Genomic DNA, 110003 nt, shown 5'->3' with positions numbered 1-110003 from the left:
GCCGGCGTAATCAGCCACATCCTCGAACGGCGCGTGCATCCGCAGCATGGCTACCGCGCTTGCCTGGGCATCCTGCGCCTGGGCAAGCACCACGGCGAAGAACGGCTGGAAGCCGCCTGCCAGCGCGCCCTAAGCCTCGGTGCCTGTAGCTACAAAAGCCTCGAATCGATTCTGCGCCAAGGCCTGGAAAACCTGCCGCTGGCTCAACAGAACCTACCCCTACTACCGGACGACCACGCCAACCTGCGCGGCCCCGGCTACTACCACTGAACAAAGGAATCCCACCATGCTGCCTCACCCGACCCTAGACAAGCTGCAAACCCTGCGCCTGCACGGCATGCTCAAAGCCCTCGCCGAGCAACTGAAAACACCCGACATCGACAGCCTGAGCTTCGAAGAACGCCTCGGCCTGTTGGTCGATCGCGAGCTGACCGAGCGCGACGACAAGCGCCTGAGCAACCGCCTACGCCAGGCCCGGCTCAAGCACAACGCCTGCCTCGAAGACATCGACTACCGCGCCCCGCGCGGGCTGGACAAGGCGCTGATCCTGCAACTGCGCAGCGGCCAGTGGCTGCGCGACGGCCTCAACCTGATCATCGGCGGCCCCACCGGCGTCGGCAAAACCTGGCTGGCCTGCGCCCTGGCCCACCAGGCCTGCCGGGACGGCTGCAGCGTGCGCTATCTGCGCCTGCCACGGCTGCTGGAAGAACTGGGCCTGGCACATGGCGACGGCCGCTTCGTCAAGCTGATGAGCAGCTACGCCAAGACCGACCTGCTGATCCTCGATGACTGGGGCCTGGCACCGTTCACCAACGAACAGCGCCGCGACATGCTGGAGCTGCTGGACGACCGCTACGGCCAACGCTCAACCATCGTGACCAGTCAGATGCCGGTGGACAACTGGCACGAACTGATCGGCGATCCGACCCTGGCCGACGCCATCCTCGACCGCCTGGTGCACAACGCCTACCGGATCAACCTGAAGGGAGAGTCGATGCGCAGGCGGGCGAAGAAATTGACGACGCCGGGCACCTCAGACTAACAATGCATATCCTGCGTCGCTGCGCTCCGACTGCCTGTCCGGATGACCGTGGAACAGGTGTCCGGATCAGCGTGGGCTGAGTGTCCGAATGGCGTGGAATCCGCAGCCTGCAGCACATAAACTTTTTCTGAGCTGCCTATTCGGCAGTGAACATCACGTTGCCTTCTGCATCGCAGAGCAGGCTTTTCTGAGCTGCCTATTAAGCAGTGAACCTTGTGGGGGGCGATGACATCAGCGCCCAGCTTTTCTGAGCTGCCTATTCGGCAGTGAACGAACTCGGCCCAGAATTACAGCGCTGCCATCGTTTCTGAGCTGCCTATTCGGCAGTGAACCTACGAAGGTGGTGAGAGGGGTGCGTTTCATTTTTCTGAGCTGCCTATTCGGCAGTGAACGGTGTGGCCGAGATTATCGAACTGCTGGAGCATTTCTGAGCTGCCTATTCGGCAGTGAACCCCGGCATCGAGGGTGCAGTTGTTTTCGCTAATTTCTGAGCTGCCTATTCGGCAGTGAACTGTATGAAGCTTCGCGACGACTCATGCACAAATTTCTGAGCTGCCTATTCGGCAGTGAACGCCGCAACGCTTGGCAGCGGACATCATCGATTTTTCTGAGCTGCCTATTCGGCAGTGAACGGACCAGCAGGCGTTGCTTGCTCGGTCGCGCATTTCTGAGCTGCCTATTCGGCAGTGAACAGTAGCAAGCGTGCTGGATTAGCCCAACCACTTTTCTGAGCTGCCTATTCGGCAGTGAACATGGGGAGCGCATGCGCTGTTCATATCTATGCTTTCTGAGCTGCCTATTCGGCAGTGAACAATCTTGATCTTGTTGCCCTTGATGCTTGCCTTTTCTGAGCTGCCTATTCGGCAGTGAACTGCAGCATAGCGTCCAGCTGCCTCGCCAAGCCTTTCTGAGCTGCCTATTCGGCAGTGAACATAGTGTGCTGCTGGCCGAAGTCGGCAGGCATTTTCTGAGCTGCCTATTCGGCAGTGAACGCGCTCAGACAGCAGATCCCATACATCGCCTTTTTCTGAGCTGCCTATTCGGCAGTGAACCAAGCGCAGCGGAACCATCAGCGCAGCGGGCTTTTCTGAGCTGCCTATTCGGCAGTGAACTGCAGATGTTCATGGACGCCGTGACGTGGATGTTTCTGAGCTGCCTATTCGGCAGTGAACGCTGTCCCGTTGATCCAGTACAACTCGACGATTTTCTGAGCTGCCTATTCGGCAGTGAACGGCCTGTAAACAATCGCGGCACTCTTACTTTTTTTCTGAGCTGCCTATTCGGCAGTGAACGGCCCGCTACGAAGCCGAAGCCGAAGCCGAGCTTTCTGAGCTGCCTATTCGGCAGTGAACATACAAGTCTGGGAGCGGGCAAGACGCGATATTTTCTGAGCTGCCTATTCGGCAGTGAACGCCAAGCGTCAGGCCACCAAGGAGCAGCGGCATTTCTGAGCTGCCTATTCGGCAGTGAACGTGATCAGTGGCGGCGAATGCTGGGTCGACAATTTCTGAGCTGCCTATTCGGCAGTGAACCCCGTACATCGTATTACCTGGATTCAGTAAATTTTCTGAGCTGCCTATTCGGCAGTGAACCATTGGCTGAGCAACGCCGCGCCATTCGTGATTTTCTGAGCTGCCTATTCGGCAGTGAACCTACTCCTAAATGTAGGCGACTTTGTCGAGCTTTTCTGAGCTGCCTATTCGGCAGTGAACGGCCCGGTGAGGCGGAATCTCTGCATGGGATTTTTCTGAGCTGCCTATTCGGCAGTGAACTAGAAGCCGCTTCTTAGCGGTCTCGCCGTTGTTTTCTGAGCTGCCTATTCGGCAGTGAACTACGCCGCCGGGGTGTGCCGTGGGGCCGTAGTTTTCTGAGCTGCCTATTCGGCAGTGAACACTCAGTGTTATCTGATAGCTGCCGTCGGCCATTTCTGAGCTGCCTATTCGGCAGTGAACTATGCAGGACGGTACGCCCCTTGTGCGCAAGGTTTCTGAGCTGCCTATTCGGCAGTGAACCGTTTACCAGCGGCCTTAGCGTGCCAGTCATTTTTCTGAGCTGCCTATTCGGCAGTGAACGTGGCGTCCGGGGCGGGCGTTCGCTGCGGCGCTTTCTGAGCTGCCTATTCGGCAGTGAACCGCGTGCCCATCTACCGTGAAGGTGATGTGCTTTTCTGAGCTGCCTATTCGGCAGTGAACGTTATTGTGACACCGTGTTACCACTAAACAGATTTCTGAGCTGCCTATTCGGCAGTGAACAAACTTGCCGGTGAGCACATCCATTTTTACCGTTTCTGAGCTGCCTATTCGGCAGTGAACAAGCCGTACCGCGTCAGAGACGAGTTTGTTGATTTCTGAGCTGCCTATTCGGCAGTGAACTTGACGCCCTGGCTAAGCCGTGGCCGCTACATTTTCTGAGCTGCCTATTCGGCAGTGAACATAGGAACGCCAGCGAACACGTACATAGGATGTTTCTGAGCTGCCTATTCGGCAGTGAACTGACAGATGGCGTCGAGCATGTCGCCGGGGCGTTTCTGAGCTGCCTATTCGGCAGTGAACAAAACCTGTACGCGCGGCGGGGTCATCTGCACTTTCTGAGCTGCCTATTCGGCAGTGAACCCAACGTAGGAGGTGTCGAATGTCCCCTTTGATTTCTGAGCTGCCTATTCGGCAGTGAACAACGAATGCCAGCGCCATGCGTATGTTGTTCTTTTCTGAGCTGCCTATTCGGCAGTGAACGGTCTCGCAGCACTAGCGGCAATACCATCGTTTTTCTGAGCTGCCTATTCGGCAGTGAACCCAGGCGCCGAAGCCTTTGGCGCTTTTGTGCTTTTCTGAGCTGCCTATTCGGCAGTGAACGGATTCAAGGACTCTGCCGTCAAGCTCCGGATTTTCTGAGCTGCCTATTCGGCAGTGAACCTTGTAGGGCGGGCCTTTACAAGGCGCGGCGCTTTCTGAGCTGCCTATTCGGCAGTGAACTAGACCCAAAAAGCCGTAACGCTCTGCTGTGCAAAGCGTTTCCGGCCTTTTCTAGCGTTTAACCCTCTTTTTTACCTCGTTGCTAAGTCCTTGTTTTTAAAGAGCCATAGTTTGCCTGCTGAAAAAGGGTCAAAACCAAGGCACGGTGGCCTCGTGGCTTAGGCCGTAGGCGTTGAAGGGGCCGGGTTGGGCGGTGGCCTGGATCGGGCCTTGGGCGATAAACAGGCGGAAGCGTTGGCCGCTGCTTTGGCTGCGCAGGTCGATAAAGGGCAGGTCCGTGGTTTTGCCGGCGTGGTCGGGGATGCGCTGGCGGGCTTGTTCCTCGGTCAGGCCGTGGCGTTTGATGGCGCGGCGGCGCAGGCGTTCGGGGCTGCTGTCGACTTGCACGCGGCGCAGGCTGCGGTGCTGGGCGTTGGCGGGTACGGCGGCCAGTTCGCTGAGTTGCACATGGTCGCGCATGCCGCTTAGCCAGTTGCGCGCCAGCAGCCGGTCTAGCGCTGCTGCGCTGCCATGCAAACGCAAGCGCTGGCCAAAGCCGTGGCCGGTGCGCGGGCTATCGGGAAAGCTGATGCCGATATCCGCGCTGCCCAGTTCGACCAGGCCGCGGTGCAGTTTGGCGAACAGCGCGTTCATCAACTGCGTGGCCGCAAACTCGGGGTCGGGCAGCAGTTTCAGGTCGAGGTAATGGTCCATGGCTAGCCCGCCTCACCAAACACGCCGCCGCGAATCAGGGTGGCCATGACGAAGTGCTGGTCACCTTCGCTCGGCACTTTGTCCTTGAGCAGCCAGTTGTCCAGCAGGTTGTAGAAGTCCGCCTTGGCTTTGGGCTGGCGGTAGGCGCGGCCTTCGGTGGTCACCGAGCCGTAGGGTTCCACGGCGATGGGGCCGAGGTCGCCGGCTTCGGGGTACCAGGTGTCGACGGTGCGCAGGGCGTTGCCGAGTTTTTGCGAGTGGATGCCGGCGACCTCGTTGACCTTGTAGAGGGTCTTGCTCTTGTCGCCCCGCTCGCGGCCGAGGATCAGCTCCTGGGACGGGAACACTTCCTGGCCGGCACCGATGCGCACGTAAGCGGTGACGCCAAGCAGCACATGGCGCTCGCCGCCCAGGCCGTCGGCAATCAAGGCGGCCAGCTCGCCCAGCGCCGTGGTGGCTGCGCCGCTGGCGTCGAAGTTACGCAGGGACAGGCTCAGGGCATCGAAGGTCCAGTGCTTGGCGGGCTTGCCGTCGACCAGGTGAGCGACCTGCACCTCAACCTGTTCGGCACCGATACGGTTGCGCCAGAGGAAGCGGCCATTGGCCAGGTTATGGGCATAGCGCCGTGCCAGTTCGCCGAAGCCGTGGGTGCCTACATAGCCTTGCACGGTGTCCAGCAGCTTTTGCCGGTAGTCCGCGTCGTTGCAGGCCGAGGGTGTGCCGGCACCGCCGAGTACGCGCAGGGTAAAGCTGACGCGCAGGGTGTCGGCGTCGTGCGGCAGGGCCGCGACGTCGACGGTTTGCAGGTTGGGGTTTTCGATGGCGGCGTCGAGCTTGGCGGGGTCTTGATCCTTGGTTTTAAGGCGGTTGGAGATGGTCCCGCGCACGGATTTGGTGCCCACGGCCAGCGGCTGCCAGGTGTCCCGCGTGTGCCAGTCACCGGCGTGAAACAGCGCGTCGGAGGGGTCGAGCTTGCGCTCGAAGGCCAACACGGAGGCGGTTTTCAGAGGTGTGGTGGTCATGATGGTCACTCCTTGTCATCAACAGAAAGGTTGCGGGCGTAGTGGTTGTGGCAGCGGTACAGGCCGGCTTCTGGCTCGGCGCTGGCGCACCAGAGCAGGTCGTCGACATCGCGCAGGCGATGCGGGCTGAGCCATTGGCCGATGGAATACAGGCTTTCAACAAAGCGCAGCGGGCTGTGTTCGTCCCGCGCATTGGCGACGGTGCCGGCCTCTTGCAGCGGGCTTAGCGCGCCGTAACCCACGGGGATCGGCACCAGCCAGCCGTTGGGCAGCACCCGCTGGGCGCGCCACTGGATTTTCGCCGGCTGGGTGTCGCTGGCCGCGCGGGTTTCTATGGCACGGATATTCAGGCGCGACAGGTCGAGCCAGGCGTCGAGCAAGTCTGCCTCGTCGTTTTCGGTGCGCAGGGTTTGCAGGTGCGCGGCGAGCAGGTCGTCGCGACTGACCAGGGCGAAACCCGGCAGCCAGCGGCGGCGCAGTTGGCGGAACTGCGTGCTGCGCTTTTCGCCATTTTGTGACAGGGCCACCAGCGACGGTTTGCGCTGCGGGTCGAGAAACACGCTGCCGCCGGCGATGCGCATGCCGCCGAGCAGGTCGGCAATATCGCGGGCGATATGCTGACGCTGTTGCCAGTCACCCTGCTCATGTAGCGGATTAAGCTGTTCGCCTTCGGCGTAACCGCTGACGGCGAAGACCAGGGTGATATCCAGATGGATGCGCCCTTCTTCGACAATGCCGGCTGTTTCACCGCGCTCGTTGACCGGGTTGCGGGTCAGGTGGAAGGCGCGCTGGTAGCCCTCGGTCACCTGGGCTTCATGGCTGTGGCAGATCACCCCGACGCTGTCGAACAGCAGCGGGTAGCGCCCCGCCAGCTTGCGCTCGACGGCGTGCATCAAACCGATAAAGGCGCTGATGGCGGGGAAGCCCCAGGTCAGCGGGCTGGAGATAGCGTTGGCGTTCTGCACGCGCAGATGGGGAACGATCAGCAGGCCGTTGGAGGCTGGGAGTTCACTCATGTTCGTCTCCCAGGTCGCGTTGTTCGCGCTCGAATTGTTTAAGCCAGGCCTCGTTTAGCCAGTGCAGGTCGAGCCACAGGGCGTTGCTGCCCGCGTGCTTGGCCCAGTAGCTGTTCTCCACGTCGCCGACCGAGAGCTTGTCCACCAGGCGGGCATTGAGCCAGTTGGCGAAGCGCTCGCGGATCTCATCGATCCAGGCCATGCGCCGCCACTCGCTGGCGAACACTTCGTCCTGGCCGGCGCGACGGAAATCCAGCCACAGTTGCTCGGCACGGTTGAGGTTGCACTCGGGCTTGGCCGACCAGCCGGGCTCGAAGGCCCAGAGCTCGGCGGCGTACAGCAGCAACTCGTCGATCAGCTCGGTGAGCAATTCGTCACGGCTATTGCGGGTGTACACGTTCGGCGGTGGGCCGCTGAGGAGGAAATCGCGCAGCGTGCGCACCAACTCAGCCACCGCCGGGCGCTGGCCAAAGGCGGGGAAGATCGAGCCCGCCTGGGTACGGATCGGCAAGCGCACATCGCGTTGCTGCCAGCTCGGCGGCAGGGAGGCGAGCAGGTAGTTGTCGCCGCGCCGCTCGCTGTTGAGCTGGGAGATATTCTGCGGCTTGGTGCCACCGAGCTTCTGCACCGCCAGCTGCGGGTATTCGTGAATGGTGCCAGGGTGCAACTGTTTGTCGCGGCGTGCCTGGCGCGCCTCTTTGGCCGGCTCGCCGAAGCGGTCCGCCTGGATGCCCAGGTAAACCCGATGCGCCAGGGAGCTGGCATACAACGGTGCGAGAAGGTGGTAGTGGGCGTCGTTGCGCGGCTCATCGCCGACCAGCCAGTAAAGCTGCTTGCCATGGGTGTGGGAGGCTAAGCCGTCCCGCGCGCGGGTGATGCTGGTAAAGGCTGCGGCCAGGCGCTGGGCCTGCTCGGCATCCTTATGCAACGCGGCCAGGGCGTCGGCATCGTTTGCCAGCAGCAAGCTGAGCAGCGGTTGACCGTCGTGCTCCAGTTTGAGCAACTTGTACACATCCAGCGCGGCGGCGTTACCCACCACATCGCCGGCAAAGTCCTCGCCCAGGCAGTGGCTGCCCACCAATTGGTGTTGGGGTAAAGCGCTCGGCAAGCAATAGAGATTGCTGCCCTTGGCATCCGGGTGGATGGCCTTGAGCGTATGGGTCACCGCCTGAATCTGCCCGGCACGGCGGGCGGCGTCTTCCAGCCAAGTGGCCGGCGCGTATTGGGCCAGCAGGCTGACGCGCTTGGGGTCATCGTCGGCCAGGCCTTCAAGCTTGCTGGCCAGGCGCTCGGCAATAAAGTGTTCGATCAGGCTGCGGATTTCGCGTTGTCGCTGGGGTGATGGGTCGTGCATAGCAACAAATCCTTGTGCTGGGAGAAACAGCTAGAGGTAAGATGCACCCCGAAGCATCGCTATCTCGGGGTGTAAATGGGCATCCGTGCCCTGGTTATCCTATTATCGCGAAGCGATAGCCAATCACTTTCGTACCCTCCTTTCTGCGGCATTCCTGCAGATGGATGCTCGGCTCACAACCAAGCGTTGTTTCATCAGTAACCAGGGTCAGATCTGGTTACTGATAATGAATTTTTAACCTATGATCTATTAGCCCTTGCCTTCGATCATGAGGTGCGACTTCAGAGTAGCCAGCCAAACGAGTTCGTGCAACTGGTAAAACTCCCCGAGCATCATTTACCCCTCTACAGCGTTTGCTGGAGAGGGGTGGGTGCAACCTTCTGCCGCAAAGGCAGCTTAGAAATATGAGCTATTGGCTCTGGCCTAGAAACTCCACTGCCGAATAGGCAGAACAGCTATTTACCGGCCTTCGGGCCGGTTTTCCTCCTTCAATGTTGTAGCTGACCAGTGCAGCTTTTAAGGCTCTTTTTATCCAATAGAGCCTTGTATGCTGCACTCTGGTTGGAGTGAGTGAGGTAGCCCATGCGCAGCACAGTGCTGACCCAGATCAAACACCGACGCCTGCAGCTTGGCCTCAAGGGCACGGATATGCCGCTGCGGGTGGGGTTGAATCGCCAGCAGTACGGCAAGATCGAAAAAGACGGCAACCCCAGCCTGGCCACCCTGGATAAGATCGCCGAGGGCCTGGATGCAACCCTGATGCTGATCCCCAAGGAGCTGGCGCGCCAGGTCGAGCAACTGCTGGCGGCCGGCCCCGCTAAGGCAGCGCTGAGCTACGCCACGGACCGCTCGCCGCCTGGCAGTGAAATCAAGGAAACCATCGAAGCCCCCTGGCAGAACCTGGGTGACGACTGATGGCCGGCCAACAGGTTTCGGCGCTCCGGCTGACGCTGCACGGAAATTTGCGGGCTGTACGTTATGAGTCCGGGAGTTTCCTGACACCGCGTGTTCCTACCCAACTGGTTCGCGGCTAAAGCCCTGTAGGGTGGAAAACCGCGAAGCGTTTTCCACCAATATCCATTCAAGGCCTTTCGCCGAAATCCGTATCGGACGCCAACGCTGAATCACCGCCCCAAGTCGGCGAATAGATGCCATCCCGTACCGCCCGATGGAAACTCGAATGCGGCCAATCGCCTACCCGCTGCACATGGCCGTGCTTCAGCGGGTTGATGTGGATGTAATCGAAGTGCCTTTGGTAGTCGAGATCGTCGCGTATCAGGTGTTCCCAATAGCGTCGCTGCCAGATGCCTCGTTCTGCGCGGGCAATCTGGCTGCGATTGCGCGGTTCGGTCAGGGGCAGGCGCTTGGCAAAAGAGAACTTGATGACCTTCCAGCGCAGGGCGAAATCCTTGTCGGCCTCCGGCAACGTCCACATGCAATGCATATGCTCGGGTAGCACTACCCAGGCATCGATATGAAAGGGATGCCGCAACTTGCAGGCCCGAACACAACCACGGAGCAGATCGACTTCGCGCAGTAACAGATCGCTGTCACGATCATGCAGGTTGACCGTGAAGAAGTAGGTAGCGCCTGGTATGCGGGCGCGACGGTAGTTGGACCTTGCTCCTCCTTGAGCGCTGAGTTGCGATGGTGGATGAAAAAAGCGTCATCCCCCCTACAGGCTATTAACGGTTCAGCCAGTAATCAGGCTGCCGATGGTGGTGAGAAACGGTGAGTATCAGGATTGACTCTGCAAGCACCGCATAGCGAAGGCTGTAGGGAAAGCGAGGCAATGTCGCCTTGCGGATGTCGCCGTGGTCGATGGGGTACATCAGGGGCATGCGCTGTATGCGTTCGCTGGTCTGGCGCATTTCAGCGATAAGCCGATTACCCAGGCCGGGCTGTTGCTCGTCCAGCCAGGCGCACGCGGCCATCAGTTCGTCGCGGGCAATGCGGGCGAAGCGAACCTGCATCAAGAACGGTCCAGTGCCTCGTCGAGGGACAGCGTTTCTAACTCGCCAAGCTGGTAGGCCTGCAGGCGGCGGGCGGCCTCCTCACCCCAGATACGCTCAATTTCAGGGTCGGGTTTGTCCAGGCTGTGCAGCAACTGCTGGGCGATTTCGAAGCGCTGCGTGGCCGGCAATTTGAGGGCTTGCTCGACGATTTTCTCGGTGCTCATGGGTATCTCCCGACAGGGCGCGATAAGCGGTTAGCTTGAGCCTGCAATAGCCGAAAGGCAACCAACCCGCAGGCAGGCGCTGCATGGGATTTTCGCATCGACAATTAGGCTTGCGGCCAAAGCCCCACGGAAGGCGATGCAGGCCGTAGGGTGGACAACGCGCAGCTTATCCACCATGGCTCTGCGGCTAGCCGGACAGCCCGCAATGGTGGATGAAAAAAGCGTCATCCACCCTACGCCGGGTGTAGGGGCGAATTTATTCGTGATCCGGTCGCGCCCACAGCAGTTCACCTACGTTTGGCAAACCCCAGCGCGGGGTGGAAGCGCCAGCCGTTGTCGTTGTCTGGCAGGCTGACGGTGCCGAAGCGTTTGGCGCAGGCCTCCAGGGGCATGTCCAGTTCCTCGGCCAGGTCATTCAGTGCGCTGAGGTAGTCGGTGGCGCCCCAGGGCGTGATGCGCGGGCCGGCCAGTTCGCTGTCGGCGATGCGTTGATATTTGCTTTTATGTATCACCACATACACCACCTCGTAGCGGCGTTTGCCGGGGTCGATGCGGGTCAGTTGGTAGGCTTCGCCGTCTTCGTCGGGTAGCAGCACCAGGTCGACACGCGGCAGGGTGTCCAGGCGGAACGGCTGCTGTTGCTGGGCGACGGCGGTAAGGTGCAGCAGCGGTTGGCTCCAGCCGTCATGGGCGTTGAGTTCGCGGTTCTGGCTGGTTTGGCGCAGGCGTTCGCGGGGGGACAGCGTGGCCGGGTCGGGCGCGGCTTGGTGCAGCATCCAGTCCTGCAGGCGCGCGTGTTCCAGGTCGACCAAATTATCCTTGGCTTGCAACGGTGCGGGCCGTTCGAGGATGCGTGGGCGGGCGTCGATGCGCTGGTATTGCTCGGTCTCCAGCAGCTTATCCAAACGATGCGCGTTCAACCGCCAGGGGCGTTCATCCTCGAAGCCTGGTTTGCAGAATGCCGGCTGGTCGCGGTGTTCGGCGTGGCGCAGGTTGCTGTCGAATACCTGCACATTGACCTGGGCACAGGGCTCGGGGCGATGACGGCGTACCCGCCCGGCGAGCTGGATCAGCGAGCGCATGGACGACGGCTCGACCAGCGCCCAGTCGTAATCATGGTCGCGGCCCACTTCGGTGACCGGCGAGCCGAGCACGATAAACAGCTGCTCCGGCTCGTCGCTATGCATCAGGCGTTGGCGAATGTCGGGCAGGGCAAACACCGCGTCCGGCTGCTCGCGGTTGAGGGTGGCGTCCAGCCGGCTTTCGATGGCCGAGCGCAGCAGCAGGGGAAATTGCGAGTGGTACACGCACAGGTGAATCCGCGTGCCCTCGGCAGCACCTAAATGAAACAGCGCCAGGGCGACATCGAACAGCGGCTCGATATTGGCCATGCGCACCAGGCCGAAGCTGACCCGCTTGCCGCTGTGCGGGTCCAGGGTGGCGTGAATGCTATGCAGGTGCTGGGCGGCGGCGAGCACCTGTTCGGCGAAGGCCTGGCGAATCTCCTCCGGGCGTTGGCTGGCGAAGCGTAGCGGCAGCAGTTGGCCGTGGCGGCGCACCGCCTGCTCGCCGAGCCAGGTGTGGCGACGTTGGGCGAAGTCGTGGTGGGCCGTGCTGAAGGCGGCGCTGTCGCTGCAGTCCAACCGGGTTTGGTGTTGTTCGTCGACCCAGGCGCAGGCGATGGCGGGCAGCTCACCGGGGCGCTCGCCGCGATGTCGTTGGTACTCGATGCGCCCGGCGCGGTAGGCCTCGAACAGGCCCTGGATCAGCGCTGGCGGCAAGGTGGCCGAGGACAGCAACACGCGGCTGCCGAGCAGCCCGGCCCAATTCACCAGGCGCGCCAGGGCGGGCAGATCGGCGATGTCGAAGTCGTCCGGTTCGTCGAGCACCAGGTCGCTGCTCATCAGGCGCAGCATGGGCGCGATCTGCCGGCCGCCACGCTGGCTTTCGGTGGCCGGCGTGAGGTGGTCGATGGTGCAGACCAGCAGCGGCGCGACCAGCAGGGCACGCACTTGGGGTTCATGGATGACTTTGTTGAGCAGTGGGTGGGCGTCCTCGTTGCCGTCGTAACGCACATGGCCGTCGTCATCAAACAGCGCCTGGCTGGAGGCCGAACCGCTGCGCTCGGCTTCCTGTTGATAGTGCTGGAACAGTTCGCGGCTGGCCGCGCCGCCAACGCGGATGGCCAGGTCATCCTCGCCCAGGCGCAGGCGATCACGGAACGCCCGCCCGGTTTGCAGGGTGAGGCTGCGCAGGCCCAGGGCAAAGGCGCAGCGCATGCCGCGCTCGGGATCGCTCAAGGCATACATGATGCGCGCATTGCCCAGGGTTTTGCCGCAGCCAGTGGAGGCCATATTGACGATAAAGGCGCCGTGCCGGGCGGCCTGCTCGCGCATGCCGGTGGCCAGGTCGAAGGCTTTGTCCTGCCAGCGAAAGCGCTCATCGCGGCTGCGCTTCTTCAGACCTTTGTGCCGTGCCAGGCGCGGCAGGCTGCGCTCGAAATCCGCCAGGCGATGGCAGATCAGCGCGGCGTTAGCCTCAACGCCGAGCAGGTGTTCATCCAGTCCCTGGTTGGGCTTGCCGCTTTTGCGCTCGGTGTTGGCCCACAGCGGGTAGTTAGCCTCGCCCTGCAGCCGGCCGGCACCGGTGAGGCTGGAGTAATAGTGGTCGGCAAGCATCAGGCTCAGGCGCGCCAGGTGCATCAGGTAAGGGCTGCCGAGCCAGTCGGCCTGGGCGCGGCGCGGCAGCAGGGCCAGCAGGCGTTCGGCCTGTTTGCTGGCGCGTTTGCGCCAACGTTCGGTGGTCACCGGCAGGCCGTGGGGGAACTGCCAGTAAGGCTCGATCAGCGCTTTGTCTTGAGTGCTGCACTGCTCATTCCAGGCGGCATCGATATCGCCGGGTACGTTCTTGAGCATGCCGAGCTGGAAGTTGCCGATTTTGCCGCCCAGGCGAACATCTTCGCCGGGCATCACGGGCAGTCGGTGATGGGTGAGCACCAGCCAGGCCAGGGCGGCGGCCAATGGCGGTAGGCGCTGGAAGGGTTTGTCGCAGCCGGGGTCGAGGCCGTCGCGTTGCAGGCGGCTGAGCCAGCTGGCGTGATCGGCCTCGCTGGGGTTGGCCAGGCGCGCCAGCCAGGTGGGGTCGTCGTCCGTGCCGACAAAGGCCTGGAACAAACGCAGCGAGGTCCATTCGTGGCGGTACAGGTTGCGTTCCATCGGCGCGCCGGGCTTGAGGCGGTTCTGGAACGCCAGGCTGGCCTTGCCCAGGTCGTGCAGCAGCGCCGCCAGGGTGCTGAGCAGGCGGATATCCTCGGCGCTGTGCCAGTCGTTTTCATCGCTCTTGCGCAGCACGTCGCGCTGGGTGCTGTTGGTCGGCACCGCGCCCTGCACATTGAAGCGGCTGGCATCGCCGACTATCCACAGCAGCTCGCTGTGGTCCTTACCGCGAATCCAGTGGCAGGCCACCGCAGTGTTGCGCCGGGCGGTTTTCTTCAGCAGTTTGCGCAAGGTGTCGAGGCCGGCCTGGGTGATCGGCGTTTGCCAGGTGCGCTCGCCACGGCGCTCGGCGAACTGGTCGAGGATGCGCCGGCTTTCCACGAGGGCGCGTTTGTCGCACTGGGCGATCAGCAGGATGTTCATTGGCCGGTCTGCTCGGCCACGGCCTTGAGCGTGTCGATCATAAAATCCAGGGACTCGCTGCGGGTCAGGTTCTCGATGCAGGCCTGGCGAAACTCCTGCTCCTCATCGCCGCGCACGGCACTGATAAAGGCTTGCGGCAGGATGGTCGCGTCCTTGATCAGGTCGGCCACGTCGAAGACCAAACCGCCGCGCCGGGTCTTGCCGTGCAGCACCGCCAGGCCGTGGGGAATACCCAGCACCCAGGTGGCGGTAGCACCCAGGCCATAAGCCAGGTAGTTGCCGTGATCGAGAAAGCGGTTGGCCGGGTCACTGCCACTGCCGCCCTTGGCGCGGATGAAGTCACCATAGCCCGAGGCCCGCGCGGCAAGGGCGAACAGGCGCTTGCTCAGGCGGGCTTCTTCGGTCAGCAGAAAGGTGTTGTCCTGCGCGGCCTTGATGGCGATCAGTGAGGCATCCAGGGCGCGCTCCAGCTCGGCGGCGTCGATAGTAAAGCCGGCATCGCGCAGCACCCGGCTCTGCCAGCCCTGGCGGATGCGCTGCAAACGCGCGCACTGGAAGGCCTTGGCCGCCGCCAGGCGCAGGCTGTCGTCGAACCAGAAACGCACCCAGTGCTGCAGGTACTCGGTGGGCCGATACTCGCTTTGCGGCGAGAACCAGGCGACCTCGATATCCACCTCATTGGCCGAGAACAATGGCGTACCCCCGCCGCCGCAAAAGCCGACGAGCACGCCGGCCTTGGCCAACTCACGCATCGCCGCCTGGGTTACCGAGGTGCCGGTGCCGAGCAGGATGGTGGTGGTGTTGGCGATGGGGATATTCCAGTACAGCGACTGCTTGCCGGCATCGGTCACATACTCGACCCGCCCGCCATTGACCAGCACGCGGCAGTGCTGCAGGTAATAGATATTGGCGCGCTTGGAATGCAGGATGGTCTTGAGGTCGCCGGCGCTGATGTCGTCCATGAGTAGGCTCTGGGTAAGGGTCCAGCTCTTATTCTGGTCGCCCTACCAAGAAAATGAAACGCGCCCGCGCCAGACCCTTTTTTACAGCCGCTAAGCGAACCCTTGTAAATCAATAACTTGGCTTGGCCTGCAAAAAGAGGGTTTTCCAGCCAAAAACTGACGAACCCTAGCGGGCGCGGGGGATTGCGGGATAAGCTCTGTACTTCACTGCCGAATAGGCAGCTCAGAAATCGGCCTGCTCGCCTGGGGCCAGTACCAGCAGCTTCACTGCCGAATAGGCAGCTCAGAAAAGCAGGTGGGCGCGCAGGCTGTCGGGTTTGTTCTTCACTGCCGAATAGGCAGCTCAGAAAACACGCACGGGCAGCACAATCTCTTTCTGCCCCTTCACTGCCGAATAGGCAGCTCAGAAAGATGGGTGAGCGTTGCGGCATGCTTCCTGGTACTTCACTGCCGAATAGGCAGCTCAGAAAATACGCGATCCCTTCTAGTTCCACGTCCAGCGCTTCACTGCCGAATAGGCAGCTCAGAAATTGATTCGGGCCTGCGCTTCAAGCGCAACCAGCTTCACTGCCGAATAGGCAGCTCAGAAAAGAACGTCACGACCATCGTGAATCAGCAAGGCCTTCACTGCCGAATAGGCAGCTCAGAAATATATCGCCGCCGCCCTGCGTTTGGTGTGCTTCTTCACTGCCGAATAGGCAGCTCAGAAAAGCAGGTGGGCGCGCAGGCTGTCGGGTTTGTTCCTTCACTGCCGAATAGGCAGCTCAGAAACTACAACGTCGGCGAGTTCGGCCTCATCAGCAACTTCACTGCCGAATAGGCAGCTCAGAAAAGCCCAGCCGAAGCCGATACGCTGGCCGTTGACTTCACTGCCGAATAGGCAGCTCAGAAAACGTACCAGACGCCACCGAATACGCGCTAGTGCTTCACTGCCGAATAGGCAGCTCAGAAAATGCTCACGGACCTCAACGGCGAGTGGACACCCTTCACTGCCGAATAGGCAGCTCAGAAAATGTGCTCAACGCGATCACGAATGATCAGCGGCTTCACTGCCGAATAGGCAGCTCAGAAAAATAGATGTGGGGTCGCCGCGCGTGGACCTAGCTTCACTGCCGAATAGGCAGCTCAGAAATGTTCCAAAGCCATGACGCGGAACAGCATGTCCTTCACTGCCGAATAGGCAGCTCAGAAATTCAAGAGGCCCCAAATCGCGAGCAATGCCAGCTTCACTGCCGAATAGGCAGCTCAGAAATCGATGCGCATGATGTTCGGCGCTGGGCCGGTCTTCACTGCCGAATAGGCAGCTCAGAAAGGAGATCGGCCTGGCGTACCAGTTCAAGGAGGCTTCACTGCCGAATAGGCAGCTCAGAAATCCAACGATGCCTGTGTAACTGGCATGCAGATCTTCACTGCCGAATAGGCAGCTCAGAAAAGTAAAAAAGATCAGTGCCAAAATGATGCGGCCTTCACTGCCGAATAGGCAGCTCAGAAAAAGCTGATGGACACAGGCGAAACCACCTTCAACTTCACTGCCGAATAGGCAGCTCAGAAAAATTGCATCGGTTGCGTCAAGGGCGGCGAAGGCTTCACTGCCGAATAGGCAGCTCAGAAAATGCCCTGGGTGAACTGGTTATGTCACTGGCGCTTCACTGCCGAATAGGCAGCTCAGAAAAAGAAGGCGTTGATTATCTGGACATCATGGGTCTTCACTGCCGAATAGGCAGCTCAGAAATCGATCACCACGCGATTGGTCTGACGCACGTCCTTCACTGCCGAATAGGCAGCTCAGAAAGTTGGCGCCCACTACTGGCTGGGCACTGCTGGCTTCACTGCCGAATAGGCAGCTCAGAAAAGGATCATTCGATCCTTGGGCGCGGTTTCGGGCTTCACTGCCGAATAGGCAGCTCAGAAATTGGGAAGGTTGTACAGGGCGTAGAAGTCCTCCTTCACTGCCGAATAGGCAGCTCAGAAATATCACGCCCGCGGGCGCATTATCCGCGTGCCCTTCACTGCCGAATAGGCAGCTCAGAAATGGGTGCCGTTGCGCGTTTCCAGCGTCACGCCCTTCACTGCCGAATAGGCAGCTCAGAAAACGTTGCCGTCGAGCGGCGCTGCTTTTCGTAGGAGCCGGCTTGCCGGCGATCATTCCCCGCGACAAAGAACATGGCCCGCAAGCGAGCTCCTACGGGTTGGGCGTTGTTGCTGGGGGTTGTTAAGGCCAGTGGAGAAGGCATCACGGCATGCTCGGCGGCCCACAAGAGCCAGGCCAGGTATTATCCTTGCGTCTTTCGTTGCGAGCTTGGACCTGCCCCATGCATTACACCCATCTGCTGTTTGACCTCGATGGCACCCTGACCGACCCGCGTGAGGGGATCACCCGTTCGGTGCAGTATGCGCTGGCCAAGCTGGGCATCGATGAGTCTGATCTGCAGGCGCTGGAGCATTTTATCGGCCCGCCGCTGTTGCAGTGCTTTATGCGGACGTATCAGTTCGACGAGGCCACGGCCTGGCAGGCGGTGAACCACTACCGTGAGCGTTTTCGCGAGGTGGGGTTGTATGAGAACCAGCTGTTTGCCGGCGTGAACGAACTGCTGCAGCTGCTGCAGAACCAGCAGCGCACGCTGTATATCGCCACCAGCAAGCCTACGGTGTTTGCCGAGCAGATTGCCCGGCACTTTGGCTTTGCCCGGCATTTCAAGGTGATTTACGGCAGCGAGCTGGACGGCACGCGCACCGACAAGGTCGAGCTGATCGCCCATCTGCTGGAACAGGAGAAACTACCGCTGGAGAACACGTTGATGATCGGTGATCGCAAGCACGACCTGATCGGCGCCAGGCGCAATGGCCTGGATGCAGCAGCGGTGGGTTATGGCTTTGGCAGTTTTGCCGAATTGCAGGCCGAGGCGCCGACCTATCACTTCCATAGCCTGGCCGAGTTGCACCAGGCGTTTGTAGGCTAAATCGTCGATGGGTGTTAACCGTCAACCCGCTAATGAGTTGACACCCGCCGCTTCAAAACCCCTGTCGCCCGCTCTATAGATGTTTCAGTCTTCGCTGCTCTTATGCGCCTTTGGCGACAGGCGCAGGCTGCGCAGACTGCGCTTGACGCTTTTGAGGTGGTTTACCAGGCCAGGGCCACGGGCCATGGCCACACCCATGGCGAGCACGTCGATGACCACCAGGTGGGCGATGCGCGAGGTCAGCGGAGTGTAGATTTCGGTGTCTTCCTGCACGTCGATGGCCAGGTTGACGGTGGCCAGATCAGCCAGCGGCGTCTGGCTTGGGCACAGGGTGATCAGTGTCGCGCCGGTTTCCCGCACCAGGTTGGCGGTGATCAATAAATCCTTGGAGCGCCCGGACTGGGAGATGCAGATCGCCACGTCGGTGGGCTTCAACGTCACCGCACTCATCGCCTGCATATGCGGGTCGGAATAGGCCGCCGCAGTCAGCAGCAAGCGGAAGAACTTGTGCTGGGCATCCGCCGCCACCGCGCCGGACGCACCAAAGCCGTAGAACTCTACGCGCTGGGCATTGGCGATGGCGGCGATGGCCTGCTGCAGCGCCTGGGTGTCGAGCTTTTCACGCACCTCGATCAGGGTGTGCAGGGTGGTGTCGAAAATCTTCAGGCTGAAGTCCGCCACCGAATCGTCTTCATGAATCGCGAACTGGCCGAAGCTGGCGCCAGCGGCCAGACTCTGCGCCAGTTTGAGCTTGAGGTCCTGAAAGCCGGTGCAACCAATCGCCCGACAGAAACGCACGATGGTCGGCTCACTGATGCCGACGCTGTGCGCCAGTTCTGCCATGGAGCTGTGCATGACGGAAGCAGGATCGAGCAGAACATGGTCGGCGACCTTGAGTTCCGATTTGCGGAGTAGATGACGCGACTGGGCAATGTGCTGCAACAGGTTCACAGGTTTAGACTCGGCATGTGGCTAACGATTTCATCAAGCAGCCCATCAAGCACGCCGCATCTGAGTCATGACTCGGTTATGATCGGCGCACGATGGGTTGTAGTGGTCTTGTAGTTATACTACATGGTCGCCGCCCCCGCACTGCTAAACCGAGTCGGAGTTCCCACCTTGAGCATTCCCTGCGACATGCTGGTGTTTGGCGGCACCGGCGACCTGGCCCTGCATAAACTGCTGCCAGCGCTCTATCATCTGCACCGTGCCGGTCGCCTGCATCGCGACACGCACATTCTCGCCCTGGCGCGCAGCGCCCATAGCCGCAGCGCCTTTCAGGCCCTGGCCGAACGCCATTGCCGTGCACAGGTGGCGCGTAACGACTTTGATAATGACAACTGGGCCAGCTTTGCCGCGCGCCTCGATTACTTCGCCATGGACGCCAGCCAAAGCGCCGACTTCGGCCGCCTAGGCAAGCGCCTGGGGCAAGACCCTGAGCGGGTGCGCATCTACTACCTGGCCACCGCACCGGATCTGTTTGAAGACATCGCCTCGCACCTGAAGGTTGCCAGCCTGGCAGGCCCCAAGGCGCGCATCGTGCTGGAAAAGCCGATTGGCCATTCGCTGCAATCGGCGCAGGCGATCAACGCCGCAATCGGCGCGGTGTTCGATGAGTCACGGGTGTTCCGCATCGACCATTACCTCGGCAAGGAGACGGTGCAGAACCTGATGGCGCTGCGTTTTGCCAACGCGCTGTTCGAGCCGATCTGGCGCGCCGGGCATATCGACCACGTGCAGATCAGCGTGTGCGAAACCCTCGGCGTGGAAAACCGTGGTGCCTACTACGAAAAAGCCGGCGCCATGCGCGACATGATCCAGAACCACCTACTGCAGCTGCTCTGTCTGGTGGCCATGGAGGCGCCGGTGCGTTTCGACGCCGAGGCGGTGCGCAACGAGAAGGTGAAAATCCTTGAGGCATTGAAGCCCATCACCGGCCTTGATGTGCAGGACAAGACCGTGCGCGGCCAGTACACCGCCGGCAAGATCGGCGGCCAGGAAGTGCCCGCCTACTACTTCGAGAAGAACGTCGACAACGACAGCGATACCGAAACCTTTGTCGCCGTGCAGGCCGAGATCGACAACTGGCGCTGGGCCGGCGTGCCGTTCTACCTGCGCACCGGCAAACGCCTGGGGCACAAGACGTCGGAAATCCTCATTCAGTTCAAGCCCGTGCCGCACCAGCTGTTTGGCGGCGGCGAGGCCAATCGCCTGCTGATCCGCCTACAGCCGGAGGAACGCATCAGCCTGCAACTGATGAGCAAGAGCCCAGGCAAGGGCATGCACCTGCAACCGGTGGAACTCGACCTCAACCTGGCCGACGCCTTCCACAAACAGCGCCGCTGGGATGCCTACGAACGCCTGCTGCTCGACGTGATCGAAGGCGACTCGACGCTCTTTATGCGTCGCGACGAAGTGGAGGCGGCGTGGAACTGGGTCGACCCGATCATCAAGGGCTGGCATCAGCACTACCAGAGCCCGCGCCCCTACCCCGCCGGCAGCGACGGCCCGGAGCAGGCCAGCAACCTGCTGGAGCGCCACGAACGGCGGTGGATGGAATAGCTAGGCCAATTGCTGCTCAAACACCTGCAGCACGGCCTCCGGTAGCTGCTTGCGCAAGCGCTCACCGCTGATCAGCAATAGCAGCGGCAACAGCTTGCGCAGCGTCACCGGTTGCAGTCCGGCACATACATCCGCCTGCCGCGCCAGTGACAAGCCGCCCAGAACCTGAGCGGCCACCGGCAGATTGCGATCCACCACCGCCGCTTCAGTGAGTTTGCACAAGTAGCCCGTGGAGAAGCTGCGCAAGCTCTCGCTGATCAGCGGCATATCGACGATATGCCTGGCTATCTGCAGCACATGGTCGACATCGTTGATGCCGTAGATCAGCACCTTGATCTGCTTGGCCGACAGGCACTCGGCATACAGCGCCGCCGTGGCAAAGGCGCCATCGGCGCAGAGCTGGCGCGCCACTTCCAGGTGCAGGCTGTCCGGCAGGCTCAGGTAAGTATCGAGGATCAGCTGCGGGTCGAGGTGGGTGGTCACCGCCGCAGCAAATTCAATCGGCATGACCATAATCAGCTCACGCAATTGCCCAGGCGGCATATGCGGCGCCAGCAGCGCGGCTTTCTCGGCCCCCAGTTGCTGCACTAGGAGCCTGTCGGACTTTCTGACTCTTCCTTGCGCTGAAAGTATTCGCGACAATCAAGGCCCTGCAATCGAGAGCCCCGCTGATGAGCCGTTTTGTCCTTGCTGACCGAGACACTGCGTATTTACTACCGCCTTCGGTGAACGAGTGGTTGCCGGCGGATCACTTGGCGCGGTTCGTGGTCGAGGTCATCGAGCAACTCGATTTGAGCGAGCTGACTGGGCAGTATGCGGGGCGGGGTTCAGCTGCCCACCATCCGGCCGTACTCCTGGGGCTGCTGATATACGGCTACGCCAATGGCGTGCACTCCAGCCGCAAGATCGAACGCGCGACCTATGACTCGGTAGCGTTCCGTTATCTGGCGGCCAACACCCACCCCGATCACGACACCTTGGCCACGTTCCGTCGACGTTTCCGGCAGCAGGTTGAATCGCTGTTCGTCCAGGTGCTGATGCTGGCGCGCGAGATGAAGCTGCTCAAGCTCGGTCATATCGCTCTCGACGGCACCAAGATCGAGGCCAACGCCAGTAAGCACAAGGCCTTGTCCTGGGCGCACGCCAACAAGATCGAGGCGCAGTTACGCCAGGAGGTCCAGCAGTTGCTGGCGCTGGCCGAGAACAGCGACTGCGCCGCCGTACCCGATGGCATGGATGTGCCGGCGGAGATTGCCCGGCGCGAAGATCGGCTCAGCGCGATAGCCCAGGCCAAAGCGAAGATCGAGCAACGTGCAGCTGAGCGACACGCCATTGAGCAACAGCAATTCGAGACCAAGACGGCCAAGCGTGAGGCCCAGCGCAAGGCTGGAAAGAAACCACGCGGCAAGGATCCAGAACCGCCCGCAGCGGGCCCCAAAGACAGCGATCAAGTCAATCTGACCGATGAAGAGTCACGCATCATGCCCGTCTCCGGTGGCGGCTTCGAGCAGAGCTATAACGCTCAAGCCGGGGTCGACACCGAGACGATGCTGGTGGTCACACAGCATGTAACCCAGGCCTGCAACGACAAGCGCGAAGTGGTTCCCACGCTACAGCGCATAGCCACCTTGCCCGCCGAATTAGGCGAGGTGAAAAGCCTGATTGCGGACAGCGGCTTCTTCAGCCAGGCCAACGTGAGCGCCTGCCACGAAGCCAAGGTCGAACCGCTTCTGGCGCTCAAACGCGAGTCGCACCACACCCCGGTACTGGAGCGCTTTGCCACCGACTCGCCGCTACCACAGACGAGTAACCCAGTCGAACAGATGGCTCACCGACTGAGCACGCAAGAAGGTCGAGCGCTGTACAGGCTACGCAAACAGACGGTCGAACCGGTGTTTGGCATCATCAAGCGAGTGATGGGCTGGCGGCAGATGAGCATGCGCGGCCTGGCCAACGCCCAGGGCGAATGGAGCCTGGTGACCATGGCCTGGAACATCAAGCGTTTGCATGTGCTACGCGCGATGTAACGCGGCCGAAAAGTACGCCCACCCGCGTCCAGGCAGCTGCTCAGGTGCACGAACGGACCGCCTGGGTTCGCGATAGTCAACTCGGATGCTTAGAAAGAACGACCCCGAGCAATCAAAGACCTAAACCCGCGCTGTCATTCCTTTTCGGGTTAAGTCCGACAGGCTCCTAGCCCCAGCTTGACGCTTAACGGGGCCATGGCCTGGGACGCCAACAGCAGGCGCAGGCCGACACTCAGGCTCGCAGGTTTGCGCATACGCACCTCTATTCAATCCGGACAGGCCCGCAGGATTGCCCGCGCGCAGCACAAAGGCAGCCATCTTTGATCCGGTTGCGCGCATGCCGGGCAGGCAGCGCCCGGCGCATATGGGAATAGAGGAAACACCACGGCTTTACTGCGTGGCGACTAAAGCCGGCGATTTATCCCGCGCTGGATACCGGCCGGGCGCCGCGCCAGAAGTACAGCAGCACGATGGGCAGCGCCAACAGCCCCAACACACCGGCGCTGATAAACAGAGTGGCAAAGCCCAACTGCTCGGCCAGCCAGCCACTGGTGGCGCCGACCAGCCCGGCCAGTAGCAGTTGCACACTGGCCTGCAGGGTGAAGTCCGCGCCCTCGTGCTCGGGCCGGCACTGGCGCATCATCACCGCGAACAGCGCCACCGTGGACATGCCATCAGCGGTCTGCTCAAACAACGCCACCCCATAAACCAGGCCGGTGCTGCCGCTGGCATTTACCAACAGCGCCATGGCGGCAATCCCGCAAGCCTGCAACAGACCGAACAGCAACAGCGCGCGCAACGCGCCGATACGCGCATACAGCAGGCCGCCGAGAACAGCTCCGGCGATCCCGGCTAGGCTGCTGATCAGGGTCAACTGGCCCAGCTCGGCATTGCTCCAGCCCTGGTCCACCAGCATCGGTTTGATCATCGGCGAACCCAGGGCATCGCCCAGCTTGAAGCTCAGCAACACCGCCAACCAGAACAGCATGCCGGGCTGCAGCAGCAGGCCACGGTAATGCCGCAGCAGCAGCCCAGGCCCGGCCGGCTCCACCTGCGCCGGCTGAAACGGTAGCTCGCGGCGCTCGTTAAAGCGCCAGATCGGCACGGTCATCAGCACCAGCAGCACCGCCACCAGCGCCAGACTCAGGTGCCAGCCCAACGCATCCATGGCCAGCAGCAAACCACTACCGCTGACCAGCATGCCGACCTTGTAACCGCCCACCTGCAGGCTGTTGCCTAGCCCACGCCAGCGCTCTGGTAACAGGCGCACAGCCAGGCCGTCAGTGGCAATGTCCTGAGTCGAGGCTGCCAGATTGACCAGCAGTAACAGGCCGATTAGCAGCAGAAAGTGACTGTCAAACAGCCGCTCAGGGCTCATCAGCGCCAGGCTCGCAATCACCGCGATAACACCCAACTGCAACGGCAGAATCCAGCCACGATGATGGCCCAGGCGCGGCGATGCCAACCGATCCACCCACGGCGCCCAGAGCACCTTGAGCAGCCAGGGCAAGGCCAACAACTTGAGCAGGCCGATCAACGCCAGATCAACGCCGTGCTGACGCAGCAACACCGGCAACGAATGCGCCAGCAAGCCAGACGGCAAGCCCTGGGCGCAATACAGCGAGGCCAGCAGGATCAACGTGGTATTGGCCGGGCGAGCAGCAGGGGCGGAAGAAGTGGGCTGCATAGAGCATCCTGCAAATCAGCGAAAGCGCGACAGTAGCGGCCAGGCTGGCGGCAGACAAGCCGCCAGCCCGGCAATTAGAACTTGCTGGCCTGCTCGCGCAGCAGCTGGGCGAACTGTTCGGCTGGCACCGGCTTGCTGATCAGGTAACCCTGAAGCTCGTCGCAGCGCTGGCTCTTGAGAAAGTCCATCTGCGCCTGGGTTTCCACACCCTCGGCGACCACCTTGAGTTCCAGACTGTGGGCCATGGCGATGATCGCGCGGGTGATCGCGGCGTCTTCGCTGCCGGGGGTGAGATCGCGGATAAAGGTCTGGTCGATCTTTACGTAATCCACCGGGAAACGCTTGAGGTAGCTGAGTGAGGAATAACCGGTGCCGAAGTCGTCGATGGCCAGTTTGACCCCCAGCTCACGCAGTTGCCGGAAGGTGCTGATCACGCTCTCGACATTATCCAGCAGCTGGCTTTCGGTCAGCTCCAGCTCAAGGTATTGCGCCTCTAGGCCGGTTTCATCCAGCACCTGGCGCACCAGGCTGAGCAGGTTGCCCTGGCGCAGCTGATGCACCGAGAGGTTCACCGACACGCGGATCTGCGCCAGCCCTTGAGCCTGCCACGCCCGCGCCTGCAGGCAGGCCTGGCGCAAGACGAACTCGCCAATGGCGCCGATCAGCCCGGTTTCTTCGGCCAGGCCGATAAAGTCGCTCGGCGGCACCAGGCCCAGTTCCGGGTGCTGCCAGCGCACCAGCGCCTCGGCGGCGTTGAGACTGTCGGAGGCAAGGCACAGCTTGGGCTGATAGAACACTTCCAACTGGCCTTCGTTGATGCCCTTGCGCAGCTGGTTTTCCAGCTGCAGGCGCTCCAGGGTGCAGGCCTGCAGGTTATCGGTGAAGAACTGGAAGGTGTTGCCGCCCAGGTGCTTAGCATGCTGCATGGCCATATTGGCCTGGCTGACCAGGGCGGAAATCTCCCTGGCGTTGTCCGGCAACAGACTGATGCCCAGAGAGGCGCTGACCACCAGCTCGTGGCCGCCCACGGTCATTGGCACGCGCAGCTTGCTGAGTAAGCGGCTGGACAAACGCGCCAGGCTGGAGAGGCTACCGTAAGAGTCGAGCAGGATGGCGAACTCGTCGCCGGACACGCGCGCCAGGGTGTCCGCTTCCGGCACGGCCTGGGTCAGGCGGCGGCTGACCTGACGCAGCAATTGATCGGCCACTTCATGGCCGAGGCTGTCATTGAGTAACTTGAAGCGGTCCAGGTCGACATGCAGCAGGGCAATGCTGCGCCCGCCCTGCCGCGCGCGCTGGCTGGCCTCATGCAGACGCGCCTTGAACAGGCTGCGGTTAGCCAGGCCAGTCAGCTCGTCATAGTGCGACAGGTAGCGCAGGCGCTCTTCGGCCTCGCGCCGCGACGACAGGTCGGCGAAGAAGCCAACAATATGGCTGACACTGCCCCGCGCATCACGCACCACATTGAGTTGCAGCCACTGCGGATACAGCTCGCCGTTCTTGCGTGTTTCGATCAGCTCGCCACGCCAGGTGCCGCTGTTTTCCAGCTCCAGGCGGATCATCTGATACTGTCGGCGGCTGTCGCCACTGCTGATCAGGCTGATCACGCTTTTACCGACCACTTCATCCTGGCGATAACCGGTGACATCGCTGAAGGCCTGGTTGACCGACAGCAAGCGGTAGTCCGGGTCGAGAATCACGATGCCTTCACTGGCGGCCTCGAACACCGTGGCAGCCAGCTGTTGCTGTTGTTCCTGCACCTTGCGCGCGCTGATATCGCGGCGCGTACCGAGCATGCGCAACACGCGGCCATCGGCATCACGCTCAACCGCGCGACCACGGTCTTCGATCCACACCCAGTGCCCCTGGGCATGCTTGATGCGGTACTCGACCTGATAGTCGTCGCTGCGCCCTTTCATATGCTCGACCAGCGCGCGGCGCAGCACCGGCAGATCATCCGGGTGCAGGCGCGGCTTGAGGTCGCGCAGCATCACCTGCACTTCATGGGGTTCCAGGCCGAAGATTTCCTTGAGCCGCAAGTGGTGCACTTCATCGCTCTGCAGGTCCCAATCCCACAGGCCAAGCTCACTGGCCTCGATGGCCAGGGTCAGGCGTGCGCGGCTCTTGCTCAGGGCGCAGGTGGTTTCATCCAGCGCCAGGGTGCGCTCGACCACGCGCATTTCCAGCTCACCATGGGCCACGCGCAGCTCGCGCTCGGCACGGCGACGCTGTTCCACTTCATGGGCCAGCTCACCGTTGAGCCCTTCGGCCTGCAGCTTGGCGTGCTCCAGATTGCTGATCAGCGCCTGGTTGTGAAAACGCTGCAGTAGGCTGCGCTGCACCAACCGATTGACCTGCCAGGCCACCACCAGCAGGGCCAGCAGCAGAATGCTGCCGAGCAGGCCCCAGCCGCGCTGCAGCGGGTTATCGCTGAGCAGCAGGTAGGCCACTGCAGGCAACAGGCAGGGCAAGGCAAAACTGAGGAAGGCGGTAAAACTGATGGCATAGGCCACGCTGGCGGAGAGGATCGCCGCAGCAATCAAGCCGTAGACCAGGGCTTGCAGGTAGAACACATCGGCCGGCACCAGGGCGATGGCGGCAAACGCCAGGGTCAGCCCGCAAGCGCCCGCGCCGAATAGAAACAGGCGACGCCAATGGCGTTCGGCCTGACGACTGGGTAAGGCATTGTTGAAGGCGCGCACCTGCACCAGGCGCAGCACGGCAAGAATTACCAGCCAGACCGACCAGCTGACCAGCAGCATCGGAGGCAGCGCGCCCCATAACAGGAAGGCACACACCACGCCGCTCAGCAGCATAAACAGGGTTGGCACCTGCGAGCCCTGATAAAGCATGCGGGTGCGTTCGGCGGCAATATCGGTAGCAAACAACTGAGCCACTTCCCGCCCGGAAGTCGGCTTGAAGCCATTGGTGCCAGCATATGGAGTCGATGCGGTCATAGGCGATTTTCTTATAGTGGTTGCCTAAACGTCGGCGCAGCATACCCGAGCTAGACGCTTCGCCCAAGCCAGATGTGCGCTAATTCACAGTACAAATACCTAACTTTCAGTGAGTGCGGGCACGGCCCATCTGCGCCCGCCGAGCTGACTCGCCGGTCGTCCAATACAACCCGCACGACGGCCTGGTTTGCCCTGCCTGGCGCAGCCCCCTAGAATGCCGCGATGCAAAATGACCCCGAACTCCTGATTGCTTCTCTTAATGATGCCCAACGCCAGGCCGTCGCCGCGCGCGTGGGCCGCCAACTGGTGCTGGCCGGTGCTGGCTCCGGTAAAACCCGCGTGCTGGTGCACCGTATCGCCTGGTTGATCCAGATCGAGAATGCCTCGCCGCACAGCATTCTGTCGGTAACCTTCACCAACAAGGCTGCCGCCGAGATGCGCCACCGCATCGAGCAGATGCTTGGGCAAAGCCCGGCCGGCATGTGGGTGGGCACCTTTCACGGACTGGCCCATCGCCTGCTGCGTGCGCACTGGCAGGAAGCCGGCCTGGCCGAGAACTTCCAGATTCTCGATTCCGACGACCAGCAGCGCATCGTCAAACGGGTGATCCGCGACCTCGGCCTGGATGAACAGCGCTGGCCGCCGAAGCAGGCGCAGTGGTTTATCAACGGGCAGAAAGACGAAGGCCTGCGGCCGAAGAATATCCAGCCCGGCGGCGACCTGTTTCTCGCCACCATGCTAAAGATCTACGAAGGCTATGAAGCGGCCTGCGCCCGTGCCGGGGTCATCGACTTCTCCGAGCTGCTGCTGCGCGCCCTCGACTTGTGGCGTGACAAACCGGGGTTGCTGGAGCATTACCAGCGGCGCTTCCGGCATATTCTGGTGGACGAGTTTCAGGACACTAACGCCGTGCAGTACGCCTGGCTGCGCCTGCTCGCCAAGGGCGGCGACAGCATGATGGTGGTGGGCGACGACGACCAGTCGATCTACGGCTGGCGCGGGGCGAAGATCGAGAATATCCAGCAGTTCTCCGACGACTTTAGCGACGCTGAAGTAATCCGCCTGGAGCAGAATTACCGCTCCACCGCCGGCATCCTCAAGGCCGCCAACGCGCTGATCGCCAATAACCAGGGCCGCCTGGGCAAGGAGCTTTGGACCGAAGACGGCGACGGCGAGCCGATCAATCTGTACGCCGCGTTCAACGAACACGACGAAGCACGCTATGTGGTTGAAACTATCGAGGACGCCCTGCGCAAGGACGGCCTCAAGCGCAGCGAAATCGCCATCCTCTACCGCTCCAATGCCCAGTCGCGGGTACTGGAAGAAGCCCTGCTACGCGAGAAGATTCCCTACCGCATCTACGGCGGCCAGCGCTTCTTCGAACGCGCGGAAATCAAGAACGCCATGGCCTATTTGCGCCTGCTCGATGGCCGTGGCAACGATGCCGCGCTGGAGCGGGTAATCAACGTGCCGGCGCGCGGCATCGGCGAGAAGAGCATTGAGGCGATCCGCGAGTACGCCCGTGCCCACGAGGTATCAATGTGGGGCGCGATCCACCTGATGGTCACCGCCAAAACCCTGCCAGCCCGTGCCTCGGGGGCACTGGCCGGCTTTATCGAGCTGATCAACAACCTCGCCGCCAAAGTGCTGAGCATGCCGCTGCACCTGATGACCCAGACGGTGATTGAGCAGAGCGGCCTGATCGCCTACCACAAAGCCGAGAAAGGCGAAAAAGCCCAGGCGCGCATCGAAAACCTTGAGGAACTGGTCAGCGCTGCGCGCTCCTTCGAGAACAACGAAGACGATGAGCTGAGCCCGCTGCAAGCCTTCCTCAGCCACGCCTCGCTGGAGGCCGGCGACACCCAGGCAGCGGAAAACGAAGACAGCGTGCAGCTGATGACCCTGCACAGTGCCAAGGGCCTGGAGTTCCCCCAGGTGTTTCTGGTGGGCATGGAAGAAGGCCTGTTCCCGCACAAAATGAGCCTGGAAGAGCCCGGTCGCCTGGAAGAAGAACGCCGCCTGGCCTATGTCGGCATCACCCGCGCCATGCGCAAGCTGGTGATCACCTACGCCGAGACCCGTCGCCTATACGGCACAGAGACCTACAACAAGGTGTCGCGCTTCGTCCGCGAGATTCCGCCGCAGCTGATCCAGGAAGTGCGCCTGAGCAACAGCGTCAGCCGGCCGTTCGGCGCGGTCAGCCGCAATATGGGCAGCAATAGCATGAGCGGCGACAGCATGTTCGCCGGCAGCGCCGTGCCGGACACCGGCTTCAACCTCGGTCAGCGCGTGCAGCATTCGCTGTTTGGCGAAGGTACCATCCTCAACTTCGAGGGCAGCGGCGCACAGGCGCGAGTGCAGGTGAATTTCGAGAGCGAAGGCAGCAAGTGGCTGATGTTGAGCTATGCCAAGCTAGAAGCGCTTTAACAACAAACCGTAGCTCGGATAAACGCAGCGCAATCCGGGGACCCGTTCAAGGATTGCCCCGGATTGCATCCGGGCTACGGGACGGGACCGTTGTACACCGCACGTAGGAGCGGGCCATGCCCGCGATGCTTTTCCGGATGCCTGCTGTCGCGGCCATGGGCCGCTCCTACAAGGTGCCCACCGTGACTGATCGTCTATTCAAATAACAAGGAGCCTCAATGATCCGCCGCCCTCTGTTGCTTGCCAGCGCCCTGGTCGCCGCCCTCGGCCTGGCCGGGTGCAAGGAAGAACCTGCCGCGCCGCAGGCAGCTGCTACGCCTTCCGTAGAAAGCTTTCACTGGAAGATGGTCACCGCCTGGCCAAAGAACTACCCCGGTTTGGGCACCGCCGCCGAACGTCTGGCCGAACGCGTCGCCACCATGAGCAACGGCCGCCTGACCATCAAGGTGTATGCCGGCGGCGAGCTGGTGCCGCCACTGGAGGTGTTCGACGCAGTGTCGCGCGGCACCGCCGAGCTGGGTCATGGCGCGGCCTATTACTGGAAGGGCAAGGTGCCGGCGGCGCAGTTCTTCACCGCCGTGCCGTTCGGTCTGTCCACCAGCGAAATGAATGCCTGGCTAAGCAAGGGCGGCGGCCAGGCCTTGTGGGACGAGGCCTATACCCCCTACGGCGTAAAACCCATGGTAGTGGGCAATACCGGCATGCAGATGGGCGGCTGGTACAACAAGGAAATCAACTCGCTGGATGACCTCAAGGGCCTGAAGATCCGCATGCCGGGCCTGGGTGGTGAAGTGCTGAGCAAGCTCGGCGCGACCACCGTCAACCTGCCCGGCGGCGAAGTGTTTACCGCCCTGCAGACCAACGCCATCGACGCCACCGACTGGGTCAGCCCCTACAACGACCTGGCCTTCGGCCTGCACAAGGCGGCCAAGTTCTACTACTACCCAGGCTGGCAGGAACCACAGGCGGTGCTGGAGCTGCTGGTCAACCAGAAAGCCCTCGACAGCCTGCCGGCCGATCTGCAGGCGATCCTTAGCGAAGCCGCCCGCGCCGCCAGCCAGGACATGCTCGATGACTACGTCTACCACAACGCCATGGCTCTGGATGAACTCAAGCAACAAGGCACCCTGCTCAAGCGCTTCCCCGACGAAGTGCTGGCCGCCATGCAGCGCGAATCCGAAGTGGTCCTCGGCGAGCTGGCCGCCCAGAGCGAGCTGAACGGCCGCATCTGGGCCTCGATGCAGGCCTTCCAGGCTCAGGTCAGCCAGATGCACCAGCTGTCGGAGAAAGAGCTGTACAACTGGCGCTAAGCACCCGCCAAACGCACAGGCAAACGGAACCTTCGGGTTCCGTTTGTCGTTTCAGGCAGGCCCACCTGCACTCGCCGCCCATACTGCTTGGCGAGGTGAGCCGATGAAGCGCGCAACTGTCTCCGCAGCACAAATACTCGATAGCGCCCTGCAACTGGCCGATGCCTGCGGCTGGGAGCGTCTGCATCTGTTCGATGTAGCCACCGACCTCGGCGTGGGCCTGGACGCCATTGCCGTGCATTACCGCGAGAAGGATCAACTGGTCGAGGCCTGGTTCGACCGTGCCGACCAGGCACTGCTGGTGCGCGGCTCTGGCGCCGACCTGCTGACGCTGGAGCCGGCCAAACGTCTGGAAGAGCTGCTGATCGCCTGGCTCGACAGCCTGGCAGCACACCGCGCAGTCAGCGGGCAGATGCTGCTGTACAAGCTGGAACCTGGGCATATCCACCTGCAGCTTGGCGGCCTGCTGCGCATCAGCCGCACCGTGCAGTGGTGGCGCGAGGCGGCGCAGCGGCAAACCCTGCACCTGCGGCGTATCGTAGAGGAAAGCCTGCTGACCGGCGTCTACCTACGCTGCTTTGTCCACTGGCTGCGCCACCCCGAACAAGACCCCGCCGACTTCCGCGCCCTGCTGCGCCGGCAATTACGCTGCGGGCCCTTGCTGGTACTGCTGCGCCGCTAGCCCATCTCCGGGCAGGCAGGTTGGCGTTGAGCGCAGCGAAGCTGTCCGATCTGACTTCGACGGTGCGTATGCCATCGCCCCGTTGGGCTTCGTCGCTTCGCTCCTCAACCCAACCTACACGCTGAGCCAATGCAGATACGGCCAAAAGCAAAAGCCGGAAACATTCTATGGCTAGCCAGCGGCGATCATGGCGGGCAAGATGCCGCGCGTAGATCCAATAACCAAGAGACAGCCAAACATGCAGCGTTTCCTTAGCATTGCCCTGGCCATGTTCCTCAGCCTGGGACTGACCACCATGAGTTTCGACGCCGAAGCCAAGCGACTGGGCGGCGGCAAATCCTTCGGTTCCGCGCCAAGCCACCAGGCTCGCCAGGCACCGGCCCAGCAGTCCGCTGCCCCGGCTGCCGCCGGTCGTCAACCCGCTGCTGCCAGCGGTGCCTCGCGCTGGCTGGGCCCATTGGCCGGCCTGGCCGCAGGTGGTCTGCTGGCCTCGATGTTTATGGGTGACGGCTTCGAAGGCCTGCAAATCATGGACATGCTGATCTTCGGCCTGATCGCCTTCCTGCTGTTCCGTTTCCTCGCCGCCCGTCGTCAGCAAGCCAACCCGGCCACTGCCAACGGCGCGCCGATGCAGCGTGAAATGCCAGCGGCTCCAGCCTCGATCTTCGGTGGCAGCAGCGCCGCAGCCGTGATCAAGCCGGTGATAAACGCCCCGGCCTGGTTCAACGAGCAGAGCTTTATCAACGCCGGTCGTGAGCACTTCCTCAGTCTGCAACAGCACTGGGATGCCAACGAGATGGACAAGATTGCCGAGTTCGTTACCCCGCAGTTGCTGGAGTTCCTCAGCCGCGAGCGTGCCGACCTGGGTGATGGCTTCCAGTCCACCTACGTCGACAACCTCGATGTAGCGCTGGATGGCGTCGATGACCTCAGCGACAAGACCGTCGCCACCCTGACCTTCACCGGCGTGGCCAAGACTTCGCGCTTCGACCAGGGCGAAGTGTTCAGCGAAAGCTGGCGCCTGGAGCGTGCTGCTGGTGACAACCAGCCATGGCTGGTTGCCGGTATCCGCCAGAACGGCTAACACCTGCTGCGACAAAGAGAACCCGGGGCTTGCCCCGGGTTTTCTTTGTCTATCATCCAGCAAACGTATGCGCCAGCACCCGATACACTCTTGGTGCAAGCTGAAAACTGCCTAAAAATCCCCCACGAGGACTGAACAATGATCGGATACACCACGGTTGGCACCACTGATATGGAAAAAGCCAAGGCCTTCTACACCCCTTTGCTGGCTGAAATGGGCGCCCAGGTCGTCATGGATATGGGCCGCATCGCCTTCTATGGCATCGCCAATGGACAGCCGATGTTTGCCATCTGTATTCCCCATGACAAACAAGCACCAACGCCAGGTAACGGTCAGATGATCGCGCTGCTCGGCGGATCACGCGAGGGTGTGGACAAGCTCTACGCCAAAGCCATCGCGTTGGGAGCAAGCGACGAAGGCGCGCCGGGAGAACGCATACCGGGCTTCTATGGCGGCTATTTCCGTGACCTGGACGGCAATAAACTGGCTTTCTTCCACATGGGCTAACCGCTAGCCCGGATCGACGCTCGTACCCGGCGGCTTGGCCGCCGGGGTAGGCTGCTGGGCCTTGTCGCCCCAGGCCTGAATATCCTCACTGCGCTGACGACTGTTGAGCTGGGCCCGATCAATCGCCTCCTCGTAATGCGCCAGCCAGCTGCGCGAACCCGGCAGCATATTGGCCAGGTCGCGCATGCCGGCCTTCAGGCCCTGCATTACCTGTTGATAATCGCGCTCCTGGGCCTGCAACACCTTGCTCACTTCGGCGATGCTGTCGGGATTCTCCGCACGCTCGAACAGGCCGGTCAGCTTCGACGCCTGTTGGCTGGCCAGTAGCTCCTCCTGATTGCTCAACGCGGTCTGCTGCACCGCCAGTTGCTGCTCAAGCCGCAGGATCTGCTTTTCCAGGGCCTGAATACGCGAGTCATCACCAGCACTGAACGCGCTGTACATATTCATCCCAACCGAGGCCAGCATCAGGCAACCCAGCACCCCGGCCAGCGCCAGGATAAACAGGCGGTTACGCTTACCGGCAGTGGTCAGCAACTGCAGCCGCTCTTCCTCGCTGAGTGCAACGCCTTCGGACTCTTGCGTTTGACTTTTCATGACTCAACCAGTTTATGGCGATCAAAAATTGACGCACTGTTCAGCTGCACAATAGCACTGTGCCAGCTTTTTGCTTAGACCCGTCTAAGGTATAAGACGCTCCCGTATACCCCGTAATAAATGAGGCAGACACCGTGGAAGAAGTCATCGAACAGTTGCGCGAACTCAACGAGCCGGTGCCCGTCCCGCTGGAGTTGCCGGAAGAAGAGACCCTGGTAGAGATTCAGGAGCAGATTCTGATCCACCTGCCCTTCGCCCTGCGTGAATACCTGCTGCAGGCCAGCGATGTGGTTTACGGCCGCCTGGAGCCGGTTACCGCCAGCGATCCGCAATCGCACACCTACCTGCCGGAAGTCGCCGCCACCGCCTGGTCCCTGGGCGTGCCGCGCGAGTTCGTGCCGCTGTGCGAAGACCACGGCAACTACTACGTGGTGGAAGAGGACGGCACCGTGCTGCTGTGGGAAGCGGAAACCGGCGAAGTCAACGAAGACGAAACCTGGGAATCAGTCTGGCATTGGGTGCGCGACGTCTGGCTGGAAAGCTAACACCTGCCCGGCGCAGCAACCTTCGCCAGCCGCGAGCGTGAACGTTTTATCGCGCGCAACCCCAAGCCGGTTGCCTTGGCCGAGCGCGTGCGTAACTTGCTGTACGGCGGCGTGCCGATGCACTGGATGGCTGACTGGTCGACCCCGGCACAATGTTCGGCCACTCACCGGACCCGATCGCCAAAGCCATTGCCGAGCAGGGCAATAACGGCCTGACCACCATGCTGCCGGGTGAAGACGCGGTGGTCTGCGGCGAGCTGCTGGCCATCCCTGGTGCACGCGAGTAAAAGCACAGCGAACCGTAGGATGGGTTGAGCCCGCGATACCCATCAGCCTTCACCGCATGGGTATCGCTACGCTCAACCCATCCTACCCAGGCATCCGACCATGCAATTTGCCAACCCCCAGGAAGCCCGCGACTTTCTAGACGCTCACCCGCAGGTGCGCAGCATTGAGCTGATGCTGATCGACGCCAACGGCTACGCGCCCTGGAAAACTCGGCCTGGGCCAAACAGGCGCTGGGCGAGGACTTCCTCAAGGTGTTCCTGGCAATCAAGTGTGCCGAGATCCGCCAGTTTATGGGCGAGGTCGGCGAGCAGGATTGGCGCTGGTACCTGACTCACGCCTGACGGCGCGGTATGTAGCGGCTAAGCTGTAGACAATCTGCACACCCTGGAGTGGCCCATGCGCTTCTGCATTATCCTGGCCTGCTGGCTGTACAGCGCACTCGCAACGGCCGAGCCGCTGCGCGTGGGCCTGGAAAGTCACGACTACTACCCGTACTACAGCGCAGTAGAAGGCCAAGGCTTCGATGGCTACTGCATCGCCCTGCTGCAAGCCTTTGCCAAGCGCGAAGGCCTTCAGCTGGAACTGCGCCCGCAACCGGTCAACCGCCTGTACCGCAATTTGCTCGGTGAGCAAAACCTCGACCTGTTATTCCCCGACAATCCGGCCTGGGCACGTAAAGCCCGCGACGGCCAGGCGCTGTATTACAGCCAACCGGTGGTGCAAATTGTCGACGCCACCCTGGTCCACCCTGCGCGGCGCGGCCAAGGCCTAACTGCGGTCAAACGCCTGGGCATCGTCCGCGGCTTTACCGCCGAAGCCTGGCAACCCGTCCTGGCCAAAAACGGTGTCGAGCTGGTGGAAGTTCAGGATATTCAGAGCCTGATCCGCATGCTCGAACGCAACCGTCTGGATGCCATCTACGCCAACCCGCAGGTGGTGCAGCACCACCTGCGCCAACTGGGCCTCGACGCCGCGCAGGTGCAGCTCGACCCGCAGCTGCCGCAGGTCAATACCAGCTTCCACTTGAGCAGCTACAAACACCCCGAACTGATCAAGCGCTTTGACCGCTTTCTGCTTGAGGACGCTGCACAGCTAAACCAGCTGCGCCAGCAGTTCAACCTGCCTTAAACGCAGCCAACAGCCAGCGCCAGCTGTTAAGGTTGGGCAAATCCCTGCACAGAGCCTGTTATGGAACCCGGAAACGCCCAGCTGTCGATGACCGTACTGATGACCCCGGATATGGCCAACTTCTCCGGCAATGTACATGGCGGTACCCTGCTCAAATACCTCGACGAAGTCGCCTACGCCTGCGCCAGCCGCTATGCCGGCAGTTATGTAGTAACCCTGTCGGTGGACCAAGTGGTATTTCTCAAGCCCGTCCATGTCGGCGAACTGGTGACCTTCCTCGCCTCGATCAATTACTGTGGGCGCACCTCGATGGAAGTGGGCATCAAAGTGATCACCGAAAACATCCGTGAGCGCTCCGTGCGGCACACCAATAGCTGCTTCTTCACCATGGTTGCGGTGGATGAACAGGGCAAACCAGTGCCGGTCCCAACTCTTGAGCCGATCACCGCCGATGCCGAGCGCCGCCAACGTCAGGCCCTGCAGCGCCGGCAGATTCGTCACGAACTGCAACAACGCTACCAGGCCCTGAACTCAGTCGTTGAATAAGCCCACCGTCACTAAGCGGCGACACTGTCTCAAAATGCCTGACTGGTCGGTAAGCAACGAATCGCCTTGGCGTCCGGCAGAGGGCCGTTAAAGCACATCAGCTGGCGCTCAGCATCCCAGACGGGTTGCTCGTTCGGCTGGTAGGGATTGGCCAGCGCCTGCTCAGGCCTGCCCAGGCGGTTAAACAGTACAACCTTGGCATCCAGATCATGCAAGCGGGCCTGATAGCGCCGAAAATCCGGGATAGCCACTGCACGCAAAATACTCCCCACTGGGTTGCGCCAGCGGCGCCAGGTCGAAGCAACAGGCGGCGCTTCACTCCGGGCCCCACCGAACGCCTGTGCCGACAACAGCGACTGGCTGGCCACATGTGCATAAGCAGGCCAGCTGTCATTGATACTCATCTGCGGCTTGTACATCCAACGCAGGCGCCAGCCACTGACACCGAACTCCTCCTTGAGGTGCGCTTGCTGGATAAGCGCCGTAAAGCCTGTGGCGACCATCGCGAACTCACGTTGCATGGCACGCAGCAAGGAGCGTTCCTCACTATTGAGGGGCTGTTGGATAGCCGGCAGGGGAATCAAGCCGGCCTGATACAACACAGCTAGCGCATCCAGGTTCTGCGCGATGAGCGTCAAGCTGACCATTTTCATGATCAAGTTATCGGCATTTGCTAACCACGCCCGCAGTTGCCGAACATCCCCCTGAAGCAACGCCAAGGCACCGTCACCCTGGCCCTCTTCAGCCAGTTGCAACGCCTGTAAAGCACGCAATCGATTACCCCACAGCACCGCAGCATAGTTGGCGATGGGCTCATCCAGACCAAGCCGTGCCAAGGTCTGCGGCGCATCAAGCACCAACAGCTGCTGATAGCGCTGCAGCAGTTCGCGGTGCTGGCTGAGCAGCGCTTGCCGTTGTGTAGGCTCCTGCCTCAACCCTTGCAAACAGCCCTGCGCACCAAGCACGCACAACGCATCTCCCGGCATCGCCAGTGGCGATATATCTGCCTGGGCTTGCGGCTCTCGACTAAGCAAGCGCTGGTGATAGAGCGCCACACGCTCGCGACCCTCAACCTGCGGGTCACGACCAGCCGGCGCATCCATCCCCATAAGCTGGTAGTAGCCAGGGCTGTCGCCCGCATCGCCAGCAGCCTGTTCAAGCCAAGCCTTGGCCTCTGGGCTCAACGCCTCATCGCGCGACCACAACCAGCCTGCGGTAGCCAACAACGTCAGGCCCGCCAGCGCCGAAACAGCCCACTTATTCATATGCAGCGTCCTGGTCCACGAACAGCCTCAGGGTCACTCGTGACCGATATAGAACAACAGCTCACGGCGCTGCGGGTGATCCTTCAGCCAGCCGCGAATCTCGTCCGCGCGGGCAATGGCTTCATCCCCAGCCAGGCGAGTGAAGCGTTGCCGGCGGGCCTCTTCGGAAGCTTGCTGGCGGACCTTGCGCTGCCAGGCTTCGGTGAAGATGCTCGGCATTCTGTGACTGAGCTCCAGCGCCTTGAGCAGCTGCCACTCGCCGTTATCCAGCCAGGCTTCATCACAGCTGCCGCACAGATCCAGACGGTTACCATGGGTGCCGCTGATCTGAAATTTGCTCATCAATTTGGCGCATTTTGGGCAACTCAGGGCTTGCTGGCTTTCATTGACCACCTCAGCTGCAACCTGCGTCTGCGGCTCATCATTCTGCGGCTGACGCTCGGCCCAGTCGCGGTAATACAGCAAGGCCACCAGGGCGCCAGAACACTGCGGGCAGCCGTGGGCCAGCAGGCCATCATCAAGCTTGGTGGGTTGCAAGGTGGTGATACGGCAGGCAGGACACTGCATGGGAACTCCTTTTCGGATTGGCGTGCGCGGACGCTAAAGCAACTGCGTAACAACGACAAGCCCAGCACCAAGAACTGTGCGGCAATCGGTTAAGCTCTGCACTCTGCTGCCGGAGCCGCCATGATCGACCTCTTCGATGTTTTTCTGCTGATGCTGTTCGCCACCGCCTGCGCATGGCTGTGGCATGCCCACGGTCTGCGTGAACACGCTCTGGGTTTGGTGAAGCAACATTGCGCCAAGGTCGATGTGGAGTTGCTTGATGGCAATGTCGCCCTGCGTCGGCTCGCCCTGTTGCCCGATGCGCGCGGACGCAAGCGGTTGGCGCGGGTGTATGGCTTCGAGTTCACGGTCACCGGCGAGCAGCGGCATATCGGCAGCATCACCCTGTTTGGCAAACAGCTGGGGCACATCGAGTTGGCCCCGCATCCCTTCCGTGAACCGCCGGCGCCCAGCGCTCAGGTGATTGAAATGCAGCAGTGGCGCAGCCAGCGTCAGGACTCGGATAGCAGCACGCGCCACTAGCAGGTCATCAGGCTTAATCGCGCTTTAACAGAAAGTGCGCCACCCGCGCGGCGCTGTCGGCCGGTTGCTCCTGCATAAAGCAGTGCCCACCCGGCACCACATGGGCGCTGACCTGGGCATTGCTGGCGCACCAGCGCGCCACCGACTTGGCGACAAAGGGATAACTGCCCTGCCCGTAAAGCACCTGAGTCGGCGTAGTCACTTTGGCCAGCGACGGCCATAGGCGCTTGGGAAAGGAGCTGAAGATGTCGGCTTCACGACTCGGTCGGCACTTGAGTTCGACGCCCTTGTCGCTGTCCTTCAGCGCATGCTGGATATAGGCGACAAAGGCCTCTTCGGTCCAGCCGCGAAACATCCCACGGCCATACAGTGCCGCATGGGCAGAGGCGCGATCCGGCCAGCTGCTGCGCCGCTTGAGTGCCTTGCTCGCCAGGGTGGTACGCCGGCTCAAGCCGACCACATCGGACAACGCCATCACCCCGATCATCGCCGGGCTGAACAGCACTGGGTCGAGCAGCACCGCACGCTGGAACAGCTGCGGCTGCTGGGCCAGCATCAAGCTGGTCAACACCCCGCCAAAGCTGTGGCCCAGGGCAAATACCGGGGCATCAGCAAAACGCTCACGGCCAGCGGCAAACGCCTCCAGCGCCAGCTCGGCACTGCGGTTCCAACCGTGGAAACGTCCGCCATGGTCACTCTCACCATGGCCCTGCACATCGCACAGCCACAGATCGAAATCCTCGGCCAGGCATTGCAGCATGGGGGTATAGACCCGCCCGCAATAGCCATTGCCATGCAGAAAATGCAGCACGGGTTTACCCGAAGGCGGCGTATGCCAGCCACGCAGGGTAAAGCCGGCGCTGCTGTCGTGGGACCAGGGTTGAAGATTCATAACCGGCTCGCTGTCGTCTGGCCCGTCAGTTTACTGCGCGCGCACCACAAAAAATTACCGGTAGTAATTTTTGGCGGCGCGCAGGAGCCGCCAAGAATGGCAGGGCGCAAAAATGTCGGGAGCGTTTTTGCGCGTAAGCCCCGAAGGGGTGAAGCATATGGATGTGCTGAACACAAAAAAATGGGCACCTGTAGGTGCCCGAATGTCCACACTCACCTCTTGCCCAACTACTGGCCGCGAATAAAGCGCTCTAGCAGGGCGTTCAATTGCTCGGGTTGATCCAGCGGTGTGGCGTGCCCTGAATCTGCCACCACCTGCAATTCGGCATTGCGCAGCGCCGCCACATAGTCCTGTTTGTAGGCCAAGGGCGTGTAATCGCGGTCGCCGGCAACGATCAGCATCGGCGTATCGACGCCATTGACGGCTGGCAACGCCGACCAACCGAGAATCGCGCGGATCGCATGCAGGTAGGACACCGGATCATTCGCACCGATACGCATGGCGGTGCGGCGGCGCAACTCGCTCTGCTCGGCATAAGGGAACAGCTTGCGCGCCAGCAGGTGGCCCATGGCCTTCAGACCGAGCAAGCGAATCAGCGCCAGACGCAACAGCACCTTGCCGCGTAAAACCCAGGAATCCAACGGGAAACTCGGCGCACTGTTGATCGCCACCAGACGCCCGACCAGTTCTGGCTGCTGTGCCAGCAACTGGAAGCCGACCATGCCGCCCATAGAGATGCCCACCAGCACACAGCCTTGAATAGCCTGGACGCGAATAAACTCGCCGACATCCTCCGCCAGTTCGGCCACGCTGACCGGCTCGCGTAGCGGTTCGCTGGCGCCATGACCGCGCAAATCGAGGGCAAATACTTCGGCAAAACGCGACAGCGCCTCGATTTGCGGCTGCCAGTCCTGCCAGGATGAGCCCAGGCCATGCAGCAACAGCACCGGCACTCCCTGGCCTTTTCGAATATAGGCACAACGGCCAGTTTTCAATTGAATATAGTGCACGAGCAAACTCCTTTTAATAATAATCAGGGCACTAATTAACCTGTCCTCCTGAACCGCGACGATTATCAGGAAACAACTAATAAATACATTAAGATTGCCAACTTAGTTATTACGCTAGCGTTTGCCTTATTGCGCCGAAAAACCTAGAATCGGCCTGCTTCGTATAGAGAGCTCCTAATGAACAGCATTTCCAGCCCGACTCAGGCTCGCAGTAAAAAAGCCTTGGAACGCTTCCTCAACGTGGCTGCTGAATTGCTTGCGGACAATCGCTTCGAAGACACCGGCATTTCCCAGATTGCGCAACTGGCCGAATCCTCAGTAGGCACCTTCTATCGCCTCCTCGGTGACAAGGACGTGTTGCTCTACGCCGTGCATGAGCGCTTTGTCGAACAGGGCCGCAGCGCTATCGATGCACTGGTGGCCGACCTCAGCCACAGCGATCTGCCTGTGGCCGAGCAGATCGAGGGGTTTATCCAAGGCATGATCGATCTGTTCGCCGGCCGCGAAGGTCTGCTGCGTGCCCTGGTTCGACGCAGCTCGGCCGACCTGCAATTTCGCCAGCGCTTCCACCAGCTCAATGCCTATATCGGCCAGACCTTCTGTCGCATCGTCCTGGCCCGCCAGAGCGAATTCGGCCACCCACACCCACAACAGGCCGCCGATCTTTCCGCGCATATGCTGCTGGCCAGCATGAATTACCTGACCATGGTCGGGACACTCGGTGAAACGCCCCGAGAAGTTATTCCCGGAGAACTTTCCACGCTCATCTGTAATTACCTGCAAGTTGCCAAACATTAACGTCGACTGTCCCGGCGTAGTTGTGCAGGAGTAAAGTCCGAGGGTTTCAGGGCAATATCAAACTGATTGGCCGGCTCTTCATTGGACAGTATGCCAATGACATAACGACCGCCGATCAGGTCATATACCGCATCGCCCCTGGTCCAGATCAGCGGCTGGTCATACAGATTGATGGTGTAAGACTCGCCGACCCGCCACAGGGTGTCGCGGTTGTCGTAGTGATCGACCACCAGAATCTGGTAGCTGTCCTCATCGAAATACATATCGCGCTGCTTGTACTGGTGGCGCATCCCCGCCTTTAACGTAGCCCGCACATGCCACACGCGGTGCAGCTCATAACGCAGCAGGCCCGGGTTGATATGCCCGCGTTTGACGATGTCGCTGTACGTGTTGCTCTTGGCCGCCAGGCGGTAGCTGTTGTACGGCACGAAGAGTTCTTTCTTGCCCACCAGTTGCCAGTCGTACTTGTCCGGTGCGCCGGAGAACATGTCGAAGTTATCCGTGGTGCGCATGCCGTCCGATGAGGTGCCGGGGGAGTCATAGGCCACATTCGGCGCGCGCCGTACTCGACGTTGGCCCGAGGCGTAGAGCCAGGCCAGGCGCGGCTCCTTGACCTGGTTGACGGTCTCGTGAATCAGCAGTTCGGTACCAGCCAGACGCGCCGGAGCGAGTACCGACTGGCGGAAGTAAAACAGCACGTTGCCATTGCTCTGGCTGTGATCACCAGCAGCTTCGTTGAACAGGAACAGGTCCTCGATCTTGGTCATAAAGTAATCGCCTCCCGCCTGCGGCACCGCCTGGGCGTAGTAGCGCTTGACGCTGTCCCCACGGTAACGCACCAAATGGTTCCACAGCACTTCCAGGCCCGATTGCGGCAGTGGGAACGGCGTGGCCAGCTTGAAGTCAGCGATGCCGTTGCCGTTCTCGATCAGCTTGGCCGAGGTCGCATTGTGCTTGGCTGCGGCGTACACCTTGTCCGGGTAGGAAGCCGAGCGCCTGGTCGGGTAGACATTGAGTTTCCAGCTGTCGCTAAAGCGCGTGAGCATCGCCATTTGCCCAGGGCTGAGCTGCTCACGGTACTGCTCGGCATTCGCTGCGGTGATGCTGAACAGCGGTTGGTCAGCGGCGTAAGGGTCGCGATAGCCCAGGGCCGGATCGAAGGCGTTGGCATCACGGGGCAGGCCACCGCTCCAGGTGGGGATAGTGCCGGCGGCATTGCCGGCTTTCTCGGCGCCGATGGGGGTCAGATCCTGGCCGAGACGCGCCGCCTTGGCAGCATCGACCTGGGCATTGGCCAGCGCGCTGGTTAGCAGCAAAGTGCCGAGCAGGCTGGCGCGCAACAATCCTGAAGTCTTCATGATGATCTCGTCCTAGAAACTGTATTTGATGTTGAAGCCGAGGTAGTCGCGGTCGCTGAGCTTGTTGGCCAGACCGGCGCCGCTGTAGCCGACGTATTTGACGCCAACCGTTAGGGACTCCTGATAGATCGCGTCGACTCCTAGCGAGTAGCTTTTACGCTCTTCCAACAGGCCGTTGGTCAGCTGCGGCGCGACGCCATTGATGCCGTACTGATAGCTGACGCTGGGCACCAGATTGACCACGTTGAACACGTTGCTATAGGTCAGCGACAGGCTGCTTTGCGCGCCCCAGGCACTGGACGTAGCGCCGTAGTAGTCGATATCCGACTCCAGGCCCTGCACCCGGCTACCCACCACCTCGGTGAGCAGGGTCGCGGTATCGGCCCTGAGCAGGTTGTTGAAGCTGTAGATGCCCACCAGGGAGGCTTGCCACATGGCTTTTTCGGCATAGCCATCAAGGCGCGTGCCCACTGGCATGCCGGCCAGATTGCCCTGCAGCGCACTCGGCAGGTACTCGCCCAGGCCCAGGGCTATCGGCGCATTGGGCCGGTAGCTGATTTCACCGGCCAGGGACAGGCCATTGAGGAAGCTGTCGCCGCCGATGCTGGTGTTGAAGCTGAGGCCGTAGAGGTGACGCTTTTCCAGGTATTCGGCGTAGTAGTTGGAGCTGGTGCCGACCGGCAACGCCCCCACCACTGGGAACACCATGGGCTGGCCCACGGTCAGGCCGAGCATCGGCAGGCTCATGTTGTAGCGCAGGTAGTAGAAGCCCAGCTCGCTGTCATTCAGCTCGGGCACCAGCCAACGCAGAGCCATGCCGTACTGGGCGGCGTCGTCGGCTTTGACGTCCTTGCCACGGGGAATATAGGTGGTGGGCAGGTAACCCTTGAGCAACGTATTGATAAAGCCCGGCCCCAGGCTATCGGCAAAGGCCTGGGCTTGCTCCGGGCTGTCGAAGGCCAGACCACCTGCCAGCGGTTCCTGCAGGGGCGGCAGCATCAGGTAATCGCAACCGCCGCCGAGCACATCGAGGGTGGAGAAATAGGTGCCGCAGGGATCGATCTTGGTTTCTTCCCAAGCGCTGCCGGGCTGCCAATAGCCTTCGACGGACAACCCCTCGCTCAGCTCGAACGAGGCATAGCCCATCAGGGTCGGCATATAGGCTTCCTTCAGCTCGGAGCCCGGCGCGCGCAGGGCGTTGAGGTCCACCGGGTTGGTCGCGCCGATGCCGTTTTGATAGAACAGCCCTTCGCCCCAGTTGATCACCTGCCGGCCCAGGCGGACATTGAGAGCTCGGTCGGCCACCGTCCAGCTGCCGTAGACGAAGGCATCCAGCAGATCGATGCTGGAACCGGCATCGTCCAGGCCCTTGTTGGGAATTTCGCGATGGCGGCGGTTATCGTCCTTCAGCTCGAAATCGTAGAAGCCACGGGCGCGCAGGAAGATGCCGTAGTCGTCCTGAAAATTCAGGTCCATCTCGGTCACCACCTTGGTCACTTCCGAGAACAACTCACCTTTCTTGAAGTTGAGGTTGCCGTCATCGGCGTTGATCAGGCCGCTGTTATCACCCTTGCCGCCATTGGCGCGGGCGATCAGACGACGGTCCTGACTCTCCATGCGGTAGTTCACCCCATAGGACAGGGTGGTATCCAACGATAGCGCCCAGTCTCCCGAGCGCGCTTGAAAAGCATCTGCCTGGCTCGCCGCCAGCAATGCCAAGCAACCTGCCGTCCATGCTGATCTCTGTGTCGCCACGACGATCTCCTGCTGTATTGTTTTTATCGGAACCGGAACATCGGTTCCGATAAAGTAGTAACCCATTGGCCTTTTGGCAAGCCCGGCAAAGATTTTTTCGTCTGCCCGCGACCGGTGCTAGAGAGCCCGCAGCGCTGCAGCACCCGGATTACGAGGGCTGGCTTACTTGACGGAATCGGAATTCAGGTTTCTATTTAAAAGGCAACAGCAGGGAAGCACAGTGTTTGATCAGGAGCACATTCCCTTAAAAACCAATAAGAAAGTGGAGAACCGCCATGCCTATCACTGCCAAACCGTCTGTCCGCTGGCTGGGCCTGATCGCCCTGTTGACGTGTCTGTTTACAAGCTCAAGCTGGGCCGACTCGCCCTGCAGCGAGCGCAAGAAGACCCTGCTGCTACCCGGCAAGATCAACTGCAGCCATCAATCGACCTGGATCAATTCCGGCGCTTTGGCCACCCGTAAAGTGATCTACCAACGCCCTGCGGGCACCCCGCCGCCAGGAGGTTGGCCGGTGGTGGTGTTCTATCAAGGCTCGTTCTTTGCGTTGGATAATTTCGTCTATTACAGCAACGCCTGGCTAGGCAAGCTGTACAACGAAGGCAAGACCATCAAGACCCTGCTCGACAACGGCTACGCGGTGATTGCTCCCAGCGCGCCGGCCGATCTGTTCTGGCACACCAATATCCCCGGCCTGTCCGGGGCGTTGTATGAAACCAGCAGCGATTTCACCTTCCTGACCAATCTGTTTCAGGCTATCGACAACGGCCACTTCGGCCCCTTGAACAGCCAGCGCAAGTACGCCACCGGCATCTCCAGCGGCGGCTATAACACCAGCCGCATGGCCGTAAGCTTTCCCGGCCAGTTCAAAGCGCTGGTGGTGCACTCAGGCTCCTACGCGACCTGTAGCGGGCCTATCTGCTCGGTGCCAAACAGCTTGCCGAGCGATCATCCACCCACCTACTTTATCCACGGCTTCGCCGACGCCGTGGTGCCCTGGTGGAGCATGGACCTGTACTACGACCGTTTGCTGCAACAGGGCATCGCCACCAGCCGCCACAACGAGTTGCTGGGCGGCCATGAGTGGTTCGACAGCTCGCCGGGCAAGGTGCTGGCCTGGTTTAACGCTCACCCCTAACAGGCTGCTGATGGCCTGGGCAGCACCCGCTGGTGCAGCGTTATGGCGTGAGCATGCTGACGTAACTTGGCCAACCCGAGGAAAACGCGCCCCATTAAAGGGGCGCCGGTTGCACCAGTCGGCAGCTCGCCATTCCCGCCTGCAACAGCACTTGACTCTGCGCTTCGCTAAAGATCAGCTCCAGCCGCGAGTCCTTGCGCCACTCGCTGTTCTGCCAGTGCAAGGGCTGGCCGTCGAGAGCATTGGCCGAGAGCCAGCCGGCGTTGGTCTGCAGCACCAGCTTGGCCCGTCGCCAGCCCAGCCCATGCAGCCACTGCTGCACCTGCATCAGCTCGAACTGTTGGCTGGGATGCCAGCGCCAGCCGATGCTCCAGCCTTCGGCCTGCTGCTGAACCTGGCAGATCGGCTCACTCGGGCTGCGCCACAGTTGCGGCAATGTCGCGGTGCCGGTGGGAAGGTTATCCAGCGTGCCGCCGCTAGCGGCCTGGGCGCTAAAACCGGGCAGTTCCGCCAATGGCAAGGCGCCCTGACGGGTCCAGTAAATCGGTCGCGCTGGCAGCTGCGCTTGGATGCGGGCCTTGGTCACAGCATCCAGCCCTTCGGCCTTGTTTAGCAGCAACAAGCCGGCGCGGCCAAGCGTCGCCTGCTGACTCTCCGGCAGCGCATCACCCGCAGCCAGGGCCTGAGCGTCCAGCACCAGCAGCGGCTCCTGCACCGCTAACACACCGGCCCAGGGCATTTCGCGCAGTTGTTCGAGCAGTACCAGAGGATGGCCAAGGCCCGATGGCTCGATCAGCAGGCGATCCGGTTTGGCCTTGCGCAACAAGCGGCTGAGGCCAACCTGGAACGGCACGCCGTTAACGCAGCACAGGCAGCCGCCCGCCACTTCGCCCATGGCAACACCGTCGTCATCGGTGGTCAGCAGCGCGGCATCCAGACCCACCAGACCAAACTCATTGATCAGCACCGCCCAGCGCTCATGCGCCGGGCGCTGCGCCAGCAGATGACGGATCAAGCTGGTTTTCCCGGCACCGAGCGGCCCGGCAATAACATGGGTGGGGATATTTTTCAGCATGATCGGCGTTTGCCATTGTCTATCGGGAGAAAGAGTTCTGCTGCGGCCATTCTAACGGCGTACAGCACCTTAGGAGCGGCACAACGCAGACCGAATGAAAGCAGCATGCTAGAGTCGCCGGCATATTTTCAGAGGGTCAATTGATGCGCGCTTTTTTGCTGCTGAGCCTGTTCACAGTATCCGGCCTAGCCTGGGGTGAAGCCTGTGTGGTGCATAGCCAGGCCGAGCGTCTGGATGTGAAGGTCTGCCAGCAGAACCGCAGCATCCCGCCCAATCTGTTTCGCACCGGGTTCTGTCAGCCACAGCTAAAAGGGCAGAAGGTCGAAGTGGAGTTTGTCGAGCAGTGCCCCATGGGCGCTTTCGGCATATGCCGCAACTCAACGGTCGGCGGCACACCCTATAAACAGGATGTGCATTATTACGGCGTTGCCAGCGACGCCACCTACCTCAAGCCCTTCTGCGAACAGCAGAGCAAGGGCGTATGGATGGCGCGCTAAACCGCCCGCCGCAATCACTTACCCCAACCAATCCAGCGTCAGCAGCAAGCGCCGCTCACCCGCCGGCGGTTGCGGCGAGCGGTGAATCAAGCCGCCGCCCTCATTGCCGATCCACTTCTCGCCCTTGGCCAGCAGCACATGGCCGGTCTCTGCGCGCTTGATCAACGCAGCATCGCTGGGCTCGGCAGCCGGATCACCGAGCCGACGGTGCGCCATCACGCCCTCCTCCAGCCACTCACTGCCAACCCCGGCGTAGCTGGTGATCAGCCGCACCGGCACATGGTCGACGTGAAAACGCGGGCACATGGCCTTGTCGAGAATGCGTAGGCGCAGACCGATGCGTTTGGCGTCGAACAGGCAGGCAAAGGCACCGACCAGCCAGCTCAGGTCCTGCAGAAACGCCGCCTGGCCCGGCAGATCGCTGTAACCATCGACCAGGCCACTGAGGTTCGGCGTGCTTTCCGGGCTGGCCAGCTCGAGCACGATGGATTGCCCCAGCGCCTCGCCTTGAACCAGCAAGGCTGTGGCGAAATCACTGATCTGCGCCGGCAACTGACGCTGCCATACGGCCAGATTGACCTCATCACGCAGCACCTCGCCGAGCACCTCGATCTGCTCGCTGCTGACCTGCTGCAGCTGCTGCCTGGCGGGCACGCCCGCTCCCTGCGGATTCCGCGCTGACTCGGACACCCATTCCACGCACATCCGGACAGTGATTCCACGCTGATCCGGACACCCATTCCACGAGCATCCGGACACTGATTCCACAGCCATCCGGACACTTTCTGGCAGGCAGCTACGCAGGATTTATTCACTACCATTGGCCTCTTTTTCGAAGCAGAGAGGTCGTCGTGGAGCGTTTATCCATGCGTAAAATCCGTGAAGTGTTGCGCCTCAAGTTCGATTGCGGGCTGTCTGTCCGTAAGATCTCCCGCAGTCTGGGCATAGGTCACAGCAGTGCCGGTGATTACCTTTGCCGATTCACGGCCTGCGGCCTCTCCTGGCCGCTCCCTGCTGAGTTGTCCGACGCAGAGCTGGAGCGGCGCCTGTTCCCGCCACCGCCGGAGATCCCCTCTGAGCAACGACCAACTCCCGACTGGGCCTGGGTGCATGCCGAGCTGCGCCGACCAGGCGTGACCCTGGCGCTGCTCTGGCAGGAGTATCGGCTGGGCCAGCCACAGGGCTTCCAGTACAGCTGGTTCTGCGAGCACTACCGGGCCTGGGCCGGCAAGGTCGATGTGGTGATGCGCCAGGAGCACCGCGTCGGCGAAAAGCTGTTCGTCGACTACGCAGGTCAGACGATGCCGGTGATCGACCGTCACAGCGGCGAGATCCGCCAGGCGCAGGTATTCGTCGCGGTACTCGGTGCCTCCAGCTACACCTTCGCCGAGGCCACCTGGTCGCAGCAGTTGCCGGACTGGCTGGGCTCCCATGCCCGTTGCTTCGCCTTCCTCGGCGGGGTGCCGGAGATCGTGGTGCCGGACAACCTGCGCAGTGCGGTGAGCAAGGCCCATCGCTACGAACCGGACATCAACCCCAGCTACCGCGACTTGGCCGAGCACTATGGCGTGGCGGTGGTGCCGGCGCGGGCGCGTAAGCCCCGCGACAAGGCCAAGGCCGAGGTCGGCGTGCAGGTGGTCGAGCGCTGGATCCTCGCCGCCTTGCGCCATCGCCAGTTCTTCTCCCTGGACGAACTCAACCGGGCCATCGCCGTGCTGCTGGAGCGACTCAACCAACGGCCGTTCAAGAAGCTACCGGGCTCCCGCCAGGCGGCTTTCGACAGCCTGGATCGCCCGGCCCTGCGGCCTTTACCGGAGCAGCCCTACGTCTATGCCGAGTGGAAGAAGGCGCGGGTGCACATCGACTACCACGTCGAGGTTGACGGGCATTACTACTCGGTGCCCTACCAGCTGGTGAAGAAGCAGCTGGAGGTGCGTCTGACGGCGCGCACCGTGGAGTGCTTCCACGCCAACCAGCGGGTGGCCAGCCACGTACGCTCCCTGCACAAAGGCCGGCACAGCACGCAGACCGAGCACATGCCCAAGAGCCATCGCGAGCATGCCGAGTGGACGCCGCAACGGCTGATCCGCTGGGCCGAGCAGACCGGCCCGAACACCGCCGGGGTGATCGGCCACATCCTCGAACGGCGCGTGCATCCGCAGCATGGCTACCGCGCTTGCCTGGGCATCCTGCGCCTGGGCAAGCACCACGGCGAAGAACGGCTGGAAGCCGCCTGCCAGCGCGCCCTAAGCCTCGGTGCCTGTAGCTACAAAAGCCTCGAATCGATTCTGCGCCAAGGCCTGGAAAACCTGCCGCTGGCTCAACAGAACCTACCCCTACTACCGGACGACCACGCCAACCTGCGCGGCCCCGGCTACTACCACTGAACAAAGGAATCCCACCATGCTGCCTCACCCGACCCTGGACAAGCTGCAAACCCTGCGCCTGCACGGCATGCTCAAAGCCCTCGCCGAGCAACTGAAAACACCCGACATCGACAGCCTGAGCTTCGAAGAACGCCTCGGCCTGTTGGTCGATCGCGAGCTGACCGAGCGCGACGACAAGCGCCTGAGCAACCGCCTACGCCAGGCCCGGCTCAAGCACAACGCCTGCCTCGAAGACATCGACTACCGCGCCCCGCGCGGGCTGGACAAGGCGCTGATCCTGCAACTGCGCAGCGGCCAGTGGCTGCGCGACGGCCTCAACCTGATCATCGGCGGCCCCACCGGCGTCGGCAAAACCTGGCTGGCCTGCGCCCTGGCCCACCAGGCCTGCCGGGACGGCTGCAGCGTGCGCTATCTGCGCCTGCCGCGGCTGCTGGAAGAACTGGGCCTGGCACATGGCGACGGCCGCTTCGTCAAGCTGATGAGCAGCTACGCCAAGACCGACCTGCTGATCCTCGATGACTGGGGCCTGGCACCGTTCACCAACGAACAGCGCCGCGACATGCTGGAGCTGCTGGACGACCGCTACGGCCAACGCTCAACCATCGTGACCAGTCAGATGCCGGTGGACAACTGGCACGAACTGATCGGCGATCCGACCCTGGCCGACGCCATCCTCGACCGCCTGGTGCACAACGCCTACCGGATCAACCTGAAGGGAGAGTCGATGCGCAGGCGGGCGAAGAAATTGACGACGCCGGGCACCTCAGACTAACAATGCATATCCTGCGTCGCTGCGCTCCGACTGCCTGTCCGGATGACCGTGGAACAGGTGTCCGGATCAGCGTGGGCTGAGTGTCCGAATGGCGTGGAATCCGCAACTTACGCATTGATGGGCGCAAGCATCAGGCCGCCTCCTCGTGCCAGGGGCCGAACGGGTCGGGTAGCGCGCGCCAGGCATCCACACCGAGGGCCATTTCCGCCTCGGTCAGCAGGCAGGCATCCAGCTCTGCGGTCAGCTGAGCGAAGTCGATGTTCTGGCCGATAAACACCAGCTCCTGGCGACAGTCGCCGGTCTGCGCTTGCCAGTTTTTCATAATCGCCTGCAGGCCTTCTTCGTCGGTTGGCCATTGCGCCTTGGGCACAAAGCGCCACCAGCGCCCGGCAAAACCGTGACGCATCAAACCGCCCGCCTGGGACCAGCTGCCGGCCTCCTGGTACTTGCTGGCCAGCCAGAAGAACCCCTTGCTGCGCAGCAGGCGGCCATTGGTCCATTCGCGGTTGATGAAATTGAAGAAGCGCTCGGGATGCAGCGGCTTGCGTGCCCGGTAAGCAGTGGAAGCGATGCCGTATTCCTCGGTTTCCGGCACATGCTCACCACGCAGTTCCTTGAGCCAGCCAGGCGCTTCGGCTGCACGCGCGAAGTCGAAACGGCCGGTGTTGAGGATCTTGTCCAGCGGCACCGCGCCCATGGACATGGGGATGATTTCGGCGTGGGTATTCAGGCCCTTGAGGATGGCCATCAGCTCTTCGCGCTCGTGGCTGCTGATCAGGTCGATCTTGCTCACCAGCAGCACATCGGCGAATTCCACCTGCTCGATCAGCAGGTCGGTGATCGAGCGCTCATCTTCTTCGCCCAGGGTTTCACCCCGGCTGGCCAGGCTCTCGGCTTCATGGAAATCACGGAGGAAGTTCACCCCGTCGACCACCGTCACCATGCAATCCAGGCGCGCCACATCGGCCAGGCTCTGGCCGTCTTCACCACGGAAAGTGAAGGTCTCGGCCACCGGCAGCGGCTCGGAAATGCCGGTGGATTCGATCAGCAGGTAATCGAAGCGGCCATCGCGGGCCAGGCGGCCGACTTCTTCCAGCAAGTCTTCGCGCAGGGTGCAGCAGATGCAGCCGTTGCTCATTTCCACGAGTTTTTCTTCGGCGCGGTTCAGGCTGACATCACGCTGAACTTCGCTGCCATCGATATTGATCTCGCTCATATCGTTGACGATAACCGCCACTTTCAGGCCTTGGCGGTTTTTCAGAATGGCGTTGAGCAGGGTGCTTTTGCCAGCACCGAGAAAGCCGGACAACACGGTTACGGGAAGGCGGTTGGTCATGGTTTCAGTCTCCATCAACGTGGCGCAGGTGTTTTTCGCGTTGTTCCTGACGTTCTTTGGCTTCGATGCACAGGCTCGCGGTGGGCCGTAGCAACAGGCGCTTGAGGCCGATTGGCTCGCCGGTCTCAACGCACCAGCCGTACTCGCCACGGGCCAGGCGGTCGAGGGCTTCGTCGATCTTGTCGAGCAGCTTCTTCTCCCGCTCCAGCAGGCGCAGTTGCCATTGGCGCTGCTCTTCGGCGCTACCAATGTCGGCGGGGTCGCTGCTGGTTTCGCGCTCGCGCAGGCCTTCAAATTCTGCGGCAATGCGTGCTTGCAGTTCGCCGCGCTGGTTCAGCAGCAGCGTGCGGAAGAACTGCTGCTGCGCGGCTTTCATATAGTCATCCGCAGGCTGAGCGAGCAGTTCGGCGTGAGTAAGCGGGGTTGCGGTCATCGTCAGGATTCACTGGCTTTGTAATTTACTTGTTATAACATAACATTTAAACCCACAACCGAGCGGCAGATTTCTGATGAACGCACTGACCTTGCCGGACATAGCCGCGCAAATACCTGCCCACGCACAGGCCCTGGACTGGGTCGGCATGCAGGGCATCGCGCTGCCGGTCAACCTGGCCGGGCAACGCATCAATGCCCGCGCCGATGCCGGGGTCAGCCTGGATGATGGCAATGCCCGTGGCATTCATATGTCGCGCCTGTACCTGGCCCTGCATGCCCTCGAACAGCGCGAACTGAGCCCGGCGACGCTGCAGCAGCTGCTGGGCGAGTTTCTCGACAGCCACCAGGGCCTGTCGCAGCAAGCCTCCATCACCTTACGCGGCGAAGCCTTGCTCAGTCGTCCGGCGCTGGTCAGCCCCCTCGCCGGCTGGAAGTCATATCCCTTCGAAGTGCATGCACGCCAGGACTCACGCCAGGATTCATTGGGCTTTCAGGTGGAACTGCAGGTAGAAGTGGCCTATTCCTCGACCTGCCCCTGCTCTGCTGCATTGGCGCGCCAGCTGATTCAGCAGCGCTTTATCGAGGACTTCGCCGACCAGCCGCTGGACCACGCACAACTGCTGGCCTGGCTCGGCTCGCCCCAGGGCATCATCGCCACGCCGCATAGCCAACGCAGCAACGCCACCGTGCAAGTCCGCTTGCAGGCGCAGGCCGCCGAACTGCCACTGGTTGAGCTGATCGACGCCGCCGAACAGGCCCTCGGCACCGCCGTGCAAACCGCCGTAAAGCGTGCCGACGAACAGGCCTTTGCCCTGGCCAACGGGCAAAACCTGATGTTCTGCGAAGACGCCGCCCGCCGCCTGCACAGCGCTCTGTTGCTACAGCCAGGACTCAGCGCCTTCCAGCTGCGCGTGGTGCATGCGGAAAGCCTGCACGCCCACGATGCGGTGGCAGCCAGCCGCTGGAACTGGAGCCCAGCATGATCCACTGCCACAACCTGCAATGGGGCCCTGCCGGCCACCCGCTAACCCCACCCCTGAATCTGCACCTGCCCCGCGCCAGCCTAACTGGCGTGATCGGTGCGAATGGCTGCGGCAAAAGCAGCCTGCTTAAGACAATTGCCGGCATCACCCAGCCCTTGCGCGGCCAGGTCGAGTTGGCTGCACCGCGCCTGGGTGGCGTGGCCTACCTGGTGCAACAGCAGGCGCTGGATCGGCAATTCCCGATCAAATTGCAAGATCTGGTCAGCGCCGGCTTATGGCGCAGCCCGCTCAATCGCCAGCAGCGTCAGGCACGCCTGCAGCACGCGTTAGCAGACTGGGGCCTGCTGGATTTACAACAGCACAGCCTGCAAGCACTGTCCGGCGGCGAACTGCAGCGCGCCTTGCTGGCCCGCCTAAGCCTGACCGACGCGCAGGTGCTGCTGCTCGACGAGCCCGAGGCCGCCCTGGATGAGCAGGGCCTGGCACTGCTTTGGCAGCACATCCAGCGCTGGCAGGCACAAGGCCGCACGCAGATCGTGGTCAGCCACGCCTTTAACAGCATGAGCCAACACCTGGATAACGCCCTGCTGGTGTCACGCAGCGGCTGCATTTATGCGCCGATCCGCGAGCTGATGGGCCAGCGCTCACCTCTGGAGCAAGTGGCGTGAACCTGGAGCTGCTCTGGAGCCCCTTTGTCGAGTTCGCCTTTATGCGCCGCGCGCTACTGGGTGGCGTGGCCCTGGCGATCAGTGCTGCACCGCTGGGAGTGTTTCTGGTGTTGCGCCGTTTAAGCCTGATGGGTGATGCCATCGCCCACGGCATTTTGCCCGGTGCTGCCGTTGGCTTCTGGCTGTTCGGCTTGAGCCTGCCGGCGCTAACCCTCGGCGGCCTGGTCGCGGGGCTTGGTATGGCGGGCCTAGCCGCCTGGGTAACCCGGCGCACCGGCCTGGGTGAAGACGCCAGCCTGGCCGCCATCTACCCGATTTCCCTGGCCAGCGGCGTATTACTGCTGGGCCTGGCGGGCAACAAGCTCGACCTGCTACATCTGCTGTTCGGCTCGGTGCTGGCCGTGGACCCGCCAACCCTGAACGGTATGCGGCTGGTATCCATCGGCAGCCTGCTGGTGTTGGCGCTGATCTACCGCTGGTTGCTGATGGACAGCCTCGACCCACTGTTTCTCGCCGGTGTCAGCCGCTTCGGGCCGCTGGCCTACGGGCTATTTCTCGGCCTGGTGGTGCTCAATCTGGTAGTCGGCTTTCAAGCCATCGGCGCGCTGATGGTGGTGGGTTTGATGATGCTGCCGGCCGCCGCCGCACGCTTCTGGAGCCGCCATCTACCGCGCATGTTGCTGCTGGCCGCACTCACCGGCGCGGTCTGCGTCTGGCTCGGCCTGCTGCTCTCCTACTACGCCAACCTGCCCAGCGGCCCGTGCATCGTGCTGCTCGCCGGCCTGGCCTACATCTGCTCCGTACTGCTCGGGCCGCTGAATGGCCTGCTGCGCCGGCAACCCTGTTTATCTCCCGCCCATTGAGGAACCACCATGCGCATCCTGATTGCCCTGCTGACCCTAAGCCTTAGCCTGTGCGCCAACGCCGAGGACAAACTCAAGGTTGTTACCAGCTTTAGTATTTTGGCCGACATTACCCAGCAAATAGCCGGAGATAAGCTTGAACTTCGCAATCTGGTCGACGCCGATGCCGACGCTCACGTCTACCAGCCCAGCGCGGAAGACGCCAAGGCAGTGTTCGCCGCCGACCTGATTATCGCCAACGGCCTGGGCTTCGAGCCGTGGCTGGCGCGCTTGATCGACAGCAGCGAAGCACCCGGCACGCGCATCGATGCCAGCGCCGGTGTACTGCCACTGATGCTTGATGAAGATGGCGAAAAGGTCCCCGACCCGCACGCCTGGCAAAACCTGGCCAATGCCGAAATCTATGTGCAGAACATCGCCAAGGCTCTGGGCCAGGCTGACCCAACCAATGCAGCGCTTTACGCCTACCGCAGCGAGGCCTACATCAGCCAGATCCGCGCCCTGCTGAGTGAAGCCCGCGCCGGCCTGGGCCAACTGCCGCCGGCCCAACGCACCATCATCACCAGCCATGACGCCTTCGCCTACCTGGGCCAGGCCTACGGCCTGAAATTTGTCGCGCCGCAAGGCTTGAGCACGGCAGACGAACCCTCGGCAGCGGAAGTGGCCGCATTGATCCGGCAGATCCGCGCCGACGGGGTAAAAGCCGTGTTTGTGGAAAACATCCGCGACCCACGCCTGATCCAGCAGATCGCGGCAGAAGGCGGCGCCCAGGTCGGCGGCACCCTCTACTCCGACGCCCTGGCCAGCGAAGGCCCGGCCAGCACCTACCTGGGCATGTTCAAGCACAACCTCGACACCCTGCTGGCCGCGCTCAAGCCATGAGCCTGTGGCTGCAATTGGAGCAGGCCGGGCTGGGCGACAGTCGCCCCTTGGCCGAGGTGCTGGACGCCATCCCCTGGAATGCCGACGGCCTGATCGCCGCCATCGCCTGGTGGAGGCGCGCCTGGATTGTGATGGCGACTCCCTGTTGTTGCTCGTCGAGCAACAAGGCCCGGCCTGTCATGATGGTGGGTTACGCGGCGCACGAATGGCGCAGGGCCTTCCTAAGCACGGTTCTGCGCCGCTAACCCACCCTTGGGTCATCCATTCTTGTTGGCGTCAACGCAACAGATGCACCACCAGTCCGGCCAGCGCCGAGACCAGCAGCACCTCCATCACCCCACGCTTAAAGCGCAACAACGCCAGCGCCGCCGCCACGGCCAGCACGGCCGATGGCCAGTCGAAGCTGCAGGCAAAGCCCTGCGGCCAGAGCACGTGGTAGGCAAAAAACAGCGCCAGATTAAGGATCACCCCCACCACCGCCGCAGTAATCGCGGTCAGTGGTGCAGTGAATTTCAACTCACCATGGGTCGACTCCACCAGCGGCCCGCCGGCGAGGATGAACAAAAAGGACGGCAGAAAGGTAAACCAGGTGACCAACGCCGCCGCCAGCGCACCGCTGACAAAGCCCGAGTCGCCGCCGAACACCGGCTGCAGATAAGCGCCAACAAAGGCCACAAACGCTACCACCATGATCAGCGGCCCCGGCGTGGTTTCGCCCAGGGCCAGGCCGTCGATCATCTGCGTTGGCGTCAGCCAGCCGTAATGACCAATGGCGCCCTGATAGACATACGGCAGCACCGCATAGGCGCCGCCAAAGGTCAGCAGCGCCGCCTTGGTAAAGAACCAGGCCATCTGTGTCAGCGTGCCGTCCCAGCCATACAGCCCGGTCAGCAGGCCCATCGGCAGCAGCCAGAGCAACGCGCCAACCGCCAGCAACAACGCCAGACGCGAGGCGCGAAAACGCGTGTGCGCCAGCGGCGGGCTGTCATCATCGATCAACGCAGGGCCATAGCTCGTACGTTGCGCCGCATGTCCACCGCCCAGGCTGAACTGCTGTGGCAGCAGGCGGCCTCCGAAGTAGCCGAGCAGCGCGGCGCCAATCACGATCAACGGAAACGGCACATTGAAGGCAAAAATCGCCACAAAAGACGCGCCGGCAATGCCCCATAACCAGTTGTTCTGCAGCGCCCGCGAGCCGATGCGCCAGGCCGCTTGCATGACGATGGCAGTCACCGCCGGCTTGATGCCGTAGAAAATCCCCGCCACCAGCGGCACATCGCCATAGGCGATATACAGCCAGGACAGGCCGATCAGGATAAACAGCGACGGCAGCACGAACAGCGCCCCAGCGATCACCCCGCCCCAGGTGCGGTGCAGCAGCCAGCCGATATAGGTGGCCAGCTGCTGCGCCTCCGGCCCCGGCAGCAACATGCAGTAGTTCAGCGCATGCAGAAAACGCCGCTCGGACAGCCAGCGGCGCTTCTCCACCAGCTCCTGATGCATGATCGCGATCTGCCCGGCCGGCCCGCCGAAACTGATCAGGCCGAGCTTGAGCCAGAACCAGAAGGCTTCGCGCAGGCTCACCGCTGGCGGTGCTATGGATGCAGATAACTCGGACATGGGGCAACTCACGGCGATACAAACGGTCGCACTATAGCGCGCCACAATGACGATTTAAGCCTGCAACACCAAGCCCAGGCGTGGATTTCCGTATACTTGGCAGCGCTGCGCCCTCCTTCAACCTGCCCGTGAAGCCCTCTGTGAAAATCCGCCATTCGTTAGTAAGCCTGCTGTTGATCTGCAGCTGCGCTGTCGTTGCATCGAACATCCAGGCCGCCCCCGCCAAACAACAGGACCTGGCCGCCGGCAGCGCCCTGCTGGTCGACCTGCAGACCAATAAAGTGCTCTACGAGCGCAACGCCGACAGCGTGGTGCCGATTGCCTCGGTAACCAAGCTGATGACCGCCATGGTCACCCTCGACGCCAAGCTACCGCTGGATCAGCAGTTGCCGATCATGATTCGCGACACCCATGAGATGCGCGGCGTGTTCTCCCGCGTGCGCGTGGGCAGCGAACTGAGCCGCCGCGACATGCTACTGCTGGCCCTGATGGCCTCGGAAAACCGCGCGGCCGCCAGCCTGGCTCACCACTATCCGGGCGGCCACAGCGCCTTTGTCGCGGCGATGAATGCCAAGGCCCGCGCCCTGGGCATGAAGCACTCGCGCTTTGTCGAACCCACCGGCCTGTCGGAACACAACGTGTCGAGCGCCCGCGACCTGGTGCTGATGCTCAAGGCCGCGCGCCAGTACCCGCTGATCAACCAGTTCAGCACCACCTCGGAAAAGACCCAGGCATTTCGCAAACCCAACTACACCCTGGGCTTTCGCAACACCAACAACTTGGTGCGCAAGCCCGGTTGGAGCGTGCAGCTGAGCAAAACCGGCTACACCGGCGAAGCAGGACGCTGCCTGGTGATGAATACCGTGATGAATAACCGCCCGGTGGCCTTCGTGGTGCTGGATGCCTTCGGCAAATACACCCACATGGCCGACGCCAATCGCATCAAGCGCTGGCTGGAAACCGGCAAGGTCACCGCCGTGCCGCCCGCCGCCATCAGCTACCGCCAGCAGAAACTGGCGCAACGTAAGGCCCAAGCTCAGGCGACACAGTAACCCCTTCAAGCAAAAGGCCCGCAACAAGTGCGGGCCTTTCTTCAATCAGTAAGCAGCTCAGCTGTTATTCAGCCCGAGCAACGGCTGGCGCATGCCAAACACCAGAAAACGCGCCAGCTCGGGGAGCGGCAAGGCCTTGCTGATCAGGAAGCCCTGCACCTGATCGCAGCCGTACTGGCGCAGCAACGCCAGCTGTTCGGCATTCTCCACGCCCTCGCCCACCACCTGCAGGTTGAGGTTGTGCGCCAGGTTGATCATCGCCCGCACCAACTGGCGATTTTCCGCGCGCTCGCCCATGCCGCCGACAAAGCTCTTGTCGATTTTCAGCAGGGTGATCGGCAGGTTGTTCAAGTGCACAAAGGAGGAAAAGCCGGTGCCGAAGTCGTCCAGCGAGAAACGCACACCAAGGCGACCGAGAGCCAGCATGGTCTGCTGCACCTGATCGCTGCGGCGCATCACGGCGGTTTCGGTTAGCTCGAACTCCAGCCACTGCGCATCCACGCCGCGCTCTTCGATCAGGCGGCTGAGGGTCGGCAGCAGTTGGCTATCTTGAAACTGACGGAACGACAGATTGACCGCCATATGCAACGCCGGCAGGCCGCGCCCGCGCAGCCACTGCATATCGCGCAGCGCGCGGCTGATCACCCAATAACCCAGCGGTACGATCAGCCCGCTTTCCTCGGCCAGCGGCACAAACTCATTCGGCGCCAGCAGGCCATGTACGCTGTGCCGCCAGCGCACCAGGGCTTCTAGGCCAACGATACGCCCGGTTTGCAAACACAAGCGCGGCTGGTAATGCAGCTCCAGCTCGTCGCGGCGTAGGGCGCGGCGCAGTTCGCTTTCCAGGTCAACCCGGTTGCGCGCGCTACGGTTGATCCGCTCGTCATAGAGATGAAAGGTACAGCCCTGCTGGCTCTTGGCCTGTTGCATGGCGATATGCGCGTGCCACATCAGCGGGTCGGCGCTACTGTCCGCACGGGAGTGGGCCAGCCCCAGGCTGCAGCCGATCAGTAGGCTTTCACCGTCGATCCAGTAAGGCTCGCCGAGGGCTTCGGTAATCTGCGCGGCCAGGCGCTCGGCGCGCTCCGGATCGCGGCGGCTGTCGAGTAGCAGGGCAAACTCATCGCTGCCCAGGCGCGCCACCTGATCGCCGGCCTGCAAATGCGCCTTGATCCGCGCCACCACCTGCAGAATCAAACTGTCGCCGCCCTGATAACCAAGGGCATCGTTGGCATGACGGAAGTTGTCCAGATCGAGATGGCCGAGGGTCAGGCCGCATCCTTCGTACTCGGCCAACCGCGCCGCAAGTAAGGTTTGAAAGCCCTGGCGGTTGGCAATTCCGGTCAGCGCGTCCTGCTCGGCCAAACGGTGCAGGGTGTCGTAGAGCTTGCCGCGCTCGCGCGCATAACGCAGGCAACGGCGCAGCATCTCGGTGCTGAGCTGGTCACGCACCAGCCAGTCGCACACACCCTCGGGCTCGGCTTCAGGCTCGGCATCCAGCAGCAAAACCATTGGCAGAGAACAGTGCGCGGAGGCGGGCAGGTATTTCGCGGTGGTCAGCAGCAGGGCGTTGCTGGGTTTATCGAACAGCGCGCTGGCCGCCTCCCAGGACGGTGCGGTAATCAGCGCATAACCACTGCCAAGCGCATTCAGACGCTCGCGCAGCAACTGCGCCCAGCCGGGCGTTTCCGCCAGCAGGAGCAAGCGTAATGGTTCGACGAACGCGGACAAGCAACTTCCCCCACAGCACAAATAAAGAGCATTAAACCGCTCGGATGCGTCGTAATCGACGTCTAATCACGCACATCCTTGTGTCAGTGGCGCGTATCCTGCGGCCAAGCAGGTACCCAAAAGTGGCACCAGAGTACTGGATTAGGAAAATTAACCAAGCCTGGCGACTTGCCATTATGTGCGCTGCCACACACTTCCAGATGGTCACGGCAGAAAGCGTCAGGCCTGTTAAAATGCGCGCCCATTCCGCCTGACGATTGACTTCATGTCCCGACTGAACCCCCGGCAGCAGGAAGCCGTGAACTATGTCGGCGGCCCACTTTTGGTGCTCGCCGGCGCAGGCTCCGGCAAGACCAGCGTGATCACCCGCAAGATCGCCCACCTGGTGCAGAACTGCGGTATCCAGGCCCGCCATATCGTCGCCATGACCTTTACCAACAAGGCCGCGCGGGAGATGAAGGAACGCGTCGGCACCCTGCTCAAGGGCCCGGAGGCTCGCGGCCTGACTGTCTCGACCTTTCACAATCTGGGCATGAACATCATCCGCAAGGAATACGCGGCGCTGGGCTACAAGCCGGGGTTCTCGATCTTCGACGAGGGCGATATCAAGGCGCTGCTCAGCGACATCATGCAGAAGGAATACTCCGGCGATGACGGCGCGGATGAGATCAAGAACTACATCGGCAGCTGGAAGAACGACCTGATCTTGCCCGAACAGGCCCTGGCCGAATCCCGCAACCCCAAGGAGCAGACCGCCGCTATCGTCTACCTGCACTACCAGCGCACGCTCAAAGCCTATAACGCGGTGGACTTCGACGACCTGATCCTGATGCCGGTGAAGCTGTTCCAGGACAACCCGGCCATTCTGGAAAAGTGGCAGAACCGCATCCGCTACCTGCTGGTCGACGAATACCAGGACACCAACGCCAGCCAGTACCTGCTGGTGAAACTGCTGGTGGGCATGCGCAACCAGTTCACCGTGGTTGGCGACGATGACCAGTCGATCTACGCCTGGCGCGGCGCGCGCCCGGAAAACCTGATGCTGCTCAAGGACGACTATCCATCGCTCAAAGTGGTGATGCTGGAGCAGAACTACCGCTCCACCAGCCGCATCCTCAAGTGCGCCAACATCCTTATCGCCAACAACCCGCATGCGTTCGAGAAACAGCTGTGGAGCGAGATGGGCATGGGCGACGAGATCCGTGTGATCCGCTGCAAAAACGAAGACGCCGAATGCGAGCGGGTGGCCCTGGAAATCCTCACCGAGCACCTGCGCACCCAGCGCCCCTACAGCGATTACGCCATTCTCTATCGCGGCAACTACCAGGCCAAGCTGATGGAGCTGAAACTGCAGCACCACCAGATTCCCTATCGCCTGAGTGGCGGCACCAGCTTCTTCGCCCGCCAGGAGGTGAAGGACCTGATGAGCTACTTCCGCCTGCTGGTCAACCCGGATGACGACAACGCCTTTCTGCGCGTGATCAACGTGCCGCGCCGGGAGATAGGCTCGACCACATTGGAAAAGCTCGGCAACTACGCCACCAACCGCAAGATCAGCATGTACGCCGCCGCCGGTGAAATCGGCCTGGGCGAGCAGCTGGATGCGCGCTACACCGAACGCCTGGCGCGCTTTACCAAGTGGATGGACCGAGTGCGCCAGGAATGCGCGCAGAACGATCCGATTGCGGCGATTCGCAGCATGGTCATGGATATCGATTACGAGAACTGGCTGCGGCAGAACGCCTCCAACGACAAGGTCGCCGACGCGCGCATGGGTAACGTCTGGTTCCTCGTCGAGGCGCTGAAAAACACCCTGGAGCGAGACGAAGACGGCGACATGACCATCGAGGACGCCATCGGCAAGCTGGTGCTGCGCGACATGCTCGAACGCCAGCAGGAGGAAGAGGAAGGTGCCGAAGGCGTGCAGATGATGACCCTGCACGCCTCCAAGGGCCTGGAATATCCGTCGGTGTATATCCTCGGCGTGGAGGAGGAAATCCTCCCGCACCGCTCCAGCATCGAGGCCGATACCGTTGAAGAAGAACGGCGCCTGGCCTACGTCGGCATCACCCGCGCCAAGCGCAACCTGACCATGACCTTCGCTGCTAAGCGCAAGCAATACGGCGAAATCATCGACTGCTCGCCGAGCCGCTTCCTCGATGAGCTGCCGCCCGAGGACCTGGTTTGGGAAGGCCTGGACGACGCCCCACCCGAGGTCAAGGCCGCCACCGGCAACTCGGCCCTGGCCAATATGCGCGCCATGCTAAAAAAATAGCCGGGAGCTATTTTTAACGTCGCTTGCGACGGCCCACAGGGTAGCCGCCAGGGATGGCAGGCCATAAAAAAATAGCCGGGAGCGGCGCGCCCGTAATGTGGCCGCCAGGGATAATAGATCAATCACGATGTAGGTTGGGTTGAGGAACGAAGCCCAACAAGGCGAGTGACATGCTATGCGGCCCCCAATGTTGGGCTTCGCCGCTGCGCGCCTCAACCCAACCTACATCGCAAACCACTGAACAACGAGGGTAACCGCGTGGAAGCGCTAAAACAGAAGATTCGCGATGAAGGCACCGTGCTCTCGGAGCAGGTGCTTAAGGTCGATGCTTTTCTCAATCACCAGATCGACCCCAAGCTGATGCAGCAGATTGGCCATGAGTTTGCCCAGCGCTTTGCCGGCCAGGGCATCACCAAGATTGTCACCATCGAAGCCTCGGGTATTGCTCCGGCAGTGATGGCCGGGCTGGAGCTGGGCGTGCCGGTGATTTTTGCGCGCAAGTACCAGTCGCTGACGCTCACGGACAACTTATATATCTCCAAGGTGTTTTCCTTCACCAAGCAGACCGAAAGCACCCTGGCGATTGCCGCCAAGCACCTGAGCGCCAAGGATCACGTGCTGCTGATCGACGACTTTCTGGCCAACGGCCATGCCGCCAAAGCCTTGATCGACCTGATCGGTCAGGCCGGCGCGAGCATTGCCGGCATCGGTGTGGTAATCGAAAAATCCTTCCAGCGCGGTCGTGCCGAACTGGACGCCCAGGGCTATCGGGTCGAGTCGTTGGCACGTATCGACTCACTCAAGGGTGGCCAGGTCAGCTTTCTCGAATAACAGGCCGTTGAAAAACTACCTGCGTTGGCAATACTGCGTTAACAGTCATGGCAGCCCCGCCACCCCTGATGATGAAAGAGAGCTATAGATAGGGAAGGTGGCGGTGAGAGGTCGCTAGTTTTTTTGGCGGAGACACCCCGTCGTTAACATGATCCAGCGAACTGACTCGTACCCCGGATTGCCTCTTTCGAGAGCGAACGCTAACAGTCATGGCAGCCCCGCCACCCCTGATGATGAAAGAGAGCTATAGATAGGGAAGGTGGCGGTGAGAGGTCGCTAGTTTTTTTGGCGGAGACACCCCGTCGTTAACATGATCCAGCGAACTGACTCGTACCCCGGATTGCCTCTTTCGAGAGCGAACGCTAAATAGGCCGTTGGGGACTTGTTCCCTTCAGGCTCATTCAGTTCGATCACCGCCACCTTCCCGATCTTGAGTGTAGACAGCAGAGGGGTGGGGTATGGAATTGATTGCCCTTTATAAACGTGTGGTTGGACTGGATGTGCATCAGGCCCAGATCACTGCCTGCGCGGTGATTGAAGAGACGGATGGTCGCATCACAGTCGAGCACCGTCAGTTTGGCGCGTTCAAGCGTGATCGTCGGGCGCTGGCCGAGTGGGTAGCGGCTCTGCAGCCGGACGATGTGGTGATGGAGAGCACCGGCGTTTACTGGAAGAGCCCCTATGCGGCCCTGGAAGCGGTGGGTATCAGGGCCAAGGTGGTCAATGCTCGGCATGTCAAAAATGTACCTGGGCGCAAAACGGACATAGCCGATGCTCACTGGCTGGCGATCCTGGCGCGCGCTGGGCTCTTGCGTGGCTCGTTTGTGCCGCCGGCCAAGCTGCGCGAGTTGCGCCTGATTGCCAGGCAGCGGCAGAAGCTGGTCAGCCAGTTGGCCTCGGAGAAGAACCGCTTGCACAAGGTGTTGAGCGACAGCGGGGTGCGTCTCGGCGTCGTGGTGAGCGACCTGCATGGGCGTTCTGCGCGGGCCATGGTCAAGGCGATCATTGCGGGTCAGCCCGTACACGAAGTGCTCAAGTTCGCCACGCGCCGCCTGAAGGCCAGCCGTGAAGAGCTGTTCGAGGCGCTGCAAGGAGAACCGACGGCCAGCCACTGTTTTGTGCTCGACGAGTTGATGCAGCACATTGAAGAGCTTGAAGCGCGGATTTCCCGTTTCGAAGCCCGCCTGCTCAGCGAACTCGATAGCGAGCGCAATGCCCTGTCTCTTTTGCAGACCCTGCCCGGCGTTGACTTGATCGGCGCGGCGCTACTCATCGTTGAGATCGGCAGTGACATGGACGCCTTTGGTAGCGCTGATCGATTAGCCTCCTGGGTGGGCATCTGTCCAGGCAACAACGAGTCTGCAGGTAAACACAAACCTGGAAAGATACGTAAGGGCAATGCTCATGTGCGGCGGTTGTTATGCGAATTCTCGCACTCGGCCAGCCGCACTGCATCGGTATTCAAAACCAAGTTCCAGGCACTGGTGATTCGACGTGGCTACAAGCGCGCGATCATCGCCTTGGCTCACAAACTGCTACGTACCGTCTACTACATGCTCAAGCGGCGCGAACACTACCGGGACAGCGCCCTGGACTATGAAGCCTTGTCGGTCAAACGCAATTCAGCTCGCTGGCTCAGGGCACTGGAGAAGTTCGGCTACCTGCCGAGCTAAACCACCCCCGAGTGTTTTTTTGCTGGTGTCCGGCAGGTTCGCGCTCGTCTGTCAGATGGATTCTTTCACGCTAAATAGGCCGTTGGGGACTTGTTCCCTTCAGGCTCATTCAGTTCGATCACCGCCACCTTCCCGATCTTGAGTGTAGACAGCAGAGGGGTGGGGTATGGAATTGATTGCCCTTTATAAACGTGTGGTTGGACTGGATGTGCATCAGGCCCAGATCACTGCCTGCGCGGTGATTGAAGAGACGGATGGTCGCATCACAGTCGAGCACCGTCAGTTTGGCGCGTTCAAGCGTGATCGTCGGGCGCTGGCCGAGTGGGTAGCGGCTCTGCAGCCGGACGATGTGGTGATGGAGAGCACCGGCGTTTACTGGAAGAGCCCCTATGCGGCCCTGGAAGCGGTGGGTATCAGGGCCAAGGTGGTCAATGCTCGGCATGTCAAAAATGTACCTGGGCGCAAAACGGACATAGCCGATGCTCACTGGCTGGCGATCCTGGCGCGCGCTGGGCTCTTGCGTGGCTCGTTTGTGCCGCCGGCCAAGCTGCGCGAGTTGCGCCTGATTGCCAGGCAGCGGCAGAAGCTGGTCAGCCAGTTGGCCTCGGAGAAGAACCGCTTGCACAAGGTGTTGAGCGACAGCGGGGTGCGTCTCGGCGTCGTGGTGAGCGACCTGCATGGGCGTTCTGCGCGGGCCATGGTCAAGGCGATCATTGCGGGTCAGCCCGTACACGAAGTGCTCAAGTTCGCCACGCGCCGCCTGAAGGCCAGCCGTGAAGAGCTGTTCGAGGCGCTGCAAGGAGAACCGACGGCCAGCCACTGTTTTGTGCTCGACGAGTTGATGCAGCACATTGAAGAGCTTGAAGCGCGGATTTCCCGTTTCGAAGCCCGCCTGCTCAGCGAACTCGATAGCGAGCGCAATGCCCTGTCTCTTTTGCAGACCCTGCCCGGCGTTGACTTGATCGGCGCGGCGCTACTCATCGTTGAGATCGGCAGTGACATGGACGCCTTTGGTAGCGCTGATCGATTAGCCTCCTGGGTGGGCATCTGTCCAGGCAACAACGAGTCTGCAGGTAAACACAAACCTGGAAAGATACGTAAGGGCAATGCTCATGTGCGGCGGTTGTTATGCGAATTCTCGCACTCGGCCAGCCGCACTGCATCGGTATTCAAAACCAAGTTCCAGGCACTGGTGATTCGACGTGGCTACAAGCGCGCGATCATCGCCTTGGCTCACAAACTGCTACGTACCGTCTACTACATGCTCAAGCGGCGCGAACACTACCGGGACAGCGCCCTGGACTATGAAGCCTTGTCGGTCAAACGCAATTCAGCTCGCTGGCTCAGGGCACTGGAGAAGTTCGGCTACCTGCCGAGCTAAACCACCCCCGAGTGTTTTTTTGCTGGTGTCCGGCAGGTTCGCGCTCGTCTGTCAGATGGATTCTTTCACGCTAAAAACAGGCTCGGAATGCTCATTTACAGCACGTAAACTCCGCTTCCTCGCCTGTTTTTGCCTTGTCTTGCCTGCCTCGCCTACATTTTTCAACGGCCTGCTAAGCCTGCTGCTGTAAGCGCGCGCCGTTTTTGGCACTGCTTAGCGCGGGGTTTGGCATAGAGAAAGCCGAGCCGCGCGCATGATTTTAGCTCGATGTTTGGCATAGCCGCAGATTAACCCGCCCCCCGCCTACAAACTGCGGCACGACTTCCAAGTAGCGCCCCCCAGGCCCCGCAATAGCATGAACCCGCAACCCCATAATCTGGGCCATCGGTATATGCAGCTCATTACCCACAGCAGTAGCGCCGATGTTCTGCCCCATAGCGCCCACTCCATCAAATCCAGCAGAGCATTTCAAAACCAGCTGGCTCGCTGCGGCTGTTGGCCATGCGACGACTGTAAACTCCAGTACGTGCCTTGAAGGTACATTCGGCAACATCAGAACAAACTGGCCTCCCGGCCCTTCACCAACCTCGAATACCTCAACCCGGCCAGCGGTCATCGGCACATCAAGCTGGCCGGCCTCGGTCAACTCATGAAAGGTGTGCACGCCAATCGGGTGGCCCCAGTCTGCTGCCGTTGAAGTACCGTTCGATATGTAGTGAAAGCCTGAAACCAGATCGACGTAGTGGGCCGCTATTGAAGGCGGTGCCCCTGTTGGCGCGCCATTGCCACTCGCCACGTGTTGTACTTCAGCCATCATGTATCTCCTTGTGTAGCAGGGCTAGACCCAGTTGATAACGGAACTCGTAGGAACCTGCGTCAGAGCCGCGCCGGTGCGTGAGTTGTAAGAGCCGCGTAGGCTGGACGTCGGGAAGCCCACAAACTGCTGAGCCGTGCCGGACTTAAACCCCGTAGGGCTGTAAGCGTTTTGCACACTGCATATCGATGCCGGGCCGGACATCGTCCAGAGCGCAAGTAGCTTGTTTGAGTAGAGGTGCAGCCCTGCATATGCTCGGGCAAAACGCGGCCCGCCTAGCTCAAGGTAAGCCGACGGAGGCGATTGAGATTCAAGCAAAGTCCCAACAACAAGCGGCGCGAAGCCATCGTTCCGAATGGCTCTGTCTAACGGCTGTAGGCCGGTACTGGGTAGGTTGCTGCCTATGCCCTGCGCGCCATCCTGATCAACCTGTTCGCTGTCCACTTCCAGCACAACGTCAACCGTGGTGCGGAACTGCGCCACCCCAACCTGGTTAAGTGTGTCGCCGCGCAGCTCAAACGACACATCTGGGTTTGTGCTGCTAAACAGCTCCGGTCCGGCTCTGTAGTTCAGCTCTCTGCGCAACTCTGCCTCAGCGATAACAGCGCCGTTGAGGCTCAGGGTTTGCTTGATAACCTCGGTGGTAGTGCGGTTGATGTTGAACGAAACACTCCCCGCAAAGTACTCCGTGTCAAGCAGGGGCGAGCCCAGATTGGGGATCGGCGAGCCGTCGTCTGCAAAATAGGAGTTCACATTTGATTTTTCAGTGATGCCGGATGCGCTAATGCTAAAAACCGTATTGGCGGTCACCTCATTACTGCCGCCGCGTTCAAGCAATTGCACCTCGCCATCATCGTCAAACCAGGCGGCGATCACTGTGCTGCCATAATCCCAACGCACCACCCCATCGCGGGCGCGCCAGTTAATTGGCCATATCACAATATCCGGCGCATCTTCAGGAGTCACCACGGCTGCGGCGTACGTCACGCGCGGCGTCGTTATTGCACGCCCCTGATACTCGGCAAAAAACTCGGGGCCGTTATCGGTCTCAACCCACACGCCATCCAATAGCCCAACCGATTGCGCGTTCTGGCCCACTCTTGCCCGGTATTCATTCCACTGCACATCGTACTGCGTGCGGCTCGGAGCTATGGGCGCGCTGAGATACTCAAGTTCAGCAGTAAACACCTCATCCACTCGCGCTATGCGCACTAAAAAAAAGTCGGGTCCATAGCCAGTGGCGCGGAATATCGCCGCATCGCCACGGCGGGAGACGTCCGCCAGCTGCATTTGATCGGGCAACATAGCGCCAGTGACACCACCAGGAACCTCCGGATATAGGGTGACCGGGACTGCATCGTCGGGTGCCTGTAGCGACACAATAGACACCTCCACCCGGCGGCCCGTCGGGCCACCCGATACCCCCCTGATGCCCACAAAACAGCACTTTCCAGGTGCCTCGGCATAGATGAAACGAGCAGCCGCCTGCAGCTGATCAGCCACCTTTGACACCTTGCGCCATTCAACGCCATGGACGTAACCGGCACTCCAGCAAAGAATGTCCACCGGCCAGCTCCAACCGCGAGCCTCATCTGCCAGCGCTTCCTCGGGGGAACGAACAGCGCCAGGCGCATCAGGCACCGTTAGCAGCCAGTTGTCCCCGTTCTGCGGTGAGTTAATTTCGACCGTGGCACCGTTCGGCAGGGTCAGCTCTCGCCCACGTACAAGACCATGACAGGGGAAGCCAAAGGCTCGATAGTCAGGGAGGGTCAGCTCGATATCGATCATGGTTCGCCTTTCCCTCCGCCCGGAGTGGCCTTGACTGGGCGTTTAGCAAAGCGAATCTCGCCAACCTCGCCGTTTGCGTCGTGCATCGTGATGGCGTCGACCTGCGGCAGCTCCAGCGCGACCAGCCCGTCCGTTGTAATCAGCACGGTTGAGCTGTCGTGATACGTCCGGGCGTACTCGGCGGTGTCACCCACGCTACCCTCAATAAGCGGCCAGGAAATTCCGCCGGCACCTGTCGGTGGGGCAACATAGGGCACGCTGACTCGCTTACCAGCACGCGCGCCGCGACGGGCAGCGACGGGCAGCCCCTCGCGGCGCTCCGGCTGCAACAGGCCCTGCAGGTCACTGATTAGCCGCTGATAATTCATGCAACCTCCATTAAAAGTTGGTCGCTCGGTAGCACAACGGGGTATGTATGCTCGCGCGTTGCCTCGGTCGGGTCACGATGCTCGGCCGCGATATCCGGCGTTGTGATCTGCAAACGGCGGGGGTGGCTTTCCGAACTGGGTGTTTCCCAGCCGTAGTTGCCGGCGAATCCGTCGATATCTTCGCTGTACGGGGGCGACGCGGGCCGGCCGCCCAACTGGGTCGCCAGTTGGGCAATGGACTCGGGCGGCTCGCCAAAATCGAATACAGCTCGGGCCGGCAAGGTGAAGCCAGCACCGGTCGCAACTTGGCCAACGCGGGTCAGCGCCAGCTCTAGTTCGGCCACGGCCTCGCCGCTGTCGTGATCCCAGCGCACGGCCCCGCGCCGCAGCTTGCCTTTTGCGCGCATGCCGAGCGCCTCGACCTGGACGGTATGCACCAGGTCGAACACGTCATCGGTGACCGGCACTTGGAATGCCAGGCGGCTCTGGCGGTGGCTGGCATGCATGCGCGTTTTCTCAAGGGCGAATGCGGTACGTAGGAGGTTCTCGCGGCGGGCCGGCTCGTCCTCATCAAGAATCCAGTCGCCCAGTTCGTCCTGCACCGCCGTATCGGGACGCGGGCCTTCCTCGTCTTCCCAGGCACCGCCGTCAAACTCGACCTCGTCGGAGTGACGGGCCGACCCACCGCGCATGCCGTAAGCCGCTACGGAGCCGGGAACCTCCAGCGCCAGCTTGTAGACTTCGGTCAGCGTCTGTGCCACGCGGGCACCCACACGCGCATTGAAGGCCAGCATATGCGGGTCGGCAGTAAAGCGGTTGCCCCAGGAACCGCCATTGCCGCATGGGTTGGGCATCGAGTGCGGCAGCGCCTCGTAGGTAAGCCCAAGCGTCGTCCAGTTTGCTTGATCGAGCGCCCCGGTCAGCATGCTCACGGTCGGTAACTCGGTGTCGTCGCCCAGCCAAACGCAGAACGACCCGGCCGGGTGCTCCCAGGCGAAGGTGTACTCGCGGTGGCGCAGGCGCTGGTAACGGTACTCGACTGTTAGCTCCACCCGGTTGATCAACTGATCGGCAGTTGCCAGATTGAGCTGCAGCGAGCCGTCAATGATTTCGTCGGCGGTGAAGCGGTAGTGTGCTGCCGGTGCAGCCTCCCACTCCGTCAGACGGAACTGGCCTTCAGCGCTGCAATCGAGCGACAGTGCGCGAGTGCTGAGCAAGTTAGCGGCGTAGCGTTCGGGGTCGTCGATCTGGCCGAACACGCCCTCGGCATAGTCGCCCGGCACCAGGGCGGCGATCTGCTCAGCAGTCATAGCAGCCAGACGCCGCTGGCGCTGACAGGTGGCTGTCATGGTGAGCACCTGGCTGGAAATATCGACGCTCGGCTGCATGGCCTCGCCGGTAAACCACAGCGCCTGCGCGGCGACCAGGTCACCCTCCAGACGTTGGTGATAAAAGGTCACTGGCTGCCCGGTGAAGGCGTCCGGCTCAAATACGCCCGGCTCGGGCAACAGTCGCAGCGTGCAAAGTCGGCTGCCCGACTCTTCGAACTCGATACTCGCCACGCCTGTCAGCCTGGCGGACACGTCTTCGCTACCGATCTGCACGCGCAAGCGCCAGACCTGATTGTCTGGCACGGTCACCACCTGGCTGACCGATGGCGGCCAGGTATTGAGCGAGGCGGTGTTAAGGGCGCTGAGACCGAGCATGCTTAGCCCCCCACCAACACATTGCTGGCCTGATCGACAAGGAGATTGCCGGCCGCGTCCGTCAATGCGCCATCCGGCCCCGGCTCGGGATCGGTGCCACCGTCTTGCTCCAAGGCTTCGACTCTGGCCGTCAGCGCCGCAAGCTGGCTGACCAGGTCGTGCAAGGCACCTGCGGTCAGTTCGATGAATACCGCACTACCGGCCGGCCACTCAGCGGCGGCCGTCCCCTCCTGGGCGCGGTCGATTGTCAGCACGCCTCCCGCCTGGGCCGTCACCGTGACGATTTCCCAGGCGCTACGTGCCGCATTGGTCAGCGTCACCTTGTACCAGGTGCCATTACCGAAGCTCAGTAGACCGGCCGCTGAGACAGGTACTGTCATCTGCTCGGCACCGGCCGGGAGCGTTGCGCTCAGCCCTGTTTGCCAATGGTTGATAAATCGCTGCATCACGCCTCCCGCGCGTCAAAAGACCAATCGACCAGCTCGCGACTGTCGTCTGTTTCGGTAACCGGCCCATCGGTGAGCACCATCAGTCGAGGCAGCCAGCCAACCCGGTACGCGCGGGCACCGGGGATCGGCGCTACGTTGGCCAGGTTGCCGTCCAGCACCAGGCTGGTATCGACCCAGCCGCTGCCCACGGCGGCGATTGCCCAGGGCTGTTCGTCCGGGCGGCGGTGCTGCGCAGACGGCAATTCGTAAACCAGTCCCGTCCCCCCACCCACTTGGGGGCAACGCACAGCAGCTCCAGTGGGCGGCTGTAGTCGAGCGACTCAAGGGCTGGGTCGAGATGGCCGGTGGCGCTGATCGAAGTAGCCGTCTTGCGCCAGTGGGTTTGTTTGACGCCTCGGCCGCTGGCCATACGCAGCTCGCGGCTGCCGCCAAAGGATTCGTAGCGCTGCCGGATCGGTCCGGAGTGCGGCAGTATCTCGATGCCACCGAGGACGAGCGGGACAATGTGCTCAGTCATTTCCGACGCATTCCTACCGTGCCGTGCATCAGGCGTGCGCGTTCCAGATCGTCTTGGAAGCGCTGCACTTCGTTCGGTGTACCTTCCAGGGCATAGGAACCGCCCCATGGCATGGCCAAATTGAGCGGCTGGCGTTCGCCCATGCGCTCCAGACCCTGCGGCAATGCGGGGAAGTCGGGCACGAATGGCTCGCGGCCCGGCAGCTCGCCTGTGCGGTTCATGTAGTCGAGGTTTGCCGCGCCCAGGCGCTGGGCCGAGCGGGCGTTGAGCATGAATTCTTTACGCGATGCGGCGACCAGGACGCTGTCACTCACCGTGCTACCGGGGCCGTCGATCCAGCCACCCGTGGCGCGTTTGATCGGTTTGCCGGTGATGATTTCTGCAGCCTGGTCATTAGCTGCGCCGGATGCTTTCGCGGCATCTGCTCCCGCGCCGATGTAGTTGACCGGGATCACCATGTACTTTTTCAGGCGCTCGGCCAGCTCTTTGGCCTGTTGTTCCAGGTACTCGGCGGACTGCTCGAAACCCGTAAACTCGATATTGATTCGCTTGAATGCCTCGGCCTGGGCCAGCAGCTCATCCATGCCTGCCTTGATTTCGTCCACCCTCGCCTGAGCATCGATGCGCTCGACGTCGGCTTGCATGCCCTCCAGGGCCTTGGCCTCGTCACCGATCTTGGCCAACTCGGCGGCAATGCCTGCAAAGCCATAGCTATTGGCCCCTGCTTCTTTCAGCTCGCGCAGGATCTCGCCTGCCTCGCGAGCCTGGCGAATAGCCTCCTCAGTGTCGCCCGCCACCAGCGACTGGCGCGCGCCTGCCTTCAGTGCTGTTACGTCGCCGAACTCGGCCGGACCGTCATCAGCAGCCGGGGCGCGCATATCCTTGACGAGCTGCTCGAACTCTTTTGCCAAGTCCGCGCGAGACTTCATCGCGGCCTGGGTTTTCTGGTTGGCCGCTTCTAACTGTTTGTTGGCCGCTTCGTAAGCCAGGATTTCTTTGCCCAGCGCGTCCTGGATGTTTTTGAGGTTGTCGGCCTTGATCTTGGCTACAGCTGCCGAATGGCGACCCTCGGCGGCCTCGCGCTCGGCGTGCTCATCTTTGATTGCGCCCAACGCCTTGCGGTAATCACTGGCCCTGCGCTGTGACGCCAGCGCGTCCTGGTTGATTTCGTCGGAGGTGTCCTGCCGGCTGATCAACTCGCCCTGGGCGCGGTAGTGTTCCTCGGCCAGGCGCAGGCGCTCGGCATACGCTTTGCGCTCGGCATCGGTCATGCGGGCCAGCGACTCGGCCGGCAGAATCACCGCATCGGCATACTCGGTGGTTTTCGTCACTGTGGCCTGCAAGCTAGCCTGGTAATCGGCCTGGCTTTTTTGCAGCTCGCGGATGCCATCAATGGTGTCGTACAGCTCGACCAGCTTGCCGCCCGTCCAGGCGACCACGCCCAGGGCCAGTGCGCCCTTGGCCAGCTTGGCCACGTCCGCCAGGTTCTTTAGTTTGGGGATCAGGCCAGTTGCCTCAATGCCCATCGCCCCCAGCGCGGCACGGCCTGCGCCGCTCACGGCGGGCAGCTTGCCCAAGTGCCCGCCTAGCAGCAGCAACGGGTTTATCAACCCGCGTACCGCTAACCCGAGCGGCACTACTACGGTGGCCATAGCACCCACTGCCAGCGTGGTATTCCGGACGGCGGGATCTAGCTGGGCGAAAAATGCGGCAACTTCTACCGCACTTTGTCCCAGGCGTAACAACTGCTGCGCAAGGTCAACCAGCCCTTGGGAGACTTGCGGATCGCTGATAGTGGCAGCCAGATCATTGATCGCCTGAATCAACCCACTGGTATCAGCACCGGAAAGCGCCTTGCTTACTGCATCGCGCAGCCGGGTCATGGCTGCGCCCACGGTGTCTGGCAGCCCCTGAGACTCGGCGCGAATCACATCGAACTGGCTAACCAGCGCGTCGGTTACCATTGCTGCAGTTAGCTCGCCCTCGGCTGCCATCTTGCGAAGCGCACCGATAGGCACGCCCAAGCCCGCAGCCAGCGCTTGCATAAGGCGTGGTGCCTGCTCGGCCACACTGTTGAATTCGTCACCGCGCAACGCCCCGGCTCCCAGTGCCTGGGCAAACTGAATTACGCCATTTTGTGCCTCGGCGGCCGTCGCACCGGACACGCGAAACGACAGCGCCACGGTTTCCGTCAGCTTGAGAATGTCGTCCTGACTACGCCCCGCCTCTTTCAGTGGCCGGCTGATACGGCCGTAAAGGGTCACCAGAGAGTCAACCGGCGCAGCACTGCGCTGTGCGATGCCCTCCAGGTTGGCCAAGGTGCTGTTGAACTCTTCTTGTGAGCTGGTGGCCAGGCGCAAGCGTCCAAGCATGGACTGGTACGCATCCACGGTAGTGGTCAGCCCCTCGATACCCCGCAGCGCCGCCGCCATGCCGGCATAGACCCCGACAAAGGCCACAGCCCCCGCCATGCGGGCTTGCCCTAGGGCAGCTGTCCAACCATTGGTTTGAAATACCAGTTCGGCGGTACGCTGGCGTAGCCGCACCTTGGCCTGCGCCAATTCGGCCAGGCTCAGCCCGCCTTGGGTGGCTAACACGCGGTACTGCTGTTGTAGCGCCACGACCTCGTTGCGGATCTCGCGGTGTGGTCGCACGTTCAGCGCCTGGCGCGCACCGGCAATGCGCGCTTGCTGGTCAGCGGCCTGGCTCGCTTGTGCCAAATCAGCCGCTAAACGCTTCTGCTCACTACTCAGGCGGCTGGTATCCACCCCCGCGCTTTTCAGCGCGCCGGACAACTGGGCGAGCTGGCCTTTTTGCCCGGCAATGGCCTGCTCCATTGCCCGCGCTTCGCCCGTCATTGCGCGGTAGGCTTGCTGCTGCGCCCTGGTGGGCTTCTCGGCGCGGACCAGTTCATCGGCAAGCTCGCGGATGCGTGCGCGGGTTGCGTTGAGTTGGGCCTGGTTCTCAGCTAGGCTGGATTGCATATCCCGAAAGGCATTGATCTGCCCTAGCGGCTGCTTGAGGCGTTCCACCAACTCTTGATAGCCGGCACGAAAGTCCTGCAACTGACGGCGACCATCGCGGGCATCGACTGAAATGGAGAGGCGTACATCACTCATGGAAACAACCCTGATTATGCTGGTGTTGGCACTGCTGCTGTTTTACTGGCCGGCTGCATTCATCGGCGCGGCGCTGCTGATCGCTGCTATCGGCCTGTTGGTTGCGCTGGTCGGGTTTTCTCTGCCCAAACTTCATTAACGTCCTTTTTGCGCCGCCTCGGCCGCGCTAGTCGCTTCATCCAACGCCGCTAGCCAGGTGCCCCAGGGGTAACTCCATAACTGGGTGTGGCCGTGCCGGATCAGGGCGCTGGCGTTTCGTTCAAGTCGTTTGAGAGCCGTTCCAGGAGCCGTTTTCCGGTCTCTGTGATTCGCTCCCTTAGGCCGAAAAAATCCTTGTTTACCTCCCGGCAAGCATCAAACAGCTCGCGCACCTGGTTGGGTGTCAGGCTGTCCAGGTCGTTTTGCTTCACATCCGTCATGGCCATCAGGTCGGCCAGGCTGATTTCGGCAATCAGGGTGTCGCCCACCAGGTCGTCACCCGCGCCATCGGCGGTGCGCTTCAACCAGGCGCGAATCTCACCCACGGTCAGCTCGCGCACGGTCACGCTCAACGCGCCGAGGGCAAGGGTCTTTGTCAGGGTCATGCTCATAACCAAAGGCTCCAATGCCGGGCCTGTGCGGCCCGGCGTTGCGGGTGGGTTTAAAGGAAGGTGGCGCGCCAGAAAGGCGACTCACCAGCCGGGCGCGTCGGGTCGGCCAGCACCTCACCCTTGCTCAGCAACTTGCCGGGGTTCTCGCCATCGATCAGCGCCAGTTCCTCGGCGGGCGGTGCCTTCCAGCGGTGAATCTCGACAACTACCGGGCGGCCGCTTTCGGCTTCGTTAAGGCCGTCGAATACCAGACGGTACTCGGCACCGGCTTCTACCAGCGGTTCAATGCGCGTGGCCTGGGTGCTGGTGTAGGCGATGGTGGCCGGGGTCGGCGCGGTGATGACCGCGCTGTCCTTCGGTACGCTCAGGCCGGCCGCCGAAACATTCACCGCCGACAGTGCAATCGGGGTGCTGTCGCTGGTTTTGGTCAGGGTGATCGACTTAGGGCCTGGAAACTCGGTCATGCTCAGACCACCCGGCTGCAGCACGATGGGTTCGGCGGTCACCGTTTCGGGCGGCAGGTCAATAATCTTGCCCTGCAGCACCATGGCGAGGTTTTCCTCGGGCCATTCCTGCATCTGCACGTCGAGCGTGATGCCATCCAGGGTGTCCAGGGTGGCGAGGTTGCCGCCACCCGGTTTGCGGTGTTGCTTCCAGGCCATCTGGTTGGAACGGTTGGCGAACTTGAGCGTTTCAACGTCGCCCAGGTCGCGCAGCGGTGCGTCCACAACGCCCAGGCGCTGGGCGTGAACAACGCCAACGCCCTTAAATACTCGTGGCTGTGCCATGGTCACTTACCCTCTACGTGTTCGCCGACCTTGAAGGTTTCGACGATAAGTTTTGCGTCCGCCTCGGACACGGGAATAACCGCGCCCTTGGGGTGTTTCTCGCCGGCATGGCGGTGGCCGTTATCGCTGGTGATCTTGACCTTCACCTTGGCTGGCTCGGCTGGTTTCGCCTTGTCTGCGGCTTTTGCTTCAGTTGCCATGTGCCCCTCCTAGCGGGTGCGTGGGTGTTCAAATTTCACCGGCCAGGTCAGCACCCAGGCGGCGGTGCCGGCTTTATCCAGCCCGGCGTGGTAAAGGTTGGCGGCGCGCACATCCTTGGCGTTGATGCTGTCCTCAAGCGCCAGGCCGCATCGGCTGCCCGGCAACGCTGCCTGTAGGGTGCTGGCCACCTGCAGCACATTCAGGGCACGGGGTAGGCCCTTGGCATCACCGGCCAGCACCACCGCAACGGCGTGCCCGTAGGCGATCAACTGACCACGGCCATTCAGTTCAAACTTGAGCCCTTCCAGGGCAATGCGGCAGGCGCGGGCTTTGGTTGCGTAGCGCTCCAGGTCGGCCGGGCTGAACCGCCCGCCATGCAGCGCGACCTCAACCTTGGGCGTAACGCCCTGGTACAACTCAGCGGTCCAGGCTTCGATGCCTTGCAGCACCTGGTCAGCGGTTAACTCAGTCATTGGCCAGGCTCTCTAGGTAGTCATCAATCAAACCCACAACGTCATCGCGATCCTGGCCTTCCAGGCCCAGGAACTCGCGCTGCTCGATCCCTCGGTCTGGGTCGCCGTACTGGTGTGTGGCCGCATAAATCAGCGGGCTACCCACCAACACGCTGTCGCCCTGCACCTCGTACGTGATGCTGTCCAGCAGGTGGCCATTGCCTTGCAACAGGCTCTGGCCGCTGTGCCGGGTTTCGGCGTACTCGGGCGACCAGTCCGGCCATCCCTGGCCGCCTGGGCTGGCTTTATCAACCGCAATGCGCCGCCGCGTCTGGCTCTCGACCTCTGCGCCGATCCCTTCCAGGAGCGGCGCGGTGTCCAGTTGTGCCAAGCGCTCCAGCCGGCCAGCCAGGCGTGGTTCAAACGCTAGGTTGGTGCTGATGGCGGCCCCAGTCACAGCAGGTCACCAAAGCGCTTGGGCTGGCTTTCAAACCAGGCCTCGCCGCTGCTTGCCTGCTCGGGCGGGGTTGGCAGGCCAAGGCCTGCGTCACCCGATGCCACCCGACGCAGGTAGCTGATGGCGTCCTCATAGCGCTTGCGCTTGTCCTCGGTCAGCGCACCGCCCTCGCTCGAAAGCAGGTACAGGGCGATATCGCCGACCAGGCCGGGGAAGCGCTCAGGCACCACCGGCAACGGCAAGCGATGCTTGGCGCTGACGTAGCTGTCGATTTCGGCACTGGCGCGGGCCAGTGCGTCCTCAACCACCAGAGCATCAATCACCCCGTCATCATCACGGTCGGCCACCAGCAGCACGGCGTTTTCGCCGTACTGCTTGATAAAGCCCGCCAGGGTTGCGTAGGCCATGGGTTAAGCCTCGCCGCCCTGAGGGTCAGCTGGCGGCGTGTCGTCTTTCTGCTCGCCGTCCTTGGAGGCAGGTGGAGGCTCAGTAGCGGGGGCCGCTGCGGGTTTAGCCGCTGCCTTGGCGGCCGGCTTTTTCGCGGCTGCTTTGGCACTGCCTCCAGCCTTGGCCGCTTTCGCGGCTGGGGCCTTCGCGGGCTTGGCCGCTGCCGCTGGTTTGGCATCCTTGCCAGGGTCAGCCGAGGTAGAGCCACCAACAGCGTCCGGCTCGGCCAGCTCACCATCGAGCAGCTCAACGGTAAGCACCGGGTCGGCCTGCAAACGCTCCAGCTCGGCCTCGGTAAAGCGGTCGGCCGGGTGATCGGTGGCGACTTTGCTGTGGGCGATGCCACAGCGGCGGAAGCCGTCCAGTTTCGAGGTGATACGAATGATCATGGCGGCGACCCCTTATGCGAGCCACGGGCAAACGAGCACCTTGGCGGTGTGATACCACTCGTTGCCGTCGTCGGTATCCTTCTCCAGGAGCTTGCGCGCGGCACCTTCCAGGCGCGGCGGAACCACCAGCAGGTTTGGCGTAATGCCTAGCGGGCGGCCACCGTCTGCCTTGAACTCACCCATAGCGGCGCGGGCGCTGCCATAAAACTCACCGGTAAGAGGCTGACGCGAGGCGTAGGCCATCTGCCAGAAACCAAAGCCGCCGTTGTTACGGGCACGCACGCCATGCACGTATTCGTCATGGTCAAAGACGTGATCGCTCTTGGTCGGGTCGGTTTTGCTCTCAAGCTCAGGCTTGATGCGCTCCTGGTAGATCAGCGGCTTGATGGCGCGGGTGGTATCCAGCAGGAACCACGCAGGGCCAGGGCTAGCGCCGGGAATATCGACGTTGCTGACCGACTCGGCCGAGCCTGTGCCGTCAACTTCCGGGAATACCGGGTGGTCGGTGTCGAAGAAATTCTGGCCGTCAAAGCACAGCGTGCTAAAGCCCGCGGCCAACAGGGCAAACATCAGTTCGTCCGGGTGGCTAGCAGCAGCGCGGCCCATTTCCTCGAACATCGGGCGGTAAATGCCTGCGGCGTCGTCTTCAATGGCGGTGCGTGGAACGGCCACGGTGCCTTCAAATTTCTTGTTGGTGATGGAGTAGCCGTGGGCGGCCATGTCCTTGAGAACACGCGCGCCAATCCATTCACGCAGTTTCGGGAACTGGCCTAGCCAGCCGTAAGTGTTGCTCGCAGTGGTACTGGGCACCACCGTGGCAATTTCTTTGAACAGACCTGGCGCAGACGCCAAGCCGCGTTGGTAGTCAGCGCGGTAGCCGACAAACAATGCTTGCAGCAGTGCGGGGGTTACAACGGCCATTATTTAGCCTCCGGGTTGATCAAGCTGAGGTATTCCGCCTCGGACATACCGAGCAGGCGCGCGGCATCCTTTTGCTCGGAGTTGAGAGCAGTGGTGGTTTTTGGCAGCTCATCACTGAGCACCTGCTCGGTGACGGATGGCGCGGCTTTTACGAACTCGCGGAAGCGCTCCAGACCGCCTTCTTGGTTACACGCTTTGACGTGGTAATCCTTGGTGGCAGGGGTGATCTTGCCGGCCTTGAGCGCGGCGGTGATCTCGCTATTGATGGCGGTTTCCAGCTCTTTTTCGTCGCGCTGGGTCAGGGCCTGCTCGGCGTTTTTGGCGCGTTGCTCCAGGGCGTTGTAATCGCCACGCGGCACAAACAGTTGCAGGGACGGGGATTTCTCGCTGTTCAACGCCGTTTCTTTGGCATCTTTAAGCGCTTGAATTGCCGCCACGGCTTGTTCCTCCGTGGCGTTTTCAGGCAAGCCGAGGGCTGCCCGGATGGCTTCTGTGAGCATCGGGGGTTTCTCCATTGATGGGACTTGTTCGGCGTTAAGCGCCTTGATCAACAGATTCGGCTTGTTGGTTAGGCCGAAACTGGAGAAGCGGTGAATGCGCCCGGTGTCGTCATAGGTGAAGACGGGCGACAGGTAGCGGTATTCGCGTTCGCTGATGGCGTTGCGGGCTTTGGCCGTCCAGTCCACGCGGGCTTCAAGCGCGCCGCGCTCATTTACCCGGTACTCCCGCGCCCAGCCGGATGCCGGGGCATCATCGCCCTGGGGGGCTTTCAGCTCGGTGGCGTGCAGGTAGTCAAACGGCAGGTCAGCTCCCTTGCTATGCGCCAGGGTGTTGGCCATTACTTCGGCCGGGTCATACGTCCAGGTGCGGCTGTCGCGGCCAACTACGGACGGGCCAGGCGGCAGCACCTCGACCCATTCAGGCACATCAGCGCTCAGCTCAAAACAGAGGGCTGTGGAGGTGGCGCGATTGTGGGGGGCGTTTTGTGTGTTCATGCCGCTAGTTTCGGCGGCATGACGGGGGCGGGATTAGAGGAAGGGGTTCAGTAACTGGCTAGGGCTGGTAAGCGGGGCGTTACGCCGTCTGCGATCCGGCAAGGGCTGCCCAGGCTTCGGGTATGGCAGCGGGGTTTTCTTGAACCTGGCTCGCCAGCCTGGCTTGATCAGATAGATATAACGGAACTGCAACAAGTTCCGGCGCACAGCACGGTGCAAATTGCCCCGCAAGTACTCCCCACGCTGGCCAGCCTTCTTGTGCGCAGTGAGCAGCATTGGGTGATAGGCCTCACCGTCCAGCTCATAGAAGCTGGTGCGGTGGTGGCCCAGGTACAGGAAATTGGCCGCCTGGTACACCACGCCCCAGCCACCACAGCGCTCATCAGCAAACGATTGCACCCAGGCCACCTTTGGGCAGGCCCGCTTGATGAACTTGAACGCATAGCTCAGGGCGCGGCTTTCGCTGTTGCGCGGTGCTATGTCATCCAGCCACATACGGTTTAGCTCCAGGTACTGATCAACCTGGGTGCCTGCCACGATCTTCTGCGCACCGGCCACCGGGTTTAGCGCATAGCCAAACTGCAACACGCCGCGCATCACGCCCTCGACCCATACCCCTAAGTGGATATAGGAGTTCATAACGATGCGGCCTGAATAGTGATTGGCAATGATGATGCGGTTTGCCTCGGCGCGCGGGATCAACGCGATATAGAAGGCGCTGCATCCAAAGCCTGCAAGCGCCAACTGGCCATTGAAATAGCCGACCTGGTCAGTGGTCGGCGGTGTGTACTCACCCGGCTGGGCTGGGTGATGGTCTTTCTTTGTCGCCATGAGCTACCTCGGATCGAGGCGCTCTAAGGCGCTCTGGATTCGGGCAGCTCACGGCTGTCTGACTATTGATGACCCGGCAACGCGGGCACTTGATTTGCAACAAAGTGAAGCCAGCGGCTTTGGCCAGTAAACGGCCACAGCCACCGCAGCGAATATCAATCACGGCAAGCCTTTAACTGTATGTCTAAACAGTGTTAATTTGCCCGCGCTTCGTCGACGAGGCGGGGGCCTTAGCTGGGCTTGCAGGCTGGTTCTGCGGTTCGGCGGCCGGCCAAGGTGGTGGAACACCTCGGCCGGTCGGCCCTTTCTTATGGCCGCTAAGGGCGGCCAGCCTTTCTAGTTGTTCTTCACGCCACTCAAGGCGTCCCCCGATACTGCGTTCTCCTTTAGTTCGCCCAGCAAGTGCGAGGCGTGTTCCTTCGATATTGCATACCAGCGTCTCTCGCCTGAACGATCACAAGGGGCGTTAGACCCCCGTTAGAAACGCAAAACGCCACCAACCCCACACCTTGGTGGCTCCCTCGCCGCCAAACAGCGCTTAGACGGCGTTTTAGGCGGTGTTAGTTTCCGGCTGTTTTTCTTCCAGGAGCTGCTGTGCTCTGGCCTTCCTGGACACGGCTCCGGGGTTGTAGTCCCAGCCTGGCTCGATGCCTTTGGGCACGCTGACTACCTGGCCGGTGCGTTGGTTTATGTACTCCTGCATGCCCAGGTCGGGCGCTTCGGTCATGTACTTGCCAGTGCCAATAAGGCGCTCGGCCTCGCGCTTGCTGATCTGGCGCACCCAGCACTTGCAGCCCCAGCCGTTGGGTGGAAAGTGCGACTGCCACCACGGGTGGTCAGCTGGCAGGATGATCCCGGCCCAGCCCACATGCTCTGGCCGGTGCTCGCGGCTTGGCCCCAACTGGTACAGCAAATAAGGCTGCGTTGCCGTGGTGCGCTCGATGCGCTGCCACTGGCCGGCCGCATGAGCCTGGCGCAGGTTTACGTCATAGATGGTGCGCAGGCGGCGCGGGCTGCCCAGTTGCACCTCGCGGGTTTCGCCACTCAGCGGATCGAGAAGCTCACCACGGCCCCACCAACCCAGCTTCTCCAGCAGCGGCTGCAACTCACGCTTGAACTGGGCAAAGGCCTGACCTGACTCGATCATTTCATCGACGTGCGAGCGGATCGCTTCCAGGATGTCCAGGCGCATGGCCTTGGCCACCGTCCAGGACGTGGCGTGTTCCTCGGCCCATACGTCGCGGTGATCAAAGCCGACCTTGATACCCTTGGCGCGGAAGTACTCCAGCGCATCCTTTGGCACTGGTACGGGCACATGCTCCTTGGTTGGGCCACTCACAGTGCGTCGCCTGCATCGCCTTGGCCGCGCGCCTTAAAGGCCGCGCGGGCGAGCTGCTCGATCAAGACGCTATCGTCCATCTGCTCAAGCAAGCCGGCCAGGCCAGCGCGGAAGGCATCGAAGTCGTCAGAGTCCTTGGCCAACTGCAACACCGGATCAAGCACCGGCCGCATCACAGGCACCCAGTCGGCGGCCGCCTCATCTACAAGCATGTCCAGGCTGTCGCGGGGCTTCTGTTCCTGGTTGAGCGCCTGGCGGTGGCCACCGCATCCTGGGCAGCTGCAGCGCTGTTCGGTATTGAGGGCAGGTGCTGCAACTGGCTGCTGGCCCGTAGGCTTGAGCAGCTGCGCGCCATCAGCCGGGGCGGATAGGCCGAACCGCCCCAGAATCGCCGACTGCTCGACTTGCAGACCGCGATCAATAAACGGCGTCAGGGCATCGGCCAGGGCCTTCAAGTCCTCTGGCTCTGTGACCTGGAATGCGACGCTCGGGTAGTTTTCCTGAGGGCCGAAGTTGTGATCGACAAACACGCGCACCAGATCGCGGTTGATCGTTGCGGCCAGTTGCTTGGCGTCGGCCTTGAGAATGTCGAGGCGCACATCGTTGTGCACGGTGGCCTGGCTCTGGCTCGACCCATCATCGGTGGTCATGGTCTGGCCGAGTACGGCCTTACTGACTTGCCTGTCCAGCCACTCGGCCAGGCGCGCGAACAGTTCGGCACCGCCTGTTGAGTTGGCGATCTCCTGAAACTCGATGAGCATTTCTTTCGGCAGCACGGCCGCCGCGTCGGCGGCGAGCTGGGCCACTGCGCGACGTAGCACGGCAATATCGTCCGGCTTAGCACCTGGGCCATAGCGGCCAATGCGCAGCGGCATGCCAAACAGCTCGGTGTAGCGCATCCAGTCCTTGAGGCTGAATGCCTTGCACATATACGACACGGCCACCAGGCGCGCCAACCCGCCACGGATCGGCAGGCCCGACTTTAACTTGGGGATATGGATAATCATCCGGCCGGGCGGAATCTCGCGACCTTCGCCGGCTTCCTCACGGATCAGCAGCTTACGGCCGGTCAGTTTGTCGAACTGGAACCAGCGCGGGTCACGGTGATCGTATTTCACCGGCCACAGCTGCTCGCCTTTCAGCTCCCAGCCGGGCTCTACAGCCGAGAAGCCTTTACCCAAACCATCGAGCAGATCGCTCACCAGGTCGGAAAACTCCGGGGCATCTACCAGCTTGCGCACAGCGTCGGCGATTTCCTCTGACCGGGCATCCTCGCCACCGGCCTCAACACTGACCGGCACGCCCGCTACAGCCCGCTTACGGGTGCCCAACACCGAGGCATAGTGCAGGTCTTTCTCTTCCATCTCTTCGGCGAGTACCAGGTACTCCAGGATGTCGCCGGTAGCAGCGTTCTGCAGGATGGTGCGCAGGCGCGCCGGGTCGAGCGACGACGATACCGAATCAACGCCCCAGGCCTGGTGAACGCCGGTTGTAGTGGCCTGGATCACCTCTTGCAGCATGGACTTTTTCGGGAACGGCTTACCGCTCGCGTCCAGGATTGGCGACTCATCCATTACAGAACACCTCCAGCCGCCCAGGTATTCACCGGGTCGGCGTTGTCATCATCGAATCCGGGTTTGTTGTTGCGGTCAGGGCGCACGGGTTCATAGCCATAGCTTTCAACTTCAAGACGTGTGGCGGCATAACCCAGTGCCAAAGCAATCGCGGCGTCGCCGTGGCGCTGGCCACCTTCGCCCTGGGTGCGGCTCTTACCGAGCTTGAGGATGCCGTCGATCATCTGCAGCGCTCGCAAGTCATCGAGCACCAGGGCATCGCGCGGTATCTCCAGCAAGGCGTCCTCAAAAGCCGCCTTAAACGCTGGCATGTTGTCCATATACCAGCGGTCGGAGAGCTTCACTTGCTGGATGCAGCCGCCATAACGGTGGCCAGCGGCTTCGGCCAGATACCCGCCGTTGCCGGTGGCATCCATGGCCCCACCCATCAGGCGTGGTAAGCGGTCGACGATGTAGAACAGCACCTGTTCCTGTTGGCGATACGGCATATTGCGCAGCTCGACCAGGAACGGCACACGGCAACGCAGATCGAGGCCGACCGCATAGGGCGCGATCACAGTCAGGTCGCCGGTACGGCCGAAGTCTTCACCAAAGGCATGCAGCTGCTGCGGATCGAGTAGCTTGAGCAGGGGCAGCAGCTCGCGCTCGCACCAGTCACGAATCTCGGCCTCACGCAGGCGCTCATCCCAGTGGGTGAACTCATCCGGCATTTTCAGGCGCACCACTGGCGCTTCGACCATGCGCGACTCGACCAGGGCGCGCGACAGTGCAGCGCCTGCCGACTCGGCCGGGATGCAATCCAGCTCCTCGGCCGCACCGTCGCCATAGAACGCATACACATCAGCGACCCAGGCGTCCTCGGCGGCCTGCGTCCACTCTTTACCCAGGCGCATGCACACGCGCCGGTACAGCCCATGGGCCACCGCATCGCGAAAGGTAATGCGCTGCACCACGCCCTTGCGCTTACCCGCGCGGATGTCCTGAATCAGGGTGTTAAAGGCGTTCTTCACCCCGTTATGGGTCGAGATAACGCGCAGCTGGCCGCCCCAGATCAGCAGCGCCAGGGCGGCTTTTAGCACTTCATCAAGCTGTTCGTGGAATGCCGCCTCATCGAGCACCACCCGACCTTGTCGACCGCGCAGGTTGGACGGCCGGCTGGTCAGCGCCACGATACGGTGGCCGCTGCCTGGGAAGGCAATGCCGAACGTTTTGATGTGCTTGTCGCCATCCTCCCAGATGCCTTCCTCAATTTCGCTGGCGGCGTGGTTGAACATCCGCGCCCACATTGCACAGGCCTGGATGTACTCAATGGTCATGTCCTGGTTGTAGGCGATGTAGTAGGTATTCATCCCGCCCGCGTCCTTGGCCGAGGCGGACAGCAGCACATCGTCTGCCGCTTCGGCCCAGGTGAGGCCGGTGCGCCGGCTTTTCTCGATGACCACCAGCGGGCCTTGCTCGGCGAGCCACTCCTGCTGGTACGGCAGCAGGACGGCCGGCACATCCAGGTCGGCGGTATTGGGGATTTGCTCGGCAAGGTTCACTTGGCCACCCCAAGGATCTCACGGCGCATCTCGGCCACGGTATCGGCGGTGAGGCCTCCTTTTTTGGCGATCTTCTCCACGGCATTAGCGGCGACTTCGGCACGCTCACGCACCTCGGCTTGCCATTTTTTCTGCACAACGGATGCGCGGCCCAGCTCGGCCACGGCCTTGGCCATCTTCGCCAGATCGACCTTGCCGTCCTGAGCCATAAGGCTGTTGAAAATCTGTTCCTGCACCAGGCGCATCAACGCTTCGTTGACTGCACCCTCATCATCAGGGGCGGCCGCTACCATGGCTTTTGCCTGCTCGCTGGCTGTCCTCAACGCGGCCAGGCGGCCTTCGAAGTTCTGGCCATATTCGTGCAGCGCTGATTTGCCGATGCTGTGGCCGCGCTCAGCCAAGGCAGAGGACAGCAGCTCGTATTGGCTGAAATTGTTCTCGATCAACGCCTGGTCAAGCCACGCCTTTACCTCGGGCGGGAGCGCCAGCACCTTGCTTCTAGGTGGCATAGGTCAAGCGCTCCAGTATTTTTCCGGGCGAGCAATGCCTGCATTGCATTCGATGGTGTACTCGGCGATATCCACTCCATAGTGGGTCAGGCCACAGACCCACGGGCCGGACGGCTGTTTCTTCAGCGTTACCAGGCGGCGGTCGTGCAGGTAGTCCAGCTCGCGGCGCAGCTCCAGCTGCGTGGCGTCTGGATAGATTCCCTGGATGGTAGACAGCACCACCGCCTCATGCGGGTCAACCGGGCGCGAGGTATTCAGGGTCAGCAGGATGTACCAGCGCAGGGTTTCCCGGCGTGCTTTGGCTGCATCGATCATTGCGCGTTCCTTTTGAGCAGGATGTTTTCAAACTTGAGCGCCAAGCCATCCAGCTTGGCCTCGATCACAGACTGGCCACGCACCCAATCCTCGCGCCGGACATATTCCAGCGGCAGTTCAGCCTTGAAGTGGAGGAACGCGCGGTCCAGTTTCTGCAATGCTTCCGCGTCCTTGTCCTGACGCTGCAATACCTTGGCGAAGCTATCTTCCCAGTGTTGGCTGGCGATCTTTCGCGCCTCATCCTGGCCAGCGAAACGCTCACCAAGACGCTTCTCGAACTGCCAGAGCAGCAACTTGACCAGCCCGGTGATGATCGTGGCGAACACACCCATCAACGTGGCGGCGGTGCCTAAATCCATTTGCATCAGTGCGTCTCCTGTACGGCATCAATCAGAAGGTCAAGCTGCGCGGCGGTGTTGCGGCACTGCTCGGCGTAGCGAGTGTGGTGCTCCAGGACGTCGCGCTGGCTGATGCCTGAATCGAGTTGCTCAGCGGCTCGGCCTTCGGCGACTTGCGCAGCAGCTCGGCCGGTATCTGAGGCCGTGGGCATTCCGGGGGCGGCGGCTCCGGTTGCTTCGTCATAAACGCGCACCCAACCAGCAGTGAACACGCAAGCAGGCAGAGGCTTAGGCGGCGCGTCGAGGGCGTCACGATAGAGGTCGTTAACACGGGCAATCTCCCCTGTAAGGCGGTCTGTGGTTTTTCGGTGGGTGCGCTGCTGCTCGGCCAGGTCGGCGGCTAGCTTGTCGTTGTGGGCTTGCTCTTCCTGCAGGCGTTTGGCGGCTGCTTTGGCACTGGCGGCAGCGCGGCGGGTCATATCAAGTTGCGCCCCTGCATGCTCCAGACGCAGCTGTTCTAGGGCCAGCGCGCCGTCACTTTTGGCTTGGGCATGCCCCTGGTCGTAGGCATCTTGCAGAGCTGACAGAAAGAACGAGAGTGCAAGAAGTAATAGGCCAAGCCCCAAGCCTGCCTTGAACCAGGTCGAGCTGAAAGCGCTCATAGGCCCGCCTCACAAAGCTTGCGCTCGGCCGCACGGCGAAGCACTAGCCCACCCAGTTTGCGACCACCGGCGCTCACCCAGTAACTGAGCTGTGCGCAGGCTGGCTGGATACGGCCAGCCTGCAGATGCAGCAGCAGGGTCGAGTGGCGGCCACTCTTGAGCCAGACAAAGCCGTCTTTTACGCCCGGTTTGCCGGGGCCGACGTTGTAGATAAAGGACAGAAAGGCCGCGATGCTTTTGATATCCATGCTCGCGATAACCTTGATGGGCACCCAGCGTTCAAAAACCTCCGCTGCCTCCTGGAGCGCGAGCCGGGTTTTCTGGTCGCACTCGGCATCTGTCGCCACGTCGCCAAGGCGCACGCCATACGTCCATCCCTCACAGATTGTCGGGATGCCTACAGGGTCGAGGTACGCCAGCAGGTTGCGACCTTCGTAATGGGCGACAACGGGTGTGGCGGCAACGATTGCCAGCGCGATGCGGCTTTTAATGCCCACGGGGTGCACCTCCGATCAGCGCGCGTAGCTCGGCCAGGCGCTGATTGCCGAACTCAGGCGCGGAACTGGTGTGGTGAATGACGCTGTTTTTGGCTTCGCGACGGGGGGCCGCTGGTGGGGTTTCGCGTGCGCTTTGCGCGCGACGGTCGATGTGTGCCCGGTAGCTCTTGACCTTGGCAAAGCCAATCCGCACGTATTCCTCTACCAACGGCCGCAACTCGGCTGGGCAGCGCTCCATCATCAATTGGCGCTGCGCCAACACCGGCTCGGCCAGAATGGCGGCGGCCAGGTCGCGCGGGTTGGGCTGGGATACGGGGGCTTGAATGTTCATGCCGCCATAGTCGGCGGCATGAGAGGGGAGGCTTTAGAGGATGGGGTTCAGCGGTGCGGCTAGGGTTTATGGCCGGATTGATAGCTGGAGCGTGCACAACCATTGCTGTCATAACTTACGTGAGTGACAGCAAGGTACTTATCTTTCCAGTAGGTGCTGCTACCGGCACCCTGCGCGCCATCATTGTTGGGCTTGCCATACATGCTTTCCACATCCTTGCGAGTCATGCCAGGCACCACCTCGCCACGCACTTTCGCGGTGCGTAGATCGCGATCAGACAACCCTGTAGAGCAAGGGGGCGGCGCGACTGATCCACCCACCACCGTAACCCCTCCAGAGGTAGGCCGGGGGGCTCGCATATCATCGGCCAGTTGCTTGAACTCCTGGCGCAGTAAGTCTCGCCGACTGCCTGGCTCCGGTGCCATCGTTGACGGTGTGCTGCTACCACTGGGGGCAGCATTGTGAGCCCGCACCACATCGGCCAGCACCTTTCCGTCCGGGCACTGCTGCTGAGTAAATGTCACTTTTCCTGAAGCGTCCACACATTTGAACACGGTGGCCGCTTGAGCCGGCAGCGCTGTACAGCACAGTAGAGCAAGCAATAGACGCATGGTTCCCTCCTTAACAGTCAATGCAACTTTAACGCGAGACCCCTCGCAACCCAAGCAGGCGGCTAATCGAACAACCCTGATTGGCTGCTGCTCAAAGGCTGCTTGAGAATAATCCAGACGCGGCGATCACTCAGACGATACGTGCGGGCGAGCTCTGCAACCACCGTATTAGCGGAAACACCGTCACGCACAGCCTGTTCAAACTGGCGATGCATTTCAAGATCGCGCAACCGGCGTAGTGCCACGTCACACCGGGGAATGTACACATCATCACGCTCTGGCATGAGTTGTGTCAGCCGTTGCGCGGCCTCTTCGCCCACAATATCGGCCAAGGCGGCAACCCGCGCCTGCCCCGATGGGCCAAAGCCTTTGGCAAAGAACCAGGACGTGCCGCCAATTTCGTCTACCAGCTTCATCGCCGCTGGTAGCCCTGCAATGTCGGCAATACGGCGGACAGTCTCCGGCAACAACTCGCGTACCTGCTCAATATTCACTGTACAGGCCTCCCGTGGCGTTTGGCATCGTAGGTCAGTGCAGCAATCAGGCGGCGCAGCTGGTCGGCGTCGCACCACTCGACACGCTCAACCTTGAACATGCGCAGGGCCATCGCATCGGCATAGCTCCAGGGGCGATTAGCTTCGGCTAGGAAGGCCTCGATCTTGGATACCTGGGCGGCACGGTCAGGTGCTGGCTTGGGGGCTGCGCGTCGGGCTTTCTTCGCAGGGGCTGGCTTAAAGCCCAGGCGCTCAAACTCGGCCAGAACCTCACTGGTCTGACGCTTGTCCAGGTCTTTTGCCGAACGCACGCGGGCAATGCGAAACAGCAACGCCCGGTAGGTGTCGTCATCGAGGCCGAGCTGCTGCTTGGCAATATGGATTTTAGCCAGGCTCATTGCAGCCGCCCGCGACGCTTCAGAACTGACGGAGTTTCGTAGTAACACGCCTTGCAATGGGCGGCTAAGCCGTCCTTTCTCCGCGTTTCCCGGAAAAAGAACTCTTCGTCAGCAGGCCAGTATTCACTGCACTTGCTGCATAGCTTTTCCGGGCCATACCAGGCGGCTCGTTGAGTGGGCGTCGCATAATCGGCAGGTTGAACATTCATACCGGGTTCCTCGGGTTCATGGCATCGCGGAATGCCTGCGGGTCGCGCCTGGCCATGCCCGCCATGTAGCGGGTCATAAGCGTTATCACTTCCTCGACTTCCTCATACTCACCAACCTGCTGCATCAGCGCCCAGTCGGCACGGGTGCCCCGGTAGGTGGTCAGTTTTGTCACTTCCGCGCCCACACGCTCTCGATGCGCCGCGTCGCGGTTGCGCTTGTCCTGTTGGCGGTCGGCATCCTGCTTGCGGATGCGCTCCGTCCGTTTTGTCTTACTCATCTTGGCTGCTCATCAGTACCGGGCAACCACACCCGGCAGACCGTCGCCCTGGTGGGCGAGGTTTCGCTTAGTGCAGTGCTAGTGGCGCTTGCCCCTGGACACCATGGTTAAGCTGTACATCGCTGGCAGCACATAACCCAGCAGCTGCATCGTCCATGGCGCGCTGGCTCAAAGCCTTAGTTTTGGCATTGCGATCCACCGTCTTGCCCTTCTCGATCTCGGGGTGGTGCTTGAGCATGTACGCATCAGCGGCAGGCGATGGCTCAGCCCCTGCGAACTCGGAGACCTTGGAGCTGACTCCCCACACCCAGGCCTCGCAGAACTGATCGGCGCGCTTGGTTTTGGTTGTCGACTTACAGCGCTTGAGCGCCGTGCCGATGTAGTCGCGACGCGCCTGGCGTACCTGACGTAGCAACACTGCCATCGTGTAACTGGCCAGCTCGGCCATTTCACCGATAAAGCGCCACTCACCGAGTCCAGCCATAAACAGCAGGCGGCAGGCATAGGCTTTAGCCACCGTGCCGGCCAAGTTCGCCTCCCACTGCACGGGCTTCATTTTCGAGCCGCTCCGGGTGCCGTGCTCCTCGATGTCGATCATGTCCACGTCCGACTGTTCGAGCTGGTACTTCTCCATCAGCGCGCGGGCCTGGCGCATTGCTGCAGCGGCTTCGTGCGGGTTGCTGCTATTGGCCAGGCTCAAGCACTTCTTGATCTTGTCCAGGGCTTTCTTGTGATCCATGTTGCTCTCCGTACTCGGCTGCTCATCAGTACCCAGCAACCACGCTGGGCAGACCACCACCGGCTAGGCCGGGGCGGTTTCGCTTAGGGGTTCAGTGCGTCCTCCAGGGCTTTGCCGGTGGCCAGCTTGACCGTGACTTTGGCCGGGATCTCGATGGCCGCGCCGGTTGCCGGGTTGCGACCAGTACGGGCGGCACGCTGGCTGGCCTTGAGTTTGCCGAGACCGGGCAGCGGCACGTCGCTCCCGGCTTTAAGGGTGCGGGTGGCGATGATGGACAGACGGTTAAGCACCGCCTCGACTTGGGTTTTATTGATCGGCGTACCGCTTACACCCACTTCCTGGGTGATGGTGTCGATCAGGTCTTTTTGCGTCAGTTGCATGGTGATTCCTCGCTTAGTGCAGGGTTGGTTTGGGTTCGGTGGTAGTTGCATTGCGCTTGGCCTGGCACTTCGGGCACTGGCACGGCCGCTTGGCTGCCTTGTTCAATATTCCTTGGGCGACCTCGACCAGGCCTTTGGCGAGCAGCGCAGCGGCAGTTTCTTCGCCGCTGCCTTCGTGGCGGATGGAGATCCCACCGTCCAGGTCGTTGATGGTGATGGTGTGTTGAGCCATGGCGTCGGCCTCCTAGCGTTGGTGTTTGAAGCTGATGTGATAATCGCGAGCCCTTTGGCGCACGGTCTTTTCGGTCATGTGCAGCTGCTTGGCGATCCACTTCGGCGGTTCGCCCAGGGCGGCGCGCGCCATGATCTGCGCGGCCTGCTTGGTTTCTAGGTCGCTGGCCGTATCTGGTGCTGGTTCAGGCTGCGGCTTAGCAGGCTCAACCGTTGCAGGTGCCGTTGATGCTGGTGCCGCCTGGAACAGGTGGGCGTAGACAGGCGTCTTCTCGGCGTTGATGACGAATACCGCTGGCGCATCGCTCATCTGGTAGCCGATCTGCTCGATCTTTCCGCCCTTGGCCAGAAACGCCTCGGTGGCCTGTTCAATGCGCAGTGCCTCGTTTTCCAGATGCGCGGAACGCTCCGGCAGTGGATGGTTGTGAGTTTCGTTGTAGCGCTGCATTCAAGCCCCCAGCGCCCGGAAACCCGGCCCATTGCGTTCGCCCAGGTACTGGATGTAGCGAGCAAGAGCGGTCATCCCTTCACGCTGACTCGCTGCCTCAGGGACACCAGGCACGAACAGCGTTTCGTTGTCGTGACGAGATAAGCGCGCCGTGACCTCGATGGTGTCGCGGACCTTTTGGTCTGTGCCCGTGGCGATTCCGATGGCTCCATCGGGCACAGACGAGCCGAACTGGATGTGCCCGGAGGCGAAGCAATAGGCGATGACTTTGGCGGTACTGGGCTTAGGCTCGACGGCTTGATCCAGGTATTCGATACCATCACGTGGGTGGTACGGGTTGCTGTGCTTCTCACCGTCCAGCTTGATCAGCAAGTGCGAGCCGCTGGCGCCGGTAATCGTTCCAGGCTTGCCGTAGGCATTGACCCGGCCGCCTTTTTTGGCCGCGACGTGGTAGTTGGTGCGGATGTATTCCAAGCTCATGTTTAGTCCTCCTCGGAACGCAGGCGCTCAAGCAATTCGGCCGCTTTCTCAGCCTTCGGGCCAGTGATAACCGTCACTAGGTAATCGCTACCGCTGTTCAACTCCAGGTGCACTACGTCGAAGACATCCGCCTCGCTTTTTTCAGCGTCATCAAGCAGATTGAGCAAAGAGGTGCTCGGCCAGGTCATTTTCGTCAGAAGTCCCATCTCACACCCCCGCAATATCAAGGCTGACCGTCTTGTAAGCCCCGTCTTTCTGGCGCTCCTGCACTCGGACATAGATCGCTTTGCCAGATACGGCCAGGCTGTCCTTGACCGCCTCCATGGCCTTTTTCCACTCGGGGTCATCGATCTCTATCCGCATCATTTCGGCAACGCGGGAAACGCTGATTTCGCCCTGGCGATTGAGGCGAAATGCATTGGTAGCGATGGTGACCAGGTGCTTGTTCGATTCATCGCTCCAGGAGCGGATGCACTCGAATACCTTGGCCTTGGCGACCTCCATTTCCTCTGTGTAGGTGATGCGGTCTGCGGAGACCCGTTGCACCCTGTAGCTGCCATCAAAGCTCGTGAGCGTGACGTTGCCCTTCGGCCCGCCAAGCTTCATGTCGTACTTCTCGCCCGCGATGCTGATGAGGTCATCAATATCAGCCAGGGCTTTGGCTTTCAGCACCTTGAGTGCGGCGCTAAGGGTCACTGCCATGGTGGCGATTTCGGTCACAACTCCATCGCGCAGCTTGTCCTGCTCTCGGATCTCGGTTTCGTGCACCAAGCCGCCTACGGCGTTGCGCACCCAGCCTTCGGGGATCTGAATTTGTTGTGCTTGCATGTAATTGTCCTCAGTGAAAAGTCAGGTCGATGCCAGCCGGGGCGGCGGTGTTCAGGTTGTCGCGGTAGCTAATGGGTTCGCGCCATTCCAGAAATACGCCCTGAAACAGCGCGGTGAAGGCGGTGCTGCCCGCCGTTGCGCGGCGTGTGAGCCCAAGCACCTGGCGCTGGCTCACCAGACGGCGGCCGGCTTCGTGGTCGATTTCCAGGCGGTTGCCCTGCAGGTCAATGCGGTGCAGGCGTACGCCCTGGCGCTGTAATTCGCGGCAGGCTTGGTTGAAGTTGGCGACCTGGGCGCGGTGGTCCTTGGTAAGCACTTTCAACGGCCGTTCAGTGGATGCGTGCATGGGCGTTCTCCTGGGCGGTGCAGGTGGGGTTGTTTGCGCAGAACTGGCAGGCGCGCCAGTGCTGCATCGCGCTGGGGTTGTGGGTTGGCGCTGCTTTTTCGCGGTAGCTTTGGCACTGCGCGCTGGTGACAACCTCGCCCAGGGCCACGCAGTCCAAACGGCCCAGCACATCCATTACGCGGCGTTCAACGCCAGCCGTGCTGGGTGATGGGTAGCGGTTGGCGAGCACCAGGCTTACAGCGGTGCGGCTCATGCCGATGCGCTGACCGGTTTTGGTCATGTTGCTGCGGGCCACCTCGGCCCCCAGCAGTTGCACAAACAGCGGGGGCTGCTCGCCCCAGGCTTCAAGGCGGACGGCGTTCATTCGTCCACCTCGGCTGGCTGGCGATAAACCACTTCACCCAGGTTGGGATCGAACACCTGACCAACGCGCTGGATCATCGGCGGTCGTGGGCCGGTGTCTGCACCATGGGCCAGGCGGTAGCGCGCCATGGTCGCAGGAGTGCCGGGCTTACCGACCACAACCAGCACCAGGTACTCGGCTTTATGCAGCCATTGCAGGTAAGACCTGGCCGTGTTCAGGCTCACGGCCTCGCCGCAGGCAAGGGTGCTCTGCACCAGGTCGCGGGCGTCCACTTCACGCAGGATGCGTAGGCTGCGCCACATGGCCTCGACCCCGCGCCCTTGAGTGTTGAGCGTGCCGTCGCGGTTGAGCTTCGGTGCTTCGGCTCCTACGTCCTTTTGCAAGGTGTAGGTCGCAGCAGCGTAAGTTTTGCCGTTCTTCAGCACGTAGCCACCAGCAATCAGGCAACGCAGGAAGGTCAGCACGGTGTCGTCTTCAACCTTTGCTGCTCGGGCCAGGCTGTACACGCTGGCACCGTCACGGCACTCGCGCAGGGCTTCCCAAATGCGCTGGCGGTTGCTTTTGCCGCCCAGCATTTGCAGGTCAGCGGGCTTGCGTCCTGTCGCCATTACACCCCCCTCCGTGGCGGCTGACCGTTGTACCAGCCACGCTTAGCCCAGGTGGCCAAGTCCATGCTGTTCAGACCCAGCGCCTGGGCTTCGCTGTGGACGCGGTACAGGTTGACCGCCACGCGGCGCAGGCAGCCTTTGACCTCGCGGTGCAGGTCGGCCAACAAATCGTCAGCCATGCTCACTTTCGGGTAACTAACGCGGGCCAGTTGTTGCACATCCACTGTCGTGGCAGGTTGGGCTGGTACCCACTCCAGCACGCGGTTATGCAGGCGCTCCAGCTTGGCCAGGCTGGCGGGCACGCGCTCTTCACCGATCAGCACGATGGTGCCCTGGCTGGCGTTATAGAGGTCGGTCAGGACGTTGGCGGCGGCCTTGTCCAGCAGGTACTGCACGTCATCAACAATCAGCGGGCGACCGCTGCGGCTGAGTTGCTCGGCGATCTGGTCAACCATCTCGCTCAGGGTGCGTCCTGGCAGGATGCCCATGTCGCGAAGGATGGCCAGCAGAAAGGCCTTTTTCGTCCAGGTGTCGCGGCACTCAACGTAGTACGCGCGGTGTTGGTTCGCCGCCCAGGTGGCAGCCACCGACTTACCAAGGCCGCTGGCCGCATACATCACGATCAAGCCTGGCAAGCCCTGCGGACGCAACATGGCGCGCTCGATGGCGCTGGCCAGCAGGCCCACATTGGTCAAAGGTACGATTTTAGAAACACTCATTGTTGTAGCTCCCTTGGTCAAGCGCGGGCCTGTTCGTCCGCGAATTCATACATGCGTTGAATGGATTTGAAGTCTTGGTGCTTGGGGTAGTTGGCGTGCCAACGCGCTTCGTCGTCGGTCAGTTCGCCGCCAGTGGCCTGGCGTCCGTCGAGTTCTTCCCAGAGGCGGTAGCGGGCCATGGAGTCGCCGGGAATCACGAACTCCGGCTCGGCCTGCCCCAGTCGGGCGGTGTATTCCTTGGCCTCGACTAGGCGCTGCTGGTAAATCCCGTCATCGGAGGTAGGCCGCTCAATCACGCGCACCTCGACCTCTTTGCCGGTGAGCGTTTCGCCCTTGGTGCCCAGTCGTGCCAGTTGGCCCTTGATGCGTGTGTCCTGTTTACGCTCAAGCTTGGTGAACACGGGGCGCACATTGCCGTTGAGTACGGCCTCACCAATGTGTTCGCCGTCCAGGCTGAAAATGCCCACTTGCTTGGCATCGCGGTAATCCCAAGCAACGCGTACTTGCTCGCCATGCAGGGCCACCAGATCCTGGAGAAAGTAGATGCCGCCGTTAATGCGCACCTGGCCTCGGTCAACAAACCGCACTTCTTGCGGCCGCGTCAGCGAGGTCACCAGGTCAAGCGATGCTGTCAGCGGCTCGAAACCTTCCATCACGGCTGCGGCCCAGGCTTCGTTCGGCGTTTGGTGGCGCACCCTTCCGGTCTGCGGGTCGCGGGTTTTCGGCAGGCCACGGTGTGGATGGTCGTTGTAGGCATCCAGGGCGGCAGCCAGGCGCGGCCAGAACTCGAACAGGGTGGGGATTTCTTTCGGCTGCTCACCGGCCTTGAGTGCCTTGCGGCTGATGCGGTGCACGCGAGTACCCGCCTGCTTGTCCATATCAGCACCGATATAGCTGTCGAATTCTTTCGCCAGGCGCACCAGGATGGTTCTGTGCGAGCGCTCGATAACGCCACGGGCTTGGCTGTTGTAGGGCAGTGCGTTGGTCATGCCACCACCCAGGCGGTCAATCACCTCACGCACCTGGGCGTTGTCGAAGCCCGACCCGTTGTCCACGTAGAACTCGCGGAACATGCCGCAACGGGCAATGCCGCTGCACAGCATGTCCAGCGTGGCCAGCGCCGACTCGGCCAGGTTGATGGCGTAGCCCACGACGCGGCGGGTGCGCCAGTCCAGGCAGGTGGTGATCTCTGGCCGGAAGGCTTTGCCGGTTCTCGGGTCAATGACCTCGGCGTCGAACTTATGGCCGTCCGCCACCCATACATCATTCGGCCACAGGTGGTCGCTGCCCAGGCGGTGGAATGCCTGGAGCGACTTCAACTCCTGCGGGCTCATGCGGCCGGCTTCGCGAGCCTCGGGGCTAAGCTTGGCCAGAAACCGCCGCACCGCATGAATGCTCGGGCAGCCTGGATTCTCAGCGCTAAACGCGGCATAGGCAGCTTCGGCACTGGGCTTTTGTGGACGCTGGTAGTGTTTGAGGAAAGCTGGGGCCCAGGTCGGCATGCTCATATCTGGCTTGCGCCGGGCCGGTGCCAGAGCAATCTCGCCATGCTTGCGAAAGTCCGCTAGCCAGCGCTTGAGGGTGCGCTCACTGAGGCTGCGGTCAGGGTTCTTGCGGTCGTTGGCACGCTCAACACGCTCAGCCAGGTAGGGGCTAAGCTGCCCATCACGGGCCAGGCCGACCAGGGTCATGATGGCCCGTTGCTGGCTGACCATCTGGCTCATGCGCTCAAGTTCGCGAATGATCGACACCCGCGCACCCATCACATCGCGTTGATCATCGTTTAAGCGTGACGCTGAAACAGCATCACGCTTTGGAATATTGAGCGTATGCACAACGGCAGGAACGGCAGCCTGCGGTTGTTCCTGCTGCACCAGGCGAGCCAATAAGCCGGCCTGAGTCTCGGCAGGTAACACGGCGAAGGAGTACTCGACGGCCTTGGAACCAAGGCGGCGCTGACCTTCCCAGCCTTCACGCGCAGCTGCTAAACGTAGGCCTTGAACAGTGCCCGGCATGCCCGGCAAGCCGACAAGTTCCTGGGCGGTGAACCACTTATGCATGGTCCCCCCTCAGCACTTCGCGCTTAAGTTCGCCCAGTTCTTTGCCCATGCTTTGTATGAGCAGCTCTAGGCAGCGAATACGGCTTGCGATTTCGGTAGCTACCGAGCTTTTCTCTTTACGAACGGAGGGCTGAAAAAGCGCCTGTTGTGTTTCACTTGGAAGCACGCGCACTGGGTACTCACGGGCTTTAGAGCCATTACGCCGACGCGAGGACCATGACATCCGAGCAGCCATGAGCTTGCAGCCGCGATCCGTACTCGGCATGCCCGGCAAGCCAGCCAGCTCCTGGGCGGTGAACCACTTACGCATGGTCACTACCCTTATCAGCAGAGTTATAAGCAGCGATCAGGCCACACAACAGGCTGGCGGTGCCAAATGTCTGGCCCGCCGCCTCCCACGCCGCGCGAACGGTCTCGTCAAAGCTCATATCCGGCGCGACGGCAGTCCCCAGCGCCTTTGCTTCATCCAGAAAACGAGTCGAGTCCCAGCGTTCTACCATGCCCAACGCAAGCATTGCCTGTAGTGGATTCACCACAGCCTCCCACCCATCAAACCCCGCTCTTTTCAGTGCTTTTCTTGAGCGTTGAATCAGGCGCTGCATTTGCTCGGCATGACGCCGCTCGCTCTCTGCAAGCATCTTGGCGCGGGTGATTACAGGTTCTTCGCTCATTGCTGCTCTCCCATCAATCGCTTGAGTTCCCGCGCCTGGCGCGCTGACTCATCACGGGTACGCTCCAGGCGGCCCAGTTCAGCCAGCAGAGCATCACGCCCATAAGCAACCCGGCCACCGCGCAGTGCCACCAGCCAGTCAGTCAGTAGGTGGCTGGCGCATACCTCTTCCAGCAGCGTCGCTCTGTAGAAGGGCAGGTTGTGGTCAATGCGGGCCGGGCTGGCCCAGGCGTCGAGCATGTTCTTGCTCACGTCATCGCCACTCAGGCGCGACATGCGGGCGGCAATCTCATAGCGGTCTAGTTCGGAGCCTTTCAGCATTTCACTGACCAGCTCGCTCACCTGGGCTGCATAGTTGCCACAGCCCGGCACGGTCAAAACCGCGCGGGGTACTTCGAAGATGTCTAGGGTGCGGTCGTCTTTTCCGTGACGCATGTCTAGGCCTCCGTGCCGGTTTTACGGTGCCCAAGGTCACAAGCTGGGTTATGCTTTTGCATACGCGCTGGCATAGCTTCTGGGCGCTTGGGCCGCATGCGATTCGGGGTGCCATCGGCATTCCAGCGCTCTGGCCAGAGCTTCTCGACCTCAAGGGCAAGGGCTTCGGCAATAGCCCGTTCCATGCGCGGGTAGGCGGTACGCTTTACGTTCTTCACGGCAGGGCCTGAAACGCGCAGTTTTCGGGCGAGCTTGGCCAGTGACGTACCGTTGGTGCGGAGCTGGTACTTGATCCATTCCCAGCGAAGGCTTGGGTCAAGTGGGATATCGGCTGTGTTCATGCTTAGCGTCCATTGCAACCACCTGGCAGGGTGGTTTTTTGCGGTGTTTAACGTTACCTACGGCATAAACATAACCCGAAAACGAGACTATGCAAACCGTTTTTGGGAGTTTCTATTCCCAAAAACGGATTGATCAACCCGGATACGGTCTTTGAGTCTTTAAAATCAATGGGTTACGAAGAAAAGAAACAAAAGAAAGCAGCTGATGAGGAAGTTTCTTTTCCGAATACGGGAATTGAAACTCGTATAGCGGCAGTGGCGGACTTCTATGAGTCTCGAAAACAGGCTGCCGCTACGGCACAGGTCGCACTCTCGTCCTTGCAACGTTGGATATCTGGCGACGGGATGCCGGCCTTCGGCTCGGTTGCACTGCTGGCTTCAGGCAAAGGCATATCTCTTGACTGGATTGCGACAGGGCAAGGTCAAATGTTTTTGAAGCCTCAGGAGGCTGAAGCACCAATAGATAAGGATGACGCCTATGCCTATGTGCCTCTCTACGATGCTCGCTGCAGTGCAGGCAGCGGCGCATGGAATGAGCGCTCCCGCGTTCTGGTACAGCTGTCATTCACCCGCTACAGCCTGCGCAAGAAGGGCCTGACACCTACTGACCTGGCGTGCCTGCGCGTTGATGGCGACTCAATGACCGGGCTGCTGGATGACGGCGACACGGTCATGATCGACCAAAGCCGCAACACCCTTGAGGGTGAGGGTGTTTATGTAGTGATGCTTGATGAGCACCTGTATGCCAAGCGCTTACAGCGCCAGTTTGATGGCTCGGTGCTGATCATCAGCCACAACAAGGAATACCAGCCTATGACCGTGCCCAAGGATCGCCTGGCCGAGCTGCACATTGTCGGCCGCGCGGTTTGGGCAGGCGGCTGGCTGATTTGATGCGCCGCATGGAGCTGTGCCATAACCGCCGCGAAATCCGCCCAAATGGCAGTTTTTCAGTTTTGGCACTGTTCCGGCCCGCCACCCACCGCCTGCCGCCCGCAACCCCGCGCCATACTTGGCCCGCCGCCATCACCCGGCTATATCCGCCATCTTCCGGCCGACTCTCCGGGCTATGCTAATACTCCCACTAACTCACAGCTGCGTCTCAACTACTGGCCCGCAAACCGGCCAGCAAGAGGCGCCGCTGCACACGCTGACGCAACCCAGTCGGCTGCGTCAGCGCCATGCGCTGCAGATGCGCGTGGTACTCACCGGGCGCTGGCGCGCGTAACACTGCAGCGGCCAATTCCAGGGCAGAGGCAACTCTCAGCCTGGCCTTCAGCCAATTCAGCGCGCGCAACAGATCACGCTCCTCGCTATCAAAGTCGCAGCCCAATGGATACTCGGCGAACAATGCCGGATGAGCGCTTTGCACGGCCTGCAGACGCTCGGGGCGGTTGTCGGCGAAGCGCGCATCGAGACGAAAATCCTTGGGCAGCTTTCCGGCCCGTTGCGCCTCTTCGATCAGGCCCGGCTGAAAGCGCGAGTCGCTGACATTGAGCAGCGCCTCTATCACCTGGGAGTCGGTTTTGCCGCGCAGATCGGCGATGCCGTACTCGGTCACCACCATATCGCGCAGGTGCCGTGGAATGGTGGCATGACCATAATCCCAGACAATATTCGAGCTGACCTGCGTGCCCGCCTGGCGCCAGCTGCGCAACAGCAGAATCGAGCGCGCGCCCTGCAAGGCATGGCCCTGGGCAACAAAGTTGTACTGCCCACCCACGCCACTAAGTACCCGGCCGTCCTCCAACTGGTCGGCCACCCCAGCACCGAGCAGGGTCACGGTGAATGCCGTGTTGATAAAGCGTGCGTCGCGGCGCTGCAAACGCTTGAGCGCTTCCTGGTGATGCAGTTCATTGATAAAACAGATGCCGGTCATGGCAAAGCGATCCAACTGCGCCGCGCTCAATTCGCCCAGGCGCTGGTAAAAGGCTTGCGGCCCGAGAAAGAAGCCGCCGTGTACCACCACGCCGCCTCGCGCCGGCCCCAGGTGCTGCTGCAATAGCTGCTGGGTGTTCGCATCGCGCAGGTCGCTCAACACTCGTTGCCCGTCGGGCAATAGCAGGCCGCCCTCGGCCCAGCGAATGGCCTCGCTCAGTAACCCGCTGGCCTGCAGCCCTTGCAGCGCCTGAGCATCCAGTTGCGGCGCGAGTCCCGCATCGAGCAGGGCCTGTACGCTGCGCGGTATGCCCTGATCATCCAACGCGCCGCCAGAGGCCAACTGCTGCACCGCTAATTCGGGGTATACCGGGCGCCGCACGATGCCTGCGTCGGCCAAGACCAGCAGGCCATTGACGAACATTTCACTGCAGCCATACAGCCCCTCGGCAAACGGCTGTAAACCACCCTCTCTGTCGATTTCGGCTGCCCAGTGGGCGGTGCAGTGCAGTTCATCCAATGCGCCCCGGTAGGCGGCGTTATCCGCCTGACGCGCGAGCAAGGCTGCGGTCAGCGCATCACCCATGGCGCCGATGCCGATCTGCAGGGTGCCGCCGTCGCGCACCAGGGCGCTGGCATGCAGGCCGATGCAATGATCTTGCAGGGTGACCGGCATATTCGGTGTGGAAAACAACGTGCTGCGGTCTTCTTCCAGCAGCTGCAGGTCGAAGCTAGCGCGCGGCACTTCGGCGGTGCCTGCCATATAGGGCAACGCAGTGTGTACCTGGGCTAGGCACAAAATGGTTTCGCCGGCGGCGCGACGCTGCTCCAGCAGGGGCAGCAGATCCAGGGTGATATCCGGGTTGCAGCTGAGGCTGAAATGCTCCGGGCGCTGCGGGTCCTGGGCGACCAGCTGGGCGAGTAGATTCAGGCCCTTGTCATTCAGATCACGGGCAACATGACTGTAATTGCTGCTGATGTAATTCTGCTGCGTCGTCGCGCTGTTGAGCAGGCTGCCCGGCTGCAGAAAGAACTGTTCAATGCGCACGTTGGCCGGCAAGGTATCGCGCTGCAAGTCAGCGAGAAAATCCAGCTCGGGATAATCGCCATAGATGCGCTCGACAAACGGCTCAAGCAGGCGTCGCGGCAAACCCGCAGCAGCCCGTGGACGGCCCAGGCATAGCGCGGTATAGATGATCAGCTGGCGCTGCGGCAGTTGCTTGATCCGCGCGTAGAGTGCGTTAACCCACTGATTGGGCTTGCCCAGGCCCAGGGGCAAGCCAAGGCGAATGGGCCCCTCAATGGCACTGAGGACGTGGTCGACCGCCTGCTCGATGGAACACGTCTTAGGCATCGGGTTTTCTCCTGGCAGCGGGAACGGGGCTATCGCCCATTATCGCCGCAATGCCGAGCCAAAACGAAAAAGCCGCCTTTGCAGGCGGCTTTTTCTACAGCTTTCAGCGAATGCTTACAGACCGGACATCTTGACGATTGCTTCACGCAGCTCGTCATCCGAGCAATCGGCGCAGGTGCCTTTCGGCGGCATGGCGTTGATGCCGGCAATCGCGGTTTGCAGAATACCGTCGACACCGCCTTCTTTATCAGCACGCGCCTTCCAGGCTGCGGTGTCGCCAATTTTTGGCGCACCCAGGATACCTGGGGTGTGGCAGGCACCGCAGTGCTTGGCGATGATGTCATCAGCAGTTCGCGCAGCGCCGCCAGCAGCAACTGCCACCGCGCCCACGCCTTTGCACTCTTCACCCATCACACAGACTTGGCCGACCGGCTTCAGTCGCTCGGCAATGGCATCATCGGTCGTGGCCTGAGCAGTCACTGCCCACAGGGCCAATACGGTAGCCGGTGCTACCAGGAGCTTTTTAATCAGGTTCACGGTACACCCTCTTCGTGGCTAGTCACGCCCGCGGCCACGGTTTCGCGAGCGGGCGCCAGTATAACGACAAGCTGCTGCCGCCGAAACAACCCATATTGTCGCAGGGTTATTAAGAACCTTTCACAACCTTGCGAGCTAGAGATAAACGGTGGCGAAAACGGCCGAGGAAGCGGAGTTTACGTGTTGTAAATGAGCATTCCGAGGTCGTTTTCAACGCCGTTTAGCCGACGCGCAGCAGGTCGTGACAGGTTCTTAGAAGTTCGCCGGCGTGGTGGCACTAATCAACCGCGCTGGCTGCTCGAACGGATTACGGAAACGATGCGGCTTGCTGCTCTCGAAATAGTAGCTGTCGCCCGGTTCGAGGATAAACACCTCCTCTCCCACGGTCAGTTCCAGCTTGCCTTCAACCAGCATGCCGGCCTCTTCACCTTCGTGGGCGTACATCTCATCGCCGGTATCGGTGCCGCAAGGGTAGGTTTCATCGAGGAAGGCAATGGCTCGGCTCGGATGCGCCTTACCCACCAGCTTCATGGTGATGGTCCCGCTACAGATATCGGTGAGCTCGGCAGCGCGATAGACCACCTGGGCCTGGCTATCCTGCTCCACATCCAGGGAGAAGAACTCCACCAGCGACATGGGGATACCCGCTAACACCTTTTTCAACGAGCTGATCGAAGGGCTTACGCTGTTCTTCTCGATCATCGAAATGGTGCTGTTGGTGACGCCCGCCCGTTTGGCGAGTTCACGCTGGGAAAGGCCTTTGAGTTTGCGAATGGATTGCAGGCGTACACCGACGTCCAATGCTGGAGTCCCCCTTGGGAGTGATGCGGAAAAGTCGCCGTATCATGGCATAGCGTTCGGAATTTACAACACTCGCGTTCAAACTCGTCTACCAGCGCGGCTGTTAGTGCCCGAGATAGAGGAGCGGCACCCTTCGCAGGTTGCAGAATAACTGGTAGGGAATGCTGCCAGCCTGAGCGGCCACATCGCTGGCCAGCACCTGTTTGCCCCAGAGTTCGACCCGGCTGCCCAGGCCCGCTTGTGGCAGATCGGTCAGGTCGACGGTGAGCATGTCCATCGACACACGGCCGATCAGGCGGGTCAGCTGGCCGTCCACCACCACCGGTGTGCCGGTCGGGGCATGGCGCGGGTAGCCATCGGCATAGCCCATGGCTACCACACCGACGCGGGTCGGCCGTTCGCTGACAAAGCGCGCGCCATAACCCACCGGCTCGCCGGCCGGCAGCTCGCGCACGCTGATGATCTTCGATTCCAGGGTCATCACCGGCTGCAAGCGCGCGGCCACGGCCTGCGCCTTTTCGAATGGGGTGGCACCGTAGAGCATGATGCCGGGGCGCACCCAGTCGCTCGGAACGTTTGGCCAACCGAGCACGGCTGGTGAATTGCGCAAGCTGACCTCGGCAACAATGCCCTGGCGCGCCTGCTGGAACACCGCCAATTGCTCATCGCTGCGCGAACAATCCAGCTCATCGGCGCGGGCGAAGTGGCTCATCAGCACAATCTTCGCCACCTTGCCGCTGGCCAGCAGACGCTGATAGGCCGCCTGATAGTCGCTCGGATGCAGACCGACACGGTGCATGCCGCTGTCCATCTTCAACCAGACCGTCAGCGGGCGACGCACAGTGCTGCGCTCAATCGCTTCCAGCTGCCATAGCGAATGCACCACGCACCACAGGTCGTGCCGCTCGATCAGCGGCAATTCGTCAGCTTCGAAAAACCCTTCCAGCAACAGAATCGGCCGACGAATACCGGCCTCGCGCAGTTGCAGCGCCTCCTCAATACAGGCCACGGCAAACCCATCGGCCTGCTCCTGCAGCGCTTGGGCACATCGCACAGCACCATGGCCGTAGGCGTCCGCCTTGATCACCGCCAGGGCGCGCGCACCGCTGACGTCACGGGCCAGTTGGTAGTTGTGACGCAGGGCGTTGAGGTCGATCAGGGCACGGGCAGGACGCATGACGTTCTCGGCTATCAGCAGTTTTCAGCGTTAAAAAAGCCCGGTGTGATGGCCGGGCAAACACTTATCGCAAACGGGATGGGCAGCTTTATAAAGCTGCGACGATCATCATTTCCACCAGCACTTCAGGCTTGTACATCTTCGCCTCGACACAGGCCCGCGCGGGCGCAGCACCCGGCGCAACCCAGGCATCCCAGACCTGATTGAGGCCGGCGTAATCGCGCTCCATGTCCTTCAGGTAGATGGTCACGGAGAGGATCTTCGACTTGTCGCTGCCGGCTTCGGCCAGCATGCGGTCGGTGTTGGCTAGGGTTTCGCGGGTTTGCTGCACGATATCGCCGCTGTAGTCGTCCGCCAGTTGCCCAGCCAGGTAGACCGTGCCGTTATGGATAACGATTTCGCTGTAACGACTTTCAGTGTGCAGGCGCTGTACTGACATGCTTATGACTCTCCTGGGAACGGCTGTAACGGGAAATATCCAGGCCTTCGGCACTGATCTGCGGACGCTTTTTCGCCATCAGATCGGCAAGCAGGCGGCCGGAGCCGCAGGCCATGGTCCAGCCCAGTGTGCCGTGGCCGGTGTTGAGGAACAAATTGCGCAAGCGCGTGGCGCCGACAATCGGCGTGCCGTCTGGGGTGGCCGGACGCAGGCCGGTCCAGAATTCAGCCTGGCTCAGATCACCGCCTTGTGGGTAGAGATCGGCGGTGATCATTTCCAGGGTGGCGCGGCGACGCGGGTTGAGGCTGAGGTCGAAGCCGGCGATTTCCGCCATGCCGCCCACACGAATGCGGTTGTCAAAACGGGTAATCGCCACCTTGTAGGTTTCATCGAGAATGGTCGAGGTCGGCGCCATCGCCACATTGGTGATGGGTACGGTCAGTGAGTAACCTTTGAGCGGATACACCGGCGCCTTGATGCCCAGCGGCTTGAGCAGTTGCGGGCTGAAGCTGCCGAGCGCCAGCACGTAGCGGTCGGCGGTTTCCAGCTTGCCATCGACCCACACGCCATTGACCCGATCACCCACGGCGTCGATACGTTGAATCTCCTGACCGAAGCGGAACTCCACGCCCAGCGCCTTGGCCATCTCGGCCAGCTTGGTGGTGAACAGCTGGCAATCACCGGTCTGGTCATTCGGCAGACGCAGCGCGCCGGCCAGCTTGTCGGTGACGGCTGCCAGGGCCGGCTCAACGCGGGCAATGCCGGCGCGGTCGAGCACTTCATAAGGCACACCGGATTGCTGCAGCACGGCGATATCCTTCGCCGCGTTGTCCAGTTGCGCCTGGGTGCGGAACAACTGGGTAGTGCCCAGGCTACGGCCTTCATAGGCGATGCCGGTCTCGGCGCGCAGTTCATCAAGGCAGTCGCGGCTGTATTCGGACAGGCGCACCATGCGCTCCTTGTTCACCGCGTAACAGCTGGCGGTGCAGTTGCGCAGCATCTGCGCCATCCACAGGTATTGGTCGATATCGGCAGTGGCCTTGATCGCCAGCGGCGCGTGCTTTTGCAGCAGCCATTTGATGGCTTTCAACGGCACGCCCGGCGCCGCCCAAGGCGAGGCGTAGCCAGGAGAGACCTGGCCGGCGTTGGCGAAGCTGGTTTCCATGGCCGGGGCATTCTGCCGGTCAACCACCACCACTTCAAAACCCTGACGCGCCAGGTAATACGCACTGGCCGTACCAATTACACCGCTACCGAGAACCAGAACCCGCATGCCGCTCTCCTCGCCGCGACAATGCGCGACGGATAATTCCTGAGATCACAATTGAACGCAGTATAGGAAGAGATCAGCAGTGCTTTTCACTATATAAATAGCTATATTTGGCGATAATTCTTGGCAATATCGCCTTCTGTAGAGGGGTATCCACCATGCGCACCCAGCATCAAAGCCGCCGCGAGCTGGACAAGATCGACCGCAATATCCTGCGCATCCTGCAGGAGGACGGACGCATCAGCTTTACCGAACTGGGCGAGCGAGTCGGCCTGTCCACCACGCCCTGTACCGAACGCGTACGCCGCCTGGAGCGCGAAGGGATCATCATGGGTTACCACGCCCGGCTCAACCCGCAGCACCTCAAGGCCAGCCTGCTGGTGTTTGTCGAGATCAGCCTGGATTACAAGTCCGGCGACACCTTCGAGGAGTTCCGCCGCGCGGTGCTCAAGCTACCGCACGTACTCGAATGCCACCTGGTGTCCGGCGACTTTGACTACCTGGTGAAGGCGCGGATCAACGAAATGGCCAGCTACCGCAAGCTGCTCGGCGACATCCTGCTCAAGCTGCCGCATGTGCGCGAGTCGAAGAGCTATATCGTCATGGAAGAAGTGAAAGAGAGCCTAAGCCTGCCGATTGCCGATTAACGGCAACCTCGTAGGTTGGGTTGAGGCGCGTAGCAAGTAGGTTGGGTTGAGGAGCCTGCGACGAAGCCCAACGAGGTATAAACAAGATCGTCGGGCGGAGCGCTACGCACTCCCTGTTGGGTTTCGCTAAGCTCAACCAACGTGGCCCGACCCAACCTACACCAGCACCTGGCGCGTGCTAGCAATCAGCTGGTGTACCCGTTGCTCCACCGCCGGCTCGATCATCTGCTCCGGCGCCTGGCCGCGCGGGCAGGGCAGGCTGGGCGTGGTGCCAAACAGACGGCAAATCAGTGGGCGCTGGTCATACACCGTGCAGCCTTGCGGACCGAGATGCACGCAGTTGTACTCGGCCAGGGCGGCGTCGTGTTCGGCAGCGCTTTTCACTGGCAGGCGCGACATTTCCTCAGATGACGCGGTAACCGGCCCGCAGCAATCATGACAGCCCGGCACGCAGGCAAAACTGGGAATCTGCAAACGCAGCTGGTCGATCTTGCGGCTGGTACAACTCATGGGCGTGGTCCTGAAACACAGGCCGGCATAGTAACCGCGCAGCAGGCTGAATCGCGGCAACTGCGCGACCCAACCGACGAAAATCCGCTTATTCTATGAATTCAGGCGCGATTGCCTCTTGGCATTTGGCAAATCCCACGCTTATGCTTCGTAAAATTTTCCAAACACAATAATCAGGATTCCACACATGAACGCCCGCGTTCACCAGCCGGTTCACAGCAGCCAGCACGCCAATTCCTATTACGCCGCCAGCGCCAATCGCCAACTCGACTACCCCGCACTGGGCGGTGAGTTACGCGCGGACGTGTGCATTGTCGGCGGGGGTTTCTCCGGCCTTAACACCGCCATCGAACTGGCGCGCAAAGGCCTCTCAGTGGTGCTGCTGGAGGCGCACAAAATCGGCTGGGGCGCCAGCGGGCGCAACGGTGGCCAGCTGATTCGCGGCGTCGGCCATGGCGTTGAGCAGTTTGAATCGGTGATTGGCGCGCAAGGCGTACGCGAGCTGAAATTGATGGGCCTGGAAGCGGTGGAAATCGTCCGCCAGCGCATCGAGCAGTTCAACATCGACTGCGACCTGACCTGGGGCTACTGCGACCTGGCCAACAAACCCAGCCACCTGGAAGGCTTCGCCGAGGACATGGCCGAGCTCAAGCAGCTGGGCTATCGCCACGAAATGCGCCTGCTGCAACCGGAACAGATGCACGAAGTGGTCGGTTCCAACCGCTATGTCGGCGGCATGATCGACATGGGCTCCGGCCATCTGCACCCGCTCAACCTGGCCCTCGGCGAGGCTGCAGCGGCGCAGAGCCTCGGCGTGCAGCTGTTCGAGAACTCGGCGGTGACGCGCATCGACTACGGCAGCGAGGTCAAGGTACACACCGCTCAGGGCGTGGTGCGCGCCGCCAGCCTGGTGCTCGGCTGCAACGCCTACCTGAATGGCCTGAACAACAACCTGGGCGGCAAGGTGCTGCCGGCCGGCAGCTATGTGATCGCCACTGAGCCGCTGTCCAAAGCCGAAGCGAAAGCCATCATTCCGCAGAATATGGCCCTGTGCGACCAGCGCGTAGCGCTCGACTACTACCGCCTCTCGGCAGATCGCCGCTTGCTGTTCGGCGGCGCTTGCCACTATTCCGGTCGCGATCCGGCGGACATTGCCGGCTACATGCGGCCGAAAATGCTGGAAGTCTTCCCGCACCTGAAAGACGTGAAGATCGACTACCAGTGGGGCGGCATGATCGGCATCGGCGCCAACCGCCTGCCGCAGATCGGCCGCCTCAAGGAACAGCCCAACGTGTACTACGCCCAGGCCTACTCGGGCCATGGGGTGAATGCCACGCACCTGGCCGGCAAGCTACTCGCCGAGGCCATCGCTGGCCAGGCCAGCAGCGGCTTCGACCTGTTCGCCAAGGTGCCACATATGACCTTCCCAGGCGGCAGACACCTACGCTCGCCCCTGCTGGCGCTGGGCATGCTCTGGCATCGGATGAAAGAGCTGGTCTGATCACCCTACGCAGCAGGCCGCAAAGGCCTGCCGCGCATGCCCCTCACAGTTTCCAGAACGGCAGAAACGCCTCACGCCGGGCCTGCTCGCGGCCAAGGCCGACATCCTTGAGCTGTTCATCGGTCAGCCTCAGCAGCGCCCGCCGAGTCGTTAGGCGCAACCAGAACGCGTTCCAGCGGCGTACAGATGGCTTAACTGCACCTGCCTGAGCATACAGATGCTCGCCAGCAGACTCCTGCTGCAACTCGTCTGACTTCATGGCCAGCCTGACATCACTTAAACCGTTCATCGCCTGCTCCTGCCCGTAAGCCTGATGGGAGATCATGATGAGCGAGGCAGAAAAAACATGACAGATGCAAAAATGTACTTTTAAATCCATACAGATTTCAGCGCACACGCTCTGAATGGTGGATTTTTCATCGATCTGTACTGGCTTAGCGCACTACACAGAGTCATTGCGAGGCAACTGTTATGACGCTCTATATCAATCTGGCCGAATTGATCGGCACCCGCATTGAGCAGGGCCTGTATCGCCCCGGTGATCGCCTGCCCTCTGTGCGCGCCCTGAGCCTGGAACATGGCGTCAGCCTGAGTACGGTGCAGCAAGCCTATCGCCACTTGGAAGACCAGGGCCTGGCCACACCGCGGCCCAAGTCCGGTTACTTCGTCCCACTGGCCCGTGAAAAACCCGCCCTGCCGATGATCAGTCGTGCCGCGCAGCGACCTGTCGATATCTCGCAGTGGGACCAGGTGCTCGAACTGATCAGCGTGCCGCCCGGCGGTGATGTGCTGCAGCTGGGGCGCGGCATGCCGGATATCAGCAGCCCGACCCTCAAGCCGCTGCTGCGCACCTTGTCGCGTATGAGTCGCCGCCAGGAGCTCAAAGAGCTGAGTTATGGCTGTCTACATGGCGACCCCGGCCTGCGCGAGCAGCTGTCGCGGCTGATGCTCGATTCAGGCTGCAAGGTCGCGGTGGCCGATATCGTCACCACCACCGGCTGCCACGAGGCGCTGGCGGTGGCAATTCGCGCGGTGTGCGAACCAGGCGATATTGTCGCTGTGGATTCGCCAAGCTTTCACGGGGTGATGCAGGCGCTCAAAGGCTTCGGCATGAAGGCCCTGGAGCTGCCCACCGACCCGATCACCGGGATCAGCCTGGAAGCGCTCGAACTGGCACTTGAGCAGTGGCCAATCAAGGCCATTCAGCTCACACCCAACTGCAACAACCCGCTCGGTTACATCATGCCGGAGGCCAACAAGCGCGGCCTGCTTGAACTGGCGCAACGCTATGACGTGGCGATCATCGAGGACGATGTCTACGGTGAACTGGCCTACAGCTATCCGCGCCCGCGCAGCATCAAATCCT

General features: G+C 61.6%; 115 protein-coding genes, 2 other RNA genes, 4 pseudogenes and 2 CRISPR repeat arrays (2 of these 123 cut by a window edge). Of the genes and pseudogenes, 37 read left to right on the top strand and 84 right to left on the bottom strand.

The genetic code is table 11. The features are described from left to right. Window positions 1-270 carry the final stretch of an IS21 family transposase gene (gene istA / locus AC0T4W_RS22820; RefSeq protein ID WP_476323149.1) on the top strand. The gene continues 1251 nt to the left of window position 1, outside the view, so only the last 270 of its 1521 coding nucleotides appear in the window; its start codon lies off the left edge, out of view; its stop codon occupies window positions 268-270. A gap of 16 nt (window positions 271-286) precedes the next feature. Continuing rightward, the gene (gene istB / locus AC0T4W_RS22815) at window positions 287-1042 is read left to right on the top strand and encodes an IS21-like element helper ATPase IstB (protein ID WP_476316371.1); all 756 of its coding nucleotides are present in this window, start codon (window positions 287-289) and stop codon (window positions 1040-1042) included. Between the two features lie 124 nt (window positions 1043-1166). Then, a CRISPR array of direct repeats spans window positions 1167-4014; the repeat unit is 28 nt; unit sequence TTTCTGAGCTGCCTATTCGGCAGTGAAC. Window positions 4015-4143: 129 nt separating this feature from the next. Here istB (AC0T4W_RS22815) and cas6f read toward each other — a convergent pair. Genes cas6f through csy1 form a run of 4 tightly spaced genes read right to left on the bottom strand, consistent with a single transcriptional unit; the run spans window position 4144 to window position 8099 of the window. Then, complete coding sequence (gene cas6f / locus AC0T4W_RS22810) at window positions 4144-4707, bottom strand: type I-F CRISPR-associated endoribonuclease Cas6/Csy4 (protein ID WP_476323146.1); 564 nt, start codon at window positions 4705-4707, stop codon at window positions 4144-4146. A 2-nt stretch (window positions 4708-4709) separates the two neighbouring features. Then, complete coding sequence (gene csy3 / locus AC0T4W_RS22805; RefSeq protein WP_476323143.1) at window positions 4710-5729, bottom strand: type I-F CRISPR-associated protein Csy3; 1020 nt, start codon at window positions 5727-5729, stop codon at window positions 4710-4712. A 5-nt stretch (window positions 5730-5734) separates the two neighbouring features. Beyond that, window positions 5735-6745: a type I-F CRISPR-associated protein Csy2 gene (csy2, locus tag AC0T4W_RS22800; RefSeq protein ID WP_476323140.1), complete on the bottom strand. Its 1011-nt coding sequence runs from the start codon at window positions 6743-6745 to the stop codon at window positions 5735-5737. Continuing rightward, window positions 6738-8099 carry a type I-F CRISPR-associated protein Csy1 gene (gene csy1, locus AC0T4W_RS22795; RefSeq protein ID WP_476323137.1) on the bottom strand — a complete coding sequence of 454 codons (1362 nt, stop codon included), beginning with the start codon at window positions 8097-8099 and terminating at the stop codon, window positions 6738-6740. The genes csy2 and csy1 overlap by 8 nt, the downstream gene beginning before the upstream one ends. 582 nt (window positions 8100-8681) lie before the next feature. Here csy1 and AC0T4W_RS22790 point away from each other — a divergent pair. After that, window positions 8682-9014 carry a helix-turn-helix transcriptional regulator gene (locus AC0T4W_RS22790; protein ID WP_476323134.1) on the top strand — a complete coding sequence of 111 codons (333 nt, stop codon included), beginning with the start codon at window positions 8682-8684 and terminating at the stop codon, window positions 9012-9014. Between the two features lie 166 nt (window positions 9015-9180). Here the strand turns inward: AC0T4W_RS22790 and AC0T4W_RS22785 are convergent. From AC0T4W_RS22785 to cas1f, 5 genes and pseudogenes are all read right to left on the bottom strand, one after another. Beyond that, window positions 9181-9717: pseudogene (locus tag AC0T4W_RS22785) on the bottom strand (REP-associated tyrosine transposase); the annotation flags it as partial. A gap of 67 nt (window positions 9718-9784) precedes the next feature. After that, complete coding sequence (locus AC0T4W_RS22780; protein ID WP_476323131.1) at window positions 9785-10072, bottom strand: type II toxin-antitoxin system RelE/ParE family toxin; 288 nt, start codon at window positions 10070-10072, stop codon at window positions 9785-9787. Then, a complete protein-coding gene (locus AC0T4W_RS22775; RefSeq protein ID WP_476323129.1) occupies window positions 10072-10278 on the bottom strand; it encodes an addiction module protein in 207 nt (68 codons plus the stop codon). The genes AC0T4W_RS22780 and AC0T4W_RS22775 overlap by 1 nt, the downstream gene beginning before the upstream one ends. 287 nt (window positions 10279-10565) lie before the next feature. Beyond that, window positions 10566-13916: a type I-F CRISPR-associated helicase Cas3f gene (cas3f, locus tag AC0T4W_RS22770; RefSeq protein ID WP_476323126.1), complete on the bottom strand. Its 3351-nt coding sequence runs from the start codon at window positions 13914-13916 to the stop codon at window positions 10566-10568. Then, complete coding sequence (gene cas1f / locus AC0T4W_RS22765) at window positions 13913-14878, bottom strand: type I-F CRISPR-associated endonuclease Cas1f (protein WP_476323124.1); 966 nt, start codon at window positions 14876-14878, stop codon at window positions 13913-13915. Before cas1f ends, cas3f begins: the two co-directional genes overlap by 4 nt. A gap of 202 nt (window positions 14879-15080) precedes the next feature. Then, window positions 15081-16970: a CRISPR direct-repeat array (repeat unit 28 nt; unit sequence CTTCACTGCCGAATAGGCAGCTCAGAAA). A gap of 220 nt (window positions 16971-17190) precedes the next feature. Between cas1f and AC0T4W_RS22760 the strand changes: the two genes are divergently transcribed. After that, window positions 17191-17838, top strand: coding sequence for an HAD family hydrolase (locus AC0T4W_RS22760; RefSeq protein WP_476323121.1), 648 nt, complete (start codon window positions 17191-17193; stop codon window positions 17836-17838). A gap of 84 nt (window positions 17839-17922) precedes the next feature. Here the strand turns inward: AC0T4W_RS22760 and hexR are convergent, their stop codons facing one another. Then, on the bottom strand, window positions 17923-18789 hold the full coding sequence (hexR, locus tag AC0T4W_RS22755) for a transcriptional regulator HexR (RefSeq protein WP_090377877.1): 867 nt from the start codon (window positions 18787-18789) through the stop codon (window positions 17923-17925). 123 nt (window positions 18790-18912) lie between these two features. On the opposite strand from hexR, the gene zwf reads away from it, so the two are divergent. Continuing rightward, the gene (gene zwf / locus AC0T4W_RS22750) at window positions 18913-20400 is read left to right on the top strand and encodes a glucose-6-phosphate dehydrogenase (RefSeq protein WP_476323117.1); all 1488 of its coding nucleotides are present in this window, start codon (window positions 18913-18915) and stop codon (window positions 20398-20400) included. On the opposite strand, the gene AC0T4W_RS22745 is transcribed toward zwf, so the two are convergent. Further along, the gene (locus tag AC0T4W_RS22745; protein ID WP_476323115.1) at window positions 20401-20988 is read right to left on the bottom strand and encodes a hypothetical protein; all 588 of its coding nucleotides are present in this window, start codon (window positions 20986-20988) and stop codon (window positions 20401-20403) included. Between the two features lie 83 nt (window positions 20989-21071). Here AC0T4W_RS22745 and AC0T4W_RS22740 point away from each other — a divergent pair, with 83 nt between their 5' ends. Then, window positions 21072-22427 carry an IS1182 family transposase gene (locus tag AC0T4W_RS22740; protein ID WP_476317714.1) on the top strand — a complete coding sequence of 452 codons (1356 nt, stop codon included), beginning with the start codon at window positions 21072-21074 and terminating at the stop codon, window positions 22425-22427. 418 nt (window positions 22428-22845) lie between these two features. On the opposite strand, the gene AC0T4W_RS22735 is transcribed toward AC0T4W_RS22740, so the two are convergent. After that, window positions 22846-24114, bottom strand: a complete 1269-nt coding sequence (locus AC0T4W_RS22735; RefSeq protein ID WP_476323112.1) for an MFS transporter — start codon at window positions 24112-24114, stop codon at window positions 22846-22848. 74 nt (window positions 24115-24188) lie between these two features. Continuing rightward, window positions 24189-27071, bottom strand: a complete 2883-nt coding sequence (locus AC0T4W_RS22730) for an EAL domain-containing protein (RefSeq protein ID WP_476323109.1) — start codon at window positions 27069-27071, stop codon at window positions 24189-24191. 222 nt (window positions 27072-27293) lie between these two features. Between AC0T4W_RS22730 and uvrD the strand changes: the two genes are divergently transcribed. The 5 genes from uvrD to AC0T4W_RS22705 all read left to right on the top strand — a co-directional run bounded on the left by uvrD (window position 27294) and on the right by AC0T4W_RS22705 (window position 33081). After that, window positions 27294-29498 (top strand): DNA helicase II, encoded by a 2205-nt coding sequence (gene uvrD, locus AC0T4W_RS22725; RefSeq protein ID WP_476323106.1) that lies wholly within the window; start codon window positions 27294-27296, stop codon window positions 29496-29498. A gap of 218 nt (window positions 29499-29716) precedes the next feature. Then, on the top strand, window positions 29717-30808 hold the full coding sequence (locus AC0T4W_RS22720) for a TRAP transporter substrate-binding protein (protein ID WP_476323103.1): 1092 nt from the start codon (window positions 29717-29719) through the stop codon (window positions 30806-30808). Between the two features lie 103 nt (window positions 30809-30911). Beyond that, entirely contained in the window at window positions 30912-31490 is a 579-nt protein-coding gene (locus tag AC0T4W_RS22715; protein ID WP_476323101.1) for a TetR/AcrR family transcriptional regulator, read from the top strand. Window positions 31491-31728: 238 nt separating this feature from the next. Then, the gene (locus AC0T4W_RS22710; protein WP_476323098.1) at window positions 31729-32574 is read left to right on the top strand and encodes a Tim44 domain-containing protein; all 846 of its coding nucleotides are present in this window, start codon (window positions 31729-31731) and stop codon (window positions 32572-32574) included. A gap of 138 nt (window positions 32575-32712) precedes the next feature. Continuing rightward, window positions 32713-33081 carry a VOC family protein gene (locus AC0T4W_RS22705; RefSeq protein WP_476323095.1) on the top strand — a complete coding sequence of 123 codons (369 nt, stop codon included), beginning with the start codon at window positions 32713-32715 and terminating at the stop codon, window positions 33079-33081. Window positions 33082-33084: 3 nt separating this feature from the next. Here AC0T4W_RS22705 and AC0T4W_RS22700 read toward each other — a convergent pair whose 3' ends face one another. Beyond that, on the bottom strand, window positions 33085-33678 hold the full coding sequence (locus AC0T4W_RS22700; RefSeq protein ID WP_476323092.1) for a hypothetical protein: 594 nt from the start codon (window positions 33676-33678) through the stop codon (window positions 33085-33087). A gap of 134 nt (window positions 33679-33812) precedes the next feature. Between AC0T4W_RS22700 and AC0T4W_RS22695 the strand changes: the two genes are divergently transcribed. The 5 genes and pseudogenes from AC0T4W_RS22695 (at window position 33813) to AC0T4W_RS22675 (ending at window position 36185) form a co-directional block, all read left to right on the top strand. Continuing rightward, window positions 33813-34223 carry an SMI1/KNR4 family protein gene (locus tag AC0T4W_RS22695; protein WP_476323089.1) on the top strand — a complete coding sequence of 137 codons (411 nt, stop codon included), beginning with the start codon at window positions 33813-33815 and terminating at the stop codon, window positions 34221-34223. 3 nt (window positions 34224-34226) lie between these two features. After that, a pseudogene (locus AC0T4W_RS22690) lies at window positions 34227-34489 on the top strand (aspartate aminotransferase family protein); the annotation flags it as partial. A gap of 213 nt (window positions 34490-34702) precedes the next feature. Next, window positions 34703-34852, top strand: a pseudogene (locus AC0T4W_RS22685) (glutamine synthetase family protein); the annotation flags it as partial. Between the two features lie 55 nt (window positions 34853-34907). Next, the gene (locus tag AC0T4W_RS22680; RefSeq protein ID WP_476323086.1) at window positions 34908-35639 is read left to right on the top strand and encodes a substrate-binding periplasmic protein; all 732 of its coding nucleotides are present in this window, start codon (window positions 34908-34910) and stop codon (window positions 35637-35639) included. Window positions 35640-35699: 60 nt separating this feature from the next. After that, window positions 35700-36185, top strand: coding sequence for an acyl-CoA thioesterase (locus AC0T4W_RS22675; protein ID WP_476323083.1), 486 nt, complete (start codon window positions 35700-35702; stop codon window positions 36183-36185). 29 nt (window positions 36186-36214) lie between these two features. Here AC0T4W_RS22675 and AC0T4W_RS22670 read toward each other — a convergent pair whose 3' ends face one another. Together AC0T4W_RS22670 and AC0T4W_RS22665 are read right to left on the bottom strand one after the other, a co-directional pair. Beyond that, window positions 36215-37450, bottom strand: coding sequence for a hypothetical protein (locus AC0T4W_RS22670; protein ID WP_476323080.1), 1236 nt, complete (start codon window positions 37448-37450; stop codon window positions 36215-36217). A 33-nt stretch (window positions 37451-37483) separates the two neighbouring features. Then, a complete protein-coding gene (locus AC0T4W_RS22665; RefSeq protein ID WP_476323077.1) occupies window positions 37484-38017 on the bottom strand; it encodes a zf-TFIIB domain-containing protein in 534 nt (177 codons plus the stop codon). 120 nt (window positions 38018-38137) lie between these two features. Between AC0T4W_RS22665 and AC0T4W_RS22660 the strand changes: the two genes are divergently transcribed. Further along, window positions 38138-38539, top strand: a complete 402-nt coding sequence (locus tag AC0T4W_RS22660) for a DUF3301 domain-containing protein (RefSeq protein ID WP_476323074.1) — start codon at window positions 38138-38140, stop codon at window positions 38537-38539. Between the two features lie 13 nt (window positions 38540-38552). On the opposite strand, the gene AC0T4W_RS22655 is transcribed toward AC0T4W_RS22660, so the two are convergent. Then, window positions 38553-39431 carry an alpha/beta fold hydrolase gene (locus AC0T4W_RS22655; protein ID WP_476323071.1) on the bottom strand — a complete coding sequence of 293 codons (879 nt, stop codon included), beginning with the start codon at window positions 39429-39431 and terminating at the stop codon, window positions 38553-38555. Window positions 39432-39658: 227 nt separating this feature from the next. Then, on the bottom strand, window positions 39659-40441 hold the full coding sequence (locus AC0T4W_RS22650) for an alpha/beta fold hydrolase (protein ID WP_476323068.1): 783 nt from the start codon (window positions 40439-40441) through the stop codon (window positions 39659-39661). A 177-nt stretch (window positions 40442-40618) separates the two neighbouring features. On the opposite strand from AC0T4W_RS22650, the gene AC0T4W_RS22645 reads away from it, so the two are divergent. Next, window positions 40619-41239, top strand: coding sequence for a TetR/AcrR family transcriptional regulator (locus AC0T4W_RS22645; RefSeq protein ID WP_476323065.1), 621 nt, complete (start codon window positions 40619-40621; stop codon window positions 41237-41239). Here the strand turns inward: AC0T4W_RS22645 and AC0T4W_RS22640 are convergent. Both AC0T4W_RS22640 and AC0T4W_RS22635 read right to left on the bottom strand, forming a co-directional pair. Continuing rightward, on the bottom strand, window positions 41236-42597 hold the full coding sequence (locus AC0T4W_RS22640) for a DUF1329 domain-containing protein (protein ID WP_476323063.1): 1362 nt from the start codon (window positions 42595-42597) through the stop codon (window positions 41236-41238). The genes AC0T4W_RS22645 and AC0T4W_RS22640 overlap by 4 nt on opposite strands. A gap of 12 nt (window positions 42598-42609) precedes the next feature. Then, a complete protein-coding gene (locus AC0T4W_RS22635; protein ID WP_476323060.1) occupies window positions 42610-44352 on the bottom strand; it encodes a DUF1302 domain-containing protein in 1743 nt (580 codons plus the stop codon). Window positions 44353-44627: 275 nt separating this feature from the next. On the opposite strand from AC0T4W_RS22635, the gene AC0T4W_RS22630 reads away from it, so the two are divergent. Continuing rightward, a complete protein-coding gene (locus AC0T4W_RS22630; protein WP_476323057.1) occupies window positions 44628-45488 on the top strand; it encodes an extracellular medium-chain-length polyhydroxyalkanoate depolymerase in 861 nt (286 codons plus the stop codon). Between the two features lie 94 nt (window positions 45489-45582). On the opposite strand, the gene AC0T4W_RS22625 is transcribed toward AC0T4W_RS22630, so the two are convergent. Next, entirely contained in the window at window positions 45583-46563 is a 981-nt protein-coding gene (locus tag AC0T4W_RS22625; RefSeq protein ID WP_476323054.1) for a CobW family GTP-binding protein, read from the bottom strand. A gap of 143 nt (window positions 46564-46706) precedes the next feature. On the opposite strand from AC0T4W_RS22625, the gene AC0T4W_RS22620 reads away from it, so the two are divergent. After that, window positions 46707-47060, top strand: a complete 354-nt coding sequence (locus AC0T4W_RS22620) for an NADH:ubiquinone oxidoreductase (RefSeq protein ID WP_476323051.1) — start codon at window positions 46707-46709, stop codon at window positions 47058-47060. 18 nt (window positions 47061-47078) lie between these two features. Here AC0T4W_RS22620 and AC0T4W_RS22615 read toward each other — a convergent pair whose 3' ends face one another. After that, window positions 47079-47765 carry a DUF1826 domain-containing protein gene (locus AC0T4W_RS22615; protein ID WP_476323048.1) on the bottom strand — a complete coding sequence of 229 codons (687 nt, stop codon included), beginning with the start codon at window positions 47763-47765 and terminating at the stop codon, window positions 47079-47081. Window positions 47766-47926: 161 nt separating this feature from the next. On the opposite strand from AC0T4W_RS22615, the gene istA (AC0T4W_RS22610) reads away from it, so the two are divergent. Together istA (AC0T4W_RS22610) and istB (AC0T4W_RS22605) are read left to right on the top strand one after the other, a co-directional pair. Further along, the gene (gene istA, locus AC0T4W_RS22610) at window positions 47927-49447 is read left to right on the top strand and encodes an IS21 family transposase (RefSeq protein ID WP_476315339.1); all 1521 of its coding nucleotides are present in this window, start codon (window positions 47927-47929) and stop codon (window positions 49445-49447) included. A gap of 16 nt (window positions 49448-49463) precedes the next feature. Beyond that, a complete protein-coding gene (gene istB, locus AC0T4W_RS22605) occupies window positions 49464-50219 on the top strand; it encodes an IS21-like element helper ATPase IstB (RefSeq protein WP_476316371.1) in 756 nt (251 codons plus the stop codon). A 130-nt stretch (window positions 50220-50349) separates the two neighbouring features. Here istB (AC0T4W_RS22605) and zigA read toward each other — a convergent pair whose 3' ends face one another. Then, a complete protein-coding gene (gene zigA, locus AC0T4W_RS22600; RefSeq protein WP_476323045.1) occupies window positions 50350-51555 on the bottom strand; it encodes a zinc metallochaperone GTPase ZigA in 1206 nt (401 codons plus the stop codon). 4 nt (window positions 51556-51559) lie between these two features. Further along, window positions 51560-51988, bottom strand: a complete 429-nt coding sequence (dksA, locus tag AC0T4W_RS22595; protein ID WP_476323042.1) for an RNA polymerase-binding protein DksA — start codon at window positions 51986-51988, stop codon at window positions 51560-51562. A 76-nt stretch (window positions 51989-52064) separates the two neighbouring features. Between dksA and folE2 the strand changes: the two genes are divergently transcribed. From folE2 to AC0T4W_RS22570, 5 genes and pseudogenes are all read left to right on the top strand, one after another. After that, a complete protein-coding gene (folE2, locus tag AC0T4W_RS22590) occupies window positions 52065-52973 on the top strand; it encodes a GTP cyclohydrolase FolE2 (protein WP_476323039.1) in 909 nt (302 codons plus the stop codon). Then, window positions 52970-53641, top strand: coding sequence for a metal ABC transporter ATP-binding protein (locus tag AC0T4W_RS22585; RefSeq protein WP_476323036.1), 672 nt, complete (start codon window positions 52970-52972; stop codon window positions 53639-53641). The genes folE2 and AC0T4W_RS22585 overlap by 4 nt, the downstream gene beginning before the upstream one ends. A gap of 41 nt (window positions 53642-53682) precedes the next feature. After that, on the top strand, window positions 53683-54504 hold the full coding sequence (locus AC0T4W_RS22580; protein WP_476323843.1) for a metal ABC transporter permease: 822 nt from the start codon (window positions 53683-53685) through the stop codon (window positions 54502-54504). Between the two features lie 9 nt (window positions 54505-54513). After that, on the top strand, window positions 54514-55386 hold the full coding sequence (locus tag AC0T4W_RS22575) for a metal ABC transporter substrate-binding protein (RefSeq protein WP_476323034.1): 873 nt from the start codon (window positions 54514-54516) through the stop codon (window positions 55384-55386). Continuing rightward, window positions 55383-55573: pseudogene (locus AC0T4W_RS22570) on the top strand (phosphoribosyl-AMP cyclohydrolase); the annotation flags it as partial. The gene AC0T4W_RS22575 and the pseudogene AC0T4W_RS22570, both read left to right, overlap by 4 nt. Window positions 55574-55662: 89 nt before the next feature. Here the strand turns inward: AC0T4W_RS22570 and chrA are convergent. Next, complete coding sequence (gene chrA / locus AC0T4W_RS22565; RefSeq protein WP_476323031.1) at window positions 55663-57006, bottom strand: chromate efflux transporter; 1344 nt, start codon at window positions 57004-57006, stop codon at window positions 55663-55665. 140 nt (window positions 57007-57146) lie between these two features. Here chrA and pbpG point away from each other — a divergent pair, with 140 nt between their 5' ends. Next, window positions 57147-58058 (top strand): D-alanyl-D-alanine endopeptidase, encoded by a 912-nt coding sequence (gene pbpG, locus AC0T4W_RS22560; RefSeq protein ID WP_476323029.1) that lies wholly within the window; start codon window positions 57147-57149, stop codon window positions 58056-58058. A gap of 57 nt (window positions 58059-58115) precedes the next feature. Here pbpG and AC0T4W_RS22555 read toward each other — a convergent pair whose 3' ends face one another. Further along, the gene (locus AC0T4W_RS22555; protein ID WP_476323026.1) at window positions 58116-59789 is read right to left on the bottom strand and encodes a putative bifunctional diguanylate cyclase/phosphodiesterase; all 1674 of its coding nucleotides are present in this window, start codon (window positions 59787-59789) and stop codon (window positions 58116-58118) included. A gap of 265 nt (window positions 59790-60054) precedes the next feature. On the opposite strand from AC0T4W_RS22555, the gene rep reads away from it, so the two are divergent. From rep to AC0T4W_RS22535, 4 genes are all read left to right on the top strand, one after another. After that, entirely contained in the window at window positions 60055-62064 is a 2010-nt protein-coding gene (gene rep, locus AC0T4W_RS22550; protein ID WP_476323023.1) for a DNA helicase Rep, read from the top strand. 258 nt (window positions 62065-62322) lie between these two features. Further along, window positions 62323-62895 (top strand): xanthine phosphoribosyltransferase, encoded by a 573-nt coding sequence (locus AC0T4W_RS22545; protein ID WP_476323020.1) that lies wholly within the window; start codon window positions 62323-62325, stop codon window positions 62893-62895. Between the two features lie 458 nt (window positions 62896-63353). Further along, window positions 63354-64568: an IS110 family RNA-guided transposase gene (locus AC0T4W_RS22540; protein ID WP_476316702.1), complete on the top strand. Its 1215-nt coding sequence runs from the start codon at window positions 63354-63356 to the stop codon at window positions 64566-64568. Between the two features lie 166 nt (window positions 64569-64734). After that, window positions 64735-65949 carry an IS110 family RNA-guided transposase gene (locus tag AC0T4W_RS22535; protein WP_476316702.1) on the top strand — a complete coding sequence of 405 codons (1215 nt, stop codon included), beginning with the start codon at window positions 64735-64737 and terminating at the stop codon, window positions 65947-65949. Between the two features lie 259 nt (window positions 65950-66208). On the opposite strand, the gene AC0T4W_RS22530 is transcribed toward AC0T4W_RS22535, so the two are convergent. The 7 genes from AC0T4W_RS22530 to AC0T4W_RS22500 all read right to left on the bottom strand — a co-directional run bounded on the left by AC0T4W_RS22530 (window position 66209) and on the right by AC0T4W_RS22500 (window position 74710). Further along, window positions 66209-66763, bottom strand: a complete 555-nt coding sequence (locus AC0T4W_RS22530; RefSeq protein ID WP_476323017.1) for a hypothetical protein — start codon at window positions 66761-66763, stop codon at window positions 66209-66211. A 24-nt stretch (window positions 66764-66787) separates the two neighbouring features. After that, the gene (locus AC0T4W_RS22525; RefSeq protein ID WP_476315897.1) at window positions 66788-68551 is read right to left on the bottom strand and encodes a hypothetical protein; all 1764 of its coding nucleotides are present in this window, start codon (window positions 68549-68551) and stop codon (window positions 66788-66790) included. After that, on the bottom strand, window positions 68548-68919 hold the full coding sequence (locus AC0T4W_RS22520; protein ID WP_476315900.1) for a hypothetical protein: 372 nt from the start codon (window positions 68917-68919) through the stop codon (window positions 68548-68550). The genes AC0T4W_RS22525 and AC0T4W_RS22520 overlap by 4 nt, the downstream gene beginning before the upstream one ends. Further along, window positions 68916-70625 carry a hypothetical protein gene (locus tag AC0T4W_RS22515; protein ID WP_476318886.1) on the bottom strand — a complete coding sequence of 570 codons (1710 nt, stop codon included), beginning with the start codon at window positions 70623-70625 and terminating at the stop codon, window positions 68916-68918. Before AC0T4W_RS22515 ends, AC0T4W_RS22520 begins: the two co-directional genes overlap by 4 nt. 2 nt (window positions 70626-70627) lie before the next feature. After that, window positions 70628-71005 (bottom strand): hypothetical protein, encoded by a 378-nt coding sequence (locus tag AC0T4W_RS22510; RefSeq protein WP_476315906.1) that lies wholly within the window; start codon window positions 71003-71005, stop codon window positions 70628-70630. 65 nt (window positions 71006-71070) lie between these two features. Next, entirely contained in the window at window positions 71071-71361 is a 291-nt protein-coding gene (locus AC0T4W_RS22505; protein ID WP_476315908.1) for a hypothetical protein, read from the bottom strand. Window positions 71362-71587: 226 nt separating this feature from the next. Continuing rightward, window positions 71588-74710: a tape measure protein gene (locus AC0T4W_RS22500; RefSeq protein ID WP_476322168.1), complete on the bottom strand. Its 3123-nt coding sequence runs from the start codon at window positions 74708-74710 to the stop codon at window positions 71588-71590. On the opposite strand from AC0T4W_RS22500, the gene AC0T4W_RS22495 reads away from it, so the two are divergent. After that, complete coding sequence (locus tag AC0T4W_RS22495; protein WP_476315914.1) at window positions 74709-74849, top strand: hypothetical protein; 141 nt, start codon at window positions 74709-74711, stop codon at window positions 74847-74849. The two genes, AC0T4W_RS22500 and AC0T4W_RS22495, sit on opposite strands and share 2 nt — an antisense overlap. A gap of 100 nt (window positions 74850-74949) precedes the next feature. Here the strand turns inward: AC0T4W_RS22495 and AC0T4W_RS22490 are convergent, their stop codons facing one another. The 43 genes from AC0T4W_RS22490 to AC0T4W_RS22280 form a co-directional block, all read right to left on the bottom strand. Continuing rightward, a complete protein-coding gene (locus AC0T4W_RS22490) occupies window positions 74950-75300 on the bottom strand; it encodes a hypothetical protein (protein WP_476318884.1) in 351 nt (116 codons plus the stop codon). Window positions 75301-75350: 50 nt separating this feature from the next. Then, window positions 75351-76088: a phage tail tube protein gene (locus AC0T4W_RS22485; RefSeq protein WP_476315920.1), complete on the bottom strand. Its 738-nt coding sequence runs from the start codon at window positions 76086-76088 to the stop codon at window positions 75351-75353. Between the two features lie 2 nt (window positions 76089-76090). Beyond that, a complete protein-coding gene (locus AC0T4W_RS22480; RefSeq protein ID WP_476315923.1) occupies window positions 76091-76288 on the bottom strand; it encodes a DUF7210 family protein in 198 nt (65 codons plus the stop codon). A gap of 9 nt (window positions 76289-76297) precedes the next feature. Further along, on the bottom strand, window positions 76298-76762 hold the full coding sequence (locus AC0T4W_RS22475; protein ID WP_476319117.1) for a hypothetical protein: 465 nt from the start codon (window positions 76760-76762) through the stop codon (window positions 76298-76300). Beyond that, entirely contained in the window at window positions 76755-77198 is a 444-nt protein-coding gene (locus AC0T4W_RS22470; RefSeq protein WP_476315929.1) for a phage virion morphogenesis protein, read from the bottom strand. Before AC0T4W_RS22470 ends, AC0T4W_RS22475 begins: the two co-directional genes overlap by 8 nt. Beyond that, window positions 77195-77605: a gp436 family protein gene (locus AC0T4W_RS22465; RefSeq protein WP_476315932.1), complete on the bottom strand. Its 411-nt coding sequence runs from the start codon at window positions 77603-77605 to the stop codon at window positions 77195-77197. The genes AC0T4W_RS22470 and AC0T4W_RS22465 overlap by 4 nt, the downstream gene beginning before the upstream one ends. Window positions 77606-77608: 3 nt before the next feature. Further along, window positions 77609-78034 (bottom strand): HI1506-related protein, encoded by a 426-nt coding sequence (locus AC0T4W_RS22460; protein WP_476315935.1) that lies wholly within the window; start codon window positions 78032-78034, stop codon window positions 77609-77611. A 12-nt stretch (window positions 78035-78046) separates the two neighbouring features. Then, entirely contained in the window at window positions 78047-78955 is a 909-nt protein-coding gene (locus AC0T4W_RS22455; protein WP_476315938.1) for a Mu-like prophage major head subunit gpT family protein, read from the bottom strand. Next, complete coding sequence (locus AC0T4W_RS22450) at window positions 78955-79950, bottom strand: phage protease (protein WP_476315941.1); 996 nt, start codon at window positions 79948-79950, stop codon at window positions 78955-78957. The genes AC0T4W_RS22455 and AC0T4W_RS22450 overlap by 1 nt, the downstream gene beginning before the upstream one ends. 33 nt (window positions 79951-79983) lie before the next feature. Beyond that, a complete protein-coding gene (locus AC0T4W_RS22445; RefSeq protein WP_476315944.1) occupies window positions 79984-80781 on the bottom strand; it encodes a Mom family adenine methylcarbamoylation protein in 798 nt (265 codons plus the stop codon). After that, a complete protein-coding gene (locus tag AC0T4W_RS22440; RefSeq protein ID WP_476315947.1) occupies window positions 80741-80944 on the bottom strand; it encodes a Com family DNA-binding transcriptional regulator in 204 nt (67 codons plus the stop codon). The genes AC0T4W_RS22445 and AC0T4W_RS22440 overlap by 41 nt, the downstream gene beginning before the upstream one ends. A 387-nt stretch (window positions 80945-81331) precedes the next feature. Then, window positions 81332-82120, bottom strand: a complete 789-nt coding sequence (locus AC0T4W_RS22435; protein ID WP_476315951.1) for a phage head morphogenesis protein — start codon at window positions 82118-82120, stop codon at window positions 81332-81334. Further along, entirely contained in the window at window positions 82117-83694 is a 1578-nt protein-coding gene (locus AC0T4W_RS22430; protein WP_476323014.1) for a DUF935 domain-containing protein, read from the bottom strand. Before AC0T4W_RS22430 ends, AC0T4W_RS22435 begins: the two co-directional genes overlap by 4 nt. Continuing rightward, a complete protein-coding gene (locus AC0T4W_RS22425; RefSeq protein WP_476315959.1) occupies window positions 83694-85235 on the bottom strand; it encodes a hypothetical protein in 1542 nt (513 codons plus the stop codon). The genes AC0T4W_RS22430 and AC0T4W_RS22425 overlap by 1 nt, the downstream gene beginning before the upstream one ends. Then, window positions 85232-85744, bottom strand: coding sequence for a DUF3486 family protein (locus AC0T4W_RS22420; protein WP_476315961.1), 513 nt, complete (start codon window positions 85742-85744; stop codon window positions 85232-85234). The genes AC0T4W_RS22425 and AC0T4W_RS22420 overlap by 4 nt, the downstream gene beginning before the upstream one ends. Before the next feature lie 3 nt (window positions 85745-85747). After that, a complete protein-coding gene (locus AC0T4W_RS22415) occupies window positions 85748-86059 on the bottom strand; it encodes a hypothetical protein (RefSeq protein WP_476315964.1) in 312 nt (103 codons plus the stop codon). Continuing rightward, window positions 86056-86424, bottom strand: coding sequence for a hypothetical protein (locus AC0T4W_RS22410; protein WP_476315967.1), 369 nt, complete (start codon window positions 86422-86424; stop codon window positions 86056-86058). The genes AC0T4W_RS22415 and AC0T4W_RS22410 overlap by 4 nt, the downstream gene beginning before the upstream one ends. Next, complete coding sequence (locus AC0T4W_RS22405; RefSeq protein WP_476315970.1) at window positions 86424-87059, bottom strand: DNA-packaging protein; 636 nt, start codon at window positions 87057-87059, stop codon at window positions 86424-86426. Before AC0T4W_RS22405 ends, AC0T4W_RS22410 begins: the two co-directional genes overlap by 1 nt. Beyond that, the gene (locus AC0T4W_RS22400) at window positions 87056-87556 is read right to left on the bottom strand and encodes a lysozyme (protein WP_476323011.1); all 501 of its coding nucleotides are present in this window, start codon (window positions 87554-87556) and stop codon (window positions 87056-87058) included. Before AC0T4W_RS22400 ends, AC0T4W_RS22405 begins: the two co-directional genes overlap by 4 nt. Continuing rightward, on the bottom strand, window positions 87546-87887 hold the full coding sequence (locus tag AC0T4W_RS22395) for a hypothetical protein (protein WP_476315976.1): 342 nt from the start codon (window positions 87885-87887) through the stop codon (window positions 87546-87548). Before AC0T4W_RS22395 ends, AC0T4W_RS22400 begins: the two co-directional genes overlap by 11 nt. A 59-nt stretch (window positions 87888-87946) precedes the next feature. Beyond that, window positions 87947-88498 (bottom strand): DUF4124 domain-containing protein, encoded by a 552-nt coding sequence (locus AC0T4W_RS22390; protein ID WP_476315979.1) that lies wholly within the window; start codon window positions 88496-88498, stop codon window positions 87947-87949. A 62-nt stretch (window positions 88499-88560) separates the two neighbouring features. After that, window positions 88561-88992: a Mor transcription activator family protein gene (locus AC0T4W_RS22385; RefSeq protein WP_476315982.1), complete on the bottom strand. Its 432-nt coding sequence runs from the start codon at window positions 88990-88992 to the stop codon at window positions 88561-88563. Next, a complete protein-coding gene (locus AC0T4W_RS22380; RefSeq protein WP_476315985.1) occupies window positions 88989-89390 on the bottom strand; it encodes a gp16 family protein in 402 nt (133 codons plus the stop codon). Before AC0T4W_RS22380 ends, AC0T4W_RS22385 begins: the two co-directional genes overlap by 4 nt. Continuing rightward, the gene (locus tag AC0T4W_RS22375) at window positions 89387-89599 is read right to left on the bottom strand and encodes a hypothetical protein (protein ID WP_476315988.1); all 213 of its coding nucleotides are present in this window, start codon (window positions 89597-89599) and stop codon (window positions 89387-89389) included. The genes AC0T4W_RS22380 and AC0T4W_RS22375 overlap by 4 nt, the downstream gene beginning before the upstream one ends. Then, the gene (locus AC0T4W_RS22370) at window positions 89596-89877 is read right to left on the bottom strand and encodes a hypothetical protein (RefSeq protein ID WP_476315991.1); all 282 of its coding nucleotides are present in this window, start codon (window positions 89875-89877) and stop codon (window positions 89596-89598) included. The genes AC0T4W_RS22375 and AC0T4W_RS22370 overlap by 4 nt, the downstream gene beginning before the upstream one ends. Next, window positions 89877-89946: hammerhead ribozyme type II (locus AC0T4W_RS22365), an RNA gene on the bottom strand. Before AC0T4W_RS22365 ends, AC0T4W_RS22370 begins: the two co-directional genes overlap by 1 nt. Further along, window positions 89945-90616 (bottom strand): DUF2786 domain-containing protein, encoded by a 672-nt coding sequence (locus tag AC0T4W_RS22360; protein ID WP_476315994.1) that lies wholly within the window; start codon window positions 90614-90616, stop codon window positions 89945-89947. The genes AC0T4W_RS22365 and AC0T4W_RS22360 overlap by 2 nt, the downstream gene beginning before the upstream one ends. 12 nt (window positions 90617-90628) lie before the next feature. After that, an RNA gene (locus AC0T4W_RS22355) (hammerhead ribozyme type II) lies at window positions 90629-90701 on the bottom strand. Beyond that, window positions 90700-90996 (bottom strand): HU family DNA-binding protein, encoded by a 297-nt coding sequence (locus AC0T4W_RS22350; protein ID WP_476315996.1) that lies wholly within the window; start codon window positions 90994-90996, stop codon window positions 90700-90702. Before AC0T4W_RS22350 ends, AC0T4W_RS22355 begins: the two co-directional genes overlap by 2 nt. A 13-nt stretch (window positions 90997-91009) precedes the next feature. Continuing rightward, window positions 91010-91228, bottom strand: coding sequence for a hypothetical protein (locus tag AC0T4W_RS22345; RefSeq protein ID WP_476315999.1), 219 nt, complete (start codon window positions 91226-91228; stop codon window positions 91010-91012). A 12-nt stretch (window positions 91229-91240) separates the two neighbouring features. Continuing rightward, on the bottom strand, window positions 91241-91675 hold the full coding sequence (locus AC0T4W_RS22340; RefSeq protein WP_476316002.1) for a hypothetical protein: 435 nt from the start codon (window positions 91673-91675) through the stop codon (window positions 91241-91243). Next, entirely contained in the window at window positions 91676-92155 is a 480-nt protein-coding gene (locus AC0T4W_RS22335; RefSeq protein WP_476316005.1) for a hypothetical protein, read from the bottom strand. A 2-nt stretch (window positions 92156-92157) separates the two neighbouring features. Continuing rightward, window positions 92158-92361: a hypothetical protein gene (locus AC0T4W_RS22330; protein WP_476316008.1), complete on the bottom strand. Its 204-nt coding sequence runs from the start codon at window positions 92359-92361 to the stop codon at window positions 92158-92160. A gap of 1 nt (window position 92362) precedes the next feature. Further along, window positions 92363-92983 carry a DUF3164 family protein gene (locus AC0T4W_RS22325; RefSeq protein ID WP_476316011.1) on the bottom strand — a complete coding sequence of 207 codons (621 nt, stop codon included), beginning with the start codon at window positions 92981-92983 and terminating at the stop codon, window positions 92363-92365. A 10-nt stretch (window positions 92984-92993) separates the two neighbouring features. Then, window positions 92994-93329 carry a hypothetical protein gene (locus AC0T4W_RS22320; protein WP_476316013.1) on the bottom strand — a complete coding sequence of 112 codons (336 nt, stop codon included), beginning with the start codon at window positions 93327-93329 and terminating at the stop codon, window positions 92994-92996. Then, complete coding sequence (locus AC0T4W_RS22315; protein ID WP_476316016.1) at window positions 93313-93693, bottom strand: hypothetical protein; 381 nt, start codon at window positions 93691-93693, stop codon at window positions 93313-93315. Before AC0T4W_RS22315 ends, AC0T4W_RS22320 begins: the two co-directional genes overlap by 17 nt. After that, window positions 93690-94301, bottom strand: coding sequence for a hypothetical protein (locus tag AC0T4W_RS22310; RefSeq protein ID WP_476316018.1), 612 nt, complete (start codon window positions 94299-94301; stop codon window positions 93690-93692). The genes AC0T4W_RS22315 and AC0T4W_RS22310 overlap by 4 nt, the downstream gene beginning before the upstream one ends. After that, complete coding sequence (locus AC0T4W_RS22305; protein ID WP_476316021.1) at window positions 94301-95020, bottom strand: AAA family ATPase; 720 nt, start codon at window positions 95018-95020, stop codon at window positions 94301-94303. The genes AC0T4W_RS22310 and AC0T4W_RS22305 overlap by 1 nt, the downstream gene beginning before the upstream one ends. A 17-nt stretch (window positions 95021-95037) precedes the next feature. Next, entirely contained in the window at window positions 95038-97080 is a 2043-nt protein-coding gene (locus AC0T4W_RS22300; RefSeq protein ID WP_476323008.1) for a DNA-binding protein, read from the bottom strand. Continuing rightward, window positions 97073-97390: a DNA-binding protein gene (locus tag AC0T4W_RS22295; protein WP_476323005.1), complete on the bottom strand. Its 318-nt coding sequence runs from the start codon at window positions 97388-97390 to the stop codon at window positions 97073-97075. The genes AC0T4W_RS22300 and AC0T4W_RS22295 overlap by 8 nt, the downstream gene beginning before the upstream one ends. After that, complete coding sequence (locus AC0T4W_RS22290) at window positions 97383-97751, bottom strand: hypothetical protein (protein WP_476323002.1); 369 nt, start codon at window positions 97749-97751, stop codon at window positions 97383-97385. The genes AC0T4W_RS22295 and AC0T4W_RS22290 overlap by 8 nt, the downstream gene beginning before the upstream one ends. After that, the gene (locus tag AC0T4W_RS22285; protein ID WP_476322999.1) at window positions 97748-98185 is read right to left on the bottom strand and encodes a hypothetical protein; all 438 of its coding nucleotides are present in this window, start codon (window positions 98183-98185) and stop codon (window positions 97748-97750) included. The genes AC0T4W_RS22290 and AC0T4W_RS22285 overlap by 4 nt, the downstream gene beginning before the upstream one ends. A 2-nt stretch (window positions 98186-98187) precedes the next feature. Beyond that, a complete protein-coding gene (locus tag AC0T4W_RS22280; RefSeq protein WP_476322996.1) occupies window positions 98188-98526 on the bottom strand; it encodes a helix-turn-helix domain-containing protein in 339 nt (112 codons plus the stop codon). Window positions 98527-98628: 102 nt separating this feature from the next. Here AC0T4W_RS22280 and AC0T4W_RS22275 point away from each other — a divergent pair, with 102 nt between their 5' ends. Then, window positions 98629-99417, top strand: a complete 789-nt coding sequence (locus tag AC0T4W_RS22275) for a LexA family transcriptional regulator (protein WP_476322993.1) — start codon at window positions 98629-98631, stop codon at window positions 99415-99417. Window positions 99418-99625: 208 nt separating this feature from the next. On the opposite strand, the gene AC0T4W_RS22270 is transcribed toward AC0T4W_RS22275, so the two are convergent. The 6 genes from AC0T4W_RS22270 to dadA form a co-directional block, all read right to left on the bottom strand. Then, the gene (locus AC0T4W_RS22270; RefSeq protein ID WP_476322990.1) at window positions 99626-101755 is read right to left on the bottom strand and encodes an acetyl-CoA hydrolase/transferase C-terminal domain-containing protein; all 2130 of its coding nucleotides are present in this window, start codon (window positions 101753-101755) and stop codon (window positions 99626-99628) included. Window positions 101756-101869: 114 nt separating this feature from the next. After that, window positions 101870-102292 (bottom strand): c-type cytochrome, encoded by a 423-nt coding sequence (locus AC0T4W_RS22265; protein WP_476322988.1) that lies wholly within the window; start codon window positions 102290-102292, stop codon window positions 101870-101872. A 252-nt stretch (window positions 102293-102544) separates the two neighbouring features. Then, window positions 102545-103093 carry a cupin domain-containing protein gene (locus AC0T4W_RS22260; protein WP_476322986.1) on the bottom strand — a complete coding sequence of 183 codons (549 nt, stop codon included), beginning with the start codon at window positions 103091-103093 and terminating at the stop codon, window positions 102545-102547. 103 nt (window positions 103094-103196) lie between these two features. Then, window positions 103197-104270, bottom strand: a complete 1074-nt coding sequence (gene alr / locus AC0T4W_RS22255; protein ID WP_476322983.1) for an alanine racemase — start codon at window positions 104268-104270, stop codon at window positions 103197-103199. An 88-nt stretch (window positions 104271-104358) separates the two neighbouring features. Next, complete coding sequence (locus AC0T4W_RS22250; RefSeq protein WP_167143757.1) at window positions 104359-104709, bottom strand: RidA family protein; 351 nt, start codon at window positions 104707-104709, stop codon at window positions 104359-104361. Continuing rightward, the gene (gene dadA / locus AC0T4W_RS22245) at window positions 104684-105982 is read right to left on the bottom strand and encodes a D-amino acid dehydrogenase (protein WP_476322980.1); all 1299 of its coding nucleotides are present in this window, start codon (window positions 105980-105982) and stop codon (window positions 104684-104686) included. The genes AC0T4W_RS22250 and dadA overlap by 26 nt, the downstream gene beginning before the upstream one ends. Before the next feature lie 155 nt (window positions 105983-106137). On the opposite strand from dadA, the gene dadR reads away from it, so the two are divergent. After that, the gene (dadR, locus tag AC0T4W_RS22240; protein ID WP_476322977.1) at window positions 106138-106626 is read left to right on the top strand and encodes a transcriptional regulator DadR; all 489 of its coding nucleotides are present in this window, start codon (window positions 106138-106140) and stop codon (window positions 106624-106626) included. Window positions 106627-106782: 156 nt separating this feature from the next. Here dadR and AC0T4W_RS22235 read toward each other — a convergent pair whose 3' ends face one another. Then, on the bottom strand, window positions 106783-107136 hold the full coding sequence (locus AC0T4W_RS22235) for a YkgJ family cysteine cluster protein (protein WP_476322974.1): 354 nt from the start codon (window positions 107134-107136) through the stop codon (window positions 106783-106785). A gap of 187 nt (window positions 107137-107323) precedes the next feature. Between AC0T4W_RS22235 and AC0T4W_RS22230 the strand changes: the two genes are divergently transcribed. Next, window positions 107324-108637 (top strand): NAD(P)/FAD-dependent oxidoreductase, encoded by a 1314-nt coding sequence (locus AC0T4W_RS22230; protein WP_476322971.1) that lies wholly within the window; start codon window positions 107324-107326, stop codon window positions 108635-108637. Between the two features lie 43 nt (window positions 108638-108680). Here AC0T4W_RS22230 and AC0T4W_RS22225 read toward each other — a convergent pair whose 3' ends face one another. Then, complete coding sequence (locus tag AC0T4W_RS22225; protein WP_476323840.1) at window positions 108681-108926, bottom strand: DUF1127 domain-containing protein; 246 nt, start codon at window positions 108924-108926, stop codon at window positions 108681-108683. A 182-nt stretch (window positions 108927-109108) separates the two neighbouring features. Between AC0T4W_RS22225 and AC0T4W_RS22220 the strand changes: the two genes are divergently transcribed. Continuing rightward, window positions 109109-110003, top strand: the 5' portion of a protein-coding gene (locus AC0T4W_RS22220) for an aminotransferase-like domain-containing protein (RefSeq protein WP_476322968.1). Its footprint extends 569 nt past the window's final position; only the first 895 of its 1464 coding nucleotides appear in the window; its start codon is at window positions 109109-109111; its stop codon lies off the right edge, out of view.

The sequence above is a fragment of the Pseudomonas sp. C7.1 genome (genome assembly GCF_056312395.1).
Note: the sequence above shows the minus strand (reverse complement) of the source record. Positions and strands in the feature narration are given on the sequence as shown.

What these genes read in the sequence shown, in the direction of transcription:
- AC0T4W_RS22775 (WP_476323129.1), bottom strand. Translation starts at nt 10,278, where the DNA reads ATGAGCACCGAGAAAATCGTCGAGCAAGCCCTCAAATTGCCGGCCACG.
- AC0T4W_RS22580 (WP_476323843.1), top strand. Translation starts at nt 53,683, where the DNA reads ATGCGCCGCGCGCTACTGGGTGGCGTGGCCCTGGCGATCAGTGCTGCA.
- AC0T4W_RS22295 (WP_476323005.1), bottom strand. Translation starts at nt 97,390, where the DNA reads ATGCGTAAGTGGTTCACCGCCCAGGAGCTGGCTGGCTTGCCGGGCATG.
- AC0T4W_RS22790 (WP_476323134.1), top strand. Translation starts at nt 8,682, where the DNA reads ATGCGCAGCACAGTGCTGACCCAGATCAAACACCGACGCCTGCAGCTT.
- AC0T4W_RS22460 (WP_476315935.1), bottom strand. Translation starts at nt 78,034, where the DNA reads ATGATCATTCGTATCACCTCGAAACTGGACGGCTTCCGCCGCTGTGGC.
- AC0T4W_RS22575 (WP_476323034.1), top strand. Translation starts at nt 54,514, where the DNA reads ATGCGCATCCTGATTGCCCTGCTGACCCTAAGCCTTAGCCTGTGCGCC.
- AC0T4W_RS22735 (WP_476323112.1), bottom strand. Translation starts at nt 24,114, where the DNA reads ATGCAGCCCACTTCTTCCGCCCCTGCTGCTCGCCCGGCCAATACCACG.
- AC0T4W_RS22645 (WP_476323065.1), top strand. Translation starts at nt 40,619, where the DNA reads ATGAACAGCATTTCCAGCCCGACTCAGGCTCGCAGTAAAAAAGCCTTG.
- AC0T4W_RS22760 (WP_476323121.1), top strand. Translation starts at nt 17,191, where the DNA reads ATGCATTACACCCATCTGCTGTTTGACCTCGATGGCACCCTGACCGAC.
- AC0T4W_RS22305 (WP_476316021.1), bottom strand. Translation starts at nt 95,020, where the DNA reads ATGAGTGTTTCTAAAATCGTACCTTTGACCAATGTGGGCCTGCTGGCC.
- AC0T4W_RS22330 (WP_476316008.1), bottom strand. Translation starts at nt 92,361, where the DNA reads ATGGGACTTCTGACGAAAATGACCTGGCCGAGCACCTCTTTGCTCAAT.
- AC0T4W_RS22615 (WP_476323048.1), bottom strand. Translation starts at nt 47,765, where the DNA reads ATGTGCGTGGAATGGGTGTCCGAGTCAGCGCGGAATCCGCAGGGAGCG.
- AC0T4W_RS22525 (WP_476315897.1), bottom strand. Translation starts at nt 68,551, where the DNA reads ATGATCGATATCGAGCTGACCCTCCCTGACTATCGAGCCTTTGGCTTC.
- AC0T4W_RS22700 (WP_476323092.1), bottom strand. Translation starts at nt 33,678, where the DNA reads ATGAAAAGTCAAACGCAAGAGTCCGAAGGCGTTGCACTCAGCGAGGAA.
- AC0T4W_RS22710 (WP_476323098.1), top strand. Translation starts at nt 31,729, where the DNA reads ATGCAGCGTTTCCTTAGCATTGCCCTGGCCATGTTCCTCAGCCTGGGA.
- AC0T4W_RS22235 (WP_476322974.1), bottom strand. Translation starts at nt 107,136, where the DNA reads ATGAGTTGTACCAGCCGCAAGATCGACCAGCTGCGTTTGCAGATTCCC.
- AC0T4W_RS22720 (WP_476323103.1), top strand. Translation starts at nt 29,717, where the DNA reads ATGATCCGCCGCCCTCTGTTGCTTGCCAGCGCCCTGGTCGCCGCCCTC.
- AC0T4W_RS22510 (WP_476315906.1), bottom strand. Translation starts at nt 71,005, where the DNA reads ATGACAGTACCTGTCTCAGCGGCCGGTCTACTGAGCTTCGGTAATGGC.
- AC0T4W_RS22500 (WP_476322168.1), bottom strand. Translation starts at nt 74,710, where the DNA reads ATGAGTGATGTACGCCTCTCCATTTCAGTCGATGCCCGCGATGGTCGC.
- AC0T4W_RS22730 (WP_476323109.1), bottom strand. Translation starts at nt 27,071, where the DNA reads ATGACCGCATCGACTCCATATGCTGGCACCAATGGCTTCAAGCCGACT.
- AC0T4W_RS22455 (WP_476315938.1), bottom strand. Translation starts at nt 78,955, where the DNA reads ATGGCCGTTGTAACCCCCGCACTGCTGCAAGCATTGTTTGTCGGCTAC.
- AC0T4W_RS22625 (WP_476323054.1), bottom strand. Translation starts at nt 46,563, where the DNA reads ATGCTGAAAAATATCCCCACCCATGTTATTGCCGGGCCGCTCGGTGCC.
- AC0T4W_RS22450 (WP_476315941.1), bottom strand. Translation starts at nt 79,950, where the DNA reads ATGAACACACAAAACGCCCCCCACAATCGCGCCACCTCCACAGCCCTC.
- AC0T4W_RS22370 (WP_476315991.1), bottom strand. Translation starts at nt 89,877, where the DNA reads ATGAGTAAGACAAAACGGACGGAGCGCATCCGCAAGCAGGATGCCGAC.
- zigA (WP_476323045.1), bottom strand. Translation starts at nt 51,555, where the DNA reads ATGACCAACCGCCTTCCCGTAACCGTGTTGTCCGGCTTTCTCGGTGCT.
- AC0T4W_RS22520 (WP_476315900.1), bottom strand. Translation starts at nt 68,919, where the DNA reads ATGAATTATCAGCGGCTAATCAGTGACCTGCAGGGCCTGTTGCAGCCG.
- AC0T4W_RS22350 (WP_476315996.1), bottom strand. Translation starts at nt 90,996, where the DNA reads ATGCAACTGACGCAAAAAGACCTGATCGACACCATCACCCAGGAAGTG.
- AC0T4W_RS22415 (WP_476315964.1), bottom strand. Translation starts at nt 86,059, where the DNA reads ATGATCGATGCAGCCAAAGCACGCCGGGAAACCCTGCGCTGGTACATC.
- AC0T4W_RS22535 (WP_476316702.1), top strand. Translation starts at nt 64,735, where the DNA reads ATGGAATTGATTGCCCTTTATAAACGTGTGGTTGGACTGGATGTGCAT.
- AC0T4W_RS22410 (WP_476315967.1), bottom strand. Translation starts at nt 86,424, where the DNA reads ATGCAAATGGATTTAGGCACCGCCGCCACGTTGATGGGTGTGTTCGCC.
- AC0T4W_RS22395 (WP_476315976.1), bottom strand. Translation starts at nt 87,887, where the DNA reads ATGAACATTCAAGCCCCCGTATCCCAGCCCAACCCGCGCGACCTGGCC.
- AC0T4W_RS22310 (WP_476316018.1), bottom strand. Translation starts at nt 94,301, where the DNA reads ATGGCGACAGGACGCAAGCCCGCTGACCTGCAAATGCTGGGCGGCAAA.
- dadR (WP_476322977.1), top strand. Translation starts at nt 106,138, where the DNA reads ATGCGCACCCAGCATCAAAGCCGCCGCGAGCTGGACAAGATCGACCGC.
- AC0T4W_RS22480 (WP_476315923.1), bottom strand. Translation starts at nt 76,288, where the DNA reads ATGGCAACTGAAGCAAAAGCCGCAGACAAGGCGAAACCAGCCGAGCCA.
- AC0T4W_RS22530 (WP_476323017.1), bottom strand. Translation starts at nt 66,763, where the DNA reads ATGGCTGAAGTACAACACGTGGCGAGTGGCAATGGCGCGCCAACAGGG.
- AC0T4W_RS22285 (WP_476322999.1), bottom strand. Translation starts at nt 98,185, where the DNA reads ATGCGTCACGGAAAAGACGACCGCACCCTAGACATCTTCGAAGTACCC.
- istB (WP_476316371.1), top strand. Translation starts at nt 287, where the DNA reads ATGCTGCCTCACCCGACCCTAGACAAGCTGCAAACCCTGCGCCTGCAC.
- AC0T4W_RS22270 (WP_476322990.1), bottom strand. Translation starts at nt 101,755, where the DNA reads ATGCCTAAGACGTGTTCCATCGAGCAGGCGGTCGACCACGTCCTCAGT.
- AC0T4W_RS22345 (WP_476315999.1), bottom strand. Translation starts at nt 91,228, where the DNA reads ATGGCTCAACACACCATCACCATCAACGACCTGGACGGTGGGATCTCC.
- AC0T4W_RS22280 (WP_476322996.1), bottom strand. Translation starts at nt 98,526, where the DNA reads ATGAACACAGCCGATATCCCACTTGACCCAAGCCTTCGCTGGGAATGG.
- AC0T4W_RS22335 (WP_476316005.1), bottom strand. Translation starts at nt 92,155, where the DNA reads ATGAGCTTGGAATACATCCGCACCAACTACCACGTCGCGGCCAAAAAA.
- AC0T4W_RS22780 (WP_476323131.1), bottom strand. Translation starts at nt 10,072, where the DNA reads ATGCAGGTTCGCTTCGCCCGCATTGCCCGCGACGAACTGATGGCCGCG.
- AC0T4W_RS22660 (WP_476323074.1), top strand. Translation starts at nt 38,138, where the DNA reads ATGATCGACCTCTTCGATGTTTTTCTGCTGATGCTGTTCGCCACCGCC.
- AC0T4W_RS22620 (WP_476323051.1), top strand. Translation starts at nt 46,707, where the DNA reads ATGCGCGCTTTTTTGCTGCTGAGCCTGTTCACAGTATCCGGCCTAGCC.
- AC0T4W_RS22420 (WP_476315961.1), bottom strand. Translation starts at nt 85,744, where the DNA reads ATGCCACCTAGAAGCAAGGTGCTGGCGCTCCCGCCCGAGGTAAAGGCG.
- AC0T4W_RS22475 (WP_476319117.1), bottom strand. Translation starts at nt 76,762, where the DNA reads ATGACTGAGTTAACCGCTGACCAGGTGCTGCAAGGCATCGAAGCCTGG.
- AC0T4W_RS22225 (WP_476323840.1), bottom strand. Translation starts at nt 108,926, where the DNA reads ATGAACGGTTTAAGTGATGTCAGGCTGGCCATGAAGTCAGACGAGTTG.
- AC0T4W_RS22405 (WP_476315970.1), bottom strand. Translation starts at nt 87,059, where the DNA reads ATGAGCGCTTTCAGCTCGACCTGGTTCAAGGCAGGCTTGGGGCTTGGC.
- AC0T4W_RS22300 (WP_476323008.1), bottom strand. Translation starts at nt 97,080, where the DNA reads ATGCATAAGTGGTTCACCGCCCAGGAACTTGTCGGCTTGCCGGGCATG.
- cas1f (WP_476323124.1), bottom strand. Translation starts at nt 14,878, where the DNA reads ATGGACGACATCAGCGCCGGCGACCTCAAGACCATCCTGCATTCCAAG.
- istB (WP_476316371.1), top strand. Translation starts at nt 49,464, where the DNA reads ATGCTGCCTCACCCGACCCTGGACAAGCTGCAAACCCTGCGCCTGCAC.
- AC0T4W_RS22230 (WP_476322971.1), top strand. Translation starts at nt 107,324, where the DNA reads ATGAACGCCCGCGTTCACCAGCCGGTTCACAGCAGCCAGCACGCCAAT.
- csy2 (WP_476323140.1), bottom strand. Translation starts at nt 6,745, where the DNA reads ATGAGTGAACTCCCAGCCTCCAACGGCCTGCTGATCGTTCCCCATCTG.
- AC0T4W_RS22490 (WP_476318884.1), bottom strand. Translation starts at nt 75,300, where the DNA reads ATGAGCATGACCCTGACAAAGACCCTTGCCCTCGGCGCGTTGAGCGTG.
- cas6f (WP_476323146.1), bottom strand. Translation starts at nt 4,707, where the DNA reads ATGGACCATTACCTCGACCTGAAACTGCTGCCCGACCCCGAGTTTGCG.
- AC0T4W_RS22390 (WP_476315979.1), bottom strand. Translation starts at nt 88,498, where the DNA reads ATGCGTCTATTGCTTGCTCTACTGTGCTGTACAGCGCTGCCGGCTCAA.
- AC0T4W_RS22705 (WP_476323095.1), top strand. Translation starts at nt 32,713, where the DNA reads ATGATCGGATACACCACGGTTGGCACCACTGATATGGAAAAAGCCAAG.
- csy1 (WP_476323137.1), bottom strand. Translation starts at nt 8,099, where the DNA reads ATGCACGACCCATCACCCCAGCGACAACGCGAAATCCGCAGCCTGATC.
- folE2 (WP_476323039.1), top strand. Translation starts at nt 52,065, where the DNA reads ATGAACGCACTGACCTTGCCGGACATAGCCGCGCAAATACCTGCCCAC.
- AC0T4W_RS22315 (WP_476316016.1), bottom strand. Translation starts at nt 93,693, where the DNA reads ATGAACGCCGTCCGCCTTGAAGCCTGGGGCGAGCAGCCCCCGCTGTTT.
- AC0T4W_RS22670 (WP_476323080.1), bottom strand. Translation starts at nt 37,450, where the DNA reads ATGAATAAGTGGGCTGTTTCGGCGCTGGCGGGCCTGACGTTGTTGGCT.
- AC0T4W_RS22740 (WP_476317714.1), top strand. Translation starts at nt 21,072, where the DNA reads ATGAGCCGTTTTGTCCTTGCTGACCGAGACACTGCGTATTTACTACCG.
- AC0T4W_RS22680 (WP_476323086.1), top strand. Translation starts at nt 34,908, where the DNA reads ATGCGCTTCTGCATTATCCTGGCCTGCTGGCTGTACAGCGCACTCGCA.
- AC0T4W_RS22640 (WP_476323063.1), bottom strand. Translation starts at nt 42,597, where the DNA reads ATGAAGACTTCAGGATTGTTGCGCGCCAGCCTGCTCGGCACTTTGCTG.
- AC0T4W_RS22495 (WP_476315914.1), top strand. Translation starts at nt 74,709, where the DNA reads ATGGAAACAACCCTGATTATGCTGGTGTTGGCACTGCTGCTGTTTTAC.
- AC0T4W_RS22380 (WP_476315985.1), bottom strand. Translation starts at nt 89,390, where the DNA reads ATGAGCCTGGCTAAAATCCATATTGCCAAGCAGCAGCTCGGCCTCGAT.
- AC0T4W_RS22465 (WP_476315932.1), bottom strand. Translation starts at nt 77,605, where the DNA reads ATGGCCTACGCAACCCTGGCGGGCTTTATCAAGCAGTACGGCGAAAAC.
- zwf (WP_476323117.1), top strand. Translation starts at nt 18,913, where the DNA reads ATGGTCGCCGCCCCCGCACTGCTAAACCGAGTCGGAGTTCCCACCTTG.
- uvrD (WP_476323106.1), top strand. Translation starts at nt 27,294, where the DNA reads ATGCAAAATGACCCCGAACTCCTGATTGCTTCTCTTAATGATGCCCAA.
- chrA (WP_476323031.1), bottom strand. Translation starts at nt 57,006, where the DNA reads ATGTCCGAGTTATCTGCATCCATAGCACCGCCAGCGGTGAGCCTGCGC.
- AC0T4W_RS22515 (WP_476318886.1), bottom strand. Translation starts at nt 70,625, where the DNA reads ATGCTCGGTCTCAGCGCCCTTAACACCGCCTCGCTCAATACCTGGCCG.
- AC0T4W_RS22675 (WP_476323083.1), top strand. Translation starts at nt 35,700, where the DNA reads ATGGAACCCGGAAACGCCCAGCTGTCGATGACCGTACTGATGACCCCG.
- rep (WP_476323023.1), top strand. Translation starts at nt 60,055, where the DNA reads ATGTCCCGACTGAACCCCCGGCAGCAGGAAGCCGTGAACTATGTCGGC.
- AC0T4W_RS22655 (WP_476323071.1), bottom strand. Translation starts at nt 39,431, where the DNA reads ATGAATCTTCAACCCTGGTCCCACGACAGCAGCGCCGGCTTTACCCTG.
- AC0T4W_RS22715 (WP_476323101.1), top strand. Translation starts at nt 30,912, where the DNA reads ATGAAGCGCGCAACTGTCTCCGCAGCACAAATACTCGATAGCGCCCTG.
- istA (WP_476315339.1), top strand. Translation starts at nt 47,927, where the DNA reads ATGCGTAAAATCCGTGAAGTGTTGCGCCTCAAGTTCGATTGCGGGCTG.
- AC0T4W_RS22445 (WP_476315944.1), bottom strand. Translation starts at nt 80,781, where the DNA reads ATGGCGACAAAGAAAGACCATCACCCAGCCCAGCCGGGTGAGTACACA.
- AC0T4W_RS22485 (WP_476315920.1), bottom strand. Translation starts at nt 76,088, where the DNA reads ATGGCACAGCCACGAGTATTTAAGGGCGTTGGCGTTGTTCACGCCCAG.
- AC0T4W_RS22585 (WP_476323036.1), top strand. Translation starts at nt 52,970, where the DNA reads ATGATCCACTGCCACAACCTGCAATGGGGCCCTGCCGGCCACCCGCTA.
- AC0T4W_RS22320 (WP_476316013.1), bottom strand. Translation starts at nt 93,329, where the DNA reads ATGCACGCATCCACTGAACGGCCGTTGAAAGTGCTTACCAAGGACCAC.
- alr (WP_476322983.1), bottom strand. Translation starts at nt 104,270, where the DNA reads ATGCGTCCTGCCCGTGCCCTGATCGACCTCAACGCCCTGCGTCACAAC.
- AC0T4W_RS22375 (WP_476315988.1), bottom strand. Translation starts at nt 89,599, where the DNA reads ATGAATGTTCAACCTGCCGATTATGCGACGCCCACTCAACGAGCCGCC.
- csy3 (WP_476323143.1), bottom strand. Translation starts at nt 5,729, where the DNA reads ATGACCACCACACCTCTGAAAACCGCCTCCGTGTTGGCCTTCGAGCGC.
- cas3f (WP_476323126.1), bottom strand. Translation starts at nt 13,916, where the DNA reads ATGAACATCCTGCTGATCGCCCAGTGCGACAAACGCGCCCTCGTGGAA.
- AC0T4W_RS22340 (WP_476316002.1), bottom strand. Translation starts at nt 91,675, where the DNA reads ATGCAGCGCTACAACGAAACTCACAACCATCCACTGCCGGAGCGTTCC.
- dksA (WP_476323042.1), bottom strand. Translation starts at nt 51,988, where the DNA reads ATGACCGCAACCCCGCTTACTCACGCCGAACTGCTCGCTCAGCCTGCG.
- AC0T4W_RS22665 (WP_476323077.1), bottom strand. Translation starts at nt 38,017, where the DNA reads ATGCAGTGTCCTGCCTGCCGTATCACCACCTTGCAACCCACCAAGCTT.
- AC0T4W_RS22290 (WP_476323002.1), bottom strand. Translation starts at nt 97,751, where the DNA reads ATGAGCGAAGAACCTGTAATCACCCGCGCCAAGATGCTTGCAGAGAGC.
- AC0T4W_RS22540 (WP_476316702.1), top strand. Translation starts at nt 63,354, where the DNA reads ATGGAATTGATTGCCCTTTATAAACGTGTGGTTGGACTGGATGTGCAT.
- AC0T4W_RS22250 (WP_167143757.1), bottom strand. Translation starts at nt 104,709, where the DNA reads ATGTCAGTACAGCGCCTGCACACTGAAAGTCGTTACAGCGAAATCGTT.
- AC0T4W_RS22325 (WP_476316011.1), bottom strand. Translation starts at nt 92,983, where the DNA reads ATGCAAGCACAACAAATTCAGATCCCCGAAGGCTGGGTGCGCAACGCC.
- AC0T4W_RS22630 (WP_476323057.1), top strand. Translation starts at nt 44,628, where the DNA reads ATGCCTATCACTGCCAAACCGTCTGTCCGCTGGCTGGGCCTGATCGCC.
- AC0T4W_RS22360 (WP_476315994.1), bottom strand. Translation starts at nt 90,616, where the DNA reads ATGGATCACAAGAAAGCCCTGGACAAGATCAAGAAGTGCTTGAGCCTG.
- dadA (WP_476322980.1), bottom strand. Translation starts at nt 105,982, where the DNA reads ATGCGGGTTCTGGTTCTCGGTAGCGGTGTAATTGGTACGGCCAGTGCG.
- AC0T4W_RS22430 (WP_476323014.1), bottom strand. Translation starts at nt 83,694, where the DNA reads ATGGATGAGTCGCCAATCCTGGACGCGAGCGGTAAGCCGTTCCCGAAA.